The sequence below is a fragment of the Arthrobacter gallicola genome (assembly GCF_014836775.1).
Lineage (GTDB): Bacteria > Actinomycetota > Actinomycetes > Actinomycetales > Micrococcaceae > Arthrobacter_B > Arthrobacter_B gallicola.
The window spans coordinates 114,828-226,003 of sequence record NZ_JACSQD010000003.1; the positions used below are offsets into that span (position 1 = coordinate 114,828).

Consider the following 111,176-nt stretch of genomic DNA (forward strand, 5'->3'; position numbering starts at 1 on the left):
CCACAGCGGAGCTCGACCGGGTCTTTGCCGCGGTGCTGGCTGAGGCCGGCGCCACGTCGAACTTCCTGGGTTACTACGGTTTCCCTGCGACGATCTGCACCTCAGTCAATGAGGAAGTTGTTCACGGCATCCCCGGTTCCCGCGTGCTGAACGACGGCGACATCATCTCCATTGACGGTGGTGCGGTGGTCAACGGGTGGCATTCGGACTCGGCCAGGACGGTCATCGTCGGAGCAGCTGATCCCGAGGACCAGCGGCTGTCCGATGTCACCGAGAACGCCATGTGGCACGGCATTGCGGCCGCAGCCAAGGGCAGGTTCGTAGGCGACATTGGCGCCGCCGTCGACGATTACGTGAGCAGTGTCCCGGGCAAGCCGCTGGGCATCCTGGAAGATTACGTCGGCCACGGTATTGGGTCGGAAATGCACCAGGCACCGGACGTGCTGAACTACCGGACCAGCCACCGCGGTCCGAAGCTCAAGCCCGGAATGTGCCTGGCCATCGAACCGATGCTGGTCCGCGGCGGAATCGAGACCAAGACGCTGGAAGACGACTGGACTGTTGTCACCACGGACGGGGCACGCTCCTGCCAGTGGGAACATTCGGTGGCCATCCACGAAAAAGGGATCTGGGTGCTGACCGCCCCCGACGGCGGGGCATCCCGCCTGGAACCGCTGGGCGTCACTCCGGTGCCGATTCCATAGCTGCAGCTGTTTTCCCGTTGAAGGGCCCGTTCCGCCGATTGGCGGAGCGGGCCCTTTGCATGGTGCGGCGTCCGGGCGGTTTCCGGTACCACTGAAGGCACAACAGGAAAATAACCGCGAGCTCCACGGCCCCTCCGGCGTAGTACAGGACCATGGCTCCGGCTTCGCCCTGATCGGTTCTGATTCCTGCCGGGGGAGTGGCGTACAGGGACTTGGCCAGGACATTGTGAGCGGCCATGGTCAGGACCAGGACAGCCGCACGCAGGCGGAGGGAAGCTCGGTGCGGGTTGGGATCCCGGCCGATGAGCGCCGCAGTCCACAGGTAGCCGGCGGCAGCCAGATGGAACGTCACCAGCCAGTGAACCGGCAGCTCGGTCCGCATGGCGTCGAAGAGCGGGGTGCGGAACATCAGCACCATCCCGCCCATGGACAGGACAGCCGCCGTGACCGGGTGGGCCAGGAAGCGGGCCGGAATCGAGCGCAGAACCCTGACCAGGCGGCGGGCGGGAACGGGGTCCATAGTGCGCAGGGCCAGGGTCACCGGCCGGGCAATCACCAGCAGGAGAGGTCCCAGCATTCCGGCGAGGACGTGGGAAACCGCCATGAGAGCGAAGTTACCGTGGGCCTGGGCCGGGAGCGGGCCTGCCGCCGTGACCAGCACTGCAGCGGTGCCGGCCGTGAATGCCACCGACCGGTATACCGGCCAGACACCAGAGCGGGGCGAGAGCACGCCCGCCCAGTAGGCGGCGGCAGCTGCGGCCGCCGGAATCAGGAGCAGGAGGTCGACGGGCAGTCCGCCGGGTTGGTGTTCGTGCAGCATCAGGCCCTCTGGCTGGCCGGAACCGAGGCACGGGTGCGGAAGACCAAGAGAGCTCCGGCGACCAGCAGCAGCACTGCAGCCACGTTCCAGACGAGGTCATAGGGCAGCAGTTCCACTCCATACCGGATTTGGTGGAGCGTGAGAACTTTGTGCTGGATGATGCCGTCGTAGAGCTGGAAGGCGCCGGTCCCCAGCAGTACGGCACCTGTCCACCGGACCGGAATCAGGCTGCGGTACCGGCGCAGGTCGGCGAACAGGAACAGGCCCGCTACTACGGCAAACCAGCCAAAGGCGTGAAACAACCCGTCCGAGAACAAGCCTGCGGCAGTCGTGGACTTGTCATAGAAGTGGTGCCACTGCAGGAGCTGGTGAAACACGACCTCATCCAGGAAAGCGGCGATGCCGATGCCCACGAGGACACCGGAAAGCAGATTCCGGCGGCGGGCCCGGCCCTGGGACATGCTTGCGGAATTCATCCCCAGACCTTAGCAAACCGGTGCCGCCGGAAGGAGTAAACCGGAGCCGCCGGAAGGGTCAGCGCCAGCGCACACCGGGCCGCTCGTCCGGCCCCTCTTCCCGACGCACAGAGCCCGCGTCCGTCACAAAATGAACGGCCGCTGAACGCGCGCTGAAAGCTCGGGCAACTGCTTCTGAAGACTCTTTGAACCGGGGACTTTTCCTGAATTCTCCGGCACCAGGAAACCTACGCTGAAGGCATCAACCACCTGCTGACGAAGGTTCTTCACCCCATGTCATCTTCCACTTTGTCCCCGGCACTGGAGGTCCGCCCACAGCCGTCCGCACCCGGCAGTCCGGGCGCCCCGGGAGCGTCCACTACTCCGGGGCCCGGCCGTCGTGCCGCCAGGGCAGCCAGGCGCCGCGGTAACTGGGTGCTGTTTCTCCTGCTGGCCGGCCCCAACATAGCTCTGCTCCTGGTCTTCACGTACAAGCCGCTGCTGCAGTCCCTCTATTTCTCCACCCTGCAATGGAACATCGGTTCCAGCATTGCCCGGCCCGTGGGCCTTCGGAACTACATGGACTGGCTCAGCGCTTCCTCAACACCCCAGATCGTGGGGGTCACGGTTCTCTTTACCCTGGCCACTGTGGGCGGCGGCATGGTCATCGGGCTGCTGCTGGCACTTCTGCTCAACAGCCGGCTCAAGCTCCGCGGCGCTGCCAGAACAATCATCGTCGCCCCGTACGTGCTTTCCGGCGTGGCGGTCGGTCTGCTCTGGCTGTTTGTCTTCGATCCAAATTTCGGCGTCACCTCGGCGCTGCTTCAGGCCCTCGGCCTGCCGTCGCCGGACTGGTACAACGATCCGGGGTCTGCACTGACCATGGTGATCATCGTCTACCTCTGGAAAAACGCCGGCTACGTGGCCCTGATCTATCTCGCGGGGCTTCAGGCCATCCCCAAAGACCTGCTGGAAGCGGCGTCACTGGACGGCGCCGGGAAGGTCCGCAGGCTGTTCGGGATCGTCCTGCCGCTGCTGGGCCCCACAACGTTCTTCCTGTCGGTCACCACCCTGCTCAGCTCCCTGCAGTCCTTTGACATCATCCAGGCCATGACCAAGGGCGGACCGCTCGGGGGAACAACCACCATGATGTACCAGATCTACCAGGAGGGCTTCACCCACGGAACGGCGGGGTACTCCTCGGCGATCGCCACCATCCTCTTTCTGGTGCTGCTGGCCATCACCCTCATCCAGCTCAAGTTCGTCGAAAAGAAGGTGCACTACTCATGAGCCGTACCCGGACCCGGATTGCCGGCTACGGCACCCTGCTGGCCGCCGTCGCAGTAATGGTCCTGCCGCTGGCCTGGATGCTGCTGGCCAGCTTCAAGGAACCCGATGAAATCTACACCGTCCCGATCCAGTGGATTCCGGCCGCCTGGGACCTGTCCAACTATGCCGCAGCCCTGGAACGGGTGCCGTTTGGCAGCTTCTTCGCGAATTCGCTCCTGGTGACGGTCATCGGTGCCTCGCTGAAGATTTTCCTGGGACTGACGACGGCGTATGCGCTGGTGTTCCTGGACGTCCCGTTCAAGAAGGTGTTTTTCGCCGTCGTGATCTTCGCCCTCCTGATTCCGCAGCAGATCGTCATCATCCCCAACTACACCCTGGTGGCGGAGCTCGGCTGGCTGAACACCTACCAGGGCATGATCCTGCCCGGGCTGGCCAGCGCCTTCGGCACCTTCCTTTTCCGCCAGCATTTCCTGTCCCTGCCGGCCTCCGTGCTGGAAGCGGCGGGGCTCGACGGCGCCGGCCACCTGCGCAGGCTCTTCCACTTCGTGGTGCCGATGTCCGCTCCGACCATCGCCGCCGTCGCGCTCGTCTCGGTGGTCAACGAGTGGAACGAATACCTCTGGCCGCTGCTGGTCGTCGACAAGGCGGAGATGATGACCCTCCCTGTCGGTCTGACCCTGCTGCAGAACAACGACGGCGTTACCAACTGGGGCGTGCTGATGGCGGGAACGGTCCTGGTGACCGTGCCGGTGCTCGTCCTGTTCTTTGTGCTCCAGCGCCGGATTGTCTCCGGCCTGACCGCCGGTGCCGTCACGGGCTAGGCCCGTCCTTAACTTCCTCTCAACCCCGTTCCCTTTCATCTACCCGCCCGCAAGACCCAGGAACCACTAAGGAAACCATGAACAAGCGACTCGCCCCTGCCTCACTTCCCGCCGCCGGCCTCACCCGCCGCAATATCCTTGCCCTCGCCGGCATCCTCGGAGGTTCAGCCGCCCTGGCCGCGTGCGGCGGGCCCTCGACCGCCGGAGAAGGCGGAGCAGTAACGGCAGCCGGGAGCGACTGGTCGGCAGTGACACCGGCGAAGAAGATCACCTGGTGGTCCAACCACCCCGGAGCCTCCAAGCCAATTGAAGAGGAACTGATCCGGCGGTTCACCCAGGAATCGGGCATCGAGGTGGAGCTGGTCACTGCCGGCGCCAACTACGACGAAGTTGCCCAGCGCTTCCAGTCCTCGGCCGGAACCGACAACGTTCCGGACCTGGTCGGTGCCAGCGACGTCTGGTGGTTCCGCTACATGATCAACGGCCAGATCATCCCGGTGGACAGCCTGGCAGCGCACCTGGAAATCGACACCCAGGACTACAACTCCGGCCTGTACAACGACTACCGGTTCGGTGAGGATCACTGGGCCTTCCCCTACGCCCGGTCCACGCCGCTGTTCTACTACAACCGTGACCTCTTCAAAGCCGCCGGCCTGCCGGACCGCGCCCCGAAGACCTGGACCGAATACAACGAATGGGCACCGGCCCTGACGGCAGCCAACAACGGGGCAGTGCCCATGTCGCTCGGGAAGGGCACTTCCTGGTCAGCCTGGTGGTTCTGCAACATCATGTGGGGGCTTGGCGGCTCCTACTCGGACGAGTGGACGTTGACCCTGGATGATCCCAAGACCATTGAAGCCGGCGAGTTCCTCCGCCGGATGATGAACCAGGACAAAACGCTGACCGTCTCCGCAGCCGACTACGTCGCCGATTTCACCGCCGGGGTCAGCGCCTGCACCATCGCCTCCACCGGTTCCCTCACCGGTATCCTCGAGGCCGCAAAGTTCGACGTCGGCACCGGGTTCCTGCCCCAGGGACCGGAAGGCGCGGCCTGCCCGACAGGCGGCACCGGCATTGCCATCGCGGCGGACAAATCCCCGGAACAGCAGCTGGCAGCGGCGATGTTCCTGAAGTTCATCGGCGAACCGGAGCAGACCGCGTACTTCTCGGCAAACACCGGGTACATGCCGGTCCGCACTTCCGCAGCGGACGGGGAAACCATGAAGGCCGTGTACGCCAAGGCTCCGCAATTCCGGACAGCAGTGGACCAGCTGGCCACCACCAGGGTGCAGGACTGGGCACGGTCCTTCATCCCGTCCGGCGACCAGGCCCTGACCACCGCCCTGGAGAAGATTATGCTGCAGGACACCCCGGCGGCGGAGGCCTTCGCGGCAGCAGCCGAAGCCATCGGCAAGTCCTTCGAGCAGAACGTTGAGCCGTACCTGTGAACCCCGTGCTGCCGGGGCGGGGGGAGCTGACCAACATTGCCCACCGCGGAAACTCGTCACAGGCACCCGAAAACACCCTGGCCGCCTTCGCCTCAGCGGTGGCGGCCGGGGCCGGGATGATCGAAACTGACCTGCAGCTCAGCTCGGACGGCACTGCCGTACTCATCCATGACGCAAGCCTCTCCCGGACCGCAGGCAGCGGTGCCCTGGTAGGACAGACACCGGCAGCCCAGCTGCGGGGCGCCGACGCGGGTTCCTGGTTCGCACCGCAATTCGCCGGCGAACGGCTCCCGGACCTGACGGATCTGGTTGCTTTCGCCGCTGAACACCCCGCGGTATCCTGGCTCCTGGAGTTCAAGGGGGAGTGGAGCACCAGCGGGATCACGTCCGTGGCGGAACTGCTGCGGGCGGGCGGACTCGGCCCGCGCTGCCTGCTCCAGGGATTTTCCCGCCAGACGGTGCGCACCCTTTTCACTGTGGCTCCGGACCTGCCGCGGGGACTGCTGACCGGCGTCGCACCGCCGTCCGGAAGCGAAGGGGAACTGCTGCAGTTCCTGTCAGCGGTCGAAGCATCCGCCTGCAACCCGCACGGTTCTCTTCTCACGGCGGCTCCCGGGCTGGTGGATACCCTGCATTCCAACGGTCAGCTGGTTTATACCTGGACGCTGAACGAGCCGGCGCACTGGGAGGCAGCGGTATCGGCGGGTGTTGACGGGATCATTACTGACCGTCCTGCCGGACTTGCGGCCTGGCTGAGGCACTCCTCGCCGGTGCGCAGTGCCCCAGGGATTTAACTTATCCGGCATCGTACCGTAGAGTTATCTGTTGGTTGTCTCTACATTCGTGCCCTTTTCCATCCGGAGAATTCCGGCAGGCGGGGCATGAAGGGACCACCAAAAACCAAAACCGCTGCCCGTGCAAATCAAGGGCGGCACAGACGTTAGCGGAGGATATGGCCAAGAAAGACGGCGTCATAGAGATTGAGGGCTCGGTCAACGAAGCCCTGCCCAATGCGATGTTCCGCGTTGAGCTGGCCAACGGCCACATTGTGCTCGCACACATCTCGGGAAAGATGCGTCAACACTACATTCGCATCCTCCCCGGAGACCGCGTTGTGGTGGAACTTAGCCCGTACGACCTCACCCGGGGCCGTATCGTCTACCGCTACAAGTAACAACAAGGCTCCGGTTTCCCACAGGGGACCCGGAGTTCATCCCTGCAACCACGCAAAGGAAAACCATGAAGGTCCAGCCGAGCGTCAAGCAGATCTGCGATAAGTGCAAGGTGATTCGCCGTAACGGCCGAGTCATGGTGATCTGCGAGAACCCGCGCCACAAGCAGCGCCAGGGCTAACTAGCGGCTAACGTCCAAGGACCCGCAGGGGGCCTTCGGGCACGCTAAGCCCACGCGTAGTAATTGAATATGGCAGTACAGCGTCTGATACGCGTGACGCATACCCCCGGTACGGAGGCCGGGGACCTGGCAACGGGGACGTACTGCCTCAGACCTCCGGTATTACCCAAAGGAGAACCGCCAATATGGCACGTCTCGCCGGCGTAGACATTCCCCGCGAAAAGCGGGTTGTCATTGCGCTTACCTACATCTACGGCGTGGGCAAGACCCGTGCAGAGCTGACCTTGGCAGAGACCGGCATCAGCCCGGACACTCGCGTCAAGGACCTCACCGATGCTGAGCTCGTTCAGCTGCGTGACTACATCGAGGGCAACTTCAAGGTTGAGGGTGACCTCCGCCGCGAGGTAGCAGCAGATATCCGCCGCAAGGTTGAAATCGGCAGCTACCAGGGCATCCGCCACCGCCGCGGCATGCCTGTCCACGGCCAGCGCACCAAGACCAACGCTCGTACCCGCAAGGGCCCGAAGCGTACCGTTGCCGGTAAGAAGAAGGCCGGCCGCTAAATAACGCGGTCCAGGTCATGACCTGCACAGTCAGGTCACCTATTCCAAACTCTTTGTAGGAGAAGTAATGCCCCCCAAGACTCGTGGAGCGGTACGCAAACCGCGTCGCAAGGATAAGAAGAATATTGCGCTCGGCCAGGCGCATATCAAGAGCACTTTCAACAACACCATCGTGTCCATCACGGACCCGTCCGGTGCTGTTATCTCATGGGCTTCCGCCGGTGAGGTTGGCTTCAAGGGTTCCCGCAAGTCCACCCCGTTCGCTGCGCAGATGGCTGCTGAAGCCGCTGCCAAGCGCGCCCAGGAACACGGCGTCCGCAAGGTCGACGTCTTCGTGAAGGGTCCGGGTTCGGGACGCGAAACCGCTATCCGTTCGCTGCAGGCCACCGGCCTGGAAGTTGGCACCATTCAGGATGTCACCCCGAGCGCACACAACGGCTGCCGTCCCCCGAAGCGCCGCCGCGTCTAATTCGCATTCGTTGCCGGTGCCGGCACTGTTCGTCGGGTCTGCTCTGCTTAGCGCAGGCAGGCCCGAAGGGCGGTCCGGCCCGGGTGCGAGGCTGCTAGCCGTCCAAGACGCGCGCGGGATGCCCCGTCGTCGTCGTTTCCACCATTTGTGCTGCGTCATATAGCGGACGCTCGCTGAAAGGAAATGCAAGTGCTCATTGCACAGCGCCCCACCCTCACTGAAGAAGTCGTAGCCGACAACCGGTCCCGGTTCATCATCGAACCGCTGGAACCCGGTTTTGGCTACACCCTCGGCAACTCGCTTCGCCGCACGCTGCTTTCCTCCATCCCCGGTGCTGCCGTAACCAGCATCCGGATCGACGGAGTTCTGCATGAGTTCACCACCGTTCCCGGCGTGAAGGAGGATGTCACTGAGATCATCCTGAACGTCAAGAACCTCTCGGTGTCCTCCGAGCATGACGAGCCTGTCGTGGCTTACCTGCGCAAGCAGGGCCCCGGCGTCGTCACCGCTGCGGACATTGCTCCGCCGGCCGGCGTGGAGTTCCACAACCCGGATCTGCACATCGCCACCCTGAACTCGAAGGGCAAGTTCGAACTTGAACTGACCATCGAGCGTGGACGTGGCTACGTTTCCGCAAGCCAGAACAAGTCCGGCGACCAGGAGATCGGCCGTATTCCGGTTGACTCCATCTACTCGCCGGTCCTGAAGGTAACCTTCCGCGTGGAGGCTACCCGTGTCGAGCAGCGCACCGACTTCGACCGCCTCATTGTCGACGTTGAAACCAAGGATGCCATTGCACCGCGCGACGCCGTCGCCTCTGCCGGCACCACCCTGGTTGAGCTTTTCGGCCTGGCCCGTGAACTGAACACCGCAGCTGAAGGCATCGAAATTGGCCCGAGCCCCACGGATGCCGCACTGGCAGCCGATATGGCCCTGCCGATTGAGGACCTTGAGCTGACCGTGCGCTCCTACAACTGCCTCAAGCGCGAAGGCATCCACAGCGTGGGTGAACTCGTAGCCCGCTCCGAGGCTGACCTGATGGACATCCGTAACTTCGGTGCGAAGTCCATCGATGAGGTGAAGGCGAAGCTGGTTGAACTGGGTCTGTCCCTGAAGGATTCCCCTCCCGGGTTCGACCTTGCAGCCCGCGCCGCAGCCATTGAAGAGGACGAGTCCGAATTCTCGGACGACGAGCTCTAACTACGCAAAATTATGCCGCCGTGCCTGAGCACAGCGCGGCACCGTTTGAGGAGAAAAAGTAATGCCTACACCCACCAAGGGTAAGCGCCTCGGAGGCAGCCCGGCTCACCAGCGCCTGATGCTGGCGAACCTGGCCGCTCAGCTGTTCGAGCACAAGCAGATCACCACCACGGTGACCAAGGCCAAGCGCCTGCGTCCCTACGCAGAACGCCTGATCACGTTCGCAAAGCGCGGAGACCTGTCTTCCCGCCGCCGCGTTCTGGCCCTGATCTCTGACAAGGGCCTCGTTCACGAGCTCTTCACCGAGATCGCACCGGCCGTTGCCCAGCGCGACGGCGGCTACACCCGCATCACCAAGATCGGCAACCGCAAGGGCGACAACGCTCCCATGGCTGTCATCGAGCTGGTTCTGGAACCGCTGTCCGCAAAGCAGTCTGTTGTTGCCGAGGCATCCACCGCTGCTGCTGCCGCTGCTCCGGCTCCGGTTGCTGAGTCTGCCGATTCCGCTGATTCCGCCGACTCGGCTGAATCCGGCGAGTCCGCTGACTCTGCAGAATCCGCTGAGTCTGCTGACTCTGCTGATGACGCTGCTGAGGCAACCGAAGAGAAGAAGTAATTCTCTGATTGGTTCACCGTGCCCTTAATATTGAGGGTATGAGTATCGAGAAACCCGCCGTCCCACACCCGGACGGCGGGTTTCTTCGTATCCGGCTGGACCTGGCCTACGACGGCGCGCCGTTTTCCGGCTGGGCCACCCAGCCCGGTTTCCGCACGGTCCAGGGCACGCTGGAAGCAGCGCTGGCCGTCCTGATCCGCCGGCCGGTCCGGGTAACGGTAGCCGGGCGGACGGACGCCGGAGTCCATGCCCGCGGCCAGGTGGTCCACTTCGACCTCACCCCTGCCGAGTGGCACGCACTGTCCCGCGGCAAGGACCTGGAACCATCCGCGGCATTGCGGCGCAGGCTGCGCGGCGTCATCAACCGCGAACTGACCATGCCGTTAAAGGACGCAGGTACCTCCCGGCGGGCAGCCGAGGCCCTGGCCGGCGCTATCGAGGTCCGTGCCGTCACGCTGGCGCCTGAGGGTTTTGACGCCCGGTTCTCGGCTCTGTGGCGCAGGTACAGCTACCGGATCGCGGACCGGGAGCAGACCTGGGACCCGCTGCTGCGCAGCATTAGCCTCTGGTACAAAGTCCCGGTCAACGAGGACGCCATGAATGAAGCCGCCGCAGGAGTGCTGGGGATCCAGGACTTCCTGTCCTTCTGTAAACCGCGGGAAGGGGCCACGACAATCCGTGAGCTGCAGGAATTCAGGTTTGTCCGCGGCTCAGACGGGATTCTCACGGCGCACCTGCAAGCCGACGCGTTCTGCCACAACATGGTGCGCTCCCTGATCGGAGGAGCGCTGCTGGTCGGTGCGGGGGAGCGGAGGCCTCAGTGGCTGGCCGAACGCATGTTCGCCCGCATCCGCGACTCCAAATCCATCCTGGCAGCGCCGCATCCGCTGGTGCTGGAGGAAGTCCGGTACCCGGACGCGGACCAGCTGCTGGCACGGGCGGAAATGACACGTGCCCGGAGGGCATAAAGAAGGGCATAGAATAGTCAGGACAGTCGCGTGCACCGGACTTTGACCTGGCCCGGCAAGCAAGCTATTGTTTATAGTCGTTGTGCGTGTCCTACCTCGATAGGTCTATGCCCACGGGAGCGGCTCGGTTGCAGAGCCACCTGGCCCCGGGGAGATAGCCGAGAACTCAGGACCACTGGTTACATCAGTCCTCACCTGACCGTCCGGTAACGCATAGAGAAGCTGCGCGGCGTATGGCATCCATACGCGGCGCGCCACCTAAGAAGAAGAAACGAAGGCAAAAACGTGCGTACGTACACCCCGAAGCCCGGCGACATCAACCGCCAGTGGCACGTCATTGACGCCACCGACGTTGTCCTAGGCCGTCTTGCCAGCCAGACCGCAACACTGCTGCGCGGAAAGCACAAGCCGACCTTTGCCCCCCACATGGACATGGGCGATTTCGTCATCATCATCAACGCTGAGAAGGTTGCCCTGACCGGCGCCAAGCTCGAACAGAAGCGTGCCTACCGCCACTCGGGTTACCCGGGCGGTCTGTCCTCCGTCAACTATGCCGAACTGCTGGAAAAGAACCCGGTGCGCGCAGTTGAGAAGGCCATCCGCGGCATGCTGCCCAAGAACTCCCTCGCTGCACAGCAGATGGGCAAGCTGAAGGTATACAAGGGTGCCGAGCACCCGCATGCCGCACAGCAGCCCAAGACCTTCGAAATCACCCAGGTCGCCCAGTAGTTCTGGCCCGCCAACTAAGAAATTAATTCAAGGAGAATCGTGGCTCAGAACACTGAAGAGCTGAATGACAACACCGAGGAGCTCACCAGCTACACCTCGGAAAGCACCGACGCCGCCCAGGCCGAGGTCAAGGAACGTCCGGCACTGACCGTCGCCGGTTCCGCTGTTGGCCGCCGCAAGGAAGCCATTGCACGTGTCCGGGTTGTCCCGGGCACCGGCAAGTGGATCGTCAATGGCCGCGAACTGGCCGACTACTTCCCGAACAAACTGCACCAGCAGGAAGTCAACGAGCCGTTCAAGCTTCTTGACCTCGACGGTGCTTACGACGTTATCGCCCGCATCCACGGCGGCGGCGCATCCGGCCAGGCAGGCGCCCTGCGTCTCGGCGTGGCCCGCTCGCTGAACGAGATCGACCGCGAAAACAACCGCCCGGCTCTGAAGAAGGCCGGCTTCCTGACTCGTGACGCCCGCGTCATCGAGCGCAAGAAGGCTGGTCTCAAGAAGGCCCGTAAGGCACCTCAGTACTCCAAGCGCTAATTCAGCGCTACCCGTTCTGCAGGCGCTGGAGCGCCTGCAGAACGGGGCCCTCGCGCTGAATCAGTGCTTGGCTCCACAAGCGCTAATTCAACGGTGCGGAGGAAGCCAAGTGCTGGAACGGTGCTTAGGTTCACATTTCGCCCAGGCGATAGCGAAAACCCCCGGCTGCGGCTGGGGGTTTTCGCTTTAAGTCGCTTGCGTTGTCCAAGGCGAATCCCGGCTAATCGACGCGTGCGCAGAGCAGCGTTTGGGCGCAGGCGATGCACGGGTGGCAGAATAGGCGCGGGGGGTTGCAAGCGCGAACCCCTGCTGGGCAACTGCATGCTTGGTTACTACATGCTGTTAAGGATCTTTGAACATGACACGACTGTTTGGTACCGACGGCGTTCGGGGACTGGCTAACGGCTTGATCACCGCCGAAGTGGCGCTCGGACTGGCGCAGGCTGCCGCCGTCGTCCTCGGGCACCGGCAGGTCCCCGCAGGTAAGCGTCCGGTAGCTGTCGTGGCACGGGACCCGAGGATCAGCGGCGAGTTCATTTCCGCCGCGGTCGAGGCAGGCCTGGCAAGTTCCGGCGTCGACGTTTTCGACGCCGGTGTCCTCCCCACCCCCGCAGCCGCCTACCTGGTGGCGGACCTCGATGCAGACTTCGGCGTGATGATCTCCGCCTCCCACAACGCAGCCCCCGATAACGGCATCAAGTTCCTGGCCCGCGGAGGCCAGAAGCTCGACGACGCGCTGGAAGATGCGATCGAAGCCGAGATGAACGAGCCGAATCCCCGCCCCACCGGGGCCGCCGTAGGCCGGATCCAACGGTTCGCCGACGCCGAGGACCGGTACATCGTTCACCTGCTCCAGACCCTTCCGCACCGTCTGGAGGGCCTGAAGGTGGTCCTGGACTGTGCGCACGGAGCAGCCAGCGGCTGCTCGCCCCAGGTCTTCGCGGACGCCGGTGCCGACGTCGTGGTGATCGGAGCCGAACCTGACGGCATCAACATCAACGACGGCTACGGCTCCACCCACCTCGGAGCGCTGCAGGAAGCCGTTCTCGCGCACGGCGCGGACCTCGGCATCGCGCACGACGGTGATGCTGACCGCTGCCTGGCAGTGGACGCCGAAGGCAACGTCGTCGACGGCGATCAGATCATGGCCATCATGGCCGTCGCCATGAAGGCGTCCGGCGAGCTGAAGGACGACGCCCTTGTAGCCACGGTCATGAGCAACCTCGGCTTGAAGCTCGCGCTGCGGGAAGCCGGAATCAGCATCCGGGAGACCGGCGTGGGGGACCGGTACGTGCTGGAAGCTATGCGCGAGGGCGGTTACAGTCTCGGTGGCGAGCAGTCCGGCCACGTCATTTTCTCCAAGTACGCGACCACCGGAGACGGAGTCCTCACGGGTCTGCAGCTGGCCGCCCAGGTGGCAAAGACCGGCCGCAGCCTGAAACAGCTGGCCAGCATCATGGAAAAACTGCCCCAGGTGCTGATCAACGTCAAGAATGTGGACAAATCCGCTGCCTCCTCCAACGAGGCGGTGCGCCGCGCCGTGATCGATGCCCAGGAAAAACTCGGTGAGACGGGCCGTGTCCTGCTGCGTCCCTCAGGAACCGAACCACTGGTCCGGGTCATGGTTGAAGCAGCAGACATGGACACCGCGCGCAGCGTCGCCGAGAAGCTGGCGGCGACCGTTGAAGCCCACCTCTCGCTGACAGCCTCAGAGGGCGCCGGCGTCTGAGCCTGCCGCTGCTGGGCGTGCCGCTGGTTATCCGGCGCTGTTGACGCTGCGCTGTTCCGGTCCGCCAACGCTGCGGACCGGAGCGGCGGACGACGTTAGTGCCGGGGACCTGAGCCGGAATGGCTGGGCGGATTGGCCTGTGCGCTGAGGGCGTCGCGGATCTCGGTCAGGAGCACGATCTGCGGGTCAACGGAGACTGACGGTTCAATTCCCAGGCGGCGGTTGCGCCGTTCGATCATCTTGTTCATCGGCAGGACGACCACAAAGTAAACCGTCGCGGCCACGAGCAGGAAGTTCACGACGGCGGTAAGCAGGACACCGAAGCGCACCTCATTGCCGTTGAGTTCCAGGACCGCGAAACTGTCGAAGTTCGGCGACCCGGCGAGGGCCGAAATGAACGGCATCAGCACAGCGGAGACCATGGCGTTGACCACCGCGGTGAACGAGGTTCCGATGATGACGGCGACGGCAAGGTCCAGGACGTTGCCTTTCATAATGAAGTTCTTGAACCCTTTAAGCATTGGCTCAGACTACCGGCTGCCCGGATACTCCTAGGTCTTGCGCAGCAGCATCCGCCGGACGGAATGGTCCGCGTCTTTGGTGAGGACCAGCTGGGCCCGCCCGCGGGTCGGCAGGACATTTGTCACGAGGTTGGGCTCATTGATGCGCTTCCAGATATCCAGTGCCGTTTCCCGGGCTTTTTGGTCCGTAAGGCCCGCGTAGCGGTGGAAGTAGGAGGCGGGGTTGGCGAAGGCGCCGCTGCGCAGCGACTGGAAGCGCTGGACGTACCACTCCTCAATGTAGGCCGTTCGGGCGTCAACATAGATTGAAAAATCGAAGAAATCGCTGAGCGCCAGGCCCGAGCGTCCGTCCGGGCGGGTCCGTGCCGGGGCCAGGACGTTGAGTCCCTCGACGATCAGGACGTCCGGACGCCGGACCACAATTTCCGAATCCGGAACAATGTCATAGGTGAGGTGCGAGTACCGGGGTGCCCGGACTTCCTCGGCGCCGCTCTTGACCGCACTGACAAAGCGCAGCAGCCTGCGCCGGTCATAACTCTCCGGGAAACCCTTGCGCTCCATCAGACCGCGCCGCTTCAGCTCGGCGTTCGGATACAGGAAGCCGTCGGTGGTCACCAGCTCCACGTTCGGCGTATCCGGCCAGCGCCGCAGCATTTCCCGGAGCACGCGGGCAGTGGTGGATTTTCCGACCGCGACCGAACCGGCGACCCCAATAACGAACGGTGTCCTTGTGGTTTGTTCGCCCAGGAAGGTGGTGGTGGCGCTGTGCAGCTTGCCCGCCGCGGCCACGTAAAGATTCAGCAGCCGGGAGAGCGGCAAATACACTTCACGGACTTCATCCAGGTTCAGCTGGTCACCGAGTCCGCGCAGGCGCGTGATGTCATCCTGATTCAGCGGAGACTCGATTTCGTGGGACAAACGTGACCAGGTCTGCCGGTCCAGCTCGACGAAAGGGGTGAAGTTACTCTCATGGCCGTTTCCCGGCGAGGACTTCGGAGTTGGTTCGGTCACTCTAGGAATTGTGCACTGCCGCGGCGGCCAATCCAAACACGGTTCCGGGACAGCGATGCAGGAACGAACCGGCGTTTAGACCGTCACTGCCCGCTGCCGGTAGTCTTGGGAGCATGTGTGGAATCGTAGGTTATACCGGCCGCCCGGGCGCTGCAGCAGCTATCGGGCACAGTGCCCTGGACGTCGTGATGGAGGGCCTTCGCCGGCTGGAATACCGTGGTTACGACTCAGCCGGCGTAGCCGTGCTGACCGGGTCCGGTATGGAGTCCCGCAAGAAGTCCGGCAAGCTGGCTAATCTGGTCGCCGAGCTCGAAGCAGCCCCGCTCCCGGAAGCGACCACTGGCATCGGCCACACCCGCTGGGCAACCCACGGCGGACCCACCGACGGGAACGCCCACCCGCACTTGGCCGACGGCGACCGCCTTGCCGTCATCCACAACGGCATCATTGAGAACTTCGCCGAGTTGAAGGAAGAGCTGCTCGCTGCAGGTGTCGAGTTCCGGTCGGAAACCGATACCGAGGTTGCCGCGGCGCTGCTGGGCCGCATCTACGCGTCTACCGGCGGACAGGACCTGGCCCGCAGCATGCAGCTGGCCTGCCAGCGTCTGGAAGGTGCCTTCACCCTGCTGGCCGTCCACGCCGACTCCCCGGACACGGTGGTTGCCGCCCGCCGGAACTCCCCGCTCGTCGTCGGGCTCGGCGACGGCGAGAACTTCCTTGGCTCGGACGTCTCCGGCTTCATCGACTTCACCCGCCGTGCCGTGGAGCTGGGCCAGGACCAGATCGTCACGATCACTCCGGAGACCGTGGAAATCACCGACTTCCACGGCCGCCCGGCCGAAGGCACTGAGTTTGAGGTCAACTGGGACGCTGCCGCTGCGGAAAAAGGCGGCTACGACTCCTTCATGGAGAAGGAAATCAACGACCAGCCCCAGGCTGTTGCTGACACGCTGCTGGGCCGCTTCGACGCAGACGGGCGCCTGACCCTGGATGAGCTTCGCGTCAGCCCCGAAGCGCTGAAGTCGATCAACAAAATCATGGTCCTTGCCTGCGGCACCTCTGCCTACGCCGGGCAGGTCGCCAAATACGCCATTGAGCACTGGTGCCGTATCCCGGTGGAAGTCGAACTCAGCCATGAGTTCCGCTACCGTGATCCGATTGTTGATTCCAATACCCTCATCGTGGCCATCTCGCAGTCGGGCGAGACCATGGACACGCTCATGGCCGTACGCTATGCCAAGGAACAGGGCGCCAAGATCCTGGCCATCTGCAACACCAACGGCTCCACCATTCCGCGGGAAGCCGACGCCGTGCTGTACACCCACGCCGGACCGGAAATCGCCGTCGCCTCCACTAAGGCCTTCCTCGCCCAAATCACCGCGACCTACCTCCTTGGCCTGTACCTGGCGCAGGTGCGCGGCAATAAGTTCCAGGGCGAAATCAGGGACATTCTGGCAGACCTCGCCAAGGTGCCGGCCAAGATCCAGCAGGTGCTGGACAGTGCCGGTTCCATCAAGGAGCTTGGCCAGCTGATGGCCGGCACGTCCTCCGTCCTCTTCCTGGGCCGCCACGTCGGCTTCCCCGTCGCCATGGAAGGGGCCCTGAAACTGAAGGAACTGGCCTACATCCATGCCGAAGGCTTCGCTGCAGGTGAGCTCAAGCACGGGCCGATCGCGCTGATCGAAGAAGGGCAGCCGGTCTTCGTGGTGGTGCCTTCCCCCCGCGGCCGGGATTCGCTGCACGCCAAGGTCGTTTCCAACATCCAGGAAATCCGGGCCCGCGGAGCGAAGACCATCGTGATTGCTGAAGAGGGGGACGACGCCGTCAAGGCCTACGCCGAGCACGTTTTCTACGTTCCGGAGACGCCTACGCTGCTGGCCCCGCTGCTTACTACGGTTCCGCTGCAGATTTTCGCCTGCGCCCTGGCCACTGCCAAGGGGTTTGACGTGGACCAGCCGCGTAACCTGGCCAAGTCCGTCACTGTCGAGTAACGGACCGGACAAAACCTGCCGGAGGGGGCACCAATGATTGTTGGTATTGGCGTTGACGTTGTGGACATCAAGCGTTTCGGGCGCCAGCTCGAGCGGACGCCCGGCCTCCGGACACGATTGTTCGTGCCGGCGGAACGGGAGCTGAACGTACGGTCCCTGGCGGCGCGCTTTGCCGCCAAAGAAGCTGTCGCGAAGGCCCTGGGCGCCCCGGCCGGCATGAACTGGCAGCACTGCCGGATTGAAATGGATTCCTCCGGCGCGCCGCAGATCCTGGTCGAAGGGACCGTCGCGGCAGCGGCCGAGCTCAAGGGTGTCCGCACCTGGCACCTTTCCCTGAGCCACGACGGCGGCCTCGCCACTGCCATGGTGGTAGCCGAGGGCTAGTCTGGTACGCATGATCAGTGCGTATCCAGGAACCGCCGTCCGGGCAGCCGAACAACCGCTCCTCGACGCCGGTGCCGGTCCGGAACTGATGCAAAAGGCCGCTTACGGACTCTATCGGGCAGCCGCCGGACTGCTGCTGAGACGACGCGGCCGGATCTACGGCTCCAAGACCGTGGTCCTGGCGGGAGCCGGCAACAACGGCGGCGATGCGCTGTACGCTGCATCCCGCCTGCTTGCCCGCGGGAGCAGTTCCACCGCCGTGCTCACCGCCGAGGACGTCCACTCAGCTGCGCTGGCTGCTTTCCGCGGGCGCGGGGGAAAGGTCCTGACTCTCACCGAGGAGAACACCGGGACGGTCCTGGCGCTCTGCCGGAGCAGCGACCTGGTGCTGGACGGCATCCTCGGGACCGGTGGTAAAGGCGGACTTCGGGCGCCGGCAGCCGGACTGGCGGTGCTGGAGCCGGCGCGCCTGCGCCGCGGCCAGGCCCCCGCCGTCGTCGCCTGCGACCTGCCCAGCGGAATCAGCGCCGACACGGGTGCGGCTCCCGGGGCTTTCCTGCGGGCTGATCTGACCGTCACATTCGGTGCGCCGAAGACAGGGCTGATGGCCGGCCCCGGGGCGGAAGCAGCCGGGCAGATCGAATGCGTGGACATCGGCCTTTCCACGCACCTGGAAGCTCCCGGGATCCAGCGGCTGGAGGCGGCGGACATTGCCGGTCTCCTCACCGTCCCGGCACCGGGGGACCATAAATACAGCCGCGGAGTCCTCGGTATCGCTGCCGGGTCAGCGGCCTATCCGGGCGCTGCCGTCCTGGCCACCGGTGCCGCGCTGGCCACCGGGGTGGGTATGGTCCGATTCCTGGGACCGGAGCCGGTCCGCCGCCTGATCAATCTGCAGCACCCCGAAGCCGTCTGCGCGGAGAGCGCCGTGGCGCAGACCCATGTCCAGGCCTGGGTGGCAGGTCCCGGCGCCGGGCAGGACGAGGACCAGCGGCAGCGGGCCGTTGATGCCATGGCGTCAGGGCTTCCCGCCGTGATCGACGCCGACGCGATTTCCGCCGTCGTATCCAGCCTGGGGCCGCAGGTCATCCTGACACCCCACGCCGGGGAGCTGACCGCCCTGCTCACCAACCTCGGCAAATCCACTGACCGCGCGGCCGTGGAAGCGGACCCGCTGAGCCATGTCCGCAGGGCCGCGGACCTGACCGGAGCCACCGTGCTGCTGAAGGGCTGGGCCACCCTGGTGGCCGCTCCCGGAGGACCCGTGTACAGCCAGGCCGAAGCAACCCCGTGGCTGGCGACCGCCGGCAGCGGGGACACACTGTCCGGGATTCTGGGGGCACTGCTTGCCACTGACAGTGCTGGGCCCGGCGGCCCCGGCCACTACGCGCGGCTCGCCGCGGCGGCAGCGAGCATCCATGGGCGGGCGGGTGCCCTTTCCGCGCTGGAAGGACCGGTGGAGGCCTCCCGCCTCCCGGCAGCCATCCGCCGGGTCCTGGCCGGCTTCCTGCAGAGCTGAACGCCAGCATCACGCAGAGACGGCTGGCATACTGTAGAAAGTAAGCAGGCATAGTATTCACCTGCTTACCCTTACAGCAGTCAGGAGCTCTGAATGGAAGTCTGGCCCGGAGATGCATACCCGCTGGGTGCCACGTACGACGGCAACGGCACCAACTTCGCCCTCTACAGCGAGGTGGCGGAATCGGTAACGCTCTGTCTGTTCGATGACGACGGATCCGAATCGCGCATTCCGCTGACCGAGGTGGACGGGTACGTCTGGCACTGTTACCTGCCGCATGTGGTCCCCGGCCAGCAATACGGCTACCGGGTGGACGGGCCCAACGATCCGGGCCAGGGCAACCGCTGCAACCCCAACAAGCTGCTTCTGGACCCGTATGCCAAGGCCGTTTCGGGGCAGGTCGACTGGGATCAGTCGCTGTTCGGCTACAACTTCGGCGATGAAGACTCCCGCAATGATGAAGACTCTGCCCCCCACATGATGAAGGGCGTGGTGATCAACCCGTTCTTCGACTGGGATGGGGACCGGCGCCCCCGCACCATGTACCACCAGTCGGTGATCTATGAGGCTCACGTCAAGGGGCTGACCGAGCTGCACCCCGAGGTCCCGGAGGAACAGCGCGGGACGTACGCCGGCATCGCCCACCCCGCGGTGATCGCGCACCTGCAGAAACTGGGGGTGACCGCCCTGGAACTGATGCCGGTTCACCAGTTCGTCAACGACTCAACACTGCAGGAAAAGGGCCTCTCCAACTACTGGGGCTACAACACCATCGGTTTCTTCGCTCCGCAGAACACCTATGGAGCCACCGGTGAGAACGGCCAGCAGGTCCAGGAATTCAAGGCGATGGTCAAAGCCCTCCACCTGGCTGGCATCGAAGTGATCCTGGATGTGGTCTACAACCACACGGCTGAAGGCAACCACTTGGGACCCACACTCTCCTTCCGGGGCATCGACAATGCTGCGTATTACCGGCTTATGGAGGACGACAAGCGGTACTACATGGACTACACCGGCACTGGCAACTCCCTGAACGTCCGCAACCCGCACTCCCTGCAGCTGATCATGGATTCGCTGCGCTACTGGGTCACGGAAATGCATGTGGACGGCTTCCGCTTCGACCTCGCGTCCGCGCTGGCCCGGGAGTTTTACGACGTCGACAGGCTCTCCAGTTTCTTCGAACTGGTGCAGCAGGACCCGGTGGTCTCCCAGGTCAAGCTCATTGCTGAACCGTGGGACATCGGTCCCGGCGGCTACCAGGTAGGGAACTTTCCGCCGCAGTGGACGGAGTGGAACGGAAAATACCGGGACACGGTGCGGGACTTCTGGCGCGGGGAGCCCTCCACGCTGGGTGAGTTCGCGTCCCGGATCACCGGCTCGGCGGACCTGTACGAAACCTCCGGCCGCCGCCCCGTGGCGTCCATCAACTTTGTCACCGCCCATGACGGCTTCACGCTGCAGGACCTGGTCTCCTACAACGAAAAACACAACGAGGCCAACGGCGAAGACAACAACGACGGCGAATCCCACAACCGTTCCTGGAACTGCGGAGTCGAAGGGCCCACCGACGATCCGCTGGTACTCTCACTGCGCGCCCGCCAGCAGCGCAACTTCCTTGCCACGCTGCTTTTGTCCCAGGGTGTGCCGATGATCGCCCACGGAGATGAGCTCGGCCGGACCCAGCAGGGCAACAACAACACCTACGCGCAGGACTCTGAGCTGAGCTGGATCAACTGGGACCAGATGGACACTCCGCTGATGGAGTTCGCCTCCGCGGTCAGCAAGCTCCGCGCCGAGCACCCGACCTTCCGCCGGCGGAGGTTCTTCGACGGGCGTCCGGTCGCCCGGGGAGAAGGCGACGCGCTGCCGGACATTGTCTGGCTGAACGAGGACGGAAGTCCCATGCAGCCGGAGGACTGGGATACCCAGCTGGGCCGTTCGCTCGGCGTCTTCCTCAACGGGCAGGGCATCCCCGGCAACGACCGCCGCGGGCAGCCGATTACGGACCTGAACTTCCTGCTCTATTTCAATGCCGACGACGAGCCGGTGACGGTGACGCTGCCCTCCCAGGAACACGGGGAGCTGTGGGACCAGGTGATCGATACCGCCGGTGAATACGCCGACTCGGAGCCTGTGGCTGCTGACAACAAGATTTCGGTTGCAGCGAAATCAATGGTGGTGCTGCGGCAGCATGTCCGCAACGAAGAGGTCCCTGACCACTCCGTCGCGGCGTCGCTGGCCGCACTTGCCGGAGCCAAGACCCGGGAGAGCGCCGTATGAGAACCCCGCGGTCCACCTACCGGCTGCAGATCCATGCAGGGTTCACCCTTTACGACGCCGCTGAACTGGTGCCATACCTCAGCCATCTGGGGGCGGACTGGATCTACCTTTCCCCGCTGCTGACGGCGGAGGAAGGCTCGTCCCACGGATATGACGTGACGGACCCGTCTGCCATCGATCCATCCCGGGGCGGACCTGACGGCTTCCGGACGCTGGCTGACACCGCCCACGCCGCTGGAATGCGGGTGCTCGTGGATATTGTGCCGAACCACATGGGGGTGGCCACTCCGCGCGCGAACCGCTGGTGGTGGTCAGTGCTCCGTGAGGGACCGGCGTCGCGCTATGCCGAGGCCTTCGACATTGACTGGGCGGCGGGCGGCGGGAAGCTGCTGCTGCCGATGCTGGGGGAGGGCGACGACGAACTTCTCCGGCTTCGGGTCGAAGACGGAGAACTGCGCTACTACGACCATGCCTTCCCCCTTGCGGAAGGCACCTTCCAGCCCGGGGACTCGCCGCAGGAGGTGCATGAGAGGCAGCACTATGAACTGGTCAACTGGCGCCGGGCCGATGATGAGCTGAACTACCGCCGGTTCTTTGGCATCACCACACTCGCAGGGGTACGGGTGGAAGAGCCGTGGGTGTTCGAGGAAACCCATGCCGAAATCGGGCGGTGGTTCCGGGAGGGACTGGCCGATGGGCTCCGGATCGATCATCCCGACGGGCTGGCCGATCCGGCTGAATACCTGGCGAGGCTTTCCGACCTGACCGGGGGCGCCTATGTCCTGGTGGAAAAGATCCTTGAACACGATGAGTCGCTTCCGGACCACTGGGCCGCTGCGGGAACCACCGGGTATGACGCGCTCGCCGACGTGGACCGGCTTTTCGTTGACCCGGCCGCTGCCTCCGCGCTGACGGCTGCGGCCGGAGCGGAGCCGTACCGGGACCTGATCCATGACACCAAGCGGGCCGTTGCGGACGGGCTGCTGAACTCCGAGGTGCGCCGGCTCGCCCGGCTGGTACCGGCGGAGTCCGGCTTGGACCGCGCCGTAGCTGCGGACGCCCTCGCCGAGCTGCTGGCCTGTTTCCCGGTCTACCGCAGCTACCTCCCCGACGGGGCCGGATACCTGGAAGAGGCGGGACGCGCCGCCCGGGTCCGCCGGCCGGACCTCGATGCAGCGTTCGACACGCTTCTTCCGCTGCTGGCCGGCGGGAGGTCCGCAGCGCAGCCGGATGCAGACCTGGATGAGCTGGCCCTGCGTTTCCAGCAGACCTCCGGCATGGTCATGGCCAAGGGGGTCGAGGATACCGCGTTCTACCGGTACACGCGGCTCACCTCGCTCAACGAGGTGGGGGCGGATCCGTCGCTCTTCGCCCTCGAACCCTATGATCTGCACCTGCGGATGCTCCGGCGGCAACACGGGCTCCCCGCGTCGATGACTGTGCTGAGCACCCATGACACCAAGCGGAGCGAGGACACCCGGGCCAGGATCAGCGTCCTGTCCGAGCTGCCGGAGGAATGGGCCGGTACCGTCACGGAGCTTGAACAGCGTCTTCCGCTGGGGGACCGGGACCTGGCGGATCTGCTCTGGCAGGCCCTGGTGGGTGCCTGGCCGCTGGACCGGGACCGGGCCCACGCCTACGCCGAGAAGGCGGCCCGCGAAGCAGGTCAGAGCACCAGCTGGACCTCGCCCGACGAGGCCTTCGAGAAGCAGCTCCATGCCCTGGTGGATGCCGCGTACGACCACCCGGAGATTCGTTCCATCGTGGAGTCCTTCGCCGACCGGATTACGCCTGCGGGACGGTCGAATGCACTGGGTGCCAAGCTGGTGCAGCTGACCATGCCCGGCGTTCCGGATGTTTATCAGGGTACCGAGCTGTGGGATCACTCCCTGGTGGACCCGGATAACCGGCGGCCGGTTGACTATGAGCTGCGTTCCCGGATTGCGGCCAGCCTTGACGCCCGGGAAAACGGCCCGGTGCCGCCTGTTGGCGGGCCACCCCTTGACGGTTCGCCTCTTGGCGGGGCACCCCTCGATGGGCCTGGCGCCGCCAAGTTCCTGGTGACCCGGGAGGCACTGCGGCTGCGCCGCGGCCGGCCGGAACTGTTCACCGGTTACACCGCGCTCAGCGTGGACGGACCGGCTGCCAAGCACGTCTTCGGGTTTGACCGGGGCGGGGCCGTGACCCTTGTCACCCGTTTGCCGCTCGGACTGGCGGCGGCCGGCGGATGGAACGGGACAACGGTTCAGCTGCCCGCCGGAACCTACCTCAACCGGCTCACCGGAGCGGTCCACAGCGGGGGAGAGGCAGAGGTGGAGGACCTGTTCGGCGGCTATCCCGTCGCGCTCCTGGCGTTGGAGGAGGAATCGTGAACCCTGACTTTGACGTATGGGCACCCAACGCGGACACCATGAGGCTGCTGGCCGATGGACGGGAACTTCCCATGAGCCGCGGACAGGACGGGTGGTGGCACGTCCAGCACGCTGCGCTGGACGGCGACATCGACTACGGCTACCTGATCGATCAGGACACCACCCCGCTTCCCGACCCGCGGTCCCGCCGCCAGCCCAACGGCGTCCATGGTCTTTCCCGTACCTTCGACCCCGGCAGCTACCAATGGCACGACGCCGGCTGGGCCTCGCCCGGACTGAACGGCGGGGCCATCTACGAACTGCACATCGGAACGTTCACCCCGGAGGGCACACTGGATGCCGCTGCCGGAAAGCTGGACTATCTGGCCGGGCTTGGGGTCCAGTACATCGAGCTGATGCCGGTGAACGCCTTCAACGGCACCCACAACTGGGGTTATGACGGCGTGCTCTGGTACGCGGTCCACGAAGCGTACGGCGGTCCCCGCGCGTACCAGCGGTTCGTGGACGCAGCCCACGAGCGGGGGCTGGGCGTCATCCAGGACGTGGTCTACAACCATCTGGGACCCAGCGGCAACTATCTGCCGAGGTTCGGACCCTACCTGCACCAGGGCGCCGGCAACGACTGGGGAGACTCAGTCAACCTTGACGGTCCGTTTTCCGATCCGGTTCGCCGGTACATCCTGGAGAACGTGGAGATGTGGTTCCGGGACTATCACGTGGACGGCCTCCGGCTGGACGCGGTCCACGCGTTCCGGGATGAGCGGGCGCTGCATTTTCTGGAGGAGATGGCGCTCCGGGTAGACAACCTGGCCGCCGAGCGGGGCGGAGAGCTGTTTCTGGTTGCTGAATCGGATCTGAACAACCCCCGGCTGATCACGCCGAGGGACCTTAACGGCTATGGGCTCAGCGGACAGTGGTCCGACGATTTCCATCATGCTGCGCACAGCAACCTTACGGGTGAAAACGGCGGCTATTACGCCGATTTCGATTCCCTGGGTGCTCTGGCCAAGGTGCTCCAGGACGGCTTTTTCCACGACGGTGTGTTCTCTTCCTTCCGGCACCGCAGCCACGGACGGCCCCTCGACAAGAGCGTGCACAGTGCCAATCAACTGGTGGTCGCGGTGCAGAATCATGACCAGATCGGGAACCGCGCGGCGGGGGACCGGCTCACGGCTTCCCTCAGCTATGAACAGCTGGCGCTCGCAGCCGTGCTGAACCTGGCGTCCTCGACCACCCCCATGATTTTTATGGGCGAGGAGTTCGGAGCTTCCACGCCCTGGCAGTTCTTCACCTCGCACCCGGAGGAGGACCTAGGCAGGGCTACCGCGGAGGGGCGGCTGCGGGAGTTCTCCCGCATGGGCTGGGATCCCTCGCAGGTTCCCGACCCGCAGGATCCGCAGACGTTCCAGAATTCCAAACTGGACTGGTCGGAACTGGGCGACGGCGACCACGCCCGCCTGCACCGGCTCTACCAGGATCTCCTGGCACTGCGGCAGAGAGTCCCTGACCTGAGGGAACCCGACTTCCGCAACATCTCAGTGGAGTATGACGAGGCCTCCCGCTGGCTGACCGTCCTGCGCGGCAAAACCGCCGTCGCCCTGAGCTTTGCGGATGGACCGTCCAAGGTTCCACTGCCCCTGCAGGAGCCGGTCCGGGTTCTGCTGGAAACGGGCCCCTCGGTACCCGGCGGCGGAGTGATCCAGCTCCCTGCCTTCGGTGCCGCCATTGTGTCTGGTAACTGACGACGCTGACCGAGGACGATACTGAGGGCGGTGACTGAGGGCGGTGACTAGGGCGGGGGAGCAGGACACCGGCGGACGGTGCTCGATTAGCCGCCGCCCGGATGGCAGGATGATGCCATGACCTACACTCCCGCGCAGAACCGTTACGATTCCATGCCCTACCGCCGCGTTGGCAGCAGCGGCCTGCTGCTGCCGGCCGTGTCCCTGGGCCTGTGGCATAACTTTGGTGATGACAGGGACTTCGAGACGCAGCGCGCCATCCTCCGCCGGGCCTTTGACCTGGGGGTAACGCACTTCGACCTGGCCAACAACTACGGACCGCCTGCCGGCTCAGCCGAGACGAACTTCGGGCGCCACCTCCGGGACGACTTCCGGCCATACCGGGATGAGATGGTCATCTCCACGAAGGCCGGCTACGACATGTGGCCCGGGCCGTACGGCAGCTGGGGCTCGCGCAAGTATCTGCTGTCCAGCCTGGACCAGTCCCTGGAGCGTATGGGACTGGACTACGTCGACATCTTCTACAGCCACCGGCCGGATCCCGAAACGCCGCTGGAAGAGACGATGGGCGCCCTTGACACTGCTGTCCGCTCCGGGCGTGCCCTCTATGCCGGCATTTCGTCCTACTCCCCGGAGAAGACGCTTGAGGCGGCCCGGATCCTCGCTGACCTGGGAACTCCGCTGCTGATTCACCAGCCCTCCTACTCCATGCTTAACCGCTGGGTGGAGAAGGGTGAGCCGAATCTGTTCCAGGCACTGCAGGAAGCCGGCGCCGGCTCCATTGCCTTCTCGCCGCTGGCGCAGGGGCTGCTGACCAACAAGTACCTGGGTGGAGTTCCGGAAGGATCACGGGCCGCGGCCGGAAAGTCCCTGGACCCGGCCCAGCTCTCCGAGGAGAACCTGGAGCGGGTGCGTGGCCTGAACCGCATCGCCGAGGCACGGAACCAGAGCCTCGCGCAGATGGCCATCGCCTGGGTGCTGCGGCCGCAGGCCAGCGGCGGCGCGGTGACCTCAGCCCTGGTCGGGGCCTCGAGCGTGCGCCAGCTCGAAGACAGCCTCGCTGCCGTGCAGAACCTGGAGTTCTCGAGTCAGGAACTGGCGGAAATCGACACGTACGCCCAGGACGGGGACATCAACATCTGGGCGGCCGCGCTGGATGCCTAAACCAGGTGGGAGCCACGCCGGTGAACCGGACGGAGCCTCGGCGCCACCGGAAGACGCCGCTGCCCTGCTGCCGGATGTGGACCGGCCGGCTGCGGCGGATCCGCCGGACCCGGCAGTCCGGCCACCGGAGCCGGCTCGGGCAGACCGGGCTGCCCTCCGGCCTGATCCGGTTCGGGCGGACCCGGCTGCGGCGGGCCCGGCTGTGACCATCAGGGATGCCACCGGCGCGGACTGGCCGCGCATCTGGACCATGATGGAGCCGATTGTCCGGGCGGGCGAGACCTACTGCTGGGACCGCGACCTGGATGACGACGGCGCCCGCCGGCTGTGGTTCGAACCTGCGCCTGCGCGTGTTTATGCCGCAGTCGTGGGAGACCGGATCCTCGGCACCGCGCTGCTGCATCCCAACCGGGGCGGCGGAGGCAGCCATGTTGCCAACGCCTCGTTTATGACGGACCCGGCGGCGTCGGGCCGGGGTATCGGCCGGGCCCTTGCAGCTCATGTTTTGGCGGAAGCGGCTGCCCAGGGTTACCTCGCCATGCAGTTCAACGCCGTGGTGGAAACGAATGTTCGGGCCGTCGCGCTCTGGCAGTCCTTGGGATTCCGGATTCTGGCCACCGTTCCGCGGGCTTTCCGGCACCCCTCCGCGGGGCTGACCGGGCTCCACATCATGCACAAGGACCTCACGGAGGATGGAGAATGAATCGGGCCGGTGCGGTCAATGGGAGAATAGAGCCGTGAATTATCTCGAAGCTGTTCCCCCGGCGGAGCGTATCGCCGTCGTTGACCTAGCCGCGATCCGGCACAACATCCGCCATCTTGCAGAGCTCGTCAAGCCCGCCCGGCTGATGGCAGTCGTCAAGGCGGATGCCTACGGGCATGGCGCACTCGAAGTAGCACGTACGGCTGTGGACGCGGGTGCTGCCTGGCTCGGGACTGCACATATTTCCGAGGCGCTGGCACTGCGCACGGGAGGGATTTCCGCGCCGATTATGGCCTGGCTGCATACGGCGGACAGCGACTTCTCCGCAGCAGTCGCCGCGAACATCGACATCGGTGTTTCCGGGTGGGAACTGGAGTCTGTGGTCGCGGCTGCACGCGAACTGGAAGTACCGGCCCGCGTCCACCTGAAAATCGACACCGGGCTGGGCCGCAACGGCTGCCCGGAGGAACTCTGGGAGTCCTTCGTGGGGCAGGCGCTTGCCTACCAGGAGGATGGGCTGCTGAGAGTCGTGGGGATCTTCTCCCACCTGGCTGTCGCGGATGAGCCGCAGCGGAGGGAAACGGATGTGCAGCTGCAGAAGTTCCGTGACGCGGTTGCCGTTGCCGAGGACGCCGGTGTGGACCATGAAGTCCGGCACATTGCCAACACCCCGGCAGCGCTGTCCCGTCCGGACTCGCACTTCGACATGGTCCGCATCGGCCTCGGAATGTATGGGCTGTCCCCGTTCCCCGGCCAGAGCGCGGCCGAACTTGGACTGCGCCCGGCGATGACCCTGAAAACCACCATCGCCAACTGCAAGGCAGTCCCGGCCGGACAGGGCGTGTCCTACGGGCTGCACTACAAAACGGCGGAGCCCACCACGCTGGCGCTGGTCCCGATGGGCTACGCCGACGGCATCCCCCGGGTTGCCACCGGCGGACCGGTCCAGGTGGACGGGGAAGTCTTTCCGGTGGCCGGCAGGATAGCCATGGACCAGATGGTCATCGACCTGGGACGGACCGGCATTGCCGGCACAGCGGATTCCTTCGTGGGCAAGGAAGCCGTGCTTTTCGGCGGTGGTGACGCCCCGAGCGTTGATGAATGGGCCGCGGCCAGCGGGTCCATCAACTATGAAATCATCACGCGGATCAGCGGTCGGGTCACCCGCAGCTACGTGGATTCCGATGATCCGGCAGAACCAGGGTCAGCGGCTGCAGCGGCGGAGTCAGTGCTTCCGTGATGGATACCCAGGACACACCCGTGTGGGAACTCGAGCTGCGAACCGCGTCCGCCGCTGGAACCCAGGACCTTGCCCGGCGGCTGGGGGCGGTCCTTCGTCCCGGCGACCTGCTGCTGCTTACCGGTGAACTTGGTGCCGGAAAGACCACCTTCACCCAGGGACTTGGCGAAGGTCTCGGTGTGCGCGCCGGCATCATTTCCCCGACATTCGTCCTGGTGCGCATCCATCCGGCACTCGGCAACGGACCGGATCTGGTGCACGTTGACGCGTACCGGCTTGGATCCGCTGCGGAGATCGATGACATCGATCTGGAAAACACCATGGACAGTGCCGTGACGGTGGTGGAGTGGGGGCAGGGAATGGTCGAGCACCTCACCGAGAGCCGTCTGGAAGTTACCCTCCTGCGTGCCACCGGCGGGCAGCCGGGTTCTTCGGGCGAGCTGGTCACTGACTTCTCCGCAGAGGACGACGACGAGGAGCGCACCATCCGCCTTGCCGGGTACGGGCCGCGCTGGTCGTCCGCTCCGGACCTGACGGGTTCCTGAGACTTCTCCCCGGTCCCGCACAGGGCTGGTTCCCTGTGCGGGAACAGTGCTGGTTTATCCCACCGCCTGCAGTACCGGGCGGCCAAACGAGCAGTATAAGAAGCCGCCGCCCGGGTCGCAGCGACGCTGGGTTCGTGGTTCTTGGATCCGGTTTTTGGGCCGTGGGGCTCCGGAGCCGGCTGCCGCCGCCTGTTCCGGGCTGGGGACGCGCAGCTTTCCCAATCCCTGCCGCCGCCTGTTCCGGGGGCAGCGGATGCGCAGCTTTCCCAGCCCCGGCGGCCGCCTGCTCCGGGGCAGCGGATGCGCAGCTTTCCCAGCCCCGGCGGCCGCCGTGACGGGAGGGGAAGGGGAACCGCGTAAAATGGGCACCGTGCTCATCCTTGCCATCGATACCTCTGCCATAGCCAGTGCGGCACTTCTAACCGGTGAAGGGGAGACCCTGGCGTCCTTCGCCACCGAAGACACCCGTTCCCACGCCGAGGTTCTCGCCCCCGGGATCCAGAGCCTGCTGCAGGAGGCCGGAGTTACCGGAGCGCAGATCGACGCGCTGGTGGTCGGTGTTGGGCCCGGCCCGTTCACGGGCCTGCGCTCGGGCATCGCCACCGCACGGACCCTCGCCTTCGCCTGGAACACCCCGCTGCACGGCGTGATGAGCCTGGACGCCATTGCCCTGGACGCCGCGCTGGACGCCTGGCGTGCTGGCGTGGATGAATTTGTTGTTGCCACAGACGCGCGGCGCAAGGAAGTCTACTGGGCGCATTACCGCAGCACCGGCGGCACCGGCGAACTCCTGGACGGACCGCACGTCACCGCCCCGGAGGAAGTCCCGGACCTGCCTGCCTACGGCGCAGGCGCCGGGCTCTATCCGGACGTCCTTCACCCGGTGCGGGACTTTGCCGCCGCCCAGCCGACAGCTGCCGCCCTGGGCCGCACCGCCGTCGTGCGCCTGGTCCGCGGGCTGCCGCTGCTGGACAGTGCGCCGCTTTACCTGCGTGAATCCGATGCCAAGGTGCCCGGGCCGCGGAAGCGTGCCCTGTGAGTACCCAGCCCGGGAACGCCATCCCGGTCAGCATCCGGCCGATGACAGAAGCTGACATTTCGGCTGTTGACGCACTGGAAAAAGCCATGTTCCCCGTCGACGCGTGGCCCACGCAGATGTTCTACGACGAGCTTAGCCAGGCTGACACGCGCTCCTACTACGTGGCGGTCCAGCCTGACGGCACCGTGGTTGGCTATGCCGGACTGATGTGTGTGCTGCCCATCGCCGACGTTCAGACCATTGCCGTCGCGGCGGAACACGAAGGTGCCGGGACCGGTTCGCGGCTGCTGGCCACCCTGATCGACGAAGCCAAGGAACGCGGCGCCGATGACGTGCTGCTCGAGGTCCGTGCGGACAACCCCCGGGCCCAGCGGCTGTACCGCTGGTTTGGTTTCGAACAGATCCATATCCGGCCGCGCTATTACCGCGACGGCGCGGATGCCCTGATCATGCGCCTGGAGCTCTCAGCCTGGCAGGGCAGCCCGCAGCACACCGCTCACACTCCGAAGGAAGCGTAAATGAACCGCACCGAACCCCTGGTGCTCGGCATCGAATCATCCTGTGACGAAACCGGCGTCGGAATTGTCAGGGGGAACACTCTGCTGGCTAACGCTGTGTCCTCCTCCATGGAGGAGCACGTCCGGTTCGGCGGGGTGATCCCCGAGATCGCGTCCCGCGCCCACCTGGATGCCTTTGTCCCCACGCTCCGGCAGGCCCTGGAAGAAGCCGGCGTCACCCTGGATGAGGTTGATGCCATCGCGGTTACCTCCGGTCCCGGACTGGCCGGGGCATTGATGGTTGGCGTGTGCGCTGCGAAGGCCCTGGCTCTCGCCACCGGCAAGCCGCTGTACGCGATCAACCACCTCGTTGCCCATGTGGGGGTTGGCGTGCTCGACGGCGGGGAACTTCCGGAAAACCTCGGTGCGCTGCTGGTCTCCGGCGGCCACACCGAAATTCTGCGGGTCAGAACACTCACGTCCGACGTCGAACTGCTGGGCTCAACCATTGACGACGCCGCGGGTGAGGCATATGACAAGGTTGCCCGCATCCTGGGTCTGGGGTATCCCGGCGGTCCGGCGATCGACAAGCTGGCCCGCGAGGGAAACCCGAAGGCTATCCGTTTCCCGCGCGGACTCACCCAGCCCAAGTACATGGGCAGCGCTGAGGTACCCGGTCCGCACCGTTACGACTGGTCCTTCTCCGGACTGAAGACCGCCGTTGCCCGCTGTGTTGAACAGTACGAAGCCGCCGGGCAGGAACCCCCGGTGGCTGATATTGCTGCGTCCTTCCAAGAGGCCGTGGTGGATGTCATCACCGCGAAGGCTGTCCTGGCCTGCACTGAACATGGGATTACCAACCTGCTGCTGGGCGGCGGAGTGGCGGCAAACTCCCGGCTCCGTGAACTGACTGCCGAACGCTGTGCTGCGGCCGGGATCTCGCTGCGGGTGCCGCCGATCCGGCTGTGTACCGATAATGGGGCCATGGTGGCCGCTCTGGGTGCGCAGGTGGTGATGGCCGGTGGTGAGCCTTCGGGTGTGGCGTTCACTCCCGATCCGTCACAGCCGGTCACCAGCATTCACCTGCCGGCGGCCTAGGCAGGCGAGGCCTCGGCTGGGCCCTGGGCCCGTCTCGGGCTTAGCACTGTACCGGGTGACACCTGCCCCTGGTTTCGCCCTTGCCCATCACCCTTTCCGGTCCTCCTTGGAGTTCCGCTCCTGACCGGTGCGTTGAGAGCGTGCGCCCACAACTTGTCACCCTGCAGTGCTTGATGACTAATGCCGCCTGCCGCCTGCCGCCTGCCGCCTGCCGCCTGCCGCCTGCCGCCTGCCGCCTGGCGCCTGGGTGCCTAGTGCCTGCCCTGGCGCCTGGAACCTAGAACGGTGGAGGGTCGTCGTCAGGAGGCGTGTCTTCCGGTTTCTGAGGCGGGCAGCTGGCGGCGTAGCTGAGGGCGGGGTCGGTGGTATAGGTCCGGCCAGTGGGGGAGTGCCACTCGATGGCGCCCGGTTCGGGTTGGCGCGCTTTCCAATGGCCGAGGGTTTTGAAGCGGTGGTGTTTGGGACAGAGGTGTTCCAAATTCGCGTGGTCGGTCGGTCCGTAGTGGGCGAACGGGGTGGTGTGGTCGATCTCCGCGTGGGTAACGCTGACCGAGCAACCAGGGAACCGGCAGGTTCCGTCCCGGGCCTGAAGCCAGCGTTTGAGTCCGGCGGGGATGCGTCGCCGGCGGCCCACAGCGAGGATCTCCCCGGTGGCAGGGTCTTGGCTGAGCGGAGTCCAGTGCAGGGCTTCGAGGATCATGCGTCGCCCGGTCTCGGGGCTGATGGGTCCGTAGCCGTTCAATTCCGCCGGATCCTCGTTAAGCCCGGCGAGGGTATCGGCGTTGATCAGGACCATCACCTCGGTCCGGACCCCGGACCGGGCTCGGGTCCTGTGCCGTTCAGCCCGCCGGGGTCCCTTCCCTGGCCGCCCTGCGCGCGGACCGCGGGCGAGTTCCTGAGGCTCCGGGCGTTCCTCTCCCGTACCGGCACCAGGCTGATCAGGAGCTGAGGTATCTGCCGCGGTAGATCCCGGGATCGGCGAGGAATTGCCTCTGGGTGCGGTAGGTGCGGGGCCGGGAGCGGAGTCAGGTGTGAGAACGCGTGCGGGAGCGGGAGCACCGGTGGGACTTGGAGCGGGAGCGGGGCCAGAACCAGCAGCGGGAGCGGGGTCGGAGCCCGAAATGTGAGAGGGGCCGGGGACGGGGTCAGAGCCAGCTGCGGGTGCAGCGCTGGGGACGGGAGAGCGTCCGGGGGTGGGGACGGAAGTGGGAGCGGGCCAGATCCCCGGGCTCTCGTCGTCGTTGTCCAGGAACAATGCGGTGAGGATGTCGGCACGGAGCTGGTCCATTGTGCGGGGGTCTCCGGAGCGTTTACCGGCCTTTGCGGCGCCGGTAAGGGCGGTGAAGAGAGCCTGGCCTTTCTCCGCGGCGATAAATGCGCTCAGGCAGGACATCCCATCCGGCAGGGCCTGGAAGGAGACCCGGCGTTTGTCTTTGGCCTGACGGTGGCGAACCGGGATCAGGTCCGGGAACCTGGATTCCCGCAGCCGGCGGGCCCGGCGGCCAAAGCCTGCTGCGGTCCGGCCCTCGGCGGCATTGAGCAGGTCCCGCTCGAACTCCCCGCGTGCGCTCAACACTTCGGCCTCTGAACCAGCTCCACGAGTCATGCCGTCACCGGCTCCGCCAGCCACCGAGCCACCTGCCCCGGATCGATCAGCGGTTAGGCCATCAGGATCATCGGGATTGTTCTCAACACCCGGGCTATCCAGCTCCAGGTCAAGCTGTCCGAACTCAATACCGGAGAAACCACCGTCCGCTTGGCCGTGTCCGTCCGCATCGGTGTCTTCTTCGGCCGAGCCGTTTGGTTCCGTTCCGCTTCCAGCGGCACTCCCGCTAGGCCCGGCACTCCCGTCCGCCCCGCTCCCTCCGGGGTCACCGGCAAGCTCACCCGACCCGCCCCCGCCATTCCCAGCTGTCCCGGGGATCTCGGTGGGCAGGTCTTGAGTTTCGTCGAGGATGATCCGGGCGTGCTGGATAGCGATCCGGCCCTCGGCCAGCCGCGCAAGGGTTTGCGGTGCTTCCAGGCACAGACGGGTTGATTCGCTGATCAGCTGCAGCGCTGTCATGTGGGGCAGGTTCAGCACTGCTGCTGCTTCAGCGGCGGCCAGGCTCATGGCCAGGGCTGGTTCTTCCTTTCCCGCGGCCTCGGCGAGGTCCCTGGCGAAGAGGGCTTCCAACCGTGCGGCGACCCTGGCCTGCTGCGCCTGGGCCCAGGACACCAGCATTCCCAGCCGCTGTAGCGCTGTAACGGTTTCCTCATAGCCCAGATTCCCGGCACCGCGCAGCGACAACCGCCCGGCGAAACCCTCTGGCAGCGTCTCCTCGGGTACGTCGGCCAACCCCGCCGGATCGGCGCAAAACACGGGCACACCGCTTTCCTCCCGGTCAGCTGACCGGGAAAATCCTGGGGTTTCCGAGGAGCGGTTCATACCCCAACACTGCCACCTGCCACTGACATTTCAGGCTCAAAATCGGCCCTTCGCCGTGCCACCAAATACGGGTCATTTACCTGCTTTTCGGGCACCAGCGGCAAAGGGCTGCGGGGCGGCGGTCGGGTTTCTTCGCGCGCCCACGAAACGGGGTATTAGCCGTGACGGTGGGGCCGTGGGGCCGTGATGGTGGGGCAGTGGGGTCCTGCCAACACAGGAGTGGAAGGCTTCCGCCCGGCTTTCAGACGCCGTCGACCTCTAGGCTTAGGCTTCCCCACGGAGCCAATTCGGGACCGGAAGGCCCTCGGAAATCCACCGCCCGGCTGCCGAACGCCGCCAAGCCCTAGGCGAGGCCTCGCCACCGCCCGACTGTCAGACGCCGCCAAGCCCTAGGCGAGGCCTCGCCACCGCCCAGCCGCCAAACGCCGTCGAGCTCCAGGCTAGGCTTCCCCGCGGAGCTGCCGGACGCCGTCGAGCACGACGGCGCGCAGGTCGCCGTCGTTTTCCGCGGCTACCCGGCGCTGGCGCTGATATCCGGCGCCGCGTTCAATGATGCCGGCCACGTCTGCCAGTTCAGCGGTGCAGCCGAGCTTCTCCGCGACGGGAGCCAGACGGGGCAGGACGTCGTCGAGCAGGTGCTCGGTTACCAGCTTTTCGTTGCCGGCGGCGTCCAGGATGATGATCGCGTCGAGCCCGTAGCGGGCAGCCCGCCACTTGTTCTCCTGCACATGCCACGGCGGCATGGTGGGAATGGTTCCGCCGTTGTCCAGGATGGTGGAGAACTCGTCCACCAGGCACTGGGTCAGGGCCGCGATGGCTCCGATGTCGGTGGAGGTGGACAGACCGTCGCAGACCCGCAGCTCGATGGTCCCGAGAGCGGGAACCGGGCGGATGTCCCAGCGGATTTCACTGATTGAGTCGATGACTCCGGTGGTGAACATGTCCTGGACGTAGGATTCGTACTCGCTCCAGGACTGGAACTGGAAGGGCAGCCCGGCGGTCGGCAGCTGCTGGAACATCAGCGCCCGTTGTGAGGCGTAGCCGGTGTCGTCCCCAGACCAGTACGGCGAGGAGGCAGAGAGCGCCTGGAAGTGGGGGAAGTAGTTCACCAGGCCGTCGAGGACCGGCAGGACTTTATCCCGAGAATCCAGGCCCACATGGACGTGGACGCCGTAGATGAGCATCTGCTGGCCCCACCACTGGGTCCGGTCGATGAGTTTGGCGTAGCGTTCCTTGTCCGTCACGGGCTGGGAACGCGGAGCCGCAAAAGGATGGGTGCCGGCGCAGAACAGCTCAACGCCCATCTCGTCGGTGACACGGCGGACCGCGGCCATGGAGCGGGCCAGATCAGCCTTCGCCTCGGCAACGGTGGTGCAGATCCCGGTGACCAGTTCCACCGTGTTTTCCAGCAGCTCCTGCTTGATGTGCGGGTGCTCTTCGTCCGCACTGAGCTCCGGGTCGGCGGCGTTGACCGCGCGCAGGACCTCGTCGGCCACTGAGAGAAGCTCCCCGGACTCCCGGTCTACCAGGGCCAGTTCCCACTCAACCCCCAGGGTCGACTGCGGTGAAGCTGCAAACTCAATGTCCAATACGTCTCCTGCTGTGCGTCTCGAATGAATGTCTCCGGTCCGCACCATCGCGTTCTAAGAGCCGCTCCAATCCTAGCCCGGGGAATGGGGACTTTGGTTCCGCTGCCAAAGCCCCGTCCGGAACCCGCAAAGGCGATAATGGTCCAATGCCCATCCTGAACAAAGACATGGTCCTGTGCATTTCGTTGGCCTCGAGGCCAAGCAATATCGGCACCCGCTTCCACAACTATCTCTATGACCAGCTGGGCCTGAACTACGTTTACAAGGCGTTCGCGCCCGCTGACCTGGCCCAGGCGATCGCCGGGGTGCGCGGCCTGCCCATCCGCGGAGCCGCCGTGTCGATGCCGTATAAAGAGGAAGTCATTGCGCTGGTGGACCGGATGGACGCCTCTGCCGCTGCCATCGACTCGGTGAACACCATCGTGAACGACGACGGCGTCCTCACCGCCTACAACACCGACTACCTGGCCATCGCCCGGCTGCTGGCTGACCACGAGGTTTCTCCGGCATCCTCGGTGCTGCTGCGCGGATCCGGCGGAATGGCCAAAGCGGTGGCTGCCGCCCTGCGCGACGCCGGGTTCTCCGATGTGTGCGTTATCGCCCGAAACGAGGGAACAGGCCGGGCACTGGCGGACCTCTACGATTTCGACTGGCGGGCCAAACCTGGAACCGCGACGGCGGATCTGCTGATCAACGTGACTCCGCTCGGCATGGCCGGAGCCGATGAAGACGTCCAGTCCTTCGACGACCAGGCGGTCGCCGCAGCGCGGACGGTGTTCGACGTCGTCGCGCTTCCGGCCGAAACCCCGCTGATCCGGGCGGCCCGCGCCGCCGGCAAAAAGGTCATCACGGGCGCCGAGGTGATCGCGATCCAGGCCGAGGAGCAGTTTGTGCTCTACACCGGGGTGCGGCCCACACCGGAACAGGTCCGTGAAGCCAGCGAGTTCTCCCGGAGCTAGACGGCTGGCGGCCGGGCGGCACTCAAACCCCGCGCTGGGTGTGCAGATACGGTGACTTCCCGGGCCGCCGCGAGTCGTGGATGTGCAGCTATGGCGACCTCCTGCGCCGGAAGGTCGCCATAGCTGCACATCCGCGGGTAGCCGCAGCCCCCGGAGCCGCAGCCCCCGGAGCCGCAGCCCGAGGAGCCCCAGCGCGGGCGGCCGCTACTGGCTGGCGGCCACGGGTTCGACGACGATCGCGACGCGGTCCTCACCGATCCGGGTCAGGACCAGGGTGGCCTTGTTCGGACCCTTGCCCGAGCCGGTGAGCAGCTGCTTGCGCAGTTCCTCCGGCGTCACTGACATCCCGCGTTTCTTGATGTCCAGCACGCCGATGCCGTTGGCGCGGACCCACGCCTTGAGCGCCTTGACGTTGTACGGGCGAACCTCCAGGATCCGGTAGGCACGGGCGAACGGGGTTTCCAGCAGCTCAGGCCCGGCAATGTAGGCGATCTGCGGATCCAGCAGGTGCCCGCCCAGAGTACGCGCGACGTCGGCGACCAGACCCGCACGGATGACGGCGCCGTCGGGCTCATACAGATAACCCTCCGCCGGACCGGTCCGGACATCCTGGGCGCCGGGAACGTAGTCCTCGTGCGAGGTCAGCTCCGCCGCTCCGGCCGGGCCGATCACCAGGGCAGCCCGGCGGATCCCGGGCCGGCGCAGTTCGTTGAACCAGAGCGTCGCCTCGGTCACGTCGCCGCCCACGGACACCCACTGGACTTCGCAGCCCGCGGGAATCGACTCGTGCGGAATGCCCGGACCAAGCTTGACGCCCACCGGCATCCCGTCGTCGGCGAGGGATTCCACGAAGGACAGCGGCGGGGAGAAGGCTTCCGGGTCGAAGATGCGGGAGGTGCCCGACGTCGACGTCGTCCGCCGCGCCGGATCCAGCCAGACGCCGTCGAACCCGGTCAGATCAAAACTCTCCGCATCGCCCTGGACCACGCGGGCTTCCGGCCAGGGCATGAGGTTGATGGTGGCGACGGCGGCCGTGATCTCATCGAGTTCGACGGCGGTGACCTGACGGTCCAGGGTGGCCAGGGCCAGAGAATCGGCGCCGATCCCGCAGCCCAGGTCAGCGACCTTCGTCAGCCCTGCCTCCTGGTAGCGCTGGGCGTGCAGGGCTGCGACGTTCAGCCGGGTCGCCTGTTCCAGCCCGGCGGGGGTGAACAGCATGTGCTCGGCGAACGGACCGAACTTTGCCCGGGCCTTCATCCGCAGTTTTGCCTGGGTGAGGACGGCGGCGACCAGTTCGGGGGAGTGCCCGGCTTTGCGCAGATCGGTGTTCAGTTTCAGCGACTCGGACTCCAGATACGGGCCGAGCGAGTTCAGCAGTGCCCAGCCTTCGGGGGTCAGGACATGGGCGAGGGATGTGTCGGGCATGCCTCTAAGCCTAATTCGTTGCGGCGGAGGAGGTTTAGGCAGCCGGCAGCCGGCAGTCCGGCCAGAGCCCTTCGGCCTGCCAATTGTGGTGCAGGGAACACCCGTCCAGCCGGGCTCAGGCCGTCCTTGTAAATTGGAAGATATGACTGAGATGGCTGTAGACCCCCTGGACGTACTGCGCCGGCGGACCAGCGTCAAGTGGTGCACCCACCCGCAGGATGTCCTGCCGCTCTTTGTGGCGGAGATGGACTACCCGCTGGCGCCTGCGGTTGCCCGGGCCATGATTGAGCGGATTGAAGCCTCCGACGTCGGGTACGTTGCCGGTCCCGGTCCGCTGGCGCCCGCGTTTGCCGGATTCGCGCAGCGGCGCTGGGGATGGGATGTCGACCCCGCGGGCATCCGGACCACTACGGACGTCAGCGTTGCGATCGTCGAAGCCCTGAGGCAGGCCATTTCCCCGGGTGGCGAGGTAGTCATCACCCCGCCGGTCTACCCGCCCTTCTTCCAGCTGCCTGTCGAAGCCGGCGGCACGGTGAGGGAAGTGCCGCTGCTTGACGACGGCGCCGCCTGGTCCCTGGATCTGGCCGGACTTGAGGCCGCGTTCGCAGACGGCGCCGAGGCCCTGCTGCTGTGCAACCCGCACAATCCGCTGGGCCTGGTCCACACCCGAGAGACGCTCGCCGAGGTTGCCCGGCTGGCGCATCGGTACGGCGTGACCGTGATCAGTGACGAGATCCACGCGCCGCTGGTCTACGCCGACTTCACGCCTTTCCTCGCGGTCTCGGATGAGGCCCGTGCCCACGGTGTCTGTGTGACCGCGGCCAGCAAGGGCTGGAACATCGCCGGCGCCAAGTGTGCCCTGGCCGTGGCGGCACACCCCGCCATGCAGCTGCTCCTGGACGGTATGCCGGCGGGAACCGGCTTCCGCACGAGCATTCTCGGCCTGCACGGCACAGCCGCTGCTTTCGCGGAAGGTGAGCCGTGGCTGGACAGCGTCCTGGCAACGCTGGACGCCAACCGCCGTCTTCTGGGTGAGCTGCTCTCAGCCGAGCTGCCGGGCGTGCAGTACCGGATGCCCGACGCCGGATACCTGGCCTGGCTGGATCTGCGCGCCCTGGGCTGGGGCGAGGACCCGGCGTCGGTGGCCCTGGAGAAGGCACGGGTTGCCGTGGAACCGGGTCTCAAGTTCGGCGCGGGCGGGGAGGGCCATGTGCGGCTGAACTTTGGCTGCGCGCCCGACGTCCTGGAAGAAGCCGTGCGCCGGCTCGCCCGTGTCCGGGAGTCCGGGGCCTAAGGGCGCCGGGACAGGTGGGGCGCCGGGACAGGTGGGGTGAACCGGGCCAAATTTATGAGCCGGTGCCATCCCCGTGGCGCAGGTGCCTGTCGACCGCTTTCAAGCTCTCCCCGGGAGCGGCCAACTCAATTTCGCCCTTGTCGGTCCACACACCGATGACCCGGTCCGCCCCGCGCACTGCCAGCGTTTTTTTGTCCGACAGCGGGCGCTCGCCCAACGGGCGAAGATCCCCAAAAACGACTGTGGAACCTTTTCTCTGGTTTGCTATGTCAAAGACCGACTGAAACTTGATGGTCCTGCCGTTTATCTCTGCAAAGCCTGCGGACCAGATGCCGCGAAGTGACCCGGGCAGCGCACCCGGGTAGCGGATGGCGCACTCAATCACTCCGGCTTGGGCATCTTGTTCCAGACGCCTGGACCTCGCGGCCTCGGCCGGTTTACGGCAGAGGAAGGTTCCTCCCACCACTATGCCTAGGGAGACCAACAACGAGAGCCAAAAACCGAGCATCTCCCGCAGCGAGTTTCCGGCGATCAGCGCGATCGGAAGCAGCCAGAACGGGGAAGAATCAAGCGCCTTTTCCCATTTCCCCCGCGGCGACGGCCTGCGGATTTCGGTGGTCATTCCCGAATACTAGCTGCCCCGTCCGGCGCCGTCGCCGGCCTGCCTGACGACGCCCTGGCGGTGAAAAGCTCTCAACGTAAGCACAACCGCATCAGGCGAAATACACGCCGATGCGGTTGCCTTCGATCTCCTCGATCCGGATGTCGATCTCGTAAATGTCCTTCAGGACCTCGGGCCGCATGATCATCGACGGCGGCCCCTGGTGCAGCAGCTTGCCGTCCGCCATGGCGATGATGTCGTCGGAGTAGCAGGACGCGAAGTTGATGTCGTGGATGACCAGGACCACGGTCTTGCCGAGTTCGTCCGTGAGCCGGCGCAGCAGCCGCATCATTTCCACGGAGTGCTTCATATCCAGGTTGTTCAGCGGCTCATCCAGCAGCAGGTAGTCGGTGTCCTGCGCCAGCACCATGGCGATAAACGCGCGCTGACGCTGCCCGCCGGAAAGTTCGTCAACAAACCGGTCCGCCAGATCCGTGAGATCCAGGAAGGTCAGCGCCTGCTCGATCTTCTCCCGGCACTGCGCTGTCGGGCGCCCGCCGTTGTGCGGGTAGCGGCCGAATCCGACGAGGTCCCGGACGGTCAGACGGACGGTCAGGTGGTTATCCTGGCGCAGGATGGCCATCTTCCGGGCCAGGTCCTTGCCCGGTGTGCGGGCCACATCCAGGCCATCCACCGTCACGGAGCCAGTGTCGGCGGTAAGCAGACGGCTGATGATGGACAGCAGCGTGGATTTGCCGGCACCGTTGGGGCCGATGATCGAGGTGACACCGCCCTCCTTGATGTGGCAGCTCACCTCGTCCACCACGGCAGTGTTCGCGTACTTTTTCGTAACGCCGGTGACCTGGATCATTTGATGGAGCCTCTCAGGAGCAGGATCAGGAAGACGATCCCGCCAACGAATTCAATGACAATGCTCAACGCCGTGTCGAACGCAAAGACGCGTTCAAGGACCAGCTGGCCGCCGACCAGGGCGATGATGCCCAGCAGCACGGCGATCGGAACCACTGCGGAGTGCTTGAAATGGGAGCAGAGCTGATACGCCAGCGACGCAACCAGCAGCCCGAAGAAGGTGACCGGACCCACCAGTGCCGTGGAGACCGCCACCATCACCGAGCAGATGACCAGCACGATGGTTACCGAGCGTTTGTGGTTGACCCCGAGGTTGATCGAGGTTTCCCGGCCCAGGGACATCACATCCAGTGAATGCCGCATCCGCCAGGCAGGGACGCTCACCACTGCGACGGCAATCAGCGAGTAGCCGAGCAGGGCGCCGTCCACGTTGTTGAAGCTGGCGAAGAACAAATCCTGCAGGATGATGAATTCGCTGGGGTCGATCAGCCGCTGCAGCAGCGAGGACACTCCGCGGAAGAGGGTGCCCAGCACAATGCCGACCAGCAGCATCAGATGCAGCGATTTCCCGCCGCCGGTGAACAGCCACCGGTAGAGCAGGAAGGAGAAGCCGACCATCAGCGCGACTTCCAGCCCGTAGCGCAGCGGGGCCGCCAGAGCCAGGACCAGTCCGCCGCCGAACGTGAAGACCAGCACGGTCTGGATGAGGACGTACAGGGCATCAAAGCCCATGATCGACGGCGTCAGGATCCGGTTGGCGGTGACGGTCTGAAACAACACGGTGGAGACGCCGACGGCGTAGGCCACCAGGATCATTGAGCCCACCTTGATGGCACGGCGGGGCAGGACGTAGCCGATGTTTCCGCGCAGGTCGATGGTCATAAAGACGGCGACCAGGACGGCGGCCACAACGGAGAGGGTGATGATCCAGAACCTGGGGGAGAGGCCGCGCACCGGGCGGCGGCGCTGCACCGTGAGGGCGGAAGGTAGGACGCTGACGGGACTGCTAGGCACGGGCGGAGCGCTTTCTCAGGAGCAGGTAAAGGAACAGGGCGCTGCCGATGGCGGAGACGATGACTCCGACCGGGATTTCATAGGGGTAGCGGATGGTCCGGCCGATGATGTCACAGGCCAGGACAAACCCGGCGCCGAAGATCGCCACCCAGGGAATGGCGCGGCGGACGTTGTCGCCGATCATCAGCGAGACGAGGTTCGGCACGATCAGGCCAAGGAAGGGCACCGAGCCGACACTGACCACCACGACGGCGCTGATCAGGGAGACGATGATCAATCCCAGGGTCATAACGCGGTTGTAGTTCAGCCCGAGGTTTGTGGTGAACTCCTGGCCCATGCCGGCGACGGTGAACCGGTCTGCCGCCAGGTAGCCGATCACTGTCAGTGCCCCGACAATCCAGAGCAGTTCGTAGCGTCCGCGCAGGACGCCGGAGAAGTCCCCGACCATCCAGCTGTTGAGGGTCTGCAGCAGGTCGAAGCGGTACGCGAAAAAGGTGGTGATGGCCGCGATAACACCGCCGAGCATGATCCCGACCAGCGGGACGATCAGCGTGTTGCGCAGCGGAATCCGGCGCAGGACCAGCAGGAACAGGGCAGTGCCGGCGACGGCGAAGACGGTGGCGGTGGACATTTTCACGAAGAGCGAGGCCCCAGGCAGGAATACCGTGACCACCAGGATGCCCAGCGACGCCGACTCCACCGTACCCACGGTGGAAGGTTCCACGAACTTGTTGCGGGCCATGAGCTGCATGATGAGGCCGGCGACGCTGAGGGCCATTCCTGCCAGGATGATGCTCAGGGTCCGGGGGACGCGGCTGATCCAGAAGATTCTCCACGCGTTTTCGTCCCCGGCCAGGAGCGAAGTGAGCGAGACATCGCTGACACCGACGAACATGCTGACGACGGCGAGCAGCAGGACTCCGGCTCCGCCCAGGATCAGCATTGCCCCGGGGCCGGGGAACCGCCGGCGGCCGGACGCGGCAGCGGCTCCGGCGGGCGCCGGAGCTGTGGGGGAGGTGAGGGTCAACATAGTGCTTCCGTCTCCCTCGTCCGGCCGGCCTTCCACTGAGGGGAAAGACCGGCCGGACGAGGATTTAGCAGGTGGGTGGGACGGGGTTAGGAGATGCCGTCCTGGACAGCGCTGACCATCGCGTCAACGTTGTTCAGGCCGTAGCCCACCAGGTACCAGCTGGAGGAGTCGAGCATGGTGATGTTGTCATTCTTTGCAGCCTTGGTGCCCATAACCAGTTCGTTGTCCAGGACAGCGGAGGCAACTTCACCCGCATTGCCGACGGCGACGTCGCGGTCGATCACGAACAGGTGGTCCGGGTTGGTCTCAGCGACGTATTCGAAGGAGACGGACTCGCCGTGCTTGCCTTCGGAGGTGATGTCGGCTGCGGTGGGAACGCCAAGAACGTCATGGATCAGGCCGAAGCGGGAGCCGGCGCCGTAGGCGGTCATTTCACCGCCGCTGGTCATGATGATCAGGCCGTTGCCTGCGTCCGCCGCGGTTGCTTTGGTCTCTTCGACCTTGGTTTCCAGTGCGGCCAGCTTCTCGTCGACTTCGGCTTCCTTACCGAAGATCTCACCGATGATCTCGGTGGTGGAGATGAAGGAGTTCCACGGATCCGCGGCGTCGTTGCTGAGGTTGATCGTGGGCGCAATCTTGGAGAGTTCCTCGTAGGAATCCGCGGTCCGTCCGGACATGATGATCAGGTCCGGGGCGCCGGCGCTGATGGCCTCGAAGTCAGGCTCCTTCATGCTGCCGATCTTGGCGTAGTCATCCGAGCCGTACTTGGACAGGCTCTCCGGGAAGTTTGCGGACGGAACACCGTCAACCTCAATCCCGAGGGCGTCCAGGGTGTCCAGAGCGCCGAGATCGAACGTGTAGACCGTCTCCGGGTTGACCGGCACTTCGGTGGTGCCCTGGGTGTGTTCCACCGTCACGGTGGCGGGCTCGGTGGCTGCCGGCTCGGCGGCGGCGTCGGAGTCCTGGCCGCACGCGCTGACGGCAAGCAGGGACACGAGGGCGGTTCCGGCAAGCAGCCGGGACTTCAGGGTCGTCTTCACGAGTGGGTGCTCCAGTTGTTTCTCAATGGATGCGCCGCCTGCCGGATGCCTCCGCCATTAGGACACAAAATTGTTGGCTAATTTCTGCGCGCCATTGAAAACTATCTTGTTAGGCAAGGCTAAGCAACTTGAATACATGGTGCAGGAAACACGGGGACCGGACTCCGTCAGGGGAGCCGTCGGTGCCGAAGGCAGTACCGCAAAGGATTGTTGGCACTCACCTTGACCGAGTGCTAACGGTTGCATAAAGTCGGACTTAGCACTCGCCATGTGAGGGTGCTAACTCCTGAGGGAAGCGTGCACCGGCACCCGCGACGACGGCAAGCGCCTACCGACGGTCCACAAACCCGTTAGTAACTAAGCAAAGGAGAGCCCGAGTGTCGGTCTCTATTAAGCCCCTTGAGGATCGCATCGTTGTTCGCCCGCTCGAAGCTGAGCAGACCACGGCCTCCGGCCTGGTCATCCCGGACACCGCAAAGGAAAAGCCGCAGGAAGGCGAAGTCGTAGCAGTCGGCCCCGGCCGCGTTGACGACAACGGCAACCGTGTGCCGATCGATGTCGCCGAGGGCGACGTCGTCATCTACTCCAAGTACGGCGGAACCGAGGTCAAGCAGGGCGGCCAGGAATACCTGGTGCTCTCCGCACGCGACGTGCTGGCCATCGTCGTCAAGTAATTCTTTGAAGACCCCGGCCAGATTCGGCCGGGGTCTTCTTTTGTAGATGCAGATGTAGTTGTCGGAAAGGACACACACATGGCAAAGCAGTTGGAGTTCAACGACTCCGCCCGTCGTTCACTGGAAGCCGGTGTCGACAAGCTCGCCAACACGGTCAAGGTCACCCTCGGCCCGCGCGGCCGCAACGTTGTGCTCGCCAAGACCTGGGGCGCACCCACCATCACCAACGACGGCGTCACGATCGCCCGTGAGGTCGAGCTCGACGATCCGTACGAGAACCTTGGCGCGCAGCTGGCCAAGGAAGTTGCCACCAAGACCAACGATGTTGCCGGTGACGGCACCACCACCGCCACCGTCCTGGCCCAGGCCCTCGTGAAGGAAGGCCTGCGCAACGTGGCAGCCGGCGCAGCTCCCGGCGCGCTCAAGCACGGCATCGAGACCGCCGTTGAGGCCGTCGCCGCCCGCCTGCTGGAGAACGCCCAGGAAGTCGAGGGCAACCAGGTTGCCCACGTCGCCGCCATCTCCGCCCAGAGCGAAGAAATCGGCGAGCTCCTGGCCAAGGCGTTCGACACGGTCGGCAAGGACGGCGTCATCACCATCGAAGAGTCCTCTTCGACGTCCACCGAACTGGTCATCACCGAAGGCATGCAGTTCGACAAGGGTTACCTCTCGCCGTACTTCGTGACCGACCCGGAGCGCCAGGAAGCCGTCCTCGAAGACGCGCTGATCCTGATCAACTCCGGCAAGATCTCCTCGGTTGCCGAGTTCCTTCCCCTGCTGGAGAAGGCACTGCAGGCCTCGAAGCCGCTGTTCATCATTGCCGAAGACGTGGACGGCGAAGCCCTCTCCACCCTGGTGGTCAACAAGATCCGCGGCACGCTGAACGTTGTTGCCGTGAAGGCTCCGGGCTTCGGCGACCGCCGCAAGGCCATGATGCAGGACATCGCGACCCTGACCGGCGCGCAGGTTGTGTCCCCGGACCTCGGCCTGAAGCTGGACCAGGTGGGCCTCGAGGTGCTGGGTTCTGCCCGCCGCATCACGGTCACCAAGGACCACACGACCATCGTTGACGGCTCCGGTTCCGAAGCCGACGTCGCGGACCGCGTGGCCCAGATCCGTGCCGAGATTGAGCGCACGGATTCCGATTGGGACCGCGAGAAGCTCCAGGAACGCCTGGCCAAGCTCTCCGGCGGCATCGGCGTCATCAAGGTCGGCGCCGCCACCGAAGTTGAGCTGAAGGAAAAGAAGCACCGGATCGAAGACGCCGTGTCCTCGACCCGTGCTGCCCTGGAAGAGGGCATCGTGGCCGGCGGCGGTTCCGCACTGGTCCATGCCGCCCGCGCCCTGGACACCGACGCCAACGTCGCGAAGCTCGACGGCGATGCCGCCACCGCTGTGGGTCTGGTCCGCCGCGCCCTGGCGCAGCCGCTGCGCTGGATTGCCGAGAACGCCGGTGCCGAAGGCATGGTTGTTGTCTCCAAGGTCGGCGAGCTCGACGTGAACAACGGCTTCAACGCCGCCACCGGCGAGTACGTCAACCTGATCGAAGCCGGCGTCATTGACCCGGTCAAGGTCACCCGGTCGGCGCTGCGCAATGCTGCCTCGATCGCCGCCCTGGTCCTCACGACCGAGGCACTGGTTGTCGAGAAGCCCTCCGACGAGGATGATGACCACGGTCACCAGCACTAGTTTCTGCTGAACAAAGGGCCCGGTCAGACGCAGAATTCCTGCGTCCGGCCGGGCCTCTTTGTGTCCCGGGTCCCGTGGCCGTGGACGCCGCGAATTAAGCCTGCTGGTGGCGGGCAGGTAAACTCTTGCGGTATTTACCATGTCGAAAGGACGCCCGCAAGTGTCAGCACCTGAGCAGCACGCTGCCGCTTTCCCCGCCCCCAGCCCCGCCGAAGCTTCCCCGGGTGAAGCCCGGGCGCCGGGCCGCACCCCCGGCGGGGAACGGCGCTACCGCCCGGAAGTTCAGGGCCTGAGAGCCCTGGCCGTTGTGCTGGTTGTGCTGTATCACGTGTGGCTGGGAAGGGTCTCCGGGGGAGTGGATATCTTCCTGCTCATCTCCGCCTTCCTGCTCACCGGTTCCTTCGTCCGCAAGGCCGAAGCCGGCCGCGCGCTGGCCCTGGGCCGCTACTGGCTGCACCTGTTCAAGCGCCTGCTGCCCGCCGTCGTCGTTGTTCTGCTGGCTGTCCTCACGGCTGCCGCCTTCCTGCTGCCGGCCAGCTCCTGGCAGGAGGTCATCGGCCAGTCCTGGTCTTCGCTCTTCTATGTCCAGAACTGGACCCTGGCGAATAACGCCGTGGATTACCTGGCTGCGGACCACAGCGCTGCGAGCCCGCTTCAGCATTTCTGGTCCCTGTCCGTCCAGGGGCAGGTCTTTATTCTCTGGCCGCTGATCTTCGCTGCCGCCGTCCCCGCAGCCAAGCTGTTCCGGCGGAGCTACCGCAGCGTGCTGGCTGTGATTTTCGGCACCATCTTTGCCTCGTCCCTGGTGTTCTCAATCTGGGAAACCACCACCAATCAGGCCTACGCGTACTTCGATACGCGGACCCGGCTCTGGGAATTCGCGCTGGGCTCGCTGCTGGCACTCGCCCTGCCCTACCTGCACCTGGGCCGCCGCCTGCGGATCGTCCTGGGCTGGGTGGGCGTGGCAGCGATGCTCAGCTGCGGAATCATCCTGCAGGTCCAGCAGCAGTTCCCCGGGTATCTGGCCCTGTGGCCCACCCTGGCCGCCGCCATGATTATCACCGCAGGAGACACCGGCAGCCGCGGCGGTGCCGACCGCTGGCTGAAGGCCAAACCGCTGGTGAAGCTGGGGGACAACTCCTACGCGCTCTACCTGTGGCACTGGCCAATCCTGGTGTTCTGGCTGGTCGCCTCCGGACAGGAGAACGCCGGGATTATCGACGGCACAGTCGTCATCGCCGTGTCGCTGGTACTGGCGGTCCTGACCACCAAGCTGGTGGAAGGTCCGCTGCGCGGCTGGTCCTGGCCCGAAGCGGCCTCCTGGCGCTCCGCCGTCGTGCTTGCCGCTTCTTTTGCCGTGGTTGCGGCACCGCTGGCGGGCTGGCAGGCCAAGGTCACCGCGGATGCCGAAGCCGTCCGGCTGCAGAGCATCGCGGACAACCCCGGCGCCCTGGCGCTGGACCCGGCCTTCGAATTCGCTGCCTCGACCAGCGCCCTGGTGAAGCCCTCGCCGGCTGACATGGACCAGGAGTGGGCGCAGCTTGATGAGTCCTGCGGTGCGGACTACGCGCCTGCCGGCGATTCCGTCCTCGCGGATTCCTGCAAGGAGATCGGCACAGCGGAAGGTGCCAAAAAGACCATTGTGGTGCTGGGCGATTCCCATGCCATGCAGTGGTCGGCAGCCCTGCGGCCCATCGCCCTGGCCAACGACTGGCACGTGATCACGGTCCTGAAAATGGGCTGCCGCTACGGTGGCGAGGACCCGGAGCGGTCCCCGGGATGCAACGAGTTCAACCAGGCAGCCGGGGAATACGTGCTGGAAAAAATGCCCGACGCGGTATTTACGGTGGCATCGGTCTCCAAGGAATCCCAGCCCGATGAGACGCTGGCCGGAGGATACGACGACGGCGTGCGAGGCTTCGCGGAAGCGGGGATCACCGTGCTGGCCATGCGGGATAACCCGCGGTTTGAATTCGACATGTTCAAGTGCCTGGAAGCGAGCGGCTTCGCCACTGACGCCTGCCAGGTGCCGCGGAATGAGCTCCTGGCCGAGGTCTCCCCGCTGGACGGGCTGGAGGAACGCATTCCCGGTGTGCAGGTCCTGGACATGACGGACCAGCTCTGTATTGACGGCACCTGCCCCGGCATCATCGGCAACGTGATCGTCTACAAGGATCATGACCACCTCAACCGCACCTACATGGAGACCACCTCCCATGTGCTGGCGGAACGGATCCTCGAAGCCACCGGCTGGGAAGGAACCACGGTCCCGGAGTCTGCCTAGCCGCCTCTGGGCAAGGCAGCCGCGGGAATAGGGCACCCCGCTGGTTTCGTTCTACGATTGAATACAACTTCGATACAAAACGGCCGTGTTGCCCCGGCCTTCCCCCACACTCTCCGGTCCCGAAAGAGGCGCGAATTTGAGCCAGCAGTCCCCAGAACACGATCCGTTCGGCTTCGTCGGTCTTACCTACGACGACGTCCTCCTGCTGCCCGGCCCCACGGACGTGATTCCGTCCGAGGCTGACACCAGCTCCCGCCTGACCAAGCGGATCACGGTCCAGACTCCGCTGCTGTCCGCCGCCATGGACACCGTGACCGAATCCCGCATGGCCATCGCCATGGCACGCCACGGCGGACTCGGCGTGATCCACCGCAACCTGTCCATCAACGACCAGGCCGAGCACGTGGACCGCGTCAAGCGCAGCGAATCCGGCATGATCACCAACCCGGTCACGATCCACCCGGAGGCAACCCTTCAGGAACTCGATGACCTGTGCGCCCACTTCCGCGTCTCGGGCCTGCCCGTCGTGGACCCGGACAACAAGCTCCTGGGCATCGTGACCAACCGCGACACCCGCTTTATCCCGCGCTCCGAGTACGCCACCCGCACCGTCGGGGAAGTCATGACCCGCATGCCGCTGATCACCGGACGTGTCGGCATCACTCCCGAAGAGACCGTTGAGCTGCTCGGCAAGAACCGGATCGAGAAGCTCCCGCTGGTCGATGACGCCGGACGCCTGCAGGGCCTGATCACGGTCAAGGACTTCGACAAGGCTGAGCAGTACCCGCTGGCCACCAAGGACGACGAAGGCCGGCTCCGCGTCGGCGCTGCCGTCGGTTTCTTCGGCGACGGCTACGAGCGGGCGATGACACTGGTCGAGGCCGGCGTCGACGTCCTGGTGGTCGATACCGCCAACGGTCACAGCGCGGGCGTGCTGGAAATGATTGCCCGCCTGAAGAAGGACCCGGCTGCCGCGCACGTCGACGTCATCGGCGGGCAGGCCGCTACCCGCGAGGGCGCCCAGGCGCTGATCGACGCCGGTGCTGACGCCATCAAGGTCGGCGTTGGCCCCGGCTCCATCTGCACCACCCGTGTGGTTGCCGGTGTCGGCGTTCCACAGATCACCGCCATCTATGAAGCCGCCAAGGCAGCCATCCCCGCCGGCGTGCCGGTCATCGCCGACGGCGGCCTGCAGTACTCCGGCGACATCGGCAAGGCCATCGTTGCCGGTGCTGACACCGTGATGCTCGGCGGCCTGCTGGCCGGTTCGGCCGAAAGCCCCGGCGACCTCGTCTTCGTCAACGGCAAGCAGTTCAAGACGTACCGCGGCATGGGATCCCTCGGCGCCATGCAGACCCGCGGCAAGAACACGTCCTACTCCAAGGACCGCTACTTCCAGGCAGACGTCCCCAGCGACGAGAAGCTCATCCCGGAAGGCATTGAAGGCCAGGTGCCGTACCGCGGCCCGCTGTCCGCCGTCGCGCACCAGCTGGTCGGCGGCCTGCGCCAGACCATGTTCTACACCGGTGCCCACACGATTGCCGAGCTCAAGGCCAAGGGCCGGTTCGTCCGGATCACCCCGGCAGGGCTGAAGGAATCCCACCCGCACGACATCATGATGACCGCCGAGGCGCCGAACTACGGCCGCCGCTAGGCACAGGCTCCATGACGACGCGGGCACCGTTCCACCGGGACGGTGCCCGCGTCCTTTTTGGTCTGGGATAACCTAGAGCAGTGACTAACGAGATTGAGATTGGCCGTGGCAAGCGTGGGCGCAGAGCCTACTCCCTGGATGATGTGGCGATTGTGCCCTCCCGGCGCACCCGTGATCCCCAGGATGTTTCGGTCAACTGGCAGATAGACGCCTACCAGTTCGAGATGCCGGTGATCGGCGCTCCCATGGACTCGGTGATGTCACCGGCCACCGCCATCGCCCTCGGCCGGCTTGGCGGACTCGGCGTCCTGAACCTCGAAGGTTTGTGGACCCGCTACGAGGATCCGCAGCCGGTCCTGGACGAAATCGCCGTGCTGAGCCAGGAGAACTTCAACCCGGCCGCCACCCGCCGGCTGCAGGAAATCTACGCCGCTCCCATCCGCGCCGAACTGATCACCTCCCGCCTGGCGGAAGTCCGCGAAGCCGGGGTCACCGTGGCAGGCTCGCTGACCCCGCAGCGCACCCAGGAGTTCTACAAGACCGTCCTGGCCGCAGGCGTGGACATCTTCGTGATCCGCGGCACCACCGTCTCCGCCGAGCACGTCTCCAAAAACGCTGAACCGCTGAACCTCAAGCAGTTCATCTACGAACTCGACGTCCCCGTTATTGTCGGCGGCGCTGCCGGCTACACCCCGGCCCTGCATCTGATGCGCACGGGTGCCGCCGGTGTCCTGGTCGGCTTTGGCGGAGGCGCGACGACGACAACCCGCCGCGCGCTGGGCATCCACGCCCCGATGGCGACCGCCATTTCCGACATCGCCGAAGCCCGCCGGGACTACATGGACGAGTCCGGCGGCCGGTACGTGCACGTGATTGCCGACGGCGGCATGGGCACCAGCGGCGACATCATCAAGGCCATCGCCATGGGTGCGGATGCCGTGATGCTCGGCTCCGCCCTGGCCCGCGCCGAAGAAGCCCCCGGCCGGGGCTGGCACTGGGGCCAGGAAGCCCACCATGGCGAACTGCCGCGCGGGGACAGGGTCCATCTGGACACCGTCGGCCCGCTGCAGGAAGTGCTGTGGGGGCCCTCGCACCATACCAACGGAACCTCGAATCTAATGGGAGCACTGCGGCGGGCAATGGCCACCACGGGCTACTCTGATCTCAAGGCTTTCCAGCGTATCGATGTACTGGTGTCGCCCTACTTGTACAACACCTGAGCACAACCTCCCCGGTACCCGGGGGCACGCTTCAGAGAGGAATCTTGACCATGGCTACAGATGCACTAAGTCCGGAATACCGCGAAGCAGCCCTTGAGAAACTGCGTGCCACCGCCCAACCCGGCGGCGAGCTGGACATCCTGATTGTCGGCGGCGGCGTGGTGGGTGCCGGGGCGGCCCTGGATGCGGTGACCCGCGGCCTGAAGGTCGGCATGGTGGAAGCCCGGGACTGGGCCTCGGGTACCTCCTCCCGGTCGTCGAAGCTGATCCACGGCGGCCTGCGATACCTGGAAATGCTTGACTTCGCCCTGGTCCAGGAAGCCCTGAAGGAACGTGGACTGCTGATCCAGCGGATCGCCCCGCACCTGGTGCGCCCGGTGCCGTTCCTCTACCCCCTGACCAAACGGTTCATCGAGCGTCCCTACGTCGGCGCCGGGATTATTCTCTACGACACCATGGGACTGACCTCGGGCAATTCCCGCGGTGTACCCATGCACAAGCACCTGTCCCGGCGTTCAACCCTCCGTGCGGCGCCCAGCCTCAAGGACGACGCCATGATCGGCTCGATCCGCTATTACGACGCACAGGTCGACGACGCCCGGTACGTCGCGAACATGGTGCGCACCGCGGCGCATTACGGGGCCGCCGCCGCGAACCGGGTCGCCGTCGTCGACTTCCTCCGGGAAGGCGAGCGGGTTGTGGGGGCCCGGGTCCGGGACCAGGAGAGCGGGGAAGAGTTCGACGTCTTCGCCCAGCAGGTGGTTAATGCCACCGGCGTCTGGACCGATGAAACCCAGGCCATGGTGACGGACCGCGGCCAGCTGAAGGTCCGGGCCTCGAAGGGCATTCACCTGGTGGTGCCGCGGGACCGGATCCAGTCCACCGTGGGCATGATTCTCCGCACCGAGAAGTCTGTTCTCTTCGTGATCCCGTGGGGGCGGCACTGGATTGTCGGCACCACGGACACCGACTGGAATCTGGACAAGGCGCATCCCGCCGCTACCTCTGCCGACATTGACTACCTCCTCGAACACGTCAACCGGGTCCTGAAGCGGCCCCTGACCCGCGAGGACGTCGAAGGCGTCTACGCCGGGCTGCGTCCGCTGCTGGCCGGGGAGAACGATTCCACGGCCAAGCTCTCGCGTGAACACGTCGTCGCGCACCCCGTGCCGGGGCTGGTGGTGGTGGCCGGCGGAAAGTGGACCACCTACCGCGTGATGGCCAAGGACGCCGTGGACGAGGCAGCACGCGCCCTGGACGAAAAGGTCCCGGAAAGCTGCACCCAGACCATTCCGCTGCTCGGCGCCGTCGGTTACAAGGCGGCCTGGAACAAACGGCACCGCACCGCGGAGGAATACGGTGTCCATGTGGTGCGGGTGGAGCACCTGCTCAACCGGTACGGCTCACTGGCCGGTGAGGTGCTCGATCTGATCGCGGCGGACCCGTCGCTGGGGGAGACACTGCCCGGGGCTGACGATTACCTCCGCGCTGAGGTTGTCTACGCCACCACCCATGAAGGCGCCCGCCACGTGGAGGACGTCCTGGCCCGCCGGACCCGGATTTCCATCGAGTCCTGGGACCGCGGCGTCTCAGCAGCCCCGGTTGTCGCCGAGCTGATGGCTCCGGTGCTGGGCTGGGATGAACAGCGGATCGAGAAGGAGGTCCGGCACTACCTGGCCCGGGTCGAAGCCGAGCGCCTGAGCCAGGAACAGCCGGACGATGTCTCCGCTGATGCTGCCCGGCTGGCGGTCCAGGACATCGCCCCTCCGCGCTGAGTGGAGCCGTACGCATGAGTGATCTGAGCCTGAACCGGTATGACGCGGTCCTGACCGAACCCGAGATGGTCATCCTGGACCTGGAAGCCAAGGACCGGGACGACGCCGCCGCGCAGCTGGCCGAGCGGATGTACAAGCAGGGGCGCCTCACCGACCTCCCGGGTTTCCTGAAGGACGTCACAGCCAGGGAACACCAGATGGCCACCGGGCTTCCCGGCGGCATCGGTCTGCCGCACGCCCGCAGCGAGTACGCGGTCAAAACCTCGATTGCCGTGGGCATCTGCAAGTACGGGCACCGGCTGGACTTCGGGGCATCGGACGGCCCGGCGAGTGTGGTGCTGCTTATTGCGACGCCGGCGGCCTCCTACTCCGAGCATCTTGAGGTTTTGGCCACGCTCGCCCGGTCGCTGTTTCGGCCCACTTTCCGGGAATCCCTGCGCCGGGCCCAGGACCCGGAAGTCATCGCGGAGCTGATCAATTCCTCGCTGGTGTTTTTTGACCACTGAGGGCCAGGCGGCCGGGCATTGGGTTTTCTACACGGGTACGAAGTACCGTTAAGCCGTGCTTAAGACTGCCCTGCAACCACGCTGGATCGCCGGACTGATCCTTGCCCTGGTCATTTCCACCGTCTTTGTGCTCCTGAGTGAGTGGCAGTTTTCCTCCGCCGAGAATGAGGGTGCACCGCCGGCAGCGACCACGGAAGAGGTCCGCCCGCTCACGGAGGTCTACACACCCGGGGTGCCGCTGTACGCCACTCAGGCCGACCAAATGGTCAGCTTTACCGGTTCCTTCGAGCCCGGGGATCAGGTTCTGATCCCGAACCGTCTCCAGGACGGTGAGGAGGGCTACTGGGTGGTTACGGCCTTCGCCGTCGACGGCGCACCCGGGGATGAAGCGATACCCGTGGTCCGCGGGTGGACCCGCGACCCGTCGAACGCAGGAACGGCGCCGGAAGGCGACGTCGAAATCACCGGCCGGCTCCTGCCTTCCGAGGCGCCGGTTGCCGGTGCGCAGCCCGAGGGGACGGTGGCTGCTCTCTCCAGTGCCGAACTTGCCAACATCTGGGATGTGCCCCTCTACTCCGCCTTCGTCACGGCACATGAGACGGTCCCGGCGGACCAGCAGAGCACGGCCAGTGAACTTGAGCGCGTGATTACGGGGCCGCAGCCGCAGGAAAAAACCATCAACTGGCTCAACATCTTCTACGCGGTGGAGTGGTTCGTTTTCGCCGGATTCGCAGTGTTCCTCTGGTGGCGCCTGCTTGCTGATTCGTATCAGCGAAGCCTCGAAGAAGATGACGACTATGACGACGAGTACGACGACGGCCCCGGCGGGGAACCGCACGGACCAACTACCAGTGAGGTAAAGAAGTGAGCGATCCCGCAGTCACCAAGAAGCCGCGGCCCCGGAAAAAGAAGCGCCGGTTCGGCGGAACCCACGCGCAGATCCGTTCCGCGCTGGCCTTCTACAAGGTCTCCTCCTGGGTAACCGGCATCTTCCTGCTGCTGCTCGTGGCCGAAATGGTCATGAAATACATGCTGGACATTCCGCCGGTGATGCTCGGCGGGCTGAACCTCTACACCGCGGTCCTGATTGCCCACGGCTGGCTGTACGTGGTGTATCTGTTCGCAGACTTCAGGATCTGGCAGATGATGCGCTGGCCTTTCACAAAATTCATTGTGATTGCCCTTGGCGGCGTTGTGCCGTTCCTCTCCTTCATCGTGGAGAGCAGGACCCACAAGCAGGTGCTTGCGGAGCTCGCAGCGCATCCTGAAGCGGCAAAGCGCTACTAGGCAAGGGAGGCACCGGCTGCGCACAGTCCAGCCGGTGCCGTCTGCGATGTGCGGTGGCGGCACTGAGGCGACTATCCTTGAAACCGTGACTAATCCCGCAACTGCTCCCATAGAAGAGCGCCCCGTCCTGGTTGTGGACTACGGTGCCCAGTACGCCCAGCTGATTGCCCGGCGCGTGCGCGAAGCCGATGTCTACTCCGAGGTCGTGCCGCACACCTACAGCACCGAAGCGCTGCTGGCCAAGAACCCGGCAGCCATCATTCTCTCCGGCGGACCCTCCAGCGTGTACGCCGAAGGCGCACCGCGGGTTGATCCCGCACTCTTCGAAGCCGGCGTACCGGTTCTGGGGATTTGCTATGGCTTCCAGGCCATGGCCGCCGCCATGGGCGGCAAGGTCGCCGAGACCGGTATGCGCGAATACGGTTCCACGGACGCCAAGACCATCAACGGTGCCCGGTCCATCCTTGAAGGCACCCCGGAGCACCAGAACACCTGGATGAGCCACGGTGACAGCGTCCAGGAAGCCCCGGAGGGCTTCGACGTGCTGGCGAGCACCGCCGGAGCACCGGTTGCTGCTTTCGCCAACGAGGAGAAGCGGCTCTACGGCGTGCAGTGGCACCCCGAGGTCAAGCACTCCGCCCACGGCCAGCAGGTCCTGGAAAACTTCCTTTTCAAGGGTGCCCGGCTGGACCGCAGCTGGACCACCGGCAACATTGTCGAAGAGCAGGTCGAACGGATCCGCGAACAGATCGGCTCCTCGCGGGTTATCTGCGGCCTCTCCGGAGGCGTCGACTCCGCTGTGGCAGCAGCACTGGTTCAGCGCGCCGTGGGCGATCAGCTGACCTGTGTGTTCGTGGACCACGGGCTGCTCCGCGAGGGCGAAGCCGAACAGGTGGAACGGGACTTCGTCGCGGCCACCGGCGTCAACCTCTACGTCGCCAATGAGCAGGAGCGTTTCCTGAACGCCCTGGCCGGTGTCACCGACCCCGAAACCAAGCGCAAGATCATCGGCCGCGAGTTCATCCGTGCCTTCGAAGAAGCCGAGCGCGCCATCATGGCCGAGGCCAAGGCCGCCGGCGAACCGATCCGCTTCCTGGTCCAGGGCACCCTGTACCCCGACGTAGTCGAATCCGGCGGCGGCGAAGGCGCGGCGAACATCAAGAGCCACCACAACGTGGGCGGACTGCCGGAAGACATGCAGTTTGAGCTGGTCGAGCCGCTGCGCCTGCTGTTCAAGGATGAGGTCCGTGCCGTGGGCCGCGAACTCGGCCTGCCGGCCGAAATCGTTGGCCGCCAGCCGTTCCCCGGCCCCGGTCTGGGCATCCGCATCATCGGCGAGGTCAACCAGGAACGCCTGGATCTGCTGCGCCGTGCAGACGCCATCGCCCGCGCCGAGCTCACCGCAGCCGGCCTGGACGACGAGGTCTGGCAGATGCCGGTAGTGCTGCTGGCTGATGTCCGCAGCGTGGGTGTGCAGGGCGACGGCCGTACCTACGGCCACCCCATCGTCCTGCGCCCGGTGTCCAGTGAAGACGCGATGACGGCGGACTGGTCGCGGCTGCCGTACGACCTGCTGGCCCGGATTTCGAACCGGATTACCAACGAAGTCGACGGCGTTAACCGAGTGGTGCTCGACGTGACGAGCAAGCCGCCGGGAACCATCGAGTGGGAGTAGCATCATAAACGCGGGGGACGGCTGAACAAGCCGTCCCCCGCGTTGCTATCCGGAGCTATCGCCGTCAGAGGAGATAGCTTGGAAGGTATGCCAGTTTGGTCGAGAACGTCGCGCGGAAGTGCAGGAAAGAGGGCACCAGTGTCTGAGCCGAATCCCGGGGAAAAGGCCTCGGACTTCCTGCTGCCGTGGCTGGCGGGGCTTGGCCAGCATGCGGGGTCGGACACGCTGCTGCACTACACCGTCTCGGCGGAGAACAGCATTGACCTGACCCACGCGCATCCGTCCGGCCTGGCGCAGCTCCTCGCGGGGCGGCGTACCCGGCTGTCCACGCTGCTGCGCGACGCCGACCACTACCGGACCGCACTGCGGGCCGCACGGGCGCTCCGGGCAAAAATCTATGAACTGGGATCCGACCGCGGTCTCGACGTCGGATACCTCGCGGCGGGCACGGCCTCCTGGCGGTACGCCTCCGACGACGCCGTGCGGCCGGAATCCCTGACGGCACCGGTGCTGCTGACACCTGTTTCTCTCACCGTGCATCCGTCGCAGGATGATTACGAGCTTCAGCTCACCGGCAAAGCCGAACTGAACCCCGCCCTGGTCCGGCATCTGCAGGCCCAGCAGGGACTGGACGTTGATGCCGAAGCACTCGCCCGGCTGGCCTACGGCACCGCCCGGTTTGATCCGCACCCGGTCCTGGACCGTCTGCGGGCCTTGACCGAGGGAGTGCGCGGTATGAACATCGAGCACCGGATCCTGGTCTCGACCTTCGCAGACCTGCCGGACCTTGCCGAGGATACGGCGCTGGACCCCAGCCACCCGGTCCTCCGTGCGCTGATGGAGTCCGCGGTCAACGGCCGCGACCAGGCTTCCGAACCCGGCGATCCCGGGCTTCCTCCCCTCGACGAACGGTCACCGGCGGACGAGTTCCTGGTGCTCGACGCCGACCGCGAGCAGCAGGACGTGCTGGATTTGATTGGCGCGGGCGAATCCCTGGTGGTTTCTGCTCCTCCCGGCACCGGGCAGACGCAGACCGTTCTCAACGCGGCAACAGCGCTGGTGAACGCCGGAAAATCCGTGCTGGTGGTTGCCGAACGCCGCAGCACGCTGAACGAATTCGTCTCCGGGCTCGATGCCCTGAACCTGGGCTCTTTGGTGCTGCAGGCCAACACCGGCCTGAACGAGGAGCAGCTGCGGGACCGGCTGGTCAGGGCAATCGTCCGTAACGAAAAAGCCGTGGAACCCAATCTGGGCAACCTGCACAAGGTGCTGGCAGAAAGCAGGCACCAGCTGCGGGACCATGTGAAGTCCCTGCACAACGTGCGCCAGCGCTGGGGATGCTCGCCTTACCAGGCGATGCAGTCACTGGCCGAACTCACCTCCATGAACCCCGCGCCGGCCACCACTGTGCGGCTCAAGCGCAGCGTGCTGGACAGCATCACCGACCGCACTGAGCTGACCGGGCGCCTGCGCCGCGCCGCGGAACTGGGCAGTTTTTCCCGCGCCGCTGTGTCGAGCCCGTGGTTCGGCGCCAAACTGCTCAACCGCAAGGAAACCGAAGCGGCGCACAAACTCTCCGCGGAACTGGCCGAGGCACTGCCGAAGCTGCGCGAGCGGGTGCAGGAGGTCGCTGAGCATTCCCAGATCAGCCTGGGGGAGACCTTCGCCCAGTGGGGAGAGCAGCTGGAGCTGCTCGTGGCCGTGCGTGAGAGCCTGGACAAGTTCACCCCGGACATTTTCGACCGGCCGGTGACCGACCTGATTTCTGCCACGGCGACTTCCTCCTGGCGCCGGGAGCACGGTGTGGACATGAGTTCCATGACCCGCTCACGGCTGCGCCGGGTCGCCAAGGAATACATCCGTCCCGGGGTCCACATTTCGGATTTGCACACCTCCCTGGTCCAGGTCCAGCAGCAGCGGGTGACCTGGTCCCGGTACGCAACCACGCAGCGCCATCCCTCCGTGCCGACCGGACTCGCGGACCTGAACCGCACCTACCTGGCCGTGAAGGAGCAGCTGGAAACCCTGAGCGGCATCCTGGTCCGGAATCCGGATCAGCCGGACCTTGCCGGGCAGTCGCTGGACGAGCTCGAGAAACGGCTGCACGCCCTGGCCGGGGACAAGGAAACCCTGGAAACGCTGCCGGAGCGGACGCTGCTGGTGGACGAGATGCGCGGGCAGGGCCTCGGCGAGCTGCTGGAGGACCTCGAAGCCCGCGAAGTCACGCCGCGGCAGGTGGGCTACGAGCTGGAACTTGCCTGGTGGCAGTCTGCGCTGGAAGCCATGATCAGCGGGGACGACTACCTCGCCATGTCAGACGGAGACAGCCTGCGGAGGCTGGAAGCCGAATACCGGCTGGCCGACAACGCGCACATTGCCTCCGGTTCCTCGCGGCTGCGCTGGGCTCTGGCGAAGCGCTGGCGCGAAGGAATCACGTCCAAGGCGCACGCAGCAGAACGGCTCAAGGAAACCATCAAATCCGGTCCGCTGAGTGTTGAATCGCTCAGCACCCAGTCTGAAGACCTCGTCTCCTCCCTCCTTCCCATCTGGGCTGCCAGCCCGCTGCTGCTGCCCATGCTGCTGCCCGGCACCCGGCACTTTGACGCGCTCATCATCCTGGACGCCGAATCGGTCAGCCTGCAGGCCGCCGTGCCCGCCATCGCACGTGCCAGCCAGGTCATCGCGTTTGGCGACGACTGCCTGGGCGGTCCGCGCCCCTTCACCATCGATGTGAAGGCACAGCCGGCCGCAGAGGACCTGACCAGCGTTTTCGACGCCCTCAAGCGGATCCTGCCCTGCCGCTCCCTGTCCACGGTTTACCGCGGGACAGACAAGCAGCTGCTCAAGCAGCTCAGCGATGAGTTCTACGACGGACGCCTGGCGTGGATCCCCCGCGGGGATGAAGTAGCCACCGGCGAACGTCCGCTGACGGTGGAATACCTGGCAGACGGCACCGGCATGCCCAGCGCCGATCATGATGGCGTTGAAAGCGTGGCAGCCGAGGTCAACCGCGTGGTTGACCTGGTGTTCGAGCACATCCGGCGCCGGCCCAGCCAGTCCCTGGCCGTGATTACCGCCAGTTCCAGGCATGCAGTCCGCGTCGCCGAGGCGATCCGCGTCCAGATGGCAAACTTCCCCTGGGCCGCTGACTTCTTTGCCCCCGGGGTTGAATCCTTCCGCGTGGTGCCTGCAGACCGGGCAACCGGACTGGTCCGGGACGCGGTGATCTTCTCCCTTGGGTACGGCCGGACCCCGCACGGCCGCGCACTCCACAGCTTTGGGCTGCTCTCCGAACCGGAAGGCCGCGGCTGGTTCGTGAACGCGATGACACGTGCCCGGCAGCGGCTGCACGTCCTCACCTGTTTCCAGCCCGCGGATCTGGACGAATCACGCCTGGGCCACGGAGCCCTGGACTTCTACCGGCTGCTGGTGCGGGAACTCTCCGGGCAGCCTGCTGCTGTTGTGGAGGCTCCCGGTGCCGGCGGGTCGATCATGTCCGATGACCCCCTGGTGGCGGACCTTGTGGGCCGGCTGCGGTCACGCGGAGCGCAGGTCTGGGATCACTACGACGGCGTGATCGACATCGTGGCGACCGTGCAGCGCCAGGGCGGATCGGATCCAGCGGTGCCCATGGCCATTGAATCCGACGGCACGGCCCGGTACCGGAGCATGAGTGTCCGGGAACGCAGCCGGCTTCGTCCGCAGCTCCTGGAACGCCTGGGCTGGCGGTATATGCCGTTGTGGACCATCGAGGTCTTCACCGACCCGTCCGCATGTGCTGACCTGGTGGGCCGGTACCTGGGCCTACGGGCGCCGGAAGCCGGACAGGAACCCATCCGTACCGCCAGCTTCACCGAAACCCGGAACATAGTCACTCCGCACGGGAGCACCCGCATCCGCCAGCGTTCCGCTTCAGAAGCGAATCCTGCCGGGGAATCCGCTCCCGCTGCAGAGTCCAACCCGGCCATCAGCGCCGCCGCGAAAGCGGCCGCTGCCGTGGCCGGTGGAAGCGACAGAGGCAATGACGCAGGAAACAAACCAGCCAACTAATCCGATGGGAGTGTCCGCCGGCGGCTCTGCCCGGCCGGTGGACGCTGTGGACTCTGACCAGCGCATGGACTCTGACCAGCGCATGGATTCCGACCAGCCCGTGCGCTCTGACAGGCCGGGGGATCGTGACAAGTCTGTGGATTGCGGCAAGCCTGTGGATTGCGGCAAGCCGGTGGACACCGGTCCTCCAGCCGCAGGCAGGCGGCGGTCCCGCCGCAGCACCGCGGCGCCGGCGACGCTGCGGCGTGCTGCGGAATTGATCCAGTCCGCGCCGTCCGTTCCCCGGAGTGCCGGCACGCCCCCGGCCGGACCGGGCACCAGCTCAGCGCAGCCGGGTGGCCGGCCGGGCAGCCAGCCGCAGCCACCATCCGCTGGCAACAGCCCGGACTCCGCGGACCGGGCAGAGCACCTCCCCAAGGCCGGTCAGCGGCCGGGCCCCGCCGATCTTCCACGGCTGGCCGGTGAAGACGATCCCCGCGCCTGGGGCGACCGGCCGGACGACAGCGCTGAGTGGCTCCGCGAACAGCGGCCCCCGCACTGGGGCTGAAGCTCTGCTGCCCCGGGAAGCGCCAGGGGACTCACCGCGGGGCTAACCGCCGCTGATCACCAGATACAGGTTTCCACGCTCGGAGGCGCCGGCCAGCGCGGCGGCCTCCTGCCCGCGCGCAGCAACAACGACCAGCCGAGCGTCAGTCTCCGCGGGCCCTGGCCAGGTTCCTCCGCTCTCCTCGGCCGGGCCGGCAATCCACAGCACCGGAACACCGGCGGCCAGCCGCGAGGCCTCCGCAGATCCATTGAAACCGGGTTCCGGTGCGAGCATCACATCAACGAGGACACCGGGTGAGAGCAGCCCGGCCGCGGCTGGATCCGCGGTCCGCAGCGGCACGGCGGAGGTGCCGGACGGGGCACCGGTGAGCAGCCCGGGTCCCACCAGGAAGGAATCGGTCAGGACGCTCCCAGCCCGCAGCGGAACAGCCAGCCGCTGGCCGGCCAAGGCCCCCGGGTCGCCGAACGACCCGGCCGAATCAGCGGCAGCCGGAAACGCCGTTAACCGCAGGTCACCGGATGTCAGGACGTGCCCCGCCGGCAGATCGGCGCCGGCGGTCACGAGGTGTGCCGTCCGGACATCAGGTGGAAGATAGGCCTGCACGGCGGTACCGCAGGCCAGTGACACGAGGATGCCTGCCAGGAGTCTCCGCCGCCGTACGGTGAACCTCCGCAACCGGTCCCGCAGCGCCGCCTTTTCCGCCTGTTCCCGGCCAGGCTGCCGGAAGGCCGTCCCCGGTCTGCCGTACGGCGGCCTGGGTGAACCGCGTTGGGGCGGGGAAGTGCGTTTGCCGGGAGCAGAGCTGCGCCGGGCACGGCGGGAGGGCGAGAGGCCGAACATGCTGCCATGCTAGGGACCAGCCGGCTTCCGGCTCCGGAGGGCGGACGGAGCCGGGGATAACAAACGGCGCCCGTGGACCTGTGGAGGACCAGCGGACGCCGTCGTGTGTTTAGGTGGTTTGGACTCCCGTGGCGTCAGCCTGCGGAGGCGGTGGCGGAAGACGCCGCAGCCGCAGGGGCAGGGGCAGGCGAAGACTTCTCTGACGCTGCTGCCTTGGCCGGGCTTTCCTTTGCGGGTGCGGCGGCGACGGTGGAAGCAGCATCCCTGGAATCGGTGCGGTAGAAGCCGGATCCCTTGAAGACCACGCCCACGCTGTTGAACTTCTTGCGCAGATTCCCGCCACATTCCGGGCAGACGGTCAGGCTGTCATCGGTGAAGGACTGCTGGATATCGAACGCGTGGCCGCAATCCTTGCAGGCATAGGCATACGTGGGCACTCTTACTCCTCCTGAAGACCGAAAAATAAGGCCGCAGCCGTGCTTACCGCGCCGGCACGCCCCGGTGGGGGATGCGTGCGGGCATCAAGTTGGCACTCTGGGACCTTGAGTGCTAAGTATACACCCCGGAAGTTGGCACCGGCCGGAAGCCGGAAGGTGTCAGGACCCCGTCCACGGGAGCGTCAAACGCCTCGGCGGGGAGCTCCCCGGCGGGCAGAAGCTCATGGTCGTACACGATGGCGATGGTGCGCCCCGTCCCGCCCGCGGCCCTGTACCGGGCCAGGAAACGGTCATAGTAGCCGCCGCCCTTACCCATCCGGGTTCCGGCCGCATCTGCAGCCAGGGCAGGGACAAAGAGCAGTTCAAGTCCTTGGACGGCGTCCAATCCCAGGCTGGGCCCGACCGGCTCAGGGATGCCGGGGAACAGTCCGGCAGCCAGCTCTATGTCCGGGCTCCAGTGCCGCCAGGAGAGCTGCCGGTCCGGTTCACACACCGGTACCACCACGGTGTGCCCGGCAGTGTCCAGGTCCTCAAGCAGCCTGGAGGTGTCGGGTTCACCAGTCATGGAGAGGTAGCAGGCCACCAACGAGTGTGCCGGAAGATCCCGGAGGAGGGGAGCGGCGGCGGAAGCGAGTGCTTCGGCCGTGGCGGCGGCACTGCCCAGCGCACGCCGCTGCCGGCGGAAGCGGGAGCGGATGGGGTCTTTATGCTCAGCTGACATGCACCTATTGTGCCCACAGCGGTGCGGCATTTGGCGTGCTGCCTCTTCCCATAGGTATTCTTACCGTCATGACCTCACGACCGAAGATTACCAAAGCCGTTATTCCTGCCGCCGGTTTGGGCACCCGCTTCCTTCCCGCCACCAAGGCCATGCCGAAGGAAATGCTCCCCGTCGTCGACAAGCCGGCCATCCAGTACGTCGTCGAAGAGGCCGTGAATGCCGGGATGCCGGACATCCTGATGGTCACCGGGCGTAACAAGCGCTCCCTTGAAGACCACTTCGACCGTGTCCCCTTCATTGAGGCGACACTGAAGGAAAAGGGCGACGAAAAGAAACTCGCCCTCGTGCGGGAATCGTCCGAGCTGGGCGAAATCCACTACCTCCGCCAGGGCGATCCCAAGGGACTGGGCCACGCGGTCCTGCGCGCCAAGCTGCATATCGGTGACGATCCGTTTGCTGTGCTCCTGGGTGACGATCTCATTGACGCCCGCGATCCGCTGCTGGAAACCATGGTGGAGGTACAGGCCAAGACCGGTGGTTCGGTTATCGCCCTGATCGAGGTGGAGCCCGATCAGATCAGCTCCTACGGCTGCGCCGATATCTCGGTGATCGAAGGCGAGGACTTCGTCCGCGTCAACAAGCTGGTGGAGAAGCCCGACGCCGATGAAGCGCCTTCCAACCTCGCCGTCATCGGACGCTACGTGCTGCACCCGGCCGTCTTTGATGTTCTGGAACAAACCGGGCCTGGCCGCGGCGGGGAAATCCAGCTGACTGATGCCCTGCAGACCCTCGCATCCGCCGAGGGCGAGGGGTCAGGCGTTTACGGCGTCGTCTTCCGCGGCCGCCGTTACGACACCGGTGACAAGCTCAGCTACCTGAAGGCCGTAGTAACCCTGGCCTCCGAACGTGATGACCTCGGCCCGGACCTGCGTACCTGGCTGAAGGAATTTACCGGAACCATCGAAAGCTAGCCTCGTGCTGGGGTCGGCAATCTGGCCGGTGACGCTCGAATGCGGCGACCTCATCCTGCGGCCCATCCGCTACCGTGACCGCCGGGAGTGGAGTGAGGTCCGCTCCCGGAACACTCGGTGGATCGGTCCCTGGGAGGCCACCAATCCGCTGCCCGGGACGGACCTCCCCACCTACGCGGGCATGGTCCGCAGCCTTAACCAGCAAGCGCGACAGGACACTGCGCTCCCGTTCGTCATCACGGAGCGGCTGGGCGGCGCCGGCCGGGTGCCTGCCATAGTTGGGCAGCTGACCGTCTCCACGATTGTGTGGGGATCGGCGCGGATGGCGACCCTCGGCTACTGGGTGGATGAATCCCGCGCCGGCCGTGGAATCGCTCCAACGGCCGTGGCTATGGCAACAGACCACTGTTTCCGGGTGCTGGGCCTGCACCGGATGGAAATCAACATCCGGCCGGAGAACCAGCCCAGTCTGCGCGTGGTGCGGAAACTGGGCTTCCGGGAAGAGGGTCTGCGCCGCCGCTACCTGCACATTGCAGGAGACTGGGCGGATCACCTTAGCTTTGCGCTCACCGCGGAGGAAGTGCCGGAGGGGCTGCTGGCCCGGTGGCTTTCCACGCGCTGACCATGGCTTTTACCCCCGCAGCTGAGAATTCAGTGGAAGTCCGCCGACACACCGCAGGGAATGCGGAGGAGTGAGTTTTTTATCTCATACGGTCGTAGCTGTGGACATCCCTCTTAACAGCTCCCTGGTCCTGGCCGCAGCCGTCGGGCTCTGGTTGCTGTGGGTTGTTCCGCAGTACCTGCACGGAAGGCAGGAACCTGCAGCGTCCGTGCCGGGACGAACAGGATCCGCCGCCAGTGCAGCCAGCAGTGCCGCCAACGAACCAGACCCAAGTTCTCAGGGGAACATCATGTACAACACCAGCACCGGCGTGCAGCCGCCGCATGGGCCGGGGCGCCCCCAGCAGGGGGCAGACCGTGGTTCTGGTGATACTGCCCGGCCTGCCGCTGCAGCCGCAGCGCCATTTCGGGTCCGGTACGACCGCCTGGTACTAGCCGGCCTCGGACTGGTTTTCCTGGCCGGGGTGCTGACAGGAGGCATAGCAGCGCTCCTGGGACTGGTGTCCGGCTGGCTGCCGGCAGCAGCCGCCGCCGGGACGCTGGCCGTTTTCGCCGGGCTGCGCAATCTTGCCGTCCGCGACCGCCGGGCACGCCGCGCACGTTACGCAGCAGCGATGGCCCAGCGGGCGGCGGAACCCGCTGCTGCTACCCCGTCCCGGCACAACCCGAAAGCGGACATCGTCTTTGATGCCTCCAGCTCCGCAGCTTCGGCCAAGGGAACACCTGCGCCCGCGCCGTCCGTTCAGCCTGCCGCGCCGGCCCCCAAGCCGCTGCCGCGCCTGAGCGCGGGAGAGCTTCGCGCTGCTGCCCTGGCAGAGGCCGCCAAGAGCGCCGAGGCATCCTCCTGGGAACCCGTGGACGTACCGAAGCCGACCTACGTGGACGCTCCGATGGCACCGCGCCCGGCACCTAAGCCGCTGGCCGTCCCGGCTTCCCCCAAGCCGGTCCTGAAAACGCCTATCCGCCCCGTCGCAGCCCCCGCTGCCGGCAGCACCCCCATCGATCCCCGCCCTGCCACGGGTATCTTGAACCTGGACGACGTCCTGCAGCGGCGCCGGGCCTAACCACCCAAGATGGCGCCGGATCCGCGGCGCGTACGCGGCGTGAACACGCGTCCGGGGACTTCCCGCTCTCCTGCAGCCGCTGCTCTGGCTTCCGCTACAGAGCAGCGTGCCCTGCTGGAGGGGACAAGGATGGCTGCCCCGCTGGCTCAGCTCCTGACGCCCCGGCACCTTCTTCTGGATTCGTGGACCCACGAACGGACCTTTCACCGGCCCGGAGCCGGGATCAGTTGCCTGTACCGGGTGCGGGCGCTGGACCGCCAGGCACACATCGTGACGCTCTACGCAGGTGCCACCAGCACTGCAGTGAAACAGAGTGCCCCGGACACCGTGCAGACCACCCTGGCCGGAATCCGGTTAAGTCTGTGGCTGCATCCCCGTGATCCGCTGCTTCCCTCCCTGCCCTGGGCGCTCTCACCCGTCGACGTTGCCCGGGACGTCTTTGGAGAGCCCGACGCCGGTGACCGGACAGTTCTCAGCCTCTCCGCCTACCGTCCGCTGCGCCGGGCCGTGGTGCGCGCGGTATCCGCAGAGCGCACCGCCTACCTCAAAATCCTGCTTCCGGGACAATCCGGGGCCCTGCGCCACCGGCACGGGCTGCTCGCCGGGACGGCAGTTCCGGCCGCCACGGTGACCGGGCCCGATCCTTCGGCCGGTCCCCGGGCGGAGGGCGCCGTCGTGCTCTCCGCGCTTACCGGTGAGCCGCTGCTGCACGGGCTGCGCTCCGGGACACACGGGCTGGTTCCCCAGGACCTGACCACACTGCTGGACCAGCTTCCGGACGGCGCCCTGGCGCTGGACCGGCGTCCAGCGTGGTCAGAGCGGTCCCGCGCGTACGGTACGGCGGCTGCGGCCATCCTGCCCCAGGAAACCGCCAGGATCTCAGCTGCCGCCCGGACCATCGAAACACTGGTCCGCGGCCTGGACCCCGGACCTGTGGTGCCGGTGCACGGCGACTTCTATGAAGGAAACCTCCTGACCGGTGGCGGACGTATCACCGGGCTGCTGGATGTTGACGGTCTGGGCCCGGGCCACCGGGTGGATGACCTGGCCTGCTTCCTGGGGCACTTGGCCGTCCTGACGGAACTCGCACCGGAGTCCGCGCTGCCCGGCGAACTGCGGGTGTTCCATAACGCGTTTGAAGAGTTCGCTCTGGCATCCGGCAGCTCGCCGGCCGCCCTGAACGCGCGGGCGGCCGGGGTTGCCCTGAGCCTGGTGCCGGGAGCCAGAGCGGGACGGTACAGCCGCTCCGAGAATGCCCTGACCCGCCTGCGTGCCGCGGAAAGCCTGCTGGCGCGTGCGGTGGCCAGTAACGGCGGAAAGCGGCTGTAGGTATGACCGGCCAACGCCTGGCTTCCGTCCGAATCAGCCCTCAACCGCCCCTGATCCGCAGATCCGGGACGGAAATGGCCTCCCGCTCTCCGGTCCCGCCCGCAAGGCTGCGTAGGCTGAAGGAATGCAATTGAGCTCCCACCCCGGTCTCCGGGCTGACCAAACCGCAGTCGGGCTGGATATCGGCGGAACAAAAACACACGGCATCCGGCTTCAGGGCAACGACGTCGTAGCGGAGGCCGTGAGCGGCAGCGCCAACGTACAGAACGTTTCCCGCGAGCAGGCCCGGCAGAACCTGGCGGAGATTTTCGCCGCGCTGGGGACCGGGCAGGTAACCCGGGTGGTCGCGGGTTCCGGGGGAGTGGACACGCAGGAAGATGCCGCAGCGCTGCGGTCCCTGATCCAGGAACACGTGCCGGACGCCGAGGTGAGCGTAGTGCACGACACTCGGCTGATCCTGGCGGCCGGGGAGACGCCGGCGGGTATCGGACTCATCGCGGGCACCGGATCCGTGGCCTGGGGGATGGACGGCTCCGGGACGCAGGCGCGGTCCGGCGGCTGGGGCTACCTGCTCGGGGACGAAGGCAGCGCCTACTGGATTGGCCGCGAAGCGGTCCGGCATACCCTGCGCCTGCACGATCTGGGGCAGGAACCCGACCGGCTGGCCGCGGAGCTGCTGCTGGCCGTCGGTGTGCCGTCCCCGGAGATGCTCATTGCCCGGTTCCACGCTGAGGCCGGGCGCCGCTACTGGGCGTCGATGGCCCGCGTTGTCTTCGAAGCAGCGGAGGAAGGCCACGGCCCGAGCAGAAGCATCGTTGCCACGGCCGCGCGGGATCTCGCCGGGTTGGTGGCAGACGTTGCCGCCCAGCTGGATATCCGGGGCCCGGTGGTGATCGGCGGCGGAATCGGAGTCCACCAGCCACTGCTGCAGGACCTGCTGCAGGCCGGCCTGTCCGCCCGGGGGCTCGCGGATATCCGCTTCCTTTCCCAGGACCCGGTGTTCGGTGTCCGCTACCTGCTCGGCGCGGGTGCAGCATGAGCGGGACGAAGCAGCCGTTTGATGTCCGCGTCGGCGCGTACGCCGTCGTCATCCAGGACGGACACATTCTGCTGGCCCACTGGCACCAGCACGGGAACTCTGCGTGGACCCTGCCCGGCGGAGGACTCGAATTCGGGGAAGACGCACCCACCGCGGCCGTGCGGGAGGTCCTGGAGGAAACCGGCTACACCGTGGAACTGGACGGACTGCTGGGTGTGGACAGCCATTTCATCCCGCCGGCGAAACGGATGCACGGCGAGGGCCGGATGCTTCATGCCCTCCGCGTCATCTACCGGGCCAGCATCACCGGTGGCGAGCTGGCGAGCGAGGCGGCCGGCAGCACGGACGAGGCCGCCTGGTTCCCGCTGGCTGAGGTGCCCGGGCTGGAACGGGTGGGGCTGGTGGATGCCGCTCTTGAGCTGCTGCGCAGCGCTCCCGAGGACAGCACGGCGCCGCTTCGCCCGTGGCGTAACCCCCGCTAACGCTGGACTCAGAGGCGCGGGAACACATAGCGTAATTTCACGGCTTGTCAGCATACTGCCGATTCCCCGCCGTATGTGCACCAGTCGAAACCAACCACGGAGGCTGTTATGTCCCTTCCGGATGCCCCCACGCCCCAGCAGGGTGCCGTGGAACCCATGATCAGGTTCCGCGGCGTCACCAAGTCCTATCCGGGCTCGGACTCGCCCGCCGTGGATAACCTCTCCCTCGACATCGCCAAAGGCGCCATCACCGTCTTCGTTGGCCCCTCCGGCTGCGGGAAAACCACCTCGCTGCGCATGATCAACCGCATGGTGGAACCGACGTCGGGAACCATCGAGGTAGGCGGCCGCGACGCGTCCACGATCCCCTCCTCGGACCTGCGCCGGTCCATGGGGTACGTGATGCAGTCCTCCGGACTGCTCCCGCACCGGACTGTCCTGGATAACATCGCGACGGTTCCCCGGCTGAACGGGGTTCCCAAACGCAAAGCCCGGGCCCGCGCGGCGGAACTGCTCGACGTCGTTGGCCTGGCCCCGGAGCTGGGAAACCGGTATCCCGGCCAGCTCTCCGGCGGCCAGCAGCAGCGCGTCGGTGTGGCCCGGGCGCTGGCAGCCGATCCGCCGGTGCTGCTGATGGACGAACCGTTCAGCGCCGTGGACCCCGTGGTCCGGGCGGAGCTGCAGCAGGAACTGCTGCGCCTGCAGCGCGACCTCGCCAAAACCATCGTGTTTGTCACCCACGACATCGATGAAGCCACCATCCTGGGCGACAAGGTCGCCGTCTTCGCCGTCGGTGGGCGGCTGGCGCAGTACGACTCGCCGGAAGGGATCCTCCGGGCACCCGTCGACGACTTCGTTGCCGGATTCGTTGGTAAGGACCGCGGCTTCCGCCACCTTGGCTTCCAGCCCGGGGACACCGTTGCCGTGCATCCGGTGCAGACACTGGACCCGGCCCAGCTCGCGGACCCCGCCGTTCCGGTCCGCGGGGGATGGGCGCTGGCGGTCGACGACGGCGGACGGCCGCTGGGCTGGGTGCCCGCCTCCGGGCGCGCCTCGGTGACGTCCCCGGATGACGTGGTTCCGGGGGGATCCCTGCACCGGCACGGCGAGAGCCTGCGCAGCGCGCTGGATGCCGCGCTGTCCTCGCCCTCGGGGATGGGCGTGGTTGTGGATCCCGAAGGCCGGGTGGAGGGGATTGTTCAGGCCGGCGAAATCCTCGAACTCATCGAAAAGGCCCGCCTGCGCCGCGGCATGGCGCTGCACGGCTCGGCGGTGTGAGCATGGACTGGTTCCTGCAGAACACTGAAATGATCGGGCGCCTGACCGCGCTGCACCTGTTCCAGGCTGTGATTCCCCTTGTCCTGGGCGTGCTCATCGCCATCCCCCTGGCCCAGGCCGCGCGGCTGCACCGCGGGCTCGGAGGATTCATCCTGGGCACTTCCGCGATCCTCTACACCATTCCGTCCCTGGCTCTGTTCGTTCTGCTGCCGGTCATTCTGGGCACCAAAGTCCTGGACATCACCAACGTGATCGTGGCCCTGACCATATATGCCGTGGCCCTGCTGGTCCGGTCCACCGTGGATGCGCTGAACTCGGTGGATGATGATGTCCGCCAGGCAGCGGCCGCGATGGGCTACCGGCCGCTGCGCCGCTTCCTCGCCGTGGACCTTCCGCTGTCCCTGCCGGTGCTGTTCGCCGGACTGCGGGTGATTTCGGTGTCCAACATGTCCCTGGTGAGCGTGGGTGCCCTGCTGGGTATCGACAGCCTGGGCCGGCTGTTTATGGACGGGTTGTACCGGAACTTCCCAACCGAGATCGTCATCGGAATTGTGCTTATCCTGCTGCTTGCCCTGGTGCTGGACCTGGTGCTGGTCCTGTGCCAGCGGCTGCTTACTCCGTGGACCCGCGCCGCCAAGCGGACGGGCCCGCCGCTGCCGCTGTCCACCCTGGAAGCCAGGACGGCTGGTGCGTAATGGACTACACAAGCGATAACGTCCTGGTCCAAATGTTCGAATGGCTCACCTATCCCGCCAACTGGGAAGGGCCGCGGGGGATTCCCGTGCGCATCGTGGAGCACCTGGGCTACACGGCGCTCGCCGTGGGAATCGCGGCCCTGATCGCTGTTCCGCTGGGCCTGTACATCGGGCACACCGGGCGGGGACGGGTCGTCGTGGTCTCCGGCACCGGCATCCTGCGGGCCCTGCCCACCCTGGGCCTGGTGTTCCTCTTTGTCCTGCTGGCCGGAATCGGGCTGATGCCGCCTATCTGGGCCCTGGTGCTGCTGGCCATGCCGCCGCTGCTCGCCGGCGTCTACGCCGGGATCTCCTCCGTGGACCGCACCATCGTGGACGCGGCACGGGCCATGGGAATGAACGAGTTCCAGATCCTTTTCCGGGTCGAGCTGCCCAATGGCCTGAAGGTGGCCTTTGGCGGTTTCCGGGCAGCTGTGCTGCAGGTCCTGGCGACCGTCTCCGTCGTCGCGTTCATTTCCCTCGGGGGGCTCGGCGTGTACCTGATCGAAGGAACCCAGCTGCGCGACAACGGGCGTCTTTTCGGCGGAGCGCTGCTGATTGCACTGCTGGCGCTCGCCGTTGATTTGGTGCTGGCGGCCGTCCAGCGCCTTGTACTATCGCCGGGACTGCGGAACAGCAGTGCCCGGAAACCGGCCGCACCAAGCCACCGGCAGGCCCAGCCCGCCGTCCGCCAAGAAGGAGCAACATCATGAGCATACGTACCCGACCGCGCACCAAAGCCGTCCTGACGGGGGCTGCGGGCCTGGCTGCCGCACTGGTGCTGGCATCCTGCGGAGCGAACTCGGACCCGCAGGGCGAGGAAACCAGCACCTCACCAGCGGCGTCGGGGGAGACCTCCACCTTGGTGGTCGGCTCCGCTGACTTCCCCGAATCCCAGATCATCGCGGAAATCTACGCCGGTGCCCTGAACGCCAAGGGCATCGAAGCCAGCACCAAGCCGGGCATCGGTTCCCGCGAGATCTACTACCAGGCCCTGGAGGACGGCTCGGTCCAGATCATCCCGGACTACAGCGGCAACCTTCTGCTCTTCGCTGACACCGAAGCCACCGCCCAGTCGGCGCAGGAGATCATGGATGCCCTGCCGGCGGCCCTGAAGGAGGAGTCCCCGGACGCCAACATCGCCGTCCTGGAACCGGCCTCGGCCGAAAGCAAGGACGCTCTGGTGGTCACTCAGGCCACCGCGGAGAAGTTCGACCTGACCTCGCTGGAGGACCTGGCCAAGGTCTGCGGGGAAATCACCATCGGTGCACCCACCACCTTCCAGGAACGCGCCTACGGGCTGCCGGGCCTGGCGGAGAAGTACGGTTGCGAGCCGGGCGGTTTTGAAGCGATCAACGACGGCGGCGGGGAAGCCACGCTGCAGGCGCTGCTGACGGACAAGGTGCAGGCCGCGGATATCTACACCACCACGCCGTCCATCGAGGAAAACAGCCTGGTGGTCCTGGAGGACCCGAAGAACAACTTCATTGCCCAGCAGGTGCTGCCGCTGGTGAACCTTGACGCCGTGAACCAGGAAGCGCAGGACGTCCTGAACAGCGTGTCAGCGGTCCTGACCACGGATGACCTGATTGCCCTGAACCAGGCTGTCTCCGGTGACCAGAAGCAGGACCCGAAGGCTGCAGCCGAAGCCTGGCTGAAGGAAAAGGGCCTGGCCTAGCCGTAGCATCCGGACGGGCTGAGCCGGAAGAACTGAAAAGCAGCGGCACGTGTTTGAGCAGTCAAACAGGTGCCGCTGCTTTTGATTTTGATGACACGTTGGTGACGCCGCGGACGGGGTGCCGTTTCCCGTATGGCATTCTGAGTGGATGGCAGAATTCACCCAGTCGCACAAGCTCCACAACGTCCTTTACGACATCCGTGGGCCGCTGCTTGAACACGCGCAGCGAATGGAAGCCGCCGGTCAGCGGATCCTGAAGCTGAACATCGGCAACCCCGCGCCGTTTGGCTTCGAGGCGCCGGAGGCCATCCTGGTGGACATGATCCGCCATCTGCCAACCGCCCAGGGGTACAGCGATTCACGCGGCATCTTCTCGGCCCGCACCGCCGTCGTGCAGTACTACCAAAGCCGCGGAATCCAGAACATCGACGTGGACGACGTGTACCTGGGCAACGGGGTCAGCGAACTGATCACCCTCTCCCTCCAGGCCCTGCTGAACAACGGGGACGAAATCCTGGTTCCCACTCCGGACTACCCGCTGTGGACCGCATCCGTGTCACTGGCGGGCGGCACCGCCGTGCACTACCTCTGCGACGAGGAAAACCACTGGTGGCCCGATGTGGAGGACATGGAAGCCCGGATTACCAGCCGGACCAAGGGCATTGTGCTGATCAACCCGAACAACCCCACCGGCGCCGTGTACCCGGAGTACATCCTGCGCCAGATCGTGGACCTTGCGCGGAAGCACGGACTCATCATCTTTGCCGACGAGATCTACGAGAAGATCCTGTACGACGGCGCGGTGCACATCAACGCTGCCGCAATCACCGGCGAGGACGTACTCTGCCTGACATTCAGCGGCCTGTCCAAGGCATACCGCATTGCCGGGTTCCGCAGCGGCTGGATGACCATCTCCGGCCCCAAGCGGGACGCCGCGGACTACATCGAGGGCATCAACCTGCTGGCCAATATGCGCCTGTGCGCCAACGTTCCGGCGCAGCACGCCATCCAGACCGCGCTGGGCGGCTACCAGAGCATCAACGACCTGATCCTGCCCGGCGGCCGGCTCAAGGCCCAGCGGGACCTGGCCCACAAAATGCTCAACGACATCCCCGGAGTGAGCTGCGAAAACGCCGAAGGCGCGCTGTACCTCTTCCCCAAGCTGGACCCCGAGGCCTACCCGATCGAATCGGATGAGATGTTCGCCCTGGACCTGCTCAAGCAGCAGAAGATCCTGATTTCGCACGGAACGGCGTTCAACTGGATCCGGCCGGACCATTTCCGGATGGTGACGCTGCCGGCGCTGGAGGACATTGAGGACGCCGTGTCCAGGCTGGCCGAGTTCCTCAGCACCTACAAGCCGTAGCTTTACCCAGCCGCGCTTAGTCCGGCGAGTCGCTGCGGGCTGCCCGTGCCGCTTCCAGGCGCGCGCGGGCGCCCTCAAGCCAGGACTCGCACCGGGTGGCCAGCGCTTCGCCGCGCTCCCAGAGGGCGAGGGATTCCTCAAGGCTGGCACCGCCGGCCTCCAGCCGGGTGACGACTGACACCAGTTCGTCGCGGGCCTGTTCGTAGGTCATGGCTTCGACGTCTGCCGGCAGCGCTGCTGCTTCGTTCATGCTGTTCTCCTAATTGCCTGGATGCTGGGTGGGGAAGTGGAACATTCAGTCCTGGGGCCGCGGATCCGTTGCCGTGGCCCCCAGCTCGCCCGCTGCCACGCGGATGCGCAGCGGGGTACCGGGGTTCACTGCGGCGGCTTCGCGGACCACGGAACCGTCGCCAAGCTGTACGACGGCGTAGCCGCGGTCCAGCGTTTTCTGCGGTGAGAGGGCCAGGACCTGCGCCCGCAGGTAGGCAATCCGGTCGGCGTCGCGCCGTACCTCGGCACGCATCGCGGAGAACGCCCTGTCCCGCAGCCGGCTGATGTCATCGGCGCGCGTGGCGAGCATGGTTTCGGGTGCGGAGAGCACCGGGCGGCTGCGGATATGCCGCAGCCGCTCGGACTCGCGTCCCAGCGTCAGCTCCATGATGCGGCGCAGCTGCGAGCGGGCCGCGGAAATACGCGCCAGTTCCTCGCCGATGTCGGGCACAATCCGCTTGGCCGCATCGGTGGGGGTCGAGGCCCGCAGATCAGCGACCTCGTCAAGCAGGGGCCGGTCAGCTTCGTGGCCGATGGCACTGACCACCGGCGTTTGGGCGGCTGCCACGGCCCGGATGAGGTCCTCATTGCTGAAGGGCAGCAGATCCTCCAGGGATCCGCCGCCGCGTGCGATGACAATGACGTCGACTTCGGGCATGGCGTCCAGCGCCGCCAGGGCCCGGGTCACTTCGGCGACGGCGTTGACGCCCTGTACGGCGACTTCCCGCACTTCGAACTCCACCGCCGGCCAGCGCAGGGCGGCGTTGCGCATAACGTCCTTCATGGCATCGGAGTTGCGCCCGGTAATCAGGCCGATTCGGCCCGGCAGCAGGGGCAGCCGGCGCTTGCGGGCTGTGCTGAACAGGCCTTCGGCAGTCAGTGCCTGGCGGAGCCGTTCGATCCGGGCCAGCAGGTCGCCCAGGCCCACGGGACGAATATCGCGGGTCTGCATGGACAGACGGCCGGTCTTCATCCAGAAGTCCGGTTTGATGTGCGCCACTACGCGCGCTCCGCGTTCCAGCGGCAGTTCCAGCCGGTTCATCACCGTTCCCCATACCGTCAGGGACAGCGAAATCTCAGCATCGACGTCGCGGAGCGTAATGTACGACGCGTTGGCGCGGCGGTTCAGCTCGATGATCTGCCCCTCGACCCACGCGGCGGGAGCCCGGTCAATGTAGGCCTTGAGGTTTTTCGAAAGCAGCGCCAGCGGCCAGGGGTTTTCCGGTGACGTCAGGGCTGCTGTGGGGGCCAGCGCGGTCCCGGCGTCTGCCTCATCAGGGCCCTGCGGTCCTGTGTCATCCTGCATTCGAGCTCCTGGGGTTGTTCTGCTGGCCGGTGCCCGGGGAGGTACTGGTCCACGGTTAATGTCTATCAGGTACTGAGGACACGGCGGGCAGGAGCCCCCGGATGGTGGATGAAGCGCCGGCGTTTGGCAGAATTCCAGCAGGGCCGCGGACCGGGGTCCCAAGTACAACGAGTGGAGACAGATGCGAAGCTTTGGTTCAGCGATCCTGGTGCTGGCCGCCGTGCTCCTGGCCTGGACGGCAGCCTGCGGCGCCTGGGTGGCGCAGAATGTGGTGTCCCCGGCAGGGTTTGCCAGCCTCGCCCAGCCGCTGGGGGAGAACCAGGCATTCCAGGCGGAGCTCTCCACTGCCATCGCGCAGCAGGCGGCCGCCTCAGCGGCTGACGGCCTGCCGGAGGGCATCACCGAATTCATCGAGCCGGTTGTGCAGAACATCGTGGCAGGAATCCAGCAGGATCCCGGATATCCAGAGGCCTGGACAGCAACCCTCGAGCAGTCTCACGCGGCGACGTTCGAGTCCGGCAGCCCGACCTTGGATATCGGCCCGCTGCTGAACCTCGTCCTGGCAGGGGTTGCCGGGGAAATCGGAACAGACGTGCCGGACAGTGCACCCCGGCCGATTGCCCTCTCCAACACAGACGTCAGCGGCGGGCTGGAGCGGCTGACCGGGTTTGCGGACGGCTGGCCCATGTTCGCCGCAGCCGCAGTGCTGGCCTTGCTGCTGGGGCTGCTCCTGGCCCGCCGCCGCTCGACCACGCTGGCACTCGCCGGTGCCGGTGCCCTCGCCGCCGGAGTCATCCTGTGGCTGCTCGCCGGTGCTGCCCCTGCGGTGACGGACAGGTACTCACCGTCCAACCCGGTCGCATCCACCTTCCTCAGCGGCCTGGCACCCGAAGTAAGCGCCGCGTTCCAGGGCTGGCTCATCCCGCTCCTGCTGGGGGCAGCATTCATCCTGGTGCTGGGACTGGTTCTCCGGCTTGCCGCCGGAGCCCGCCGCCGGGTGCGCTGACAGCGGACGGCCGCTGCCCCGGCGCAGGTCCGGCAGCGGCACCGGCTAGCATGGTGGTATGACCAGCACAGCCGTTTCCGTGCCGATGCCCACCGTGCCCCGCCGCCGCCGCAGCCCCGAAGAGATTGCCGCAGCTGCGCCCGTTGCCGGTCCCCGCCGGGTTCTCCTAGCCGCCCCCCGGGGCTATTGCGCCGGCGTCGACCGCGCGGTCATCGCCGTGGAAAAAGCGCTGGAAGCCTACGGGCCGCCCATCTACGTCCGCAAACAGATCGTCCACAACCTGCACGTGGTCCACACGCTGGAGGAAAAGGGCGCCATCTTCGTCGACGAAACCGACGAGGTTCCGGAAGGCGCCCGGCTGATCTTCTCCGCCCATGGTGTCTCTCCCGCCGTCGTGCAGTCCGCGAAGGACCGCAACCTGCAGACCATCGATGCCACCTGCCCGCTGGTGACCAAGGTGCATAAGGAAGCGGTGCGCTTTGCCCGGGACGACTTTGACATCCTCCTGATCGGCCACGAAGGCCACGAGGAAGTGGAAGGCACTTACGGCGAGGCTCCCGAGCACACGCAGATTGTGAACGGTCCCGAAGACGTGGACAAGGTGGTGGTCCGGGATCCCAACAAGGTCATCTGGCTGTCCCAGACCACGCTGAGCGTGGACGAAGCCATGCATACGGTGAACCTGCTGCGTCAGCGGTTCCCCACCCTGCAGGACCCGCCCAGCGACGACATCTGCTACGCCACCTCCAACCGGCAGGCTGCGATCAAGAAGATCGCCCCCGATGCGGATTTGGTGATTGTGGTGGGCTCGGCAAACTCCTCCAACTCGGTACGCCTGGTGGAAGTTGCGCTGGAATACGGGGCCAAGGCTTCCTACCGCGTGGACTTCGCCAATGAGATCGACGAGAGCTGGTTTGAGGGCGTTGCCACCGTGGGGGTGACCTCCGGCGCTTCCGTTCCGGAAAACCTGGTCCAGGACGTCCTGAACCTGCTGGCGGACTACGGTTACGGCGACGTCGAAGAGGTCGTCACGGCGCAGGAGGACATCATCTTCTCCCTGCCGAAGGAAATCCGGGCCACGCTCAAGGCCATGGGGGATACCTCACGCGGTCTGGGCGGACGCCGCTCCGGCTCTTAACGGCTGCCGGGCCCGCGCCCGGACGGGGATCGCCGTCCGGGGCCCGGTCCGTCGCAAGGTCCGTCGCAGGGTCCGGTTCGGCACCCGGGAGCTGCCCCGGTATCATTGGCTAACGTGGCTCTTACTATTGGCATCGTCGGCCTGCCCAACGTCGGCAAATCAACCCTGTTCAATGCGCTGACCCGCAATAACGTGCTGGCAGCGAACTATCCGTTTGCGACGATCGAGCCGAATGTCGGCGTCGTCTCCCTGCCGGATCCGCGTCTGGCGAAGCTGGCCGAGATCTTCGGTTCGGCCCGCATCCTGCCCGCAACCGTGTCCTTCGTGGACATCGCCGGCATTGTGAAGGGTGCATCCGAAGGCGAAGGCCTGGGCAACCAGTTCCTCGCGAACATCCGCGAAGCCGAAGCCATTGCCCAGGTTATCCGCGTCTTCGATGATCCCGACGTTGTGCACGTGGACGGCAAGGTCGATCCGAGCTCCGACATGGAGACCATCAACACTGAACTGATCCTCGCGGATCTCCAGACCCTGGAGAAGGCCATTCCGCGGGTGGAGAAGGAAGTGAAGATCAAGAAGCGCGACGCCGCGCAGTTGGCTGCCATGCAGGCCGCCCAGGCTGTGCTGGAACGCGGGGACACCATTTTCGCCTCCGTGGAGAGCGACAAGCTGGACATGGAGCACCTGCGCGAGCTGAGCCTGCTCACCGCCAAGCCGTTCATTTATGTCTTCAACGTCGACGACGCCGTCCTCGGCAACCCGGAGCGCCAGGAGGAGCTGCGCGCACTCGTGGCCCCTGCCGACGCCATCTTCCTTGACGCCAAGCTCGAAGCCGACCTGGTGGAGCTGGACGAAGAGGAAGCCCGCGAGATGCTGGAGATGAGCGGCCAGGAGGAATCCGGTCTGGATAAGCTGGCCCGTGTCGGCTTCCACACCCTCGGACTGCAGACCTACCTGACCGCCGGTCCCAAGGAGACCCGCGCCTGGACCATCCACCGCGGCGATACCGCTCCCCAGGCTGCCGGCGTCATCCATACCGACTTCCAGCGCGGCTTCATCAAGGCCGAAGTTGTCTCCTTCGACGACCTGGTCGAAGCCGGTTCCATGGCTGAGGCCAAGGCCCACGGCAAGGTCCGGATTGAAGGCAAGGACTACGTGATGGCCGACGGCGACGTGGTGGAGTTCCGCTTTAACGTCTAGGTCCCTCGCCTGAATTAGTAGAAATGCCGCCCTCACCGGAAACGTTGAGGGCGGCATTTCTTATGACCGGGGTCGATAGCTTTACAAATGATCTGTCCCAACGAGGTGGGAGCCGAAGCGGCTCTATGCGGCTATCCACGAAGTGCGCCGGGTGGGGAGCATACTGACGTTCGTCCGGGCTCATTCGGCGTCTCTAACGACCGGGATCTCCCGCTGTGCTTTGGTCGCTAGTTCACTATTAGAGGACTTCTTTCACATCTGCGTCATCACGAGCAACGATGGGGATAGAAAATCGCATTGATGCAGAGGTCCGTTTTCAGACATACTAATCCACAGGGCACACCGTATATCGGGTGGGCGGGGGACTAACAGTTTGAAGGAGCTAATCCAATGATAGGAGCTGAATCGCTGCCTGCTTTATATGCCCACATGATTGAGTGCGGGATTATCGATCTGGATCCGTGGGCGGTATTACGGGGAGAGATGCAGCTGCGGCGGGCTCAACATATTGAGCAGGTATTCCCGGGGTGGGGGGTCATTCCCTTTGCCCGTCGGACTGATAACGACGACGTGGCGTGCTGGACCGGCAGCAAGGTTGTAGTGATCGATTACTGGGATCTTATTTGGGATGAGAACGGCCCCCGACGTTTGGTGGCACGTGAGTATAGCTCGATGGAGGAATGGTTCCTTGCTGCCGCCCGGGACTTCATCGAATTTGACTGGAGTTGACCCTGGCCAAGAAAGGGCCAGACAAGGGTGGATCGCCTTTGGATCCGGAACGCAGGGTCCCGATGACAGTTAGCAGCACCGTGCAGAACACTGAAAGGCAGCACACGAATGAGCAGTACTCCTAGCCGGCCGGAAATCAGTAGGGTGTTGTCCCATGCGCTTCGTCATGCCCCCGATGATTATGGGCTGGTGCTGGATCAGGAGGGATGGGCTCAGGTGGATGAGGTGATTACTGCCTTGCACCGGTTGGGCCCGAAGTGGGAAGTCGTTGATGAAGTGAGGCTTCACGAGGTGCTGGAGGCTGCTGGGAAGAAGCGCCATCAGATAAGCAACGGCATGATCCGGGCGGTGCATGGCCATTCCGTGCCGGTCCGGCCGGCGGAGGAACCTGTTGAGCCGCCCTCGGTGCTTTTCCACGGGACCGCGCGGGATATTGTCCCGGTCATTCGGACTGCCGGGATTCTTCCCATGGGGCGCCGGTATGTCCACTTGGCGGAGACCGTGGAGCAGGCGAGGGAAGTTGGACACCGTAAGGACAATTCTCCTGCGATTCTTGCGATTGATACCGGTATGGCGGTGTCACAAGGTGTTTCCTTCTATCGGTCGGAGTCCGGAGTTTGGCTGTCCGGTCCCGTTCCTGCGGGGGCGGTTGAGGTCCTGGATACAACCGGCTGACGACTCCCGGAGACGTTGATGCATCGGGCGGTGACCACTTGCAGCGCCAAGAGAGCCATCAGTCACCACATGCTTAAAGTCTCCAGCCTCATCCGGTCGCGAGTGGTGCAGCAGACGCTATCCGGCTAGGGAACGCGGTCGAATTTAGAAACAACGTCTAGGTTCTGCGCCTGAATGAATGAGAATGCCGCCCTCCGTGCATTGCTTCGGAGTGCGGCATTTTCGTATGCAGTGGAAGGAAAGGATCCGGGCGGCCATGCCTGCCATCCCGAGGTTCGTGCGCGCCGGGTAGAGGAATAACAAAACGGCGCAATGACTGAGCCGAAGAAACAGACCAAACCCAATAGTCTTACAGCCGGACGGAATGCATATTCGTGGGCTTCTTTGCTCTTGAAGTCCTGGCTTTCGCTGTCTTCCCGGGATTGCCCCTCGTGGTGGCCGGAATGGCGATGGGACCACCCGGCTGCGAGAATCCAGGAAGCGGACACTGGTGCTGTGGATTATTGACGGGGTGCTGACGATCGTCGCCTTGGCACCATTCATCCTCGGGATGCTCGGATTGTCATCGTTCGCCGAAGTGGATCCAACACACAAAAATGTATTGCTCGCTAATCTGTTTGGCATGGACCGTAAAGAAATGGATATCTCCGATGCCGCAACGCTTATGACCTTGCTGCATCGTGGTAAGCGCCCCTCAACGCTCCGTACGCTGCTGCCGGGGTGGGACATGCTGCAGGTCAACGTCCCTTCACGGGAACAGATGGAGACTGCAATGTCGATCCTCGTTGGTTCCGGTCTGGCAGAAGTGGACTCGTCGTGGGGAATGCTTCTCACGGAGGACGGGGAACGGATCAGGCGGTCCGTCAAGGGTTGGCAGGGGATGCGGATGATCCCGGGCGCCATCAGCGAGATTCTGGCAGGACGACAGTTGAGCCGTGCGCCGCTGACCCTGCCTCAGCCGGTCTTTGATGCGGCGCGGGAGGAGTATTACGACGCCGCCCGACGCAGGGCAGAGCGTGCACAAAGGCGCAGGTCACGGCCGCGCTGGTGGTGGCCCGATCCATCCAGGCGTCCCGGCCAGTGATGCTGCTGGGTGAGAGTCGGTGCCTGCTGAGCCGGAGGCGTCCTCGGATGTGGTCGGCCCGCCAGGTTCCTCGGTTACGGAACGTCGTTGAATTTAGACGAAGGATCTCGGGATCGACGCTTGCGATGATCCCGGAGTAGAACACCTTGGCCTGCTCTTTCAACGATGATTCGTTTTGGCCGATGAACTTCTGCTTGTTGTCGTCGCCAGGAATGTTGTTGATCATGCAATTTTGAACGGCTGGCGGATGACGGCTCTTGGAATCGGGGGACGGGATACGTTCGGGGAACCCCATCTGGGCGGCCGCAGTTACTGGCGGGGGACTGACCTATCTCCCCGGCGGCCCTTCTCCCTACCCTGCGAACTCAAAGGCGATTCGCAGTTCAATAGGCCGACCGGCAACTGTGCGATTGTCATAGCCGAAGCATACGGTGGATGACGGCAGGGAGGACTCCGGAATGGGTCAGCTGGCTGCATCAGTCGAAGTAGTTCGGCATGAAGCATTCACTCCGGCGCTCACGGACGAGCTTCGGTCCTTGTTCGATGCCGAGTATCTCTCTGACTTTGGTGAATGGGATCCGAAGCAGCCATACGGTTATGCCTCCCACGATATTCACCTGGTCGCACGCGCAGCCGGTGACATCGTGGGGCACGCGGGCTGGGCGCGGCGGACAATCATGGTGGGTTCGAGGACCGTTGAGGTTGCCGGTACAGGCGGAGTGCTGTTTGCCGCGGAGGCCTGACGGAGAGGTCGACATTCAAGGACGCCCATGGTGAACAGGCGGCGCGTTCTCCCGGTAGGCGACCGGGATACCAAATACATCCTCTGATACTCTCTGCGTGTGGTTATGCCCTTCTTCAACTGACGGTCTGCGTCTCGCCCGCGCAGCACTCCGCTACACCGGCCCGGGCGGCCTCTTTTTCGTGCCCTGGCTCAGTCAAGCCGACGTCGGATTTGGCATTTTGACCTTGTGATCAAGGTGCCCCTTGAAGGAAACCACACATGAGACAGCTCTCTGACCGTCCTACCGCACTGCGCCAGATCAACCAACCGTCTGATCTGCCCCGGGAACAGGGGCTGAACTGTGGCTGAGCGCGTTACGTACCTTCAGGTTCTCCGGACCCCCGGAGCACTAAGAGTCTTTGTTCCGGCGCTCCTTGGCAGATTGTCCCTCGCAATGGTCAGCCTGGCGCTTCTTCTGGCCATCCAGGATGCGACTGATTCGTTTGCCACAGCCGGTTTGCTCACGGGAACTTTCGGGCTGGCCAATGTTGCTGCCGCTCCATGGCGCGCCCGGTGCGTCGACAAATGGGGGCAACGGCGGATCCTGAATTTGCTGGCTCTGGGCAACGCGGGAAGCCTGTGTCTAATGGCTTGCCTGCTCTTCCTTGGGGTGGCGGCCATACTTCCACTGGCCATGGTTGCGGCGGCTGCAGGAGGAAGCACTCCGCCGCTGGGAGCGTCCATGAGGGTCCTCTGGGCGGCGCTGACACCATCCGGTGTTGTCCGCACACGGGCCTACAGCGTGGACGCGGTTGCCGAGGAACTGACTTTCACCACGGGCCCGGTGGTGATCGCAGCCGTCATGGCTGTAAGTTCCCCGCTGGCCGGCTTGGTGGTGTCTGCAGCTTCAATGGTGTTTGGAACACTCGGGATGACGTCGGGGTCAGTCTCGGGAAAGCAACGGGGTACACCTCATCGGCTGCCACCTCCGGAAAGGCCAATCCGTCAGCGGGGTTTCCAACCCATCCTTCTCGTCCTCCTAGGCGTCGGCGTCGTGCTCGGTGCAATCGAGGTCGCGGTCCCTGCGTACGCCGACAGGCAGAACTCGGTGACCCTGGCAGGCTGGCTCCTATCGGCGTTCGCAGCGGGAAGCGCCGCCGGGGGACTTCTCTACGGCAGGCACGTGTGGCGATCACCGCTGAGGACCCGGCTGCTTGTCATGTGCATACTCATGGCCCTCGGAACCATCGTCCTGGGAATGGTCACATCGGTTACCGCCACAGCCATCATCCTGACCATAGTGGGCCTCTTCCTGGCGCCGTCGCTCATCACCGGCTACTTGGCCGCGGACAGCATCACATCACCAGCCGCCCGAACCGAAGCCTCGAGCTGGATCAATACGTCCGTGAATCTCGGCGCAGCGATCTCAGCATCAGCCACCGGCATCCTCATTGATCAGGGTTCATCTCAATTCGCCCTGATTCTCGGCGGTATGACGGCGCTCGTGCTGAGTGCTTCTCTCGCATTCGCAATACGTCAGCCAAAAGACTCGCGGTTAGAAAATAAGTAGCCGGTGATGCGCATGCGGTCATGAAGCAGCACAGTGCGCCCCCGGCACCGAGGCTAGCCCGCAGCCCTGCGGATATGCTCTGCGATCGTCCGCTCAGTCTCGGGCGTCAGTGCCAGCACCGCGAAGGACGTTGCCCACAGGTCCCCGTCATCAAGCTGCGCTGACTCTTCAAAACCGAGGGTGGCGTAACGGGAGCTGAACTTGGACGCCGCCTTGAAAAACACGACCACCTTCCCGTCCGCGTTGGCATACGAAGGGAATCCGTACCAGGTCTTGGGAACAAGGTGCGGAGCGACTTCGGAGACGATTCTGTCGATGCCCTCGGCGAGCACCCGATCGTCATCCGGCAAAGCGGCAATCGCCTCGCGGACGGCCTGCTCACCTGCGGCGCGGTTTTTCCCGGCTTTTTCCTGGGCGCGCAGCTCTGCAGCCCGCTGCTTGACTGCCTCGCGCTCTTCTTTGGACAGTCCCGCGTTGTTCTCAGCCATGGCATTCTCCCTCTCCAGCTCCGGCAATCTGTTGGCCGCAAATCAATCCTTCGGGATCACAGTACTGTCGCCGGGCGCAGTGCGCTGCTTGATTCCTGTTCGCCTGATGTTCCTGGGTGTTGCTGACAAAGCTTGATCAGATGAACGTCCGGTACAGCTGGTCCTGCTGTCACCGACCAGAACTGCTTTGATCGGCGGAAGGTATTGGACCGGTCCACGCATCGGCCGGCCCTATCCGCCCTACGGTCCGGGCCTGCGCCGGCGCAAACAGGCCACGGTCTCAACAGAAACAGATTCATCCGATGTGACAGAATTCGGCCGTGACCTCCCTCCAGACTCTCAGCGATTCAGACCGGCGGACAATTGCACGGTGGGCTGTTTCCTGTGCAGAACGGGTGCTTCCGCTGTTCGACGTCGACGCCGAATCACCGGCACAGGAGCAGGTGCGGGATGCGCTGGTACGTGCCCGGGCATACAGCCGTGGTGAGGGGACCGCTGCCGAGGAGATCGGCAAGCGGATGGTGGCGGTGAAAGCTGCGAGTGCCGCGAAGTCTCCCGCCGGTGCGGCAGCGGCCCGGTCGGTTGCCCAGGCTGCAGCGGTCGCTCACATGGGAGCGCACGCCCTGGGCGCCGCCGCCTACGCGGTCAAGGCAGTTGCGCTCGCAAACCCGGGAAAGCCGGAACTGGTGGAGGAAGAGGTTCACTGGCAGCTGGAGCAGCTGACCGCTGACGAGCGGGCAGTGCTTCGGCGGCTTCCGTCGCTTGGTGCCGATTCCTCCGGACCCCTCGGCGCTGGGTTGCTCTCAAACGGCATTCTGGGTGCCACCATCCGGGAAATTCAGGCGAGTATCACCCCCGAACAGCACGATCTGCCGGGGTAGGGGCTCACGCCCGACGACGGCGCCCGGCTCCCCTTAGCGGCAGGCGGCAGCGCGTCACCGCCGTCGCAATTCCCGCCATGAAGTGAAGGCCAGCGCCACAGACCAGAGGCTCCACAGCCGCTCCACGGGTGAGCGGGAAACAGCGTTTGCCACGGTCCCCAGGGAACCGAGGGCGACGCACCCACGGAGAATATACCGCCGGGCGACGGGGGATGGGCGGGAAGACGCCAGAGCGGCCGCACCCGCCGCATACACCAGCGAGGCCACCGCGCTCGTGAGCCGCAACCGTGCCGGCAGCCTGCCCGGCCGCTGCCCGCCATATGCGGCACGCCCCCACGGGACCCCGGCGGCAAGGGCAGCCTGAAAGGCCGACAGGGCGGTGAGCAGCAGGGGAGCAGCGGGGCTGGTTTGCATGCGGATATGCAAGCAGCACGCGGGCGGGTGTGCAAGCCCACCGTCAGTGGCCTGTGGCGTTCTCCCCGAAGCGTCCCATTCCTGGACTATCTGCTGGTATCAGGGCCGGTGAGCCACACACCCGCGTCTGTGCCTCGCCGCAGTCCCAGCTTTTGGCGCGGGCTTCTGGCCGCGATTCCGGCTCGCTAGCATGGCGGGCATGGCCATTCGACTCGAGAACGTTGGGATCGCGGTCCGCGACCTCGAAGCAGCGGTTGCCTTCTTCACCGACCTTGGGCTCAGGGTTCTTGGCCGGGACACGGTCAGCGGCGAGTGGACTGACACCGCCGTCGGGCTGGACGGCAACCACGCCAGGATCGCCATGCTCCAGACCCCGGACGGGCACGGCCAGCTGGAGCTCTTCGAATACCTCCATCCGGAAGCCATTGAAACGCCGCCTACCCGCCCCAACGAGATTGGAATGCACCGGGTTGCGTTCTCGGTCGACGATCTGGATGCAGCGCTTGAAATTGCAGCCGCGCACGGTTGCCATCCACTGCGTGGGGTGGCAACTTACAAGGACATTTACCGGCTGACGTATGTCCGCGGACCGAGTGGCATCATTGTGATGCTTGCGCAGGAGCTCAAGCACAGCTGACCGCCGGCGCAGGCGATGGAAACAGGAACGGCTATGGGAACCCTGATCTACGCGACGACAGTGTCCCTGGACGGCTACGTGGCCGATAAGGACGGGGACTTCCAATGGACCGGCCCCTCCGATGAGATGTTCGCCGTCCACCTCGACCGGCTCCGCGAGGTATCGACGGAAGTGCTCGGCCGCAAGACCTATGGGCTGATGGAGTATTGGGAGAACTTTCCGGACACCGGAGACCAGTCCGAAGATGAACAGGAGTTCGCCCGCCGCTGGCAGGACATATCCAAGATCGTGGTGTCCTCAACCATGTCTTCCGCGGAGCTGTCCTCGGACCGGGCCCGCCTGGTGCCGGAGCTGAGCCTGGACCAGCTGCGGCGGATCGTGGCGGAGGCGCAAGGCCTGGTCGAAATTTTCGGGCCGACGACAGCCGCGGACGCCATCCGTGCGGGCATCGTCGACGAATTCCGGTTCTTTGTGGTGCCCAAGCTGGTTGGCGGGGGCCTGCGCGCGCTGCCCGACGGCGTCGAGCTCGATCTGGAGCTGGCTGAAGAGAGAACATTTGCCGGCGGGACCGCGTATCTGAGGTACCGGACCCGCCGGGTCTGAGCCAGAACCGGACTCATCGGCTATGGTGGGAGGCATGTCGCGGTTCAGCTTCCTTGAATGGCCGGTGGTACGGCAATTCCGATCGGGTGATCCACTCGGTCGTGGAGAAGCCGTGACCTCCGCCAAGACCCGCGAAACAACACCCCGGACCACAACCGCAGACCGCGTGGTCCAGAGCGTCTGCCCCTACTGCGCCGTGGGCTGTGGACAGCGCGTCTTCGTCAAAGACGAGAAGGTCGTCCAAATCGAGGGCGACCCGGACTCACCGATTTCCCGGGGACGGCTGTGTCCCAAGGGTGCAGCCAGCGAACAGCTCGTCAACGCCGCCGGCAGGCAAACCAAGATGCTCTACCGGGCGCCCCACGCGACGGACTGGCAGCCGCTGGAGCTGGACACCGCCATCGACATGCTGGCGGACCGCTTTCTCGAAGCCCGCCGAAACCACTGGGAACAGAACGACGCCGAGGGCCGTCCGCTGCGCCGCACCATGGGCATTGCCGGGCTGGGCGGGGCAACCCTGGACAACGAAGAGAACTATCTGATCAAGAAGCTCTTCACCGCGGCTGGAGCCATCCAGCTGGAGAACCAGGCCCGTATTTGACACTCCGCCACGGTTCCCAGTTTGGGAACCTCATTTGGGCGGGGAGGCGCCACACAATCGCTCCAGGACATGGCTAACGCCGACTGCATCGTCATTCAGGGCTCGAACATGGCCGAATGCCACCCCGTCGGTTACCAGTGGGTGACGGAAGCCAAGGCCCGGGGAGCGAAGGTCATCCACGTTGACCCCCGGTTCACCCGGACCAGTGCTGTTGCGGACAAGCATGTGCCGATCCGGGCGGGTTCGGACATTGTGCTTCTCGGCGCCCTGATTAACTACGTGCTCAGCAACGAGCTGTGGTTTAAGGAATACGTCCTCGCCTACACCAACGCTTCGACGCTGGTCAGTGAAGACTTCCGTGACACCGAAGACCTGGGCGGGCTGTTCTCCGGGTACGATCCGGAGACCGGGCACTACGACCTGTCGTCCTGGTCCTATGAGCGCAAGGCTGAGGCTGAGGATGAGTCCGCCGGCCACGAGCACGGGCACGACACGTCCAAACGGGCCACAGGCGACCAATACGGCAGCGGCGGGCCCTCGATGGGCCGGCCCGATTTTGTCCAGGACCCGACGCTTCAGCACCCGCGGTCCGTGTTCCAGATCCTGAAGCGGCACTATGCCCGCTACACGCCGGAAATGGTCAGTGAAACCTGCGGTATTTCCGCGGAGGACTTCGAGTACCTGGCCCGTGCCATCACGGAGAACTCGGGACGGGAACGGACCACCTGTTTCGCCTACGCCGTTGGCTGGACGCAGCACACGCTGGGTGCACAGTTCATCCGCACCGCCGCGATCCTGCAGCTGTTGCTGGGCAACGTGGGACGGCCCGGCGGCGGGATCATGGCGCTGCGCGGACATGCCAGCATCCAGGGGTCCACCGACATTCCCACGCTCTTCAACCTCCTCCCGGGCTACCTCCCGATGCCCAAGGCGGAAATGGAGTCCCTGGACCAGTACCTGGCTGGCATCGGCTCGCCGGAACAGAAGGGTTACTGGGCCGCCGCCGATACCTATACCGTCAGCCTGCTCAAGGCCTGGTGGGGAGACGCTGCCACCCAGGATACCGAATGGGCCTATCAGTACCTGCCGCGGATCAACGGCCCGCACGGTACCTATGACACGGTCATGAGGATGCTCGACGACGGCATTGACGGCTACTTCGTGTTCGGCCAGAACCCGGCGGTCGGCTCTGCCAACGGACGGATGCAGCGGCTGGGCATGTCCCACCTGAAGTGGATGGTCGTGCGGGACTTCAGCCTGATTGAGACGGCAACCTGGTGGAAGGACGGACCGGAGATCGCCTCGGGCGAACTCAAGACGGAGGACATTGCGACCGAGGTCTTCTTTATGCCGGCCGCAACGCACGTGGAGAAAGCGGGCTCCTTCACCCAGACTCAACGGATGCTCCAGTGGCGTCACCAGGCCATTCAGCCGCCGGGAGACTGCCAGAGCGAACTGGAATTCTTCCATGAACTGGGCAAACGTATCCGGGCGAAACTTGCCGGATCGACAGACCCGCGGGACCGGCCGCTGCTGGACCTGACGTGGGACTACCCGCTGATGGACAACGGTGAAGTCGACCCCGAGTCGGTGCTGGCCGAAATCAACGGCAGGCACGTCACCGGTCCCAAGGCGGGCACACCGCTGTCCTCCTACACCGAGATGCGCGCCGACGGCTCTACCCTGGGTGGCTGCTGGATCTACACCGGGGTCTACGCGGACGGAATCAACCACGCCGCGGACCGGAAACCGGGCCGGGAACAAGGACCTGCCGCCACGCAGTGGGGCTGGGCCTGGCCCGCGAACCGGAGGATTCTGTACAACCGGGCGTCGGCGGATCCCGAGGGCAAGCCCTGGAGTGAACGCAAGAAATACATTTGGTGGGATGCGGAGCAGAACCGGTGGACTGGCGACGACGTGCCCGACTTCCCGGTGGACCGGGCACCGGGTTCCACCCCGGACCTCGACGCCGGTGGTGCCGCCGCCCTGGCTGGCGATGACCCCTTCATCATGCAGTCCGACGGCAAGGGCTGGTTGTTCGCGCCGAAGGGTATGGTCGATGGACCGCTGCCCACCCACTACGAGCCGCAGGAGTCACCGATCGCCAACCCGCTGTACTCCCAGCAGGCCAACCCGGCGCGGCTGACCTACCCCCGCGCGGACAACCTCAGCGCGCCGAGTGCCGGTGCAGCGGGTGCCTCGGTCTACCCCTTCGTGTTCACCACGTACCGCCTGACCGAGCATCACACCGCGGGTGGCATGAGCCGGTGGCTGCCCTACCTTTCCGAGCTGCAGCCGGAGATGTTCTGCGAGGTCTCCCCGGAACTGGCAGCGGAAAGAGGCCTGGAACCTTATGGGTGGGCCACCATCATTTCGCCGCGGTCCGCCATCGAGGCGAAGGTGCTGGTGACTGACCGCGTGAAACCGCTGACCATCGCCGGGCAGACCTTCCACCAGATCGGATTGCCCTACCACTGGGGAGTCGGCCAGGAAGCGGTGGTGTCCGGCGACGCGGCCAACGACCTGCTGGGCGTCACGCTCGATCCAAACGTGCAGATCCAGGAGTCCAAGGCCGGGTCCTGCGACATCGTTCCGGGGCGGCGGCCGCGCGGACCCGCACTGCTTACATTGATTGCGCAATACCAGGACCGGGCAGGGGTGACTCCGGCGACCGGCAACCAGAAGCTCAGCGATCCCGGCCCGGCACCGGGCAGCGGGATGAAGGGAGACACCGAATGAATCAGCTGACTGAGTCACCGGACCACGTCAGGCACACCGGGCATCCCCGGAAGGGCTTCTTCACGGATACCTCGATCTGTATCGGGTGCAAGGCCTGCGAAGTCGCGTGCAAGGAATGGAACCGCAATCCCACCGACTCGGACTATGAACTGCTTGAGTCCTCCTACGACAACACCGGGTCCCTCGGTGCGGACACCTGGCGGCACGTCGCGTTCGTTGAGCAGGACGGGGAGCAGATTGGCCGGGCCCGCGAATCCGGCCGGGCCCTGGTCAACCTGGGTATGCCCAAAATCGGAGCGCCGGGAACGGGCCCGGCCGCGAACCTCGCCGGTACCGACACCACTCCGCCCGACACGCCGGATTTCCGCTGGCTGATGTCCTCGGACGTCTGCAAACACTGCACGAACGCCGGGTGCCTCGATGTGTGTCCCACCGGAGCCCTGTTCCGGACCGAGCATGGAACCGTGGTTGTGCAGGACGATGTGTGCAACGGGTGCGGAACCTGCGTGGCCGGGTGCCCGTTCGGGGTGATCGAGCGCCGGCAGAACGGGACGGTCCAGTCGAAAAATGACCGCGACTTCACCCCCGGGGAACAGGCTCCGGCGCACAACGTAGGCGTCGCCCAGAAATGCACCCTGTGTTACGACCGGATCGTTGAGGACCAGACCCCGGCGTGCGCCCAGACGTGCCCCACGACGTCGATCAAGTACGGCGAGCGCACGGAAATGGTGGCCACAGCCAGGGAACGGGTAGCTGAACTGCACGCGCAGGGACTCACCGAGGCACGCCTGTACGGAGCTAACGACGCCGACGGCGTGGGCGGCACCGGATCCGTGTTCCTGCTGCTGGACGAGCCGGAGGTCTACGGGCTCCCGCCGGATCCGCGGGTACCCACGGCGGACCTGCCGCGGATGTACAAGCGGGCAGGACTGGCCGCCGCCGGCATGCTGGTGGCCGCAGCCGCCGCGTTCCTCGCAGGAGACCGGGCTTGACCGTCTCCGATTACGACAGCTACCGCCCGCCCGAACCGCCGCGCCGCCGGACGCGGGGCGGTAAACGCCGCCGCGCCGGGGGAGGCGGCGGGCGGGGTGAGGTTCCAATGGTCCCCGAGGCCGAGTTCACCTCGTATTACGGCCGCCCGGTGGTCAAGGCACCGCCGTGGGGAAACCCGATCGCTGCCTACCTCTTTCTGGGCGGGGTAGCCGGTGGCTCCGCGCTCCTCGGCGCAGGCGCGCAGCTGGCCGGCAAACCCCTGCTGTGCCGCAACAGCCGGCTCTCGGCGCTCGCCGCCGTCAGCGTGGGCGCCGTCGCACTGGTGGCGGATCTGGGCCGCCCGGAGCGCTTCCACCACATGCTCCGGACCTTCAAACCGAGTTCCCCCATGAGCGTGGGCTCCTGGATCCTCACGGTCTTCAGCGTGGGAGCCGGGGTGGCGGGCGTGTCCGAACTGGACCGGATCACCGGCTCACGTGTTCCGCTGGGCCCGCTCCGCCGGCTCCTGCGGGGCCTGGAAGGGCCTGCCGGGTACGAAGCGGCAGTCTTTGCCACGCCGTTGGCGGCGTACACCGCCGTCCTGCTCTCCAACACGGCTAACCCGACCTGGAATGCGGCCCGGGAGGATCTGCCCTTCGTCTTCGTCAGCTCCGCCAGCCTGGCCGCGGGAGGCCTGGGCATGATGACGACGCCGGCCCGGGAGTCCGGACCGGCGCGGGCACTGGCCGTGCTGGGCGTCGCGGGGGAGCTGGCGGCCGTCCGGATCATGGAAAAGAACATGGATCCTACTGCCGCGGAACCACTTCACCTGGGCAGTCCGGGAAAGATGCTCGTGTGGAGTGAACGGCTGGCGGTGGCCGGGGGACTGGGTGCGCTCTTCGGCGGGCGGAACAGAGCGGTCGCCGCTCTCTCGGGAGCGTCGCTGCTTGGTGCGTCGGTACTCACCCGGTTCGGGATCCTGCGGGCGGGCATCGCCTCGGCCGAGGATCCGCGGTACACAATCGAACCGCAGAAGAACCGCCTGGCGGCCCGCCGCCGTGCGGGCATCACCCACGATTCGATCACCACCGGCGGCTAAGCCCGGCCTCCAGCTAAGAAAGCCCGCCTACCGCACCTCGATGCCCGTGCCTTCCGTGGTGTGCCCGATCACCGGGTATCCGGGCAGCTCACCCACCACCAGCAGCCCGCCGGAGGTCTGGGCGTCTGCCAGCACCAGCAGGTCCTCCTCGGAGATCCCAGGGCCTGGCCGCAGATGCGGGCGGACCCAGTCCAGGTTGCGGCGCGTACCGCCGGAGATAAAGCCGTCCCGCAGCGCCTCGCGGGCACCCGTGACCAGCGGCACCGCGGTCGCATCGATGACCGCGCCCACACCGGAGGCCCGGCACATCTTGTAAAGATGCCCCAGCAGACCGAACCCGGTGACGTCCGTGGCAGCCTGCAGACCGTGCTGGACGGCTGCCTCAGCGGCGCTCCGGTTCAGCGCCACCATGGTCTCAATGGCCTCGGCAAAAACTTCACCCGTCTGCTTGTGCCGGTTGTTCAGCAAACCCAGGCCGATCGGCTTAGTCAGCGTGATCGGCAGCCCGGGCCGGGCGGCATCATTGCGCAGCAGCTTGCCGGGGTGGGCGACGCCGGTCACCGCCATTCCGTACTTCGGCTCCGGATCGTCGATGGAATGGCCGCCGGTCACCGGGCAGCCGGCTTCCGAGGCTACGTCGAGGCCGCCGCGCAGGACTTCGGTCAGCAGTTCCATGGGCAGCACGTCCCGGGGCCAGCCCACCAGATTGATGGCACTGATGGGACGCCCGCCCATGGCATAAATATCCGAAAGGGCATTCGCGGCCGCAATCCTGCCCCAGTCGTAGGCGTTGTCCACCACCGGGGTAAAGAAGTCCGCCGTGGAAAGGACAGCAAGGTCCTCGCCCACCAGAACAGCGGAAGCATCATCGCCGCCGTCGAGCCCCACCAGCACGTTCGGATGGGACTGGCCGACCAGGCCACGGACCACGTCTTCGAGTTCACCCGGCGGAATCTTGCAGGCGCATCCTCCGCCGTGAGCGTAGCCGGTGAGCCGAAGGGCTTCCTGGTGAGGGGCAATGTTCCCGTTCATGCCGATCAGTCTAGGAGAACCGCACAGTGTTAGCATCCTCATGGAGGCGTCCGGGTCCTGGTGGGCCCCCCGGTCTTCAAAACCGGTGAGACCGAGCACCTCGGTCTGGCGGGTTCGATTCCCGTCCGCCTCCGCCAACTTCAGCCGCTGACAGCGAGTCCCGAAGGAGGGACGTGGGGCAAGACGACCCGCGCAGGCTCATCCCGCGCACCGACCGGATCCTGGCGCATCCGGAGGTCCGGCGTGCCCGGGAACGCCTGGGCGATGACGTGATCCGCTCCATCGTTCAGGATCTCCAGGGCCAGGCGCGCCGGGGCGAACTTGCACCCGGGGATGTCGAACCGGGAGTGCTGGCGGCGATATCGGCCCGGAAAGCAACGTCGCTGACGCCGGTACTCAACGCCACCGGCGTCGTCGTCCACACCAACCTGGGACGCGCACCGCTGTCCCGGTCCGCACGGGAGGCCCTGCTGGCGGCAGCAGGGTATGTCGACGTCGAACTGGACCTGCCGTCCGGCACGCGGTCCCGGCGGGGCGCCGGCGCCCGGGGCGCGCTGCTGCGGGCCTGCCCTGCCGCCGAGGACGCGCTCATTGTGAACAACGGGGCCGCCGCACTGCTGCTGGCCACCACTGCCCTGACCGGCACCGGTGACGTAATTATCAGCCGCGGGGAACTCGTGGAAATCGGTGCCGGGTTCCGCCTGCCGGAACTCATCGAATCCACCGGTGCCCGCCTGCGGGAAGTGGGCACCACGAACCGCACCCACCTGCAGGACTATGAATCCGCGATCGGAGAGCGGACCGGCTGCCTGCTGAAGGTGCACCCGAGCAACTTTCTGGTCAGCGGCTTCACCTCCAGCGTGGGCGTTGATCAGCTCCACTCCCTGGCCGTGACGCACGGTGTTCCCCTGGTGGTGGACCTCGGCAGCGGCCTGCTGGCTCCGGACCCGGCCCTGCCGGACGAACCTGACATCGCGGGCGCACTGACCGCCGGTGCCGACGTCGTTATTGCCAGCGGCGACAAGCTCCTGGGCGGCCCGCAGGCAGGGCTGCTGCTCGGCCGGGCAGAGGTTATCGCCCGGCTGGCACGGCACCCCCTGGCCCGGGCACTGCGGGCAGACAAACTGACCCTGGCCGCCCTCGAAGCCACCGTGTCCGGGGAGCTGCCGCCGGTCGCCGCAGCCCTGCACGTGGACCCAATCCGCCTCCGCCGCCGGACCGAAGCGCTCGCGGACGCTGTGGGCGGAACCGTGGTCGAGCATGACGGGAGGGTCGGCGGCGGGGGAGCGCCCGGTGTGCCGCTGCCGGGCTGGGCTGTCCGGCTGCCGGAAGACGCGGCCCCGCGGCTGCGCACCGGGGATCCGGCGGTGCTGCCCCGGGTTCACGGCGGCGCCTGCCTGGTGGATCTGCGCTGCATTCCGGAAGACGACGACGAAACACTCACCGCCGCTGTGCGGGCAGCACTGGCCCCGGCCGGTGAACGGCTCGAATCCGGAAGCAGCTGAACATGTTTGTCCTGGCAACCGCCGGTCACGTTGACCATGGCAAAAGCACACTGGTGCGTGCCCTGACGGGAATGGAGCCCGACCGGTGGGCCGAGGAACGCCGCCGTGGGCTGACGATCGACCTGGGCTTCGCGTGGACCACCCTGGAATCGGGCAGGGACGTGGCCTTCGTGGACGTTCCCGGGCACGAACGGTTCCTCGGCAACATGCTGGCCGGGCTGGGACCGGTATCCGCCGTCTGCTTCGTCGTCGCGGCCGATGAAGGCTGGCAGGCCCAGTCCAGTGACCACCGCGACGCGATTGCGGCCCTGGGAATCAGCAGCGGAATCGTGGTGCTGACCCGCAGCGACCGGGCGCCCGGCGGCGTCGACGAGGTTCTCGCGCGGGTGCGGGCCGAGCTCGCCGGGACCGGGCTGCGGGATGCGCCGGCCGTCACCGTATCGGCGGTGACCGGGGCCGGGCTCGAGGAGCTGCGCGGCGCCCTGGACCGGCTGGGTTCCTCCCTGCCGGAGCCTGATCCGACGGCCCGGCTCCGGCTCTGGATCGACAGATCGTTCACCATCAGCGGGGCCGGAACGGTGGTGACCGGCACCTTGACCGCCGGAACCCTTGCAGAGGGGCAACGGCTGCGGCTCCTGGGCCAGGACGGCGAGCACACGGTGTCCGTGCGGGCACTGCACAGCCGTAACCGGGCCGTCGAGTCGCTTGGCCCCACCAGCCGCGTTGCGGTCAATCTCCGGTCCGGAGCATCCGCCGGTGCCATCCACCGGGGCGACGTTCTGTTAACCGAGGACAGCTGGCCGGTGGTGGATACCGTGGACATCCGGCGCACCATGGGCGCCGCGTTCCCCGACGCTCCGGGACAACTGGTAGTCCACATCGGCACCGCCGCCGTGCCGGGCCGGATCCGTCCCTTCGACGGGGATCACGCCCGGCTGACACTCGACCGCCGGATCCCGCTGGAACTTGGTGACCGCCTGGTCCTGCGGGCCAGCGGCAGCAGATCGGTCCTGGCCGGGGCGCAGATCCTCGACGTCGATCCGCCCTTGTTGGGCCGCCGTGGCGACAGCAGCCGCCGGGCCAGGGCCCTTGCGGATATGCGGCCCGAGGGGGATGCGCTGACGGAAGTGGCCCGCCGGGGCGTTGTTTCAGTCCAGGAACTGCGCCGAATGGGTGTTGCCGGGCTGGACCGGATGCCCGGCGGAGTGCTGGCCTTCGGCGACACCTGGGTCCATGAATCCGCTTTTGCCGACTGGACACGCAGGCTCCGCGCCGCCGTCGAGCAGCTCAGCGAACGCGATCCGCTGGCGGCGGGACTGTCCCTCGGGGCCGCGCGGGACCTGATCAAGCCGGCCGGGGGAGCGTTGCTGGACAGCGTTGTCCAGGCTGCGGGGCTGGAACACGGGAGCGGCTTCATCCATCTCCCGGGCGGGCGGCAGGGCCTTGGTGCGGCCGAAGCCGGAGTGCGTGAGCTGGAAAGCCGGCTGGCGGCCACGCCGTTTGCCGCGCCCGAGGCCCACGACCTTACTGCCCTCGGCCTGGGAGCCAGGGAACTGGCGGCCGCTGAACGCAGCGGACGCCTGCTGAGGCTGGGCGACGGCGTCGTCCTCCTGCCGAAAGCTCCCGCCCTGGCCATGCGCGAGCTTGCCGCTCTGCCGCAGCCGTTCACCACAAGCGAGGCGCGCAAGGCTCTGGGCACCACCCGGCGGGTCGCGATCCCGCTGCTGGAGTACCTCGACGGCCGCGGCTGGACCAGGCGGCTGGACGCGGGCCGGCGGACAATTGCCCGGAGCCGGCTCTAGCTGCTCAGCCCCAAAGCCTTGCCAACACTGGCATCATCGCTGAGTAGACCGAAGATGCACGCGGCGAGATCCCCCCGGGAAATCGAACCGCCCAGCTTTCCAGCGTCACTCGTTTCGAGAGCCCGCCAGGTTCCCGCCGGTTCCCTGTTCGTGAGGCCGGTGGGCCGGACAAGGGTCCAGTCCAGGCCGGAGCCTTGCACAGCACGTTCCTGCTCATTGTGATCCGCCAGCGGTTTGGCCAGGACGGTGCGCATGATCAGCCGGAGCGGACCAGGCAGCTGGGACGCCGAGTCTCCAGCGCCCAGCGAAGACTGCACAACCAGTCTCCGCACCCCTGTTTCCTGCATCGCGTCGATGACGGTCCTGGTGACCGCCGCACGGTGCTGGGCAACGCCCTTGGCTCCGCCTACCGTGACGACGACGGCGTCAGCTCCGGCCACGGCCGCGGCGGCTGCCGCCGGGTCAGCAGCATTCCCCGCGACAGCCCGCACCCCGTCCGGTGCACTTCCGCTGCGCGAGAGGGCCGTGACCTCATGGCCGGCGTCCCGGGCCAGGCGGGCCAACTGCGCCCCTGTGCCTTTGGATCCACCGATAATCGTGATTTTCACGTCTTCCCCTGCTTCGTGTGGCTGCTGATCCAAGCAGTTTATCGGGGACGCGAGCCGGGGGAGCAGGGGACGCCACTCGGCCACCGGCAGCAAACTGGCATGGTGAGCGGACAAGAATAGAGCATCACCAGGGTGTGCGCCAGGCCACATCCCCAAATTCGTTTTTCCAGGTTGCAAACGTGTAACAACCGTGTCCTGCTGTGAACCAGGTTACGACCCAGTAGGGGTCAGAGGCTTACTCTTCTACTCATATGCGACGAGACACGCAGGAACTGCGCTGTCCGTCCTTCCGGTAATCCCGCCGGAGAGAAACCGCACTAAGAATTAGGAGGCGGAATGCGTTTCGGACGTATTTCCAAAGCAGTGGGAGTCGCAGCAGCAGCTGCGCTTGCACTGAGCGCCTGTGCTGCGAACCAGGGGACCACCGATAACGGGTCCACTGACAGCGAGAGCACCGGCGGATCAGTCCGCGTCGTAGAGGTTAACGCCTTTAGCTCGTTCAACAGCCAGACGGCGAACGGCAACGTGGATGTCAACGGCAAGATTGCGTACGCGACGCACTCCGGGTTCAACTACATCACTGACGAACTTGAAGTGGTGCCGCTGGAAGAATTCGGTTCCTATGAGAAGGTCTCCGACGACCCGCTGACGGTCAAGTACACCGTTAACGAAGGAGTTAACTGGTCCGACGGTGAACCCGTCGATGCTGATGACCTGATGCTGCTGTGGGCCGTGAACTCCGGCCACTTCAACGATGCCACCCTGGATGACGAGGGAGCGGTTGTCTCCGGCACCAGCTACTTCGATTACGCCGGGGACACCTCCGGTCTGGGCCTGACCAATGTGCCCGAGGTCGGCGATGACGGACGAAGCATCACCATGACGTACTCCGAGCCCTTCGCTGACTGGGAGGTTGCATTCGGCCTGATGTCAGACGGCGGTGTGAACGTTCCCGCTCACGTGGTGGCTGAAAAGGCAGGCCTGGCCGACGGCGACGCCCTGATCAAGCTGATCCAGGAGAGCCCGGCCGGCGATCCGGCCAACCCTGCCCCGGTCAACGAGGAACTGAAGGCAGTCTCTGACTTCTGGAACACCGGCTTCGACACCAAGTCCCTGCCCTCGGATGCCTCGCTCTACCTCTCCAATGGTCCCTTCATCGTTTCAGCCATTGATCCGGAAAACTCGATGACGCTGGTCCGCAATGAGGACTACACCTGGGGCACCGAACCCAAGGTCGACGAAATCAACGTCCGTTACATCGGTGACTCCCCGGCGCAGGTCCAGGCCCTGAAGAACGGCGAAGTGGATATCATCGCTCCGCAGGCTTCAGCCGACACCGTGGCACAGCTGGAAGCCATCGACGGCGTGACCATCAACAGCGGCAACCAGCTCGCCTACGATCACCTCGACCTGAACTTCTCGGGCGTTTTCGCCGAGCAGAACGTACGCGAAGCCTTCATGAAGACTGTTCCCCGCGACGCAATCGTTGACTCGATCGTCAAGAAGCTGAACCCGGATGCAGCCCCGCTGAATTCGCAGATCTTCCTTGCCGACCAGCCCGGCTATGAGGAATCCGCCAGCAACAACGGGTCCTCAGCCTACGGCGAGGTGGACATTGAAGGCGCAAAGGAACTCCTGGCCGGTGCCACCCCGGAAGTCCGGATCATGTACAACAAGGACAACCCCAACCGCGCTGACGCCTACACGCTGATTGCCGAGTCTGCTTCCCAGGCCGGCTTCAAGGTCGTCGACGGCGGCCTGGGCGCTTCCGACTGGGGCTCGGCCCTGGGCGGCGGCACCTATGATGCATCGATCTTCGGCTGGATCAGCTCGGGTGTTGGCGTCAGCAGCGTTCCGCAGCTCTTCAAGACGGGTGCTGCGTCCAACTACAGCGGGTTCTCGAACCCCGAGGCTGATGCCCTGATGGATCAGCTGATCGTTGAAACCGATGTGGAAAAGCAGCGCGAGCTGCAGACGCAGATTGACAAGCTGATTTGGGATTCCTCCTTCGGCCTGCCGCTCTTCCAGTCGCCGGGCGTTGACGCGCACAGCGACAGCATCAGCGGCATCAACTCCTACATGCCCAACCAGACCGGCGTCTGGTGGAACTTCTGGGAATGGGAAGTCAAGTAATTCCGGTGGCCTGAGCGCCATGCAGTAACCCGCAAGGCGCCGGGGCCTCCACGGCCCCGGCGCCTTGCCTCTTTCCAAGCTCCTGCTTTCCACGGCCCTCCCGCGCCTCCGGCAAGTGATTGGGAACTACCAAATTCCCAGCCACTATGACCTGCACTACACTTCTGCGAGTGCCGGGAGAACCCCCGGACCGTACTAATGAGGCTGACAACTTTATGGTTACCTACATCGTCCGGCGGCTTTTGACCGCCGTGCTAATCCTCTTCGGGGCTTCCTTCCTCGTCTACCTCCTGACAGCGGCGTCAGGGGACCCCCTGCATGATCTGCGTGAAAACCCTGCCCCTAACCGGGAAGAACTGATCCGCAGCCGCATCGAGCTCCTGAACCTGGACGTCCCGGCCCCACTGCGCTATTTCCACTGGCTCGGCGGCGCCGTGAAATGCCTGGCGCCCTTCGTGGCCACCTGCGACCTGGGCCAGAGCGTCCAGGGTGAAGCCGTAACCGACGCCCTCGGCCGTGCCATGGGCGCCACGATCCTTCTGGTCACCACCGCAACGGTTCTGGCCATCATCGTGGGCATCTCCCTGGGTATCATCACCGCCCTGCGCCAGTACAGCTCACTGGACTACAGCGTGACCTTCATGGCCTTCCTGTTCTTCTCCCTGCCGATCTTCTGGCTGGCCGTCCTGCTCAAGGAATACGGTGCCATCGGCTTCAATGACTTCCTGGCCGACCCGACCATACCTATGTCCGTGGTCCTGGGAGTGGGATTGGCCAGCGGTCTGATCTGGGTTGTTTTCGCCGGCGGCTCCTGGCAGCGCCGCGGCGTCGCTTTCGCCGCAGGCTTCGCCGTTGCGGCCGTCATTCTCTACCTGCTCGGACTAACCGGCTGGTTTACCGCCCCCAGTCTCGGGCCGGTGGTGATTGCCCTGACGGGCGTCGCCATCGCCTACGGGGTGACCCTGCTCAGCGCGGGGCTGAAAAACCGCAAGGCCCTGTATTCCGCCCTGATCACCGTGGCCATCGGGGTCATGGCCTACTACGCCGTCCAGCCGCTGCTGAACTCGGCTACCTGGATCATGATCCTGCTGCTGGCACTGGCGACGGTCGCCGTCGGCTGCCTGGTGGGCTACCTCATGGGTGGTTACGACCGCGGGCAGAGCATGCGGGGCGCTGCCCTGACCGGCCTGCTGGTTGGTGGTCTCATTGTCCTTGACCGGTTTATGTTCACCTGGCCTGCCTACATGGCCAACTCCCGGATCCGGGAAAGGCCCATCGCCACCGTGGGTGCATCCACTCCGGGGCTCGACGGCGATTTCTGGATCAGTGGACTGGACACGTTCACCCACCTCCTGCTGCCCACCATCGCTCTCCTTCTGGCCTCCCTAGCCAGCTACAGCCGCTACTCGCGGGCATCGATGCTGGAAATCATGAACATGGACTACATCCGCACCGCCCGGGCAAAGGGCCTTTCGGAGCGCACCGTGGTGATGCGCCATGCTTTCCGCAACGCTTTGATTCCGCTGGCCACCATCGTTGCCTTTGACATCGGCGCGCTGATCGGCGGCGCCGTCATCACCGAGCAGGTCTTCGCCTTCAGTGGCATGGGACAGATGTTCGTCCAGGCACTGCAGCGGGTTGATCCCAACCCGATCATGGGCTTCTTCCTGGTGACCGGCATTCTGGCGCTGGTCTTCAACCTGGTGGCCGACCTTGTTTATACCGTCCTTGATCCGCGCGTAAGGGTGAAGTCATGAGCACGACGTTTTCCGCCGAAACCCCCTCCAATCCGCCCGGCACAGATCCTGAACTGCCCCAAGCCAAGGTTGTAGGACTGTCGCAGGGACAAATTGTCCGAAAGCGTTTCTTCGATAACACTGCGGCGATCATTTCGCTGGTGGTCTTTGCCTTGATCTGCGTCCTGGCGTTCACCTCCATTGGATTCGCTGGTATCCCCGGTTGGTGGAAGTACGACCACCGGCAGTTCACCGAGCAGATTAACGGCGGCGCGCCGACCTTCGTGAACATCTTCAACTGGGGTGAGCATCCCTTCGGCCAGGACCGGATTGGCCGGGACATGTTCGCCATGACCATGCGCGGGACGCAGCAGTCCATCATCGTGATGTTCCTGGTCGGCGCCATTGCCTGTGTGGTTGGTTCCGTGGTCGGAGCTGCCGCGGGCTACTTCCGGGGCTGGGTTGAAGCTGTGCTGATGCGCCTGACGGACGTCGTTATCATCATTCCGATCATCGTGATGGCCGCAGTCCTGGGCCAGATCGCCAACCGCCTGGTTGGGGAAGGAATCGGCGTTATCCTGCTGGGCATCTTCCTGGGCCTGGCGACCTGGACGTCGCTGGCCCGGCTGGTGCGCGGAGAGTTCCTCTCGCTGCGCGAACGGGAATTTGTCGACGCGGCCCGGATCGCCGGCGCTTCCAACAACCGGATCATCTTCAAGCACATCCTGCCCAATGCGGTGGGTGTGATCATTGTGAACACCACGCTGCTGATGTCAACGGCCATCCTGCTGGAGACCTCGCTCAGCTACATCGGGTTCGGTGTGCAGCCTCCGGACACCTCCCTGGGGCTGCTGGTCAGCCAGAATCAGGAAGCATTCCAGACCCGCCCGTGGCTGTTCTGGTGGCCCGGCCTGTTCATCGTGTCGATCTGCCTGTGCATCAACTTCATCGGCGACGGCCTGCGGGATGCTTTCGATCCGCGGCAGAAGAAGTTCAACGCCAAAAAGGTCAAAACGAAGACAGTAGGCAGCTAGTGGGAATGCTGCTGTCCCGGAGGGGGCTGGGCTTAGGCCAGTCCCGTCAGGGCGAAGAGCGCAACAGCCAGGCCCGGCAAGCCCAGCAGCCAGCGCCAGTTGGCCGTGCTGCGGACCGTCGCAGCGTCCGTCTGGTCCGCGTCGATTCCACCGGCATTCACCAGGGCCTCCCAGCGGCTGCGGACCAGCCGTGCGGCCTGTCCGGAGTCGGTGTGGCTGAGGTCGCCGGGACGGACCGAGCCGCCGGCACCGTACGTGGTCCCCGGGAGGTTGCGGACATGTTCGGGCTTTCCCGTGTGGGTGCCCCAGACGCCCGGCGCCGGAGCCGCCCAGGCCGTGTAGGAACCGTGTGGTGTGATGAGCTTCAGAGCGAAGCGCGTGTCCACATGGATCAGTGCGGCCCAGGGAACTTCGATGGTCCGGAACGGATTCTGCAGAGCCACACCATCGGTATCCACGCGGACGCACGGATACCAGAACAGCCAGCTGGCCACCGCGGGAATGAGCAGCAGGGGAGCCGTGGCCAGCAGCCCGGAAAACCCGGAGCTCAGGAACGCGGACACCATGGCCGCCAGAGCCAGCAGCCCGGCAATTCCGGTGAACCACAGGGTGCTCCGGGGACGGAAAACGGCAGGCTCAGGCTTGCTCATCGGGATCGACATACCCCCATCGTTACAGCATTTCCAGGAACCCCTGCAATCGGCCCGATGACCCGGGACCGGCGCGCAGCCTGGACGGAAGGAAACCACCGCCATGACTGAAACCATTATTGGAAGTTCGGGCACAGCCAGCAGCCAGGAACGGCCCCCGGTCCTGGAGGTACGCGGCCTCTCGGTTGACTTTGGCGTGGATAAGGAATGGGTGCCCGCCGCCGTCGAACTGAATTACCACGTCAACGCCGGTGAAGTCCTGGCCATCGTGGGAGAGTCCGGATCCGGCAAGAGCGCAAGCTCCATGGCGCTGCTGGGCTTGCTGCCCACGAACTCCCGGGTAACCGGCGAAGTCCTGCTGGACGGCAAGTCCCTGCTGGGACTCTCGCCGCACAAGCTCCGCCAGGTCCGCGGCAACGACGTCGCGGTGATTTTCCAGGAGCCGATGACGGCGCTGAACCCGGTCTACACGGTGGGTTTCCAGATTATGGAGACGCTGCGGCTGCACAACGAAATCTCCCCGGACGAAGCGAAGCAGCGTGCACTGAAACTGCTGGCCATGGTGGAGCTGCCGGACCCGGAGAAAGCATTCAAGTCCTACCCCCACCAGCTTTCGGGCGGCCAGCGGCAGCGTGCCATGATCGCCCAGTCCCTGTCCTGTGATCCGAAGCTGCTGATCGCGGATGAGCCGACGACGGCCCTGGACGTGACCGTCCAGGCCGAAATCCTCGACCTGATGCGGAACCTGCGCACCAAGCTGAATTCGGCCATTGTCCTCATTACCCACGACATGGGCGTAGTGGCGGACCTTGCCGACCGGATCGCCGTGATGCGCCACGGCGTCATAGTGGAGACCGGGACGGCCAAGGAAATCTTCGCAAATCCGCAGCACCCCTACACTCAGGCGCTCCTGGAGTCCGTTCCGCACCTGGGACAGGGATCCGTTGGGGAGGACGTGGACGTGGTCGCTGCCCTGGCAGCAGCAACCAACGTTGAGCTGGAAACGGTGGACCAGGCCGAGCTGGCCCGCCGTGAGGAAATCGTCCTCGCCGGCCTGGACACCGCCTCATCTGCGGCAGGTGCTCCGGCGGCCGAACCGGTGCTGGTGCTGGAAAACGTTGCCATCGAATACCCCAAGCAGGGCCGCGTCGCGGCGTTCCGCGCCGTCGAAGGCGCGAATCTCTCGATCTTCCCCGGACAGGTCATGGGCCTGGTGGGTGAGTCCGGTTCGGGTAAGACGACGATCGGACGCGCCGCCGTGGGCCTGCTGCCCGTTGCCGAGGGCGAACTGCGCGTGGTGGGCACGGACATCTCGGAACTGAAGCCCAACTCCAAGGCCATGCACCAGCTCCGCCGGCAGGTGGGCATGGTCTTCCAGGATCCGTCCTCTTCCCTCAACCCCCGGCTACCGATCGGCGAGAGCATCGGTGAACCGATGTTCCTGGCAGGAGAGGCCAAGGGGGCCGCGCTCCAACAGCGGATCGAAGAACTCCTGGACCAGGTGGAACTTCCCCGCGCCTACCGCAACCGGTACCCGCATGAGCTTTCCGGCGGCCAGAAGCAGCGCGTGGGTATTGCCCGTGCCCTGTCCCTGAAGCCCAAGCTCATGGTGGCGGATGAACCGACGTCGGCCCTGGACGTTTCGGTGCAGGCCAAGGTGCTGGAGCTGTTCCAGAACCTGCAGCGGGAACTCGGTTTCGCCTGTCTCTTTGTCACGCACGACCTGGCGGTTGTGGACGTGCTGGCGGACAACATCTGCGTGATGCGCCACGGCCGGATCGTGGAACAGGGCACCCGCGACCAGATCCTGCGGAATCCGCAGCAGGAATACACCCAGCGTCTGATCGCCGCCGTGCCGCTTCCGGACCCGGATAAGCAGCGCGAGCGCCGGGAGCTGCGGGCCAAGCTGAACGCCGGGTCCGGCGCCCTGGACTAGTTCTGCCCGGCTGTCTCTCCAGAGGAAGGCCCTCACCGCCTAAACGGGCTGGTGGGGGCCTTCCTGCCTGCCTGGAGACAGCGCATTAGGGAACCTTTGCCAAAACGACTAGAATGGTACGGTGCCCGCTGACGGCGGCCTCTCGGCGATTTCTTACACGTGTGTTCCTACGCAGCATTTGTATAGAACTGCCGGACTATCCGGAATCGAACTCCGGACCACTGTGAATCATCCCGAACGTTTACCAATGAATTGAGTCTTCACGCATGTCAGAAACCAACACGGCTGTGAACAGCGCTGTGCGAAGCGACCTCCGGAACGTTGCTATTGTGGCCCACGTTGACCACGGCAAAACGACCCTCGTCGACGCCATGCTCAAGCAGACGAACTCCTTCGCATCCCACGGAGACGTTGAAGAACGCGTGATGGACTCCGGCGACTTGGAGCGCGAAAAGGGCATCACCATCCTGGCCAAGAACACCACGGTGTTCTACAACGGTCCGGCGGCCAAGGGCGAAACCATCACCATCAACGTGATCGACACCCCCGGCCACGCCGACTTCGGTGGCGAGGTGGAGCGCGGCCTGTCCATGGTGGACGGTGTTGTGCTCCTCGTTGACGCCTCCGAGGGCCCGCTGCCCCAGACCCGCTTCGTGCTGCGCAAGGCCCTTGCCGCCAAGCTGCCGGTGATCCTGCTGGTCAACAAGACCGACCGCCCCGATGCCCGCATTGACGAGGTTGTCAGCGAAGCCATGGACCTGCTCCTGGGCCTGGCCTCCGACCTCGCGGACGAAGTTCCGGACCTGGACCTGGACCTGGTCCTGAACGTTCCCGTTGTCTACGCCGCAGCCCGTGTGGGTGCCGCGTCCCTGGAGCAGCCGGCCGATGGCCAGGCTCCGGCCAACGACAACCTGGAACCGCTGTTCCAGACCATCATTGATCACATCCCGGCCCCGACGTACGACCCCGAGGGTGTCCTGCAGGCACACGTGACCAACCTGGACGCCTCGCCGTTCCTTGGCCGCCTCGCGCTGCTGCGCATCTTCAACGGCACCCTGCGCAAGGGGCAGCAGGTTGCCTGGGCCCGTGCCGACGGCACCATGAAGACCGTCAAGATCACCGAGCTTCTGGCCACGAAGGCACTGGAACGCGTTCCGGCCGAATCCGCTGGACCCGGTGAAATCGTCGCCGTCGCCGGCATCGAAGACATCACCATCGGTGAAACCCTCACCGACGTCGACAACCCCAAGCCGCTCCCGCTGATCACGGTCGACGATCCCGCGATCTCGATGACCATCGGTATCAACACCTCGCCGCTCGCCGGCAAGGTCAAGGGCGCGAAGGTCACCGCACGCCAGGTCAAGGACCGCCTCGACAAGGAACTGATCGGCAACGTCTCGCTCCGCGTGCTGCCGACCGAGCGTCCCGACGCCTGGGAAGTCCAGGGCCGCGGCGAGCTCGCCCTGGCCATCCTCGTGGAGCAGATGCGCCGCGAAGGCTTCGAACTCACCGTCGGCAAGCCGCAGGTTGTGACCAAGCTGATCGACGGCAAGGTCCACGAGCCGATGGAGCACATGACCATCGACGTACCCGAGGAATACCTTGGCGCTGTCACCCAGCTGCTGGCCGCCCGCAAGGGCCGTATGGTCAACATGGCCAACCACGGCACCGGCTGGGTCCGCATGGAGTTCATTGTTCCGGCTCGTGGCCTGATCGGCTTCCGCACCCGGTTCCTGACTGAAACCCGCGGCGCCGGCATCTCCGCCTCCATCGCCGAGGGCTACGAGCCGTGGGCCGGCCCCATCGAATACCGCACCAACGGTTCGATGATCGCCGACCGCGCCGGTGTGGTTACTCCGTTCGCCATGATCAACCTGCAGGAACGCGGATCCTTCTTCGTGGAGCCGACCTCCGAGGTTTACGAGGGCATGATCGTCGGTGAGAACTCACGCGCCGATGACATGGACGTGAACATCACCAAGGAAAAGAAGCTCACCAACATGCGTGCAGCCTCCTCAGACACGTTCGAGAACCTGACCCCGCCGCGGAAGCTGACCCTGGAGGAATCCCTCGAATTCGCCCGTGAGGACGAATGCGTTGAGGTCACCCCCGAGTCGATCCGCATCCGCAAGCTCATTCTGGACGCCAACGAGCGCGCCAAGGCCAACCGCGCCCGCGCAAAGGCCTAGCACCATCGCCACGGCAGCCACTTCCGGTCACCGGGTCCCGCGTCTGCGGGGCCCGGTGGCCGTGGTTCTGGGTGCCGTGGCAGCGGCCGTCCTGGGGACGTCGCTGCACGCCCAGACGATCTTCGCCGGGGAAACGGCCCTGCCGCTCGGAGCGGCCGGTGCGCTGGTGTTCAGCGCCGCCGCCGCCGTTCTGGCCGGCCTGTGGGCCCGTTCCATCCTGGTCAGTGCCCTGACCGGGGCGTTGACCTATGTTTTGCTGGGATTCTTTACCCTCGATGTCTTCGGCGGTCCGCTGATCGTTACCGGAACCGTCTCTGACCTGAACCTGCCGGTCACCACCGCCGGACTGATCTGGATTTACGGGCAGGCAGCCGCAACAGTCGCTGCGGTGCTTATCACTGCGCGCGTGCTGCGCCGGGAAGCCGCGTTCCAGCGCTCGGTGGCTGCGCACTCGGTGGCTGCGCAGGAGCCCCTGGGCTACGGGACCGATCCGGGATACCGTCCCGGCGAAGCCGGAACCATGCAGGGCGGAGAGACCGGCCGGCAGGAACCGCCCGCCTAGTTTCCCGCGGGGTCCAGGTGATGGGCCAGCAGGAGCGAGGTCGGCGTACCGTCGGCATCCGGTCCGCGCGCAGCGTACTCATCGAAGACCGCCCGCAGCTTAGCCATCATGGCGCTGCGGTTTTCCTCGTTAAGGCACACGCCCATCCGCACCACATCAATGTCGGCCGGAGACAGGCCTTCAATTTCCTGCCGGAAGGTCTCCAGCAGCACCGCCTTCGTGCCTTCCGGGAGTGACGTCTGCCAGCTCAGGCCGGTGGCACGGTAGGGGATTTCCTTCGCCCCGCGGTTGCCTGTGCGTGGTTCCCCGGCGCGCAGGAACCCGGTGCTCAGCAGCGTCCGGACATGATGCAGAGCCGTTGCCGGATTCAGCTCCAGCGCCTCGGCAATTTCCTTGTTCGTCCGTTCCCGGTGCAGGCACAGCCGCAGGATGCGCACCCGCACGGGAGAACTTAGGGCCCGTCCACGGGCTTGAACTACCTCATCGCTCGGCATCACCTCAGCATACGCCCGCGGGTCCTGGCCCTTCGGCCGGGATCAGGGTGCCGAGCGCGGTCGGCGCCGCGGGGGAGCGTCCGGGACGGGTTTGCCGGCGGTCACCGCATCCCAGGCGATAAAAACCTCCCCGGTCCGGGTGGCTATCGTGCAGCCGGCGGGGTCCAGCGCCGTGATGGTTCCCAGTGCATCGGTGAGCCCGCCCTCGATCCGGTAGCGGACGACGGCGCGGCTCCCGGTACCAGCCGCGCGCAGGCGGGATTCGGGCGTCTGGGAAGTCATCGTTACATAGTACGCGCGGGCCCTCCGGCTGGGAGATAATGGTGTGGGCTACTAACGTGGAAGCATTACCTCGTGGACAGCCGCTGATCGGCGGTATTCCGCACACCAAGGAAGGCAAAGGGACGTGACGTACGTAATTGCGCAGCCATGCGTGGATGTTAAGGACAAGGCATGCATCGAAGAATGCCCCGTGGACTGCATCTACGAAGGTGAACGCTCCCTCTACATCCATCCCGACGAGTGCGTTGACTGCGGCGCCTGCGAACCGGTCTGCCCTGTCGAAGCGATCTACTACGAGGACGACACGCCTGAGGAATGGGCCGACTACTACAAGGCCAACGTTGAGTTCTTCGACGACCTGGGTTCCCCGGGGGGCGCCGCGAAGCTTGGTAACACGCACAAGGATCACCCGTTGATCGCCGCCCTGCCGCCGCAGAACCAGGAATGAGCGGCACCGTCTCCCGGAGCTTCGGTCTGAACCTCCCGGAGTACCCCTGGGAAGCCATGGCGCCCTACGCCCGGCAGGCCGCTGCCCACGCCGACGGAGCGGTGAACCTGTCCATCGGGACGCCGGTGGATCCAACACCCGGTTTTATTCAGGACGCGCTGGCTGCAGCAGCCGACGCGCCCGGATACCCCACTACACACGGCACGCTGGAACTGCGCCAGGCCATCGCCGGCTGGTTCGCCCGGCGCAGGGCGGTTCCCGGCCTGGACCCGCAGGACATCATGCCGACCGTGGGCTCCAAGGAGCTTGTGGCCTGGCTCCCGCTGCTGCTCGGGCTCGGGGCAGGCGACGTCGTCGTGCGTCCCACCGTTGCGTACCCCACCTATGACATGGGCGCGGTCCTGGCCGGCGCCACGGCCGTGGCCGCTGACGACCTGGACGAGCTGGATGAGCAGACCCGGTCCAGGGTCCGGCTGGTCTGGGTGAATTCGCCCGGCAACCCCACCGGAATTGTCCGCGACGCCCAGTCGCTGGCCCGGCTGGTGGAGCAGGCACGGGCGCTGGGCGCCGTTGTGGCCTCCGACGAGTGCTACGCCGAGCTGGGCTGGGGCGAATGGGACACCGCGCGGGGAGGAGCTCCGGTGCCGTCGGTCCTTGACCCGCGGGTGAGCGGCGGCAGCAACGATTCGCTGCTGGCCGTCTATTCGCTCAGCAAGCAGTCCAATGTGGCCGGCTACCGGGCCGCGTTTGTGGCCGGGGACTCCGCGATCATCGCCAACCTGGTCAACAGCCGCAAGCACGCCGGCATGATCGTCCCGGCACCGGTTCAGGCCGCGATGGCGGCCGCACTGTCCGAAGACGGGCACGTCGCCGCGCAGAAGGACAAGTACCGGGCCCGGCGCGAACTGCTGGTTCCGGCCCTGGAAGCCTTCGGCCTGGACATCCGGCACTCCGAGGCCGGTCTTTACCTCTGGGCCACCGCCGGGGAAGACACCTGGCAGACGGTTGAGCGGTTCGCTGAACTGGGAATCGTCGTCGGGCCGGGCGTCATTTACGGGGACGCGGGTGCCGGATACATCCGTGTGGCTCTGACCGGCAGCGATGAAAGAATTGCCGCTGCCGCTAGGAGATTGACCGAAGCCGCGGGTTGATTGGCCCGGAACACGGTGCTGCCATGTTGCGCTTGCACAACAAGATGATTACCGATTAGTGGTATCGCCCGGTCAGCCGGTAGCGTTTTAGCGAAATAGATTAAGCACCGAATGTGGACTATGGGCGCTCCCGGACGAGGGCCCGTAGCAGTGGGTTCTGCAACTCCTGAAGGAGAAAAATGACTGAGCGACCGAGTGCCGAGCTGCACTATGGGACCGACCCGGGGGACAAGCTGGAGCTGCCCCGTATCGCGGCCGAAGAGGGCAACGACGGCTTCGACGTATCCAAGCTGTTGAAGCAGACCGGGACGGTCACCTTCGATCCCGGCTTTATGAACACCGCGGCAACCACCTCGGCGATCACCTACATTGACGGCGACGCAGGAATCCTGCGCTACCGCGGCTACCCCATTGAACAGCTGGCCAAGCACTCGAGCTTCCTCGAGACGTCTTACCTGCTGATCTACGGCAACCTGCCCACTGCCACGGAGCTGGAAAACTTCGACCACCGGATCCGTCGGCACACGCTGCTGCATGAGGACCTCAAGGGCTTCTTCGGCGGCTTCCCGCGGGACGCGCACCCCATGCCGGTGCTGTCCTCCGCTGTCAGCGCCCTCTCCACGTTCTACCAGGACTCCCTGGACCCCTTTGATGATGAGCAGGTGGAACTCTCCACCGTCCGTCTCATGGCAAAGCTTCCCGTGATCGCGGCCTACGCCCACAAGAAGAGCATCGGCCAGCCCATGCTGTACCCGGACAACTCCATGAACCTGGTGGAGAACTTCATGCGGCTCTCCTTCGGCCTGCCGGCCGAGCCGTATGACGTGGATCCGAAGCTGGTCAAGGCACTGGATCTGCTGCTCATCCTGCACGCAGACCACGAACAGAACTGCTCGACGTCGACCGTCCGCCTGGTCGGCAGCTCCAACGCCAACATGTTCGCTTCCATCTCCGCCGGTATCAGCGCCCTCTTCGGCCCGCTGCACGGCGGTGCCAACGAAGCCGTCCTGAACATGCTCCGCCAGATCCAGGCCACCGGCATGCAGCCGGAAGACTTCATGGAAAAGGTGAAGAACAAGGAAGACGGCGTGAAGCTGATGGGCTTCGGGCACCGCGTCTACAAGAACTACGATCCGCGCGCCAAGATCGTCAAGGCCACGGCACACGAGATCCTCAAGGACCTCGGCGGCAACGACGAGCTGCTGGACATCGCCATGCGGCTGGAGGAGAAGGCCCTCGCGGACGACTACTTCATTGAGCGTAAGCTCTACCCGAACGTGGACTTCTACACCGGCCTCATCTACAAGGCGATGGGCTTCCCGGAGAAGATGTTCACCGTGCTCTTCGCGATTGGCCGTCTGCCCGGCTGGATTGCCCAGTGGCGCGAAATGATGCAGGACCCGCAGACCAAGATCGGGCGTCCGCGCCAGCTGTACACGGGTGTGCCGGAGCGTAACTACCCGGAACGCTAGAACCAAAGCAAAAAGGGCGGGGCCGCC

General features: G+C 65.5%; 101 protein-coding genes and 1 tRNA gene (1 of these 102 only partly in view). 78 read left to right on the forward strand and 24 right to left on the reverse strand.

Annotated elements, in window-relative coordinates; genetic code table 11:
* Positions 1-704 carry the 3' portion of a type I methionyl aminopeptidase gene (map, locus tag H9639_RS07755; RefSeq protein ID WP_225219355.1) on the forward strand. The gene continues 118 nt to the left of window position 1, outside the view, so the window shows 704 of its 822 coding nt (coding positions 119-822); the start codon falls outside the window, past its left edge; the stop codon is at positions 702-704.
* Here map and H9639_RS07760 read toward each other — a convergent pair.
* Together H9639_RS07760 and H9639_RS07765 are read right to left on the reverse strand one after the other, a co-directional pair.
* Positions 682-1,524, reverse strand: a complete 843-nt coding sequence (locus H9639_RS07760) for a cytochrome c oxidase assembly protein (protein WP_191807530.1) — start codon at positions 1,522-1,524, stop codon at positions 682-684. The two genes, map and H9639_RS07760, sit on opposite strands and share 23 nt — an antisense overlap.
* A complete protein-coding gene (locus H9639_RS07765; protein WP_191807531.1) occupies positions 1,524-2,000 on the reverse strand; it encodes a DUF2243 domain-containing protein in 477 nt (158 codons plus the stop codon). The genes H9639_RS07760 and H9639_RS07765 overlap by 1 nt, the downstream gene beginning before the upstream one ends.
* A 273-nt stretch (positions 2,001-2,273) precedes the next feature.
* Here H9639_RS07765 and H9639_RS07770 point away from each other — a divergent pair, with 273 nt between their 5' ends.
* The 14 genes from H9639_RS07770 to glmM all read left to right on the forward strand — a co-directional run bounded on the left by H9639_RS07770 (position 2,274) and on the right by glmM (position 13,702).
* Positions 2,274-3,269 carry a carbohydrate ABC transporter permease gene (locus H9639_RS07770; protein ID WP_191807532.1) on the forward strand — a complete coding sequence of 332 codons (996 nt, stop codon included), beginning with the start codon at positions 2,274-2,276 and terminating at the stop codon, positions 3,267-3,269.
* A complete protein-coding gene (locus H9639_RS07775) occupies positions 3,266-4,090 on the forward strand; it encodes a carbohydrate ABC transporter permease (protein ID WP_191807533.1) in 825 nt (274 codons plus the stop codon). Before H9639_RS07770 ends, H9639_RS07775 begins: the two co-directional genes overlap by 4 nt.
* Positions 4,091-4,167: 77 nt before the next feature.
* Positions 4,168-5,538 carry an ABC transporter substrate-binding protein gene (locus H9639_RS07780; RefSeq protein ID WP_191807534.1) on the forward strand — a complete coding sequence of 457 codons (1,371 nt, stop codon included), beginning with the start codon at positions 4,168-4,170 and terminating at the stop codon, positions 5,536-5,538.
* Positions 5,535-6,332: a glycerophosphodiester phosphodiesterase gene (locus H9639_RS07785; protein WP_191807535.1), complete on the forward strand. Its 798-nt coding sequence runs from the start codon at positions 5,535-5,537 to the stop codon at positions 6,330-6,332. The genes H9639_RS07780 and H9639_RS07785 overlap by 4 nt, the downstream gene beginning before the upstream one ends.
* Before the next feature lie 158 nt (positions 6,333-6,490).
* Positions 6,491-6,712, forward strand: coding sequence for a translation initiation factor IF-1 (gene infA, locus H9639_RS07790; protein ID WP_055239372.1), 222 nt, complete (start codon positions 6,491-6,493; stop codon positions 6,710-6,712).
* 65 nt (positions 6,713-6,777) lie between these two features.
* Positions 6,778-6,891, forward strand: coding sequence for a 50S ribosomal protein L36 (gene rpmJ, locus H9639_RS07795; protein ID WP_012397712.1), 114 nt, complete (start codon positions 6,778-6,780; stop codon positions 6,889-6,891).
* A gap of 185 nt (positions 6,892-7,076) precedes the next feature.
* Entirely contained in the window at positions 7,077-7,454 is a 378-nt protein-coding gene (gene rpsM, locus H9639_RS07800; protein ID WP_066295877.1) for a 30S ribosomal protein S13, read from the forward strand.
* A gap of 67 nt (positions 7,455-7,521) precedes the next feature.
* The gene (rpsK, locus tag H9639_RS07805) at positions 7,522-7,923 is read left to right on the forward strand and encodes a 30S ribosomal protein S11 (protein ID WP_066295874.1); all 402 of its coding nucleotides are present in this window, start codon (positions 7,522-7,524) and stop codon (positions 7,921-7,923) included.
* A gap of 189 nt (positions 7,924-8,112) precedes the next feature.
* On the forward strand, positions 8,113-9,123 hold the full coding sequence (locus tag H9639_RS07810) for a DNA-directed RNA polymerase subunit alpha (protein ID WP_066295871.1): 1,011 nt from the start codon (positions 8,113-8,115) through the stop codon (positions 9,121-9,123).
* A 61-nt stretch (positions 9,124-9,184) separates the two neighbouring features.
* Positions 9,185-9,739, forward strand: a complete 555-nt coding sequence (gene rplQ / locus H9639_RS07815; protein ID WP_191807536.1) for a 50S ribosomal protein L17 — start codon at positions 9,185-9,187, stop codon at positions 9,737-9,739.
* 38 nt (positions 9,740-9,777) lie between these two features.
* Positions 9,778-10,707: a tRNA pseudouridine(38-40) synthase TruA gene (gene truA / locus H9639_RS07820; protein ID WP_191807537.1), complete on the forward strand. Its 930-nt coding sequence runs from the start codon at positions 9,778-9,780 to the stop codon at positions 10,705-10,707.
* Between the two features lie 285 nt (positions 10,708-10,992).
* Positions 10,993-11,436 (forward strand): 50S ribosomal protein L13, encoded by a 444-nt coding sequence (gene rplM / locus H9639_RS07825; RefSeq protein WP_191807538.1) that lies wholly within the window; start codon positions 10,993-10,995, stop codon positions 11,434-11,436.
* Between the two features lie 39 nt (positions 11,437-11,475).
* The gene (gene rpsI / locus H9639_RS07830) at positions 11,476-11,973 is read left to right on the forward strand and encodes a 30S ribosomal protein S9 (protein WP_066295858.1); all 498 of its coding nucleotides are present in this window, start codon (positions 11,476-11,478) and stop codon (positions 11,971-11,973) included.
* Positions 11,974-12,331: 358 nt separating this feature from the next.
* Positions 12,332-13,702 (forward strand): phosphoglucosamine mutase, encoded by a 1,371-nt coding sequence (glmM, locus tag H9639_RS07835; protein ID WP_191807539.1) that lies wholly within the window; start codon positions 12,332-12,334, stop codon positions 13,700-13,702.
* Positions 13,703-13,797: 95 nt separating this feature from the next.
* Here the strand turns inward: glmM and mscL are convergent, their stop codons facing one another.
* Both mscL and coaA read right to left on the reverse strand, forming a co-directional pair.
* Positions 13,798-14,223: a large conductance mechanosensitive channel protein MscL gene (mscL, locus tag H9639_RS07840; RefSeq protein ID WP_191807540.1), complete on the reverse strand. Its 426-nt coding sequence runs from the start codon at positions 14,221-14,223 to the stop codon at positions 13,798-13,800.
* Between the two features lie 30 nt (positions 14,224-14,253).
* Positions 14,254-15,234 carry a type I pantothenate kinase gene (gene coaA / locus H9639_RS07845; RefSeq protein ID WP_191807541.1) on the reverse strand — a complete coding sequence of 327 codons (981 nt, stop codon included), beginning with the start codon at positions 15,232-15,234 and terminating at the stop codon, positions 14,254-14,256.
* Positions 15,235-15,347: 113 nt separating this feature from the next.
* Between coaA and glmS the strand changes: the two genes are divergently transcribed.
* The 13 genes from glmS (at position 15,348) to tsaD (ending at position 31,808) form a co-directional block, all read left to right on the forward strand.
* A complete protein-coding gene (gene glmS / locus H9639_RS07850) occupies positions 15,348-17,225 on the forward strand; it encodes a glutamine--fructose-6-phosphate transaminase (isomerizing) (protein WP_191807542.1) in 1,878 nt (625 codons plus the stop codon).
* A gap of 33 nt (positions 17,226-17,258) precedes the next feature.
* Positions 17,259-17,609, forward strand: a complete 351-nt coding sequence (locus H9639_RS07855) for a holo-ACP synthase (protein WP_191807543.1) — start codon at positions 17,259-17,261, stop codon at positions 17,607-17,609.
* A 10-nt stretch (positions 17,610-17,619) separates the two neighbouring features.
* On the forward strand, positions 17,620-19,128 hold the full coding sequence (locus H9639_RS07860; protein ID WP_191807544.1) for an NAD(P)H-hydrate dehydratase: 1,509 nt from the start codon (positions 17,620-17,622) through the stop codon (positions 19,126-19,128).
* Between the two features lie 93 nt (positions 19,129-19,221).
* A complete protein-coding gene (gene glgX / locus H9639_RS07865) occupies positions 19,222-21,408 on the forward strand; it encodes a glycogen debranching protein GlgX (protein ID WP_191807545.1) in 2,187 nt (728 codons plus the stop codon).
* Positions 21,405-23,780 (forward strand): malto-oligosyltrehalose synthase, encoded by a 2,376-nt coding sequence (treY, locus tag H9639_RS07870; protein WP_225219356.1) that lies wholly within the window; start codon positions 21,405-21,407, stop codon positions 23,778-23,780. Before glgX ends, treY begins: the two co-directional genes overlap by 4 nt.
* Complete coding sequence (gene treZ / locus H9639_RS07875) at positions 23,774-25,522, forward strand: malto-oligosyltrehalose trehalohydrolase (protein WP_318242045.1); 1,749 nt, start codon at positions 23,774-23,776, stop codon at positions 25,520-25,522. The genes treY and treZ overlap by 7 nt, the downstream gene beginning before the upstream one ends.
* Positions 25,523-25,639: 117 nt before the next feature.
* Positions 25,640-26,686, forward strand: coding sequence for an L-glyceraldehyde 3-phosphate reductase (gene mgrA / locus H9639_RS07880; protein WP_191807547.1), 1,047 nt, complete (start codon positions 25,640-25,642; stop codon positions 26,684-26,686).
* The gene (locus H9639_RS17165) at positions 26,679-27,389 is read left to right on the forward strand and encodes a GNAT family N-acetyltransferase (protein WP_318242023.1); all 711 of its coding nucleotides are present in this window, start codon (positions 26,679-26,681) and stop codon (positions 27,387-27,389) included. The genes mgrA and H9639_RS17165 overlap by 8 nt, the downstream gene beginning before the upstream one ends.
* 34 nt (positions 27,390-27,423) lie before the next feature.
* On the forward strand, positions 27,424-28,629 hold the full coding sequence (alr, locus tag H9639_RS07890) for an alanine racemase (protein ID WP_318242024.1): 1,206 nt from the start codon (positions 27,424-27,426) through the stop codon (positions 28,627-28,629).
* Positions 28,629-29,174, forward strand: coding sequence for a tRNA (adenosine(37)-N6)-threonylcarbamoyltransferase complex ATPase subunit type 1 TsaE (gene tsaE, locus H9639_RS07895; protein ID WP_191807824.1), 546 nt, complete (start codon positions 28,629-28,631; stop codon positions 29,172-29,174). The genes alr and tsaE overlap by 1 nt, the downstream gene beginning before the upstream one ends.
* Before the next feature lie 370 nt (positions 29,175-29,544).
* Positions 29,545-30,213, forward strand: a complete 669-nt coding sequence (gene tsaB, locus H9639_RS07900) for a tRNA (adenosine(37)-N6)-threonylcarbamoyltransferase complex dimerization subunit type 1 TsaB (protein ID WP_191807549.1) — start codon at positions 29,545-29,547, stop codon at positions 30,211-30,213.
* 41 nt (positions 30,214-30,254) lie between these two features.
* Positions 30,255-30,731 carry a ribosomal protein S18-alanine N-acetyltransferase gene (gene rimI, locus H9639_RS07905; protein ID WP_191807550.1) on the forward strand — a complete coding sequence of 159 codons (477 nt, stop codon included), beginning with the start codon at positions 30,255-30,257 and terminating at the stop codon, positions 30,729-30,731.
* Positions 30,732-31,808 carry a tRNA (adenosine(37)-N6)-threonylcarbamoyltransferase complex transferase subunit TsaD gene (tsaD, locus tag H9639_RS07910; protein WP_191807551.1) on the forward strand — a complete coding sequence of 359 codons (1,077 nt, stop codon included), beginning with the start codon at positions 30,732-30,734 and terminating at the stop codon, positions 31,806-31,808.
* A 277-nt stretch (positions 31,809-32,085) separates the two neighbouring features.
* Here the strand turns inward: tsaD and H9639_RS17170 are convergent, their stop codons facing one another.
* Both H9639_RS17170 and H9639_RS07920 read right to left on the reverse strand, forming a co-directional pair.
* Positions 32,086-34,176: an HNH endonuclease gene (locus H9639_RS17170; protein WP_191807552.1), complete on the reverse strand. Its 2,091-nt coding sequence runs from the start codon at positions 34,174-34,176 to the stop codon at positions 32,086-32,088.
* 500 nt (positions 34,177-34,676) lie between these two features.
* A complete protein-coding gene (locus H9639_RS07920) occupies positions 34,677-35,825 on the reverse strand; it encodes a glutamate--cysteine ligase (RefSeq protein WP_191807553.1) in 1,149 nt (382 codons plus the stop codon).
* A 146-nt stretch (positions 35,826-35,971) separates the two neighbouring features.
* On the opposite strand from H9639_RS07920, the gene H9639_RS07925 reads away from it, so the two are divergent.
* A complete protein-coding gene (locus H9639_RS07925) occupies positions 35,972-36,784 on the forward strand; it encodes a shikimate 5-dehydrogenase (RefSeq protein WP_191807554.1) in 813 nt (270 codons plus the stop codon).
* A 204-nt stretch (positions 36,785-36,988) separates the two neighbouring features.
* Here the strand turns inward: H9639_RS07925 and H9639_RS07930 are convergent, their stop codons facing one another.
* Entirely contained in the window at positions 36,989-38,209 is a 1,221-nt protein-coding gene (locus tag H9639_RS07930) for a class I SAM-dependent methyltransferase (protein WP_191807555.1), read from the reverse strand.
* 142 nt (positions 38,210-38,351) lie between these two features.
* Here H9639_RS07930 and H9639_RS07935 point away from each other — a divergent pair, with 142 nt between their 5' ends.
* Positions 38,352-39,503, forward strand: a complete 1,152-nt coding sequence (locus tag H9639_RS07935) for a MalY/PatB family protein (protein WP_191807556.1) — start codon at positions 38,352-38,354, stop codon at positions 39,501-39,503.
* A gap of 52 nt (positions 39,504-39,555) precedes the next feature.
* On the opposite strand, the gene H9639_RS07940 is transcribed toward H9639_RS07935, so the two are convergent.
* From H9639_RS07940 to H9639_RS07960, 5 genes are all read right to left on the reverse strand, one after another.
* The gene (locus tag H9639_RS07940; protein ID WP_191807557.1) at positions 39,556-40,125 is read right to left on the reverse strand and encodes a hypothetical protein; all 570 of its coding nucleotides are present in this window, start codon (positions 40,123-40,125) and stop codon (positions 39,556-39,558) included.
* A 91-nt stretch (positions 40,126-40,216) separates the two neighbouring features.
* A complete protein-coding gene (locus H9639_RS07945; protein WP_191807558.1) occupies positions 40,217-40,975 on the reverse strand; it encodes an iron ABC transporter ATP-binding protein in 759 nt (252 codons plus the stop codon).
* Entirely contained in the window at positions 40,972-41,988 is a 1,017-nt protein-coding gene (locus tag H9639_RS07950; protein ID WP_404799737.1) for an iron chelate uptake ABC transporter family permease subunit, read from the reverse strand. Before H9639_RS07950 ends, H9639_RS07945 begins: the two co-directional genes overlap by 4 nt.
* Positions 41,981-43,018, reverse strand: coding sequence for an ABC transporter permease (locus tag H9639_RS07955; RefSeq protein ID WP_318242025.1), 1,038 nt, complete (start codon positions 43,016-43,018; stop codon positions 41,981-41,983). Before H9639_RS07955 ends, H9639_RS07950 begins: the two co-directional genes overlap by 8 nt.
* Before the next feature lie 86 nt (positions 43,019-43,104).
* Positions 43,105-44,058 carry a siderophore ABC transporter substrate-binding protein gene (locus tag H9639_RS07960; protein WP_191807559.1) on the reverse strand — a complete coding sequence of 318 codons (954 nt, stop codon included), beginning with the start codon at positions 44,056-44,058 and terminating at the stop codon, positions 43,105-43,107.
* 377 nt (positions 44,059-44,435) lie between these two features.
* Between H9639_RS07960 and groES the strand changes: the two genes are divergently transcribed.
* The 11 genes from groES (at position 44,436) to H9639_RS08015 (ending at position 60,872) form a co-directional block, all read left to right on the forward strand.
* Entirely contained in the window at positions 44,436-44,732 is a 297-nt protein-coding gene (groES, locus tag H9639_RS07965) for a co-chaperone GroES (RefSeq protein ID WP_055239413.1), read from the forward strand.
* Positions 44,733-44,810: 78 nt separating this feature from the next.
* Positions 44,811-46,421 (forward strand): chaperonin GroEL, encoded by a 1,611-nt coding sequence (gene groL, locus H9639_RS07970; RefSeq protein ID WP_191807560.1) that lies wholly within the window; start codon positions 44,811-44,813, stop codon positions 46,419-46,421.
* Between the two features lie 160 nt (positions 46,422-46,581).
* Positions 46,582-48,705, forward strand: a complete 2,124-nt coding sequence (locus H9639_RS07975; protein ID WP_318242026.1) for an acyltransferase family protein — start codon at positions 46,582-46,584, stop codon at positions 48,703-48,705.
* Between the two features lie 136 nt (positions 48,706-48,841).
* Positions 48,842-50,359 carry an IMP dehydrogenase gene (gene guaB / locus H9639_RS07980; RefSeq protein WP_191807562.1) on the forward strand — a complete coding sequence of 506 codons (1,518 nt, stop codon included), beginning with the start codon at positions 48,842-48,844 and terminating at the stop codon, positions 50,357-50,359.
* Positions 50,360-50,439: 80 nt separating this feature from the next.
* On the forward strand, positions 50,440-51,579 hold the full coding sequence (locus H9639_RS07985; RefSeq protein WP_191746967.1) for a GuaB3 family IMP dehydrogenase-related protein: 1,140 nt from the start codon (positions 50,440-50,442) through the stop codon (positions 51,577-51,579).
* A 50-nt stretch (positions 51,580-51,629) separates the two neighbouring features.
* Entirely contained in the window at positions 51,630-53,354 is a 1,725-nt protein-coding gene (locus tag H9639_RS07990; protein WP_191807563.1) for a glycerol-3-phosphate dehydrogenase/oxidase, read from the forward strand.
* Positions 53,355-53,368: 14 nt separating this feature from the next.
* On the forward strand, positions 53,369-53,860 hold the full coding sequence (locus tag H9639_RS07995; protein WP_191807564.1) for a PTS sugar transporter subunit IIA: 492 nt from the start codon (positions 53,369-53,371) through the stop codon (positions 53,858-53,860).
* A 55-nt stretch (positions 53,861-53,915) separates the two neighbouring features.
* On the forward strand, positions 53,916-54,728 hold the full coding sequence (locus tag H9639_RS08000; protein WP_191807565.1) for an SURF1 family protein: 813 nt from the start codon (positions 53,916-53,918) through the stop codon (positions 54,726-54,728).
* A complete protein-coding gene (locus H9639_RS08005; protein ID WP_191807566.1) occupies positions 54,725-55,147 on the forward strand; it encodes a DUF3817 domain-containing protein in 423 nt (140 codons plus the stop codon). The genes H9639_RS08000 and H9639_RS08005 overlap by 4 nt, the downstream gene beginning before the upstream one ends.
* An 85-nt stretch (positions 55,148-55,232) precedes the next feature.
* Positions 55,233-56,822, forward strand: a complete 1,590-nt coding sequence (guaA, locus tag H9639_RS08010) for a glutamine-hydrolyzing GMP synthase (protein ID WP_318242027.1) — start codon at positions 55,233-55,235, stop codon at positions 56,820-56,822.
* Between the two features lie 87 nt (positions 56,823-56,909).
* Positions 56,910-60,872, forward strand: a complete 3,963-nt coding sequence (locus H9639_RS08015; protein WP_225219358.1) for a DUF4011 domain-containing protein — start codon at positions 56,910-56,912, stop codon at positions 60,870-60,872.
* A gap of 322 nt (positions 60,873-61,194) precedes the next feature.
* Here the strand turns inward: H9639_RS08015 and H9639_RS08020 are convergent, their stop codons facing one another.
* The 4 genes from H9639_RS08020 to H9639_RS08035 all read right to left on the reverse strand — a co-directional run bounded on the left by H9639_RS08020 (position 61,195) and on the right by H9639_RS08035 (position 63,417).
* Positions 61,195-61,410: a hypothetical protein gene (locus tag H9639_RS08020; protein WP_191807568.1), complete on the reverse strand. Its 216-nt coding sequence runs from the start codon at positions 61,408-61,410 to the stop codon at positions 61,195-61,197.
* Positions 61,411-61,461: 51 nt separating this feature from the next.
* A complete protein-coding gene (cpaB, locus tag H9639_RS08025; RefSeq protein WP_191807569.1) occupies positions 61,462-62,046 on the reverse strand; it encodes a Flp pilus assembly protein CpaB in 585 nt (194 codons plus the stop codon).
* 347 nt (positions 62,047-62,393) lie between these two features.
* Positions 62,394-62,696, reverse strand: a complete 303-nt coding sequence (locus H9639_RS08030; RefSeq protein WP_191807570.1) for an FmdB family zinc ribbon protein — start codon at positions 62,694-62,696, stop codon at positions 62,394-62,396.
* A 112-nt stretch (positions 62,697-62,808) separates the two neighbouring features.
* Positions 62,809-63,417, reverse strand: a complete 609-nt coding sequence (locus H9639_RS08035; RefSeq protein WP_191807571.1) for a 5-formyltetrahydrofolate cyclo-ligase — start codon at positions 63,415-63,417, stop codon at positions 62,809-62,811.
* Between the two features lie 68 nt (positions 63,418-63,485).
* Here H9639_RS08035 and galU point away from each other — a divergent pair, with 68 nt between their 5' ends.
* From galU to H9639_RS08090, 11 genes are all read left to right on the forward strand, one after another.
* On the forward strand, positions 63,486-64,388 hold the full coding sequence (galU, locus tag H9639_RS08040; protein ID WP_191807572.1) for a UTP--glucose-1-phosphate uridylyltransferase GalU: 903 nt from the start codon (positions 63,486-63,488) through the stop codon (positions 64,386-64,388).
* A gap of 4 nt (positions 64,389-64,392) precedes the next feature.
* The gene (locus H9639_RS08045; RefSeq protein WP_191807573.1) at positions 64,393-65,010 is read left to right on the forward strand and encodes a GNAT family N-acetyltransferase; all 618 of its coding nucleotides are present in this window, start codon (positions 64,393-64,395) and stop codon (positions 65,008-65,010) included.
* A gap of 100 nt (positions 65,011-65,110) precedes the next feature.
* Positions 65,111-66,073: a hypothetical protein gene (locus H9639_RS08050; protein WP_191807574.1), complete on the forward strand. Its 963-nt coding sequence runs from the start codon at positions 65,111-65,113 to the stop codon at positions 66,071-66,073.
* Positions 66,074-66,202: 129 nt separating this feature from the next.
* Positions 66,203-67,402 carry a phosphotransferase family protein gene (locus tag H9639_RS08055; RefSeq protein WP_191807575.1) on the forward strand — a complete coding sequence of 400 codons (1,200 nt, stop codon included), beginning with the start codon at positions 66,203-66,205 and terminating at the stop codon, positions 67,400-67,402.
* 130 nt (positions 67,403-67,532) lie between these two features.
* Positions 67,533-68,441, forward strand: coding sequence for an N-acetylglucosamine kinase (locus H9639_RS08060; RefSeq protein ID WP_225219359.1), 909 nt, complete (start codon positions 67,533-67,535; stop codon positions 68,439-68,441).
* Positions 68,438-68,923: an NUDIX hydrolase gene (locus H9639_RS08065; protein ID WP_191807577.1), complete on the forward strand. Its 486-nt coding sequence runs from the start codon at positions 68,438-68,440 to the stop codon at positions 68,921-68,923. Before H9639_RS08060 ends, H9639_RS08065 begins: the two co-directional genes overlap by 4 nt.
* A 156-nt stretch (positions 68,924-69,079) precedes the next feature.
* Complete coding sequence (locus H9639_RS08070) at positions 69,080-70,201, forward strand: ABC transporter ATP-binding protein (RefSeq protein WP_191807827.1); 1,122 nt, start codon at positions 69,080-69,082, stop codon at positions 70,199-70,201.
* A 2-nt stretch (positions 70,202-70,203) separates the two neighbouring features.
* Entirely contained in the window at positions 70,204-70,896 is a 693-nt protein-coding gene (locus H9639_RS08075) for an ABC transporter permease (RefSeq protein WP_191807828.1), read from the forward strand.
* Positions 70,896-71,648 (forward strand): ABC transporter permease, encoded by a 753-nt coding sequence (locus H9639_RS08080; RefSeq protein WP_191807578.1) that lies wholly within the window; start codon positions 70,896-70,898, stop codon positions 71,646-71,648. Before H9639_RS08075 ends, H9639_RS08080 begins: the two co-directional genes overlap by 1 nt.
* On the forward strand, positions 71,645-72,613 hold the full coding sequence (locus H9639_RS08085; RefSeq protein WP_191807579.1) for an ABC transporter substrate-binding protein: 969 nt from the start codon (positions 71,645-71,647) through the stop codon (positions 72,611-72,613). The genes H9639_RS08080 and H9639_RS08085 overlap by 4 nt, the downstream gene beginning before the upstream one ends.
* A 148-nt stretch (positions 72,614-72,761) precedes the next feature.
* On the forward strand, positions 72,762-73,979 hold the full coding sequence (locus tag H9639_RS08090; protein WP_191807580.1) for a pyridoxal phosphate-dependent aminotransferase: 1,218 nt from the start codon (positions 72,762-72,764) through the stop codon (positions 73,977-73,979).
* Positions 73,980-73,995: 16 nt separating this feature from the next.
* Here H9639_RS08090 and H9639_RS08095 read toward each other — a convergent pair whose 3' ends face one another.
* Together H9639_RS08095 and xseA are read right to left on the reverse strand one after the other, a co-directional pair.
* Positions 73,996-74,229: an exodeoxyribonuclease VII small subunit gene (locus H9639_RS08095; RefSeq protein WP_191807581.1), complete on the reverse strand. Its 234-nt coding sequence runs from the start codon at positions 74,227-74,229 to the stop codon at positions 73,996-73,998.
* Between the two features lie 45 nt (positions 74,230-74,274).
* On the reverse strand, positions 74,275-75,555 hold the full coding sequence (gene xseA, locus H9639_RS08100) for an exodeoxyribonuclease VII large subunit (protein ID WP_191807582.1): 1,281 nt from the start codon (positions 75,553-75,555) through the stop codon (positions 74,275-74,277).
* Positions 75,556-75,736: 181 nt separating this feature from the next.
* Between xseA and H9639_RS08105 the strand changes: the two genes are divergently transcribed.
* The 8 genes from H9639_RS08105 (at position 75,737) to H9639_RS08140 (ending at position 83,681) form a co-directional block, all read left to right on the forward strand.
* The gene (locus tag H9639_RS08105) at positions 75,737-76,561 is read left to right on the forward strand and encodes a hypothetical protein (RefSeq protein ID WP_191807583.1); all 825 of its coding nucleotides are present in this window, start codon (positions 75,737-75,739) and stop codon (positions 76,559-76,561) included.
* Positions 76,562-76,619: 58 nt separating this feature from the next.
* Entirely contained in the window at positions 76,620-77,699 is a 1,080-nt protein-coding gene (locus H9639_RS08110; protein WP_191807584.1) for a 4-hydroxy-3-methylbut-2-enyl diphosphate reductase, read from the forward strand.
* A gap of 114 nt (positions 77,700-77,813) precedes the next feature.
* Positions 77,814-78,899 carry a redox-regulated ATPase YchF gene (ychF, locus tag H9639_RS08115; protein WP_191807585.1) on the forward strand — a complete coding sequence of 362 codons (1,086 nt, stop codon included), beginning with the start codon at positions 77,814-77,816 and terminating at the stop codon, positions 78,897-78,899.
* 390 nt (positions 78,900-79,289) lie between these two features.
* Entirely contained in the window at positions 79,290-79,628 is a 339-nt protein-coding gene (locus H9639_RS08120; protein WP_191807586.1) for a hypothetical protein, read from the forward strand.
* A 108-nt stretch (positions 79,629-79,736) separates the two neighbouring features.
* A complete protein-coding gene (locus H9639_RS08125; RefSeq protein WP_191807587.1) occupies positions 79,737-80,303 on the forward strand; it encodes an RNA 2'-phosphotransferase in 567 nt (188 codons plus the stop codon).
* A gap of 490 nt (positions 80,304-80,793) precedes the next feature.
* Positions 80,794-81,387, forward strand: coding sequence for a hypothetical protein (locus H9639_RS08130; protein ID WP_191807588.1), 594 nt, complete (start codon positions 80,794-80,796; stop codon positions 81,385-81,387).
* Between the two features lie 458 nt (positions 81,388-81,845).
* Complete coding sequence (locus H9639_RS08135; RefSeq protein ID WP_191807589.1) at positions 81,846-82,130, forward strand: hypothetical protein; 285 nt, start codon at positions 81,846-81,848, stop codon at positions 82,128-82,130.
* Between the two features lie 342 nt (positions 82,131-82,472).
* Positions 82,473-83,681 carry an MFS transporter gene (locus tag H9639_RS08140; protein WP_404799738.1) on the forward strand — a complete coding sequence of 403 codons (1,209 nt, stop codon included), beginning with the start codon at positions 82,473-82,475 and terminating at the stop codon, positions 83,679-83,681.
* A 53-nt stretch (positions 83,682-83,734) separates the two neighbouring features.
* On the opposite strand, the gene H9639_RS08145 is transcribed toward H9639_RS08140, so the two are convergent.
* Complete coding sequence (locus H9639_RS08145) at positions 83,735-84,169, reverse strand: hypothetical protein (RefSeq protein WP_191807591.1); 435 nt, start codon at positions 84,167-84,169, stop codon at positions 83,735-83,737.
* 320 nt (positions 84,170-84,489) lie between these two features.
* Between H9639_RS08145 and H9639_RS08150 the strand changes: the two genes are divergently transcribed.
* The 6 genes from H9639_RS08150 to nrfD all read left to right on the forward strand — a co-directional run bounded on the left by H9639_RS08150 (position 84,490) and on the right by nrfD (position 92,115).
* Entirely contained in the window at positions 84,490-85,050 is a 561-nt protein-coding gene (locus H9639_RS08150) for a putative immunity protein (protein ID WP_191807592.1), read from the forward strand.
* A 613-nt stretch (positions 85,051-85,663) separates the two neighbouring features.
* Positions 85,664-86,101, forward strand: coding sequence for a VOC family protein (locus tag H9639_RS08155; RefSeq protein WP_191807593.1), 438 nt, complete (start codon positions 85,664-85,666; stop codon positions 86,099-86,101).
* 33 nt (positions 86,102-86,134) lie between these two features.
* Positions 86,135-86,704 (forward strand): dihydrofolate reductase family protein, encoded by a 570-nt coding sequence (locus H9639_RS08160; protein WP_191807594.1) that lies wholly within the window; start codon positions 86,135-86,137, stop codon positions 86,702-86,704.
* Positions 86,705-86,738: 34 nt separating this feature from the next.
* Positions 86,739-90,044 carry a formate dehydrogenase gene (gene fdh / locus H9639_RS08170; protein WP_225219361.1) on the forward strand — a complete coding sequence of 1,102 codons (3,306 nt, stop codon included), beginning with the start codon at positions 86,739-86,741 and terminating at the stop codon, positions 90,042-90,044.
* Complete coding sequence (locus tag H9639_RS08175; RefSeq protein WP_191807597.1) at positions 90,041-91,036, forward strand: 4Fe-4S dicluster domain-containing protein; 996 nt, start codon at positions 90,041-90,043, stop codon at positions 91,034-91,036. Before fdh ends, H9639_RS08175 begins: the two co-directional genes overlap by 4 nt.
* Complete coding sequence (gene nrfD, locus H9639_RS08180; RefSeq protein WP_191807598.1) at positions 91,033-92,115, forward strand: NrfD/PsrC family molybdoenzyme membrane anchor subunit; 1,083 nt, start codon at positions 91,033-91,035, stop codon at positions 92,113-92,115. Before H9639_RS08175 ends, nrfD begins: the two co-directional genes overlap by 4 nt.
* A 27-nt stretch (positions 92,116-92,142) precedes the next feature.
* Here nrfD and selD read toward each other — a convergent pair whose 3' ends face one another.
* On the reverse strand, positions 92,143-93,147 hold the full coding sequence (gene selD / locus H9639_RS08185; protein WP_191807599.1) for a selenide, water dikinase SelD: 1,005 nt from the start codon (positions 93,145-93,147) through the stop codon (positions 92,143-92,145).
* A gap of 42 nt (positions 93,148-93,189) precedes the next feature.
* Between selD and H9639_RS08190 the strand changes: the two genes are divergently transcribed.
* The 3 genes from H9639_RS08190 (at position 93,190) to selB (ending at position 96,454) form a co-directional block, all read left to right on the forward strand.
* Positions 93,190-93,284: transfer RNA gene (locus H9639_RS08190), tRNA-Sec, on the forward strand.
* A 36-nt stretch (positions 93,285-93,320) separates the two neighbouring features.
* Positions 93,321-94,652, forward strand: a complete 1,332-nt coding sequence (gene selA, locus H9639_RS08195) for an L-seryl-tRNA(Sec) selenium transferase (RefSeq protein WP_191807600.1) — start codon at positions 93,321-93,323, stop codon at positions 94,650-94,652.
* A 2-nt stretch (positions 94,653-94,654) separates the two neighbouring features.
* A complete protein-coding gene (gene selB / locus H9639_RS08200) occupies positions 94,655-96,454 on the forward strand; it encodes a selenocysteine-specific translation elongation factor (RefSeq protein WP_191807601.1) in 1,800 nt (599 codons plus the stop codon).
* On the opposite strand, the gene H9639_RS08205 is transcribed toward selB, so the two are convergent.
* On the reverse strand, positions 96,451-97,062 hold the full coding sequence (locus tag H9639_RS08205; RefSeq protein WP_191807602.1) for an NAD(P)-dependent oxidoreductase: 612 nt from the start codon (positions 97,060-97,062) through the stop codon (positions 96,451-96,453). The two genes, selB and H9639_RS08205, sit on opposite strands and share 4 nt — an antisense overlap.
* Before the next feature lie 336 nt (positions 97,063-97,398).
* Between H9639_RS08205 and H9639_RS08210 the strand changes: the two genes are divergently transcribed.
* The 3 genes from H9639_RS08210 (at position 97,399) to H9639_RS08220 (ending at position 101,965) form a co-directional block, all read left to right on the forward strand.
* A complete protein-coding gene (locus H9639_RS08210; protein WP_191807603.1) occupies positions 97,399-99,195 on the forward strand; it encodes an ABC transporter family substrate-binding protein in 1,797 nt (598 codons plus the stop codon).
* Positions 99,196-99,410: 215 nt separating this feature from the next.
* Complete coding sequence (locus H9639_RS08215) at positions 99,411-100,952, forward strand: ABC transporter permease (RefSeq protein WP_191807829.1); 1,542 nt, start codon at positions 99,411-99,413, stop codon at positions 100,950-100,952.
* Positions 100,949-101,965, forward strand: coding sequence for an ABC transporter permease (locus tag H9639_RS08220; protein ID WP_191747001.1), 1,017 nt, complete (start codon positions 100,949-100,951; stop codon positions 101,963-101,965). Before H9639_RS08215 ends, H9639_RS08220 begins: the two co-directional genes overlap by 4 nt.
* 32 nt (positions 101,966-101,997) lie before the next feature.
* Here the strand turns inward: H9639_RS08220 and H9639_RS08225 are convergent, their stop codons facing one another.
* Positions 101,998-102,627: a PH domain-containing protein gene (locus H9639_RS08225; RefSeq protein WP_191807604.1), complete on the reverse strand. Its 630-nt coding sequence runs from the start codon at positions 102,625-102,627 to the stop codon at positions 101,998-102,000.
* A gap of 91 nt (positions 102,628-102,718) precedes the next feature.
* On the opposite strand from H9639_RS08225, the gene H9639_RS08230 reads away from it, so the two are divergent.
* From H9639_RS08230 to H9639_RS08240, 3 genes are all read left to right on the forward strand, one after another.
* A complete protein-coding gene (locus H9639_RS08230; protein ID WP_191807605.1) occupies positions 102,719-104,551 on the forward strand; it encodes an ABC transporter ATP-binding protein in 1,833 nt (610 codons plus the stop codon).
* A gap of 266 nt (positions 104,552-104,817) precedes the next feature.
* Positions 104,818-106,740 (forward strand): translational GTPase TypA, encoded by a 1,923-nt coding sequence (gene typA, locus H9639_RS08235; protein ID WP_191807606.1) that lies wholly within the window; start codon positions 104,818-104,820, stop codon positions 106,738-106,740.
* Positions 106,741-106,795: 55 nt separating this feature from the next.
* Complete coding sequence (locus H9639_RS08240) at positions 106,796-107,302, forward strand: hypothetical protein (RefSeq protein WP_191807607.1); 507 nt, start codon at positions 106,796-106,798, stop codon at positions 107,300-107,302.
* Here the strand turns inward: H9639_RS08240 and H9639_RS08245 are convergent.
* Positions 107,299-107,796: an ArsR/SmtB family transcription factor gene (locus H9639_RS08245; RefSeq protein ID WP_191807608.1), complete on the reverse strand. Its 498-nt coding sequence runs from the start codon at positions 107,794-107,796 to the stop codon at positions 107,299-107,301. The genes H9639_RS08240 and H9639_RS08245 overlap by 4 nt on opposite strands.
* 42 nt (positions 107,797-107,838) lie before the next feature.
* Positions 107,839-108,078 (reverse strand): putative acetyltransferase, encoded by a 240-nt coding sequence (locus tag H9639_RS08250; protein ID WP_191807609.1) that lies wholly within the window; start codon positions 108,076-108,078, stop codon positions 107,839-107,841.
* Positions 108,079-108,202: 124 nt separating this feature from the next.
* Here H9639_RS08250 and fdxA point away from each other — a divergent pair, with 124 nt between their 5' ends.
* The 3 genes from fdxA to H9639_RS08265 all read left to right on the forward strand — a co-directional run bounded on the left by fdxA (position 108,203) and on the right by H9639_RS08265 (position 111,149).
* Positions 108,203-108,526, forward strand: coding sequence for a ferredoxin (fdxA, locus tag H9639_RS08255; protein WP_066295741.1), 324 nt, complete (start codon positions 108,203-108,205; stop codon positions 108,524-108,526).
* Positions 108,523-109,677, forward strand: a complete 1,155-nt coding sequence (gene dapC / locus H9639_RS08260; RefSeq protein WP_191807610.1) for a succinyldiaminopimelate transaminase — start codon at positions 108,523-108,525, stop codon at positions 109,675-109,677. Before fdxA ends, dapC begins: the two co-directional genes overlap by 4 nt.
* Before the next feature lie 179 nt (positions 109,678-109,856).
* Entirely contained in the window at positions 109,857-111,149 is a 1,293-nt protein-coding gene (locus H9639_RS08265; RefSeq protein WP_191807611.1) for a citrate synthase, read from the forward strand.
* The last annotated feature ends 27 nt before the right edge of the window (positions 111,150-111,176 follow it).

What these genes read in the sequence shown, in the direction of transcription:
- H9639_RS07760 (WP_191807530.1), bottom strand. Translation starts at nt 1,524, where the DNA reads ATGCTGCACGAACACCAACCCGGCGGACTGCCCGTCGACCTCCTGCTC.
- H9639_RS07765 (WP_191807531.1), bottom strand. Translation starts at nt 2,000, where the DNA reads ATGAATTCCGCAAGCATGTCCCAGGGCCGGGCCCGCCGCCGGAATCTG.
- H9639_RS07770 (WP_191807532.1), top strand. Translation starts at nt 2,274, where the DNA reads ATGTCATCTTCCACTTTGTCCCCGGCACTGGAGGTCCGCCCACAGCCG.
- H9639_RS07775 (WP_191807533.1), top strand. Translation starts at nt 3,266, where the DNA reads ATGAGCCGTACCCGGACCCGGATTGCCGGCTACGGCACCCTGCTGGCC.
- H9639_RS07780 (WP_191807534.1), top strand. Translation starts at nt 4,168, where the DNA reads ATGAACAAGCGACTCGCCCCTGCCTCACTTCCCGCCGCCGGCCTCACC.
- infA (WP_055239372.1), top strand. Translation starts at nt 6,491, where the DNA reads ATGGCCAAGAAAGACGGCGTCATAGAGATTGAGGGCTCGGTCAACGAA.
- rpmJ (WP_012397712.1), top strand. Translation starts at nt 6,778, where the DNA reads ATGAAGGTCCAGCCGAGCGTCAAGCAGATCTGCGATAAGTGCAAGGTG.
- rpsM (WP_066295877.1), top strand. Translation starts at nt 7,077, where the DNA reads ATGGCACGTCTCGCCGGCGTAGACATTCCCCGCGAAAAGCGGGTTGTC.
- rpsK (WP_066295874.1), top strand. Translation starts at nt 7,522, where the DNA reads ATGCCCCCCAAGACTCGTGGAGCGGTACGCAAACCGCGTCGCAAGGAT.
- rplQ (WP_191807536.1), top strand. Translation starts at nt 9,185, where the DNA reads ATGCCTACACCCACCAAGGGTAAGCGCCTCGGAGGCAGCCCGGCTCAC.
- truA (WP_191807537.1), top strand. Translation starts at nt 9,778, where the DNA reads ATGAGTATCGAGAAACCCGCCGTCCCACACCCGGACGGCGGGTTTCTT.
- glmM (WP_191807539.1), top strand. Translation starts at nt 12,332, where the DNA reads ATGACACGACTGTTTGGTACCGACGGCGTTCGGGGACTGGCTAACGGC.
- mscL (WP_191807540.1), bottom strand. Translation starts at nt 14,223, where the DNA reads ATGCTTAAAGGGTTCAAGAACTTCATTATGAAAGGCAACGTCCTGGAC.
- glmS (WP_191807542.1), top strand. Translation starts at nt 15,348, where the DNA reads ATGTGTGGAATCGTAGGTTATACCGGCCGCCCGGGCGCTGCAGCAGCT.
- H9639_RS07855 (WP_191807543.1), top strand. Translation starts at nt 17,259, where the DNA reads ATGATTGTTGGTATTGGCGTTGACGTTGTGGACATCAAGCGTTTCGGG.
- H9639_RS07860 (WP_191807544.1), top strand. Translation starts at nt 17,620, where the DNA reads ATGATCAGTGCGTATCCAGGAACCGCCGTCCGGGCAGCCGAACAACCG.
- glgX (WP_191807545.1), top strand. Translation starts at nt 19,222, where the DNA reads ATGGAAGTCTGGCCCGGAGATGCATACCCGCTGGGTGCCACGTACGAC.
- treY (WP_225219356.1), top strand. Translation starts at nt 21,405, where the DNA reads ATGAGAACCCCGCGGTCCACCTACCGGCTGCAGATCCATGCAGGGTTC.
- mgrA (WP_191807547.1), top strand. Translation starts at nt 25,640, where the DNA reads ATGACCTACACTCCCGCGCAGAACCGTTACGATTCCATGCCCTACCGC.
- H9639_RS17165 (WP_318242023.1), top strand. Translation starts at nt 26,679, where the DNA reads ATGCCTAAACCAGGTGGGAGCCACGCCGGTGAACCGGACGGAGCCTCG.
- tsaE (WP_191807824.1), top strand. Translation starts at nt 28,629, where the DNA reads ATGGATACCCAGGACACACCCGTGTGGGAACTCGAGCTGCGAACCGCG.
- rimI (WP_191807550.1), top strand. Translation starts at nt 30,255, where the DNA reads ATGACAGAAGCTGACATTTCGGCTGTTGACGCACTGGAAAAAGCCATG.
- tsaD (WP_191807551.1), top strand. Translation starts at nt 30,732, where the DNA reads ATGAACCGCACCGAACCCCTGGTGCTCGGCATCGAATCATCCTGTGAC.
- H9639_RS07925 (WP_191807554.1), top strand. Translation starts at nt 35,972, where the DNA reads ATGCCCATCCTGAACAAAGACATGGTCCTGTGCATTTCGTTGGCCTCG.
- H9639_RS07930 (WP_191807555.1), bottom strand. Translation starts at nt 38,209, where the DNA reads ATGCCCGACACATCCCTCGCCCATGTCCTGACCCCCGAAGGCTGGGCA.
- H9639_RS07935 (WP_191807556.1), top strand. Translation starts at nt 38,352, where the DNA reads ATGACTGAGATGGCTGTAGACCCCCTGGACGTACTGCGCCGGCGGACC.
- H9639_RS07940 (WP_191807557.1), bottom strand. Translation starts at nt 40,125, where the DNA reads ATGACCACCGAAATCCGCAGGCCGTCGCCGCGGGGGAAATGGGAAAAG.
- H9639_RS07945 (WP_191807558.1), bottom strand. Translation starts at nt 40,975, where the DNA reads ATGATCCAGGTCACCGGCGTTACGAAAAAGTACGCGAACACTGCCGTG.
- H9639_RS07955 (WP_318242025.1), bottom strand. Translation starts at nt 43,018, where the DNA reads ATGTTGACCCTCACCTCCCCCACAGCTCCGGCGCCCGCCGGAGCCGCT.
- groL (WP_191807560.1), top strand. Translation starts at nt 44,811, where the DNA reads ATGGCAAAGCAGTTGGAGTTCAACGACTCCGCCCGTCGTTCACTGGAA.
- H9639_RS07990 (WP_191807563.1), top strand. Translation starts at nt 51,630, where the DNA reads ATGGCTACAGATGCACTAAGTCCGGAATACCGCGAAGCAGCCCTTGAG.
- H9639_RS07995 (WP_191807564.1), top strand. Translation starts at nt 53,369, where the DNA reads ATGAGTGATCTGAGCCTGAACCGGTATGACGCGGTCCTGACCGAACCC.
- H9639_RS08015 (WP_225219358.1), top strand. Translation starts at nt 56,910, where the DNA reads ATGCCAGTTTGGTCGAGAACGTCGCGCGGAAGTGCAGGAAAGAGGGCA.
- H9639_RS08035 (WP_191807571.1), bottom strand. Translation starts at nt 63,417, where the DNA reads ATGTCAGCTGAGCATAAAGACCCCATCCGCTCCCGCTTCCGCCGGCAG.
- galU (WP_191807572.1), top strand. Translation starts at nt 63,486, where the DNA reads ATGACCTCACGACCGAAGATTACCAAAGCCGTTATTCCTGCCGCCGGT.
- H9639_RS08055 (WP_191807575.1), top strand. Translation starts at nt 66,203, where the DNA reads ATGGCTGCCCCGCTGGCTCAGCTCCTGACGCCCCGGCACCTTCTTCTG.
- H9639_RS08065 (WP_191807577.1), top strand. Translation starts at nt 68,438, where the DNA reads ATGAGCGGGACGAAGCAGCCGTTTGATGTCCGCGTCGGCGCGTACGCC.
- H9639_RS08070 (WP_191807827.1), top strand. Translation starts at nt 69,080, where the DNA reads ATGATCAGGTTCCGCGGCGTCACCAAGTCCTATCCGGGCTCGGACTCG.
- H9639_RS08075 (WP_191807828.1), top strand. Translation starts at nt 70,204, where the DNA reads ATGGACTGGTTCCTGCAGAACACTGAAATGATCGGGCGCCTGACCGCG.
- H9639_RS08080 (WP_191807578.1), top strand. Translation starts at nt 70,896, where the DNA reads ATGGACTACACAAGCGATAACGTCCTGGTCCAAATGTTCGAATGGCTC.
- H9639_RS08085 (WP_191807579.1), top strand. Translation starts at nt 71,645, where the DNA reads ATGAGCATACGTACCCGACCGCGCACCAAAGCCGTCCTGACGGGGGCT.
- H9639_RS08090 (WP_191807580.1), top strand. Translation starts at nt 72,762, where the DNA reads ATGGCAGAATTCACCCAGTCGCACAAGCTCCACAACGTCCTTTACGAC.
- H9639_RS08095 (WP_191807581.1), bottom strand. Translation starts at nt 74,229, where the DNA reads ATGAACGAAGCAGCAGCGCTGCCGGCAGACGTCGAAGCCATGACCTAC.
- xseA (WP_191807582.1), bottom strand. Translation starts at nt 75,555, where the DNA reads ATGCAGGATGACACAGGACCGCAGGGCCCTGATGAGGCAGACGCCGGG.
- H9639_RS08105 (WP_191807583.1), top strand. Translation starts at nt 75,737, where the DNA reads ATGCGAAGCTTTGGTTCAGCGATCCTGGTGCTGGCCGCCGTGCTCCTG.
- H9639_RS08110 (WP_191807584.1), top strand. Translation starts at nt 76,620, where the DNA reads ATGACCAGCACAGCCGTTTCCGTGCCGATGCCCACCGTGCCCCGCCGC.
- H9639_RS08120 (WP_191807586.1), top strand. Translation starts at nt 79,290, where the DNA reads ATGATAGGAGCTGAATCGCTGCCTGCTTTATATGCCCACATGATTGAG.
- H9639_RS08125 (WP_191807587.1), top strand. Translation starts at nt 79,737, where the DNA reads ATGAGCAGTACTCCTAGCCGGCCGGAAATCAGTAGGGTGTTGTCCCAT.
- H9639_RS08135 (WP_191807589.1), top strand. Translation starts at nt 81,846, where the DNA reads ATGGGTCAGCTGGCTGCATCAGTCGAAGTAGTTCGGCATGAAGCATTC.
- H9639_RS08145 (WP_191807591.1), bottom strand. Translation starts at nt 84,169, where the DNA reads ATGGCTGAGAACAACGCGGGACTGTCCAAAGAAGAGCGCGAGGCAGTC.
- H9639_RS08155 (WP_191807593.1), top strand. Translation starts at nt 85,664, where the DNA reads ATGGCCATTCGACTCGAGAACGTTGGGATCGCGGTCCGCGACCTCGAA.
- H9639_RS08160 (WP_191807594.1), top strand. Translation starts at nt 86,135, where the DNA reads ATGGGAACCCTGATCTACGCGACGACAGTGTCCCTGGACGGCTACGTG.
- H9639_RS08175 (WP_191807597.1), top strand. Translation starts at nt 90,041, where the DNA reads ATGAATCAGCTGACTGAGTCACCGGACCACGTCAGGCACACCGGGCAT.
- selD (WP_191807599.1), bottom strand. Translation starts at nt 93,147, where the DNA reads ATGAACGGGAACATTGCCCCTCACCAGGAAGCCCTTCGGCTCACCGGC.
- selB (WP_191807601.1), top strand. Translation starts at nt 94,655, where the DNA reads ATGTTTGTCCTGGCAACCGCCGGTCACGTTGACCATGGCAAAAGCACA.
- H9639_RS08210 (WP_191807603.1), top strand. Translation starts at nt 97,399, where the DNA reads ATGCGTTTCGGACGTATTTCCAAAGCAGTGGGAGTCGCAGCAGCAGCT.
- H9639_RS08215 (WP_191807829.1), top strand. Translation starts at nt 99,411, where the DNA reads ATGGTTACCTACATCGTCCGGCGGCTTTTGACCGCCGTGCTAATCCTC.
- H9639_RS08220 (WP_191747001.1), top strand. Translation starts at nt 100,949, where the DNA reads ATGAGCACGACGTTTTCCGCCGAAACCCCCTCCAATCCGCCCGGCACA.
- H9639_RS08225 (WP_191807604.1), bottom strand. Translation starts at nt 102,627, where the DNA reads ATGTCGATCCCGATGAGCAAGCCTGAGCCTGCCGTTTTCCGTCCCCGG.
- H9639_RS08230 (WP_191807605.1), top strand. Translation starts at nt 102,719, where the DNA reads ATGACTGAAACCATTATTGGAAGTTCGGGCACAGCCAGCAGCCAGGAA.
- typA (WP_191807606.1), top strand. Translation starts at nt 104,818, where the DNA reads ATGTCAGAAACCAACACGGCTGTGAACAGCGCTGTGCGAAGCGACCTC.
- H9639_RS08245 (WP_191807608.1), bottom strand. Translation starts at nt 107,796, where the DNA reads ATGCCGAGCGATGAGGTAGTTCAAGCCCGTGGACGGGCCCTAAGTTCT.
- H9639_RS08250 (WP_191807609.1), bottom strand. Translation starts at nt 108,078, where the DNA reads ATGACTTCCCAGACGCCCGAATCCCGCCTGCGCGCGGCTGGTACCGGG.
- dapC (WP_191807610.1), top strand. Translation starts at nt 108,523, where the DNA reads ATGAGCGGCACCGTCTCCCGGAGCTTCGGTCTGAACCTCCCGGAGTAC.
- H9639_RS08265 (WP_191807611.1), top strand. Translation starts at nt 109,857, where the DNA reads ATGACTGAGCGACCGAGTGCCGAGCTGCACTATGGGACCGACCCGGGG.